This is a genomic window from Streptosporangium sp. NPDC002607 (genome assembly GCF_053592655.1).
The window spans coordinates 1-113759 of record NZ_JBSFWD010000021.1 but is presented as its reverse complement, the minus strand read 5'-3'; the positions used below and the strand labels follow the sequence as shown (position 1 = coordinate 113759).

103 protein-coding genes (1 of these 103 running past the window's edge) are annotated in these 113759 nt (G+C 70.8%); 55 read left to right on the top strand and 48 right to left on the bottom strand.

What is annotated here, in order from left to right; genetic code table 11:
- The 10 genes from ACWD3H_RS23925 to ACWD3H_RS23880 all read right to left on the bottom strand — a co-directional run.
- On the bottom strand, window positions 1-797 hold the 5' end (the start) of the coding sequence (locus ACWD3H_RS23925; protein ID WP_451956526.1) for a hypothetical protein. 2155 nt of this gene lie to the left of the window's left edge; the window shows 797 of its 2952 coding nt (coding positions 1-797); it begins with the start codon at window positions 795-797; its stop codon lies beyond the left edge, outside the window.
- A gap of 52 nt (window positions 798-849) precedes the next feature.
- Entirely contained in the window at window positions 850-1257 is a 408-nt protein-coding gene (locus tag ACWD3H_RS23920; protein WP_451956525.1) for a pilus assembly protein TadG-related protein, read from the bottom strand.
- Between the two features lie 119 nt (window positions 1258-1376).
- Complete coding sequence (locus ACWD3H_RS23915; RefSeq protein ID WP_355552934.1) at window positions 1377-1784, bottom strand: TadE/TadG family type IV pilus assembly protein; 408 nt, start codon at window positions 1782-1784, stop codon at window positions 1377-1379.
- Complete coding sequence (locus tag ACWD3H_RS23910) at window positions 1781-2161, bottom strand: TadE family protein (protein WP_350911831.1); 381 nt, start codon at window positions 2159-2161, stop codon at window positions 1781-1783. Before ACWD3H_RS23910 ends, ACWD3H_RS23915 begins: the two co-directional genes overlap by 4 nt.
- 139 nt (window positions 2162-2300) lie before the next feature.
- Window positions 2301-2549, bottom strand: coding sequence for a hypothetical protein (locus ACWD3H_RS23905; protein ID WP_350911829.1), 249 nt, complete (start codon window positions 2547-2549; stop codon window positions 2301-2303).
- A 2-nt stretch (window positions 2550-2551) separates the two neighbouring features.
- Window positions 2552-3487 (bottom strand): type II secretion system F family protein, encoded by a 936-nt coding sequence (locus tag ACWD3H_RS23900; protein ID WP_350911827.1) that lies wholly within the window; start codon window positions 3485-3487, stop codon window positions 2552-2554.
- Entirely contained in the window at window positions 3480-4367 is an 888-nt protein-coding gene (locus ACWD3H_RS23895) for a type II secretion system F family protein (protein ID WP_355552939.1), read from the bottom strand. Before ACWD3H_RS23895 ends, ACWD3H_RS23900 begins: the two co-directional genes overlap by 8 nt.
- A complete protein-coding gene (locus ACWD3H_RS23890; RefSeq protein WP_355552942.1) occupies window positions 4364-5665 on the bottom strand; it encodes a CpaF family protein in 1302 nt (433 codons plus the stop codon). The genes ACWD3H_RS23895 and ACWD3H_RS23890 overlap by 4 nt, the downstream gene beginning before the upstream one ends.
- Window positions 5662-6453 carry a hypothetical protein gene (locus ACWD3H_RS23885; protein WP_355552945.1) on the bottom strand — a complete coding sequence of 264 codons (792 nt, stop codon included), beginning with the start codon at window positions 6451-6453 and terminating at the stop codon, window positions 5662-5664. Before ACWD3H_RS23885 ends, ACWD3H_RS23890 begins: the two co-directional genes overlap by 4 nt.
- Window position 6454: 1 nt before the next feature.
- Window positions 6455-7156: a CpaB family protein gene (locus ACWD3H_RS23880; RefSeq protein WP_051751733.1), complete on the bottom strand. Its 702-nt coding sequence runs from the start codon at window positions 7154-7156 to the stop codon at window positions 6455-6457.
- A 336-nt stretch (window positions 7157-7492) separates the two neighbouring features.
- Here ACWD3H_RS23880 and ACWD3H_RS23875 point away from each other — a divergent pair, with 336 nt between their 5' ends.
- Both ACWD3H_RS23875 and ACWD3H_RS23870 read left to right on the top strand, forming a co-directional pair.
- Complete coding sequence (locus tag ACWD3H_RS23875; RefSeq protein WP_451956524.1) at window positions 7493-7831, top strand: hypothetical protein; 339 nt, start codon at window positions 7493-7495, stop codon at window positions 7829-7831.
- Between the two features lie 156 nt (window positions 7832-7987).
- Window positions 7988-12544 carry an FtsK/SpoIIIE domain-containing protein gene (locus ACWD3H_RS23870; protein ID WP_451956523.1) on the top strand — a complete coding sequence of 1519 codons (4557 nt, stop codon included), beginning with the start codon at window positions 7988-7990 and terminating at the stop codon, window positions 12542-12544.
- Window positions 12545-12591: 47 nt separating this feature from the next.
- Here the strand turns inward: ACWD3H_RS23870 and ACWD3H_RS23865 are convergent, their stop codons facing one another.
- Window positions 12592-12864: a WXG100 family type VII secretion target gene (locus tag ACWD3H_RS23865; protein WP_030907662.1), complete on the bottom strand. Its 273-nt coding sequence runs from the start codon at window positions 12862-12864 to the stop codon at window positions 12592-12594.
- A gap of 173 nt (window positions 12865-13037) precedes the next feature.
- Between ACWD3H_RS23865 and ACWD3H_RS23860 the strand changes: the two genes are divergently transcribed.
- From ACWD3H_RS23860 to ACWD3H_RS23850, 3 genes are all read left to right on the top strand, one after another.
- A complete protein-coding gene (locus ACWD3H_RS23860) occupies window positions 13038-13760 on the top strand; it encodes an SDR family NAD(P)-dependent oxidoreductase (protein WP_350951727.1) in 723 nt (240 codons plus the stop codon).
- A gap of 90 nt (window positions 13761-13850) precedes the next feature.
- Window positions 13851-15605 carry an acetyl/propionyl/methylcrotonyl-CoA carboxylase subunit alpha gene (locus ACWD3H_RS23855; protein ID WP_355552956.1) on the top strand — a complete coding sequence of 585 codons (1755 nt, stop codon included), beginning with the start codon at window positions 13851-13853 and terminating at the stop codon, window positions 15603-15605.
- 288 nt (window positions 15606-15893) lie between these two features.
- A complete protein-coding gene (locus ACWD3H_RS23850) occupies window positions 15894-17264 on the top strand; it encodes a hypothetical protein (RefSeq protein ID WP_451956522.1) in 1371 nt (456 codons plus the stop codon).
- A 141-nt stretch (window positions 17265-17405) separates the two neighbouring features.
- Here ACWD3H_RS23850 and ACWD3H_RS23845 read toward each other — a convergent pair whose 3' ends face one another.
- The 3 genes from ACWD3H_RS23845 to ACWD3H_RS23835 form a co-directional block, all read right to left on the bottom strand.
- On the bottom strand, window positions 17406-18410 hold the full coding sequence (locus ACWD3H_RS23845) for a LacI family DNA-binding transcriptional regulator (RefSeq protein WP_350911811.1): 1005 nt from the start codon (window positions 18408-18410) through the stop codon (window positions 17406-17408).
- On the bottom strand, window positions 18407-21178 hold the full coding sequence (locus tag ACWD3H_RS23840; RefSeq protein WP_451956521.1) for a glycoside hydrolase family 3 C-terminal domain-containing protein: 2772 nt from the start codon (window positions 21176-21178) through the stop codon (window positions 18407-18409). The genes ACWD3H_RS23845 and ACWD3H_RS23840 overlap by 4 nt, the downstream gene beginning before the upstream one ends.
- A 171-nt stretch (window positions 21179-21349) precedes the next feature.
- Window positions 21350-22555 (bottom strand): ROK family transcriptional regulator, encoded by a 1206-nt coding sequence (locus ACWD3H_RS23835; protein ID WP_350911807.1) that lies wholly within the window; start codon window positions 22553-22555, stop codon window positions 21350-21352.
- A gap of 213 nt (window positions 22556-22768) precedes the next feature.
- On the opposite strand from ACWD3H_RS23835, the gene ACWD3H_RS23830 reads away from it, so the two are divergent.
- The 3 genes from ACWD3H_RS23830 to ACWD3H_RS23820 are packed head-to-tail and all read left to right on the top strand — an operon-like array spanning window position 22769 to window position 26374.
- A complete protein-coding gene (locus ACWD3H_RS23830) occupies window positions 22769-24463 on the top strand; it encodes an extracellular solute-binding protein (protein ID WP_451956520.1) in 1695 nt (564 codons plus the stop codon).
- Window positions 24456-25478, top strand: a complete 1023-nt coding sequence (locus ACWD3H_RS23825; RefSeq protein ID WP_451956519.1) for an ABC transporter permease — start codon at window positions 24456-24458, stop codon at window positions 25476-25478. The genes ACWD3H_RS23830 and ACWD3H_RS23825 overlap by 8 nt, the downstream gene beginning before the upstream one ends.
- On the top strand, window positions 25475-26374 hold the full coding sequence (locus tag ACWD3H_RS23820) for a carbohydrate ABC transporter permease (RefSeq protein ID WP_355552970.1): 900 nt from the start codon (window positions 25475-25477) through the stop codon (window positions 26372-26374). Before ACWD3H_RS23825 ends, ACWD3H_RS23820 begins: the two co-directional genes overlap by 4 nt.
- A gap of 46 nt (window positions 26375-26420) precedes the next feature.
- Here the strand turns inward: ACWD3H_RS23820 and ACWD3H_RS23815 are convergent, their stop codons facing one another.
- On the bottom strand, window positions 26421-27503 hold the full coding sequence (locus tag ACWD3H_RS23815; RefSeq protein WP_451956518.1) for a GRAS family protein: 1083 nt from the start codon (window positions 27501-27503) through the stop codon (window positions 26421-26423).
- Between the two features lie 545 nt (window positions 27504-28048).
- On the opposite strand from ACWD3H_RS23815, the gene ACWD3H_RS23810 reads away from it, so the two are divergent.
- Entirely contained in the window at window positions 28049-28516 is a 468-nt protein-coding gene (locus ACWD3H_RS23810; protein ID WP_451956517.1) for a hypothetical protein, read from the top strand.
- A gap of 141 nt (window positions 28517-28657) precedes the next feature.
- Here ACWD3H_RS23810 and ACWD3H_RS23805 read toward each other — a convergent pair whose 3' ends face one another.
- A complete protein-coding gene (locus ACWD3H_RS23805; protein WP_451956516.1) occupies window positions 28658-31672 on the bottom strand; it encodes a BTAD domain-containing putative transcriptional regulator in 3015 nt (1004 codons plus the stop codon).
- A gap of 134 nt (window positions 31673-31806) precedes the next feature.
- Between ACWD3H_RS23805 and ACWD3H_RS23800 the strand changes: the two genes are divergently transcribed.
- The 4 genes from ACWD3H_RS23800 (at window position 31807) to ACWD3H_RS23785 (ending at window position 34986) form a co-directional block, all read left to right on the top strand.
- Complete coding sequence (locus ACWD3H_RS23800; protein WP_350911797.1) at window positions 31807-31983, top strand: hypothetical protein; 177 nt, start codon at window positions 31807-31809, stop codon at window positions 31981-31983.
- Window positions 31984-32054: 71 nt separating this feature from the next.
- The gene (locus ACWD3H_RS23795; RefSeq protein ID WP_355552983.1) at window positions 32055-32591 is read left to right on the top strand and encodes a TlpA disulfide reductase family protein; all 537 of its coding nucleotides are present in this window, start codon (window positions 32055-32057) and stop codon (window positions 32589-32591) included.
- The gene (locus ACWD3H_RS23790; RefSeq protein ID WP_451956515.1) at window positions 32588-34429 is read left to right on the top strand and encodes an ABC transporter ATP-binding protein; all 1842 of its coding nucleotides are present in this window, start codon (window positions 32588-32590) and stop codon (window positions 34427-34429) included. Before ACWD3H_RS23795 ends, ACWD3H_RS23790 begins: the two co-directional genes overlap by 4 nt.
- On the top strand, window positions 34426-34986 hold the full coding sequence (locus tag ACWD3H_RS23785) for a S26 family signal peptidase (protein WP_451956514.1): 561 nt from the start codon (window positions 34426-34428) through the stop codon (window positions 34984-34986). The genes ACWD3H_RS23790 and ACWD3H_RS23785 overlap by 4 nt, the downstream gene beginning before the upstream one ends.
- A gap of 21 nt (window positions 34987-35007) precedes the next feature.
- Here the strand turns inward: ACWD3H_RS23785 and ACWD3H_RS23780 are convergent, their stop codons facing one another.
- The 8 genes from ACWD3H_RS23780 to ACWD3H_RS23745 form a co-directional block, all read right to left on the bottom strand.
- A complete protein-coding gene (locus tag ACWD3H_RS23780; RefSeq protein WP_451956513.1) occupies window positions 35008-35490 on the bottom strand; it encodes a TIGR00725 family protein in 483 nt (160 codons plus the stop codon).
- 278 nt (window positions 35491-35768) lie between these two features.
- Window positions 35769-36236 carry a hypothetical protein gene (locus tag ACWD3H_RS23775; RefSeq protein WP_451956512.1) on the bottom strand — a complete coding sequence of 156 codons (468 nt, stop codon included), beginning with the start codon at window positions 36234-36236 and terminating at the stop codon, window positions 35769-35771.
- A 440-nt stretch (window positions 36237-36676) separates the two neighbouring features.
- Entirely contained in the window at window positions 36677-37543 is an 867-nt protein-coding gene (locus ACWD3H_RS23770) for an aldo/keto reductase (protein WP_451956511.1), read from the bottom strand.
- Window positions 37544-37705: 162 nt separating this feature from the next.
- Window positions 37706-40645 (bottom strand): glycoside hydrolase family 3 C-terminal domain-containing protein, encoded by a 2940-nt coding sequence (locus ACWD3H_RS23765; RefSeq protein ID WP_451956510.1) that lies wholly within the window; start codon window positions 40643-40645, stop codon window positions 37706-37708.
- 117 nt (window positions 40646-40762) lie between these two features.
- Window positions 40763-41578: a carbohydrate ABC transporter permease gene (locus ACWD3H_RS23760; RefSeq protein WP_355555547.1), complete on the bottom strand. Its 816-nt coding sequence runs from the start codon at window positions 41576-41578 to the stop codon at window positions 40763-40765.
- Complete coding sequence (locus tag ACWD3H_RS23755) at window positions 41575-42453, bottom strand: carbohydrate ABC transporter permease (RefSeq protein ID WP_355613929.1); 879 nt, start codon at window positions 42451-42453, stop codon at window positions 41575-41577. The genes ACWD3H_RS23760 and ACWD3H_RS23755 overlap by 4 nt, the downstream gene beginning before the upstream one ends.
- Before the next feature lie 80 nt (window positions 42454-42533).
- Complete coding sequence (locus tag ACWD3H_RS23750) at window positions 42534-43838, bottom strand: ABC transporter substrate-binding protein (protein WP_451956509.1); 1305 nt, start codon at window positions 43836-43838, stop codon at window positions 42534-42536.
- A 9-nt stretch (window positions 43839-43847) separates the two neighbouring features.
- Complete coding sequence (locus ACWD3H_RS23745; protein ID WP_451956508.1) at window positions 43848-46136, bottom strand: TIM-barrel domain-containing protein; 2289 nt, start codon at window positions 46134-46136, stop codon at window positions 43848-43850.
- A gap of 354 nt (window positions 46137-46490) precedes the next feature.
- On the opposite strand from ACWD3H_RS23745, the gene ACWD3H_RS23740 reads away from it, so the two are divergent.
- The 6 genes from ACWD3H_RS23740 to ACWD3H_RS23715 all read left to right on the top strand — a co-directional run bounded on the left by ACWD3H_RS23740 (window position 46491) and on the right by ACWD3H_RS23715 (window position 52646).
- The gene (locus ACWD3H_RS23740) at window positions 46491-48707 is read left to right on the top strand and encodes a beta-galactosidase (RefSeq protein ID WP_451956507.1); all 2217 of its coding nucleotides are present in this window, start codon (window positions 46491-46493) and stop codon (window positions 48705-48707) included.
- Between the two features lie 121 nt (window positions 48708-48828).
- Complete coding sequence (locus ACWD3H_RS23735; RefSeq protein WP_451956506.1) at window positions 48829-48951, top strand: hypothetical protein; 123 nt, start codon at window positions 48829-48831, stop codon at window positions 48949-48951.
- Window positions 48952-49238: 287 nt separating this feature from the next.
- Window positions 49239-49754, top strand: a complete 516-nt coding sequence (locus ACWD3H_RS23730) for a SigE family RNA polymerase sigma factor (RefSeq protein ID WP_355555539.1) — start codon at window positions 49239-49241, stop codon at window positions 49752-49754.
- Window positions 49751-50887: a hypothetical protein gene (locus ACWD3H_RS23725; protein WP_451956505.1), complete on the top strand. Its 1137-nt coding sequence runs from the start codon at window positions 49751-49753 to the stop codon at window positions 50885-50887. The genes ACWD3H_RS23730 and ACWD3H_RS23725 overlap by 4 nt, the downstream gene beginning before the upstream one ends.
- A 413-nt stretch (window positions 50888-51300) precedes the next feature.
- Window positions 51301-51519: a hypothetical protein gene (locus ACWD3H_RS23720; RefSeq protein WP_451956504.1), complete on the top strand. Its 219-nt coding sequence runs from the start codon at window positions 51301-51303 to the stop codon at window positions 51517-51519.
- A gap of 80 nt (window positions 51520-51599) precedes the next feature.
- Window positions 51600-52646: a hypothetical protein gene (locus ACWD3H_RS23715; RefSeq protein ID WP_451956503.1), complete on the top strand. Its 1047-nt coding sequence runs from the start codon at window positions 51600-51602 to the stop codon at window positions 52644-52646.
- Window positions 52647-53148: 502 nt separating this feature from the next.
- On the opposite strand, the gene ACWD3H_RS23710 is transcribed toward ACWD3H_RS23715, so the two are convergent.
- From ACWD3H_RS23710 to ACWD3H_RS23695, 4 genes are all read right to left on the bottom strand, one after another.
- Window positions 53149-53565 (bottom strand): hypothetical protein, encoded by a 417-nt coding sequence (locus ACWD3H_RS23710; RefSeq protein WP_451956502.1) that lies wholly within the window; start codon window positions 53563-53565, stop codon window positions 53149-53151.
- Window positions 53562-53807 carry a hypothetical protein gene (locus ACWD3H_RS23705; protein ID WP_350962954.1) on the bottom strand — a complete coding sequence of 82 codons (246 nt, stop codon included), beginning with the start codon at window positions 53805-53807 and terminating at the stop codon, window positions 53562-53564. Before ACWD3H_RS23705 ends, ACWD3H_RS23710 begins: the two co-directional genes overlap by 4 nt.
- Before the next feature lie 360 nt (window positions 53808-54167).
- Window positions 54168-54476: a 4a-hydroxytetrahydrobiopterin dehydratase gene (locus tag ACWD3H_RS23700; RefSeq protein ID WP_451956501.1), complete on the bottom strand. Its 309-nt coding sequence runs from the start codon at window positions 54474-54476 to the stop codon at window positions 54168-54170.
- A gap of 162 nt (window positions 54477-54638) precedes the next feature.
- Window positions 54639-55898: a helix-turn-helix domain-containing protein gene (locus ACWD3H_RS23695; protein WP_451956500.1), complete on the bottom strand. Its 1260-nt coding sequence runs from the start codon at window positions 55896-55898 to the stop codon at window positions 54639-54641.
- A 246-nt stretch (window positions 55899-56144) separates the two neighbouring features.
- Between ACWD3H_RS23695 and ACWD3H_RS23690 the strand changes: the two genes are divergently transcribed.
- The 5 genes from ACWD3H_RS23690 (at window position 56145) to ACWD3H_RS23670 (ending at window position 59011) form a co-directional block, all read left to right on the top strand.
- Window positions 56145-56900 carry a hypothetical protein gene (locus ACWD3H_RS23690; protein WP_451956499.1) on the top strand — a complete coding sequence of 252 codons (756 nt, stop codon included), beginning with the start codon at window positions 56145-56147 and terminating at the stop codon, window positions 56898-56900.
- A complete protein-coding gene (locus ACWD3H_RS23685) occupies window positions 56897-57316 on the top strand; it encodes a hypothetical protein (RefSeq protein WP_451956498.1) in 420 nt (139 codons plus the stop codon). Before ACWD3H_RS23690 ends, ACWD3H_RS23685 begins: the two co-directional genes overlap by 4 nt.
- The gene (locus ACWD3H_RS23680) at window positions 57300-57620 is read left to right on the top strand and encodes a hypothetical protein (RefSeq protein WP_451956497.1); all 321 of its coding nucleotides are present in this window, start codon (window positions 57300-57302) and stop codon (window positions 57618-57620) included. Before ACWD3H_RS23685 ends, ACWD3H_RS23680 begins: the two co-directional genes overlap by 17 nt.
- Window positions 57617-57946, top strand: a complete 330-nt coding sequence (locus ACWD3H_RS23675) for a hypothetical protein (protein WP_451956496.1) — start codon at window positions 57617-57619, stop codon at window positions 57944-57946. Before ACWD3H_RS23680 ends, ACWD3H_RS23675 begins: the two co-directional genes overlap by 4 nt.
- 342 nt (window positions 57947-58288) lie before the next feature.
- Window positions 58289-59011, top strand: coding sequence for a phytanoyl-CoA dioxygenase family protein (locus ACWD3H_RS23670; protein WP_451956495.1), 723 nt, complete (start codon window positions 58289-58291; stop codon window positions 59009-59011).
- 311 nt (window positions 59012-59322) lie between these two features.
- Here the strand turns inward: ACWD3H_RS23670 and ACWD3H_RS23665 are convergent, their stop codons facing one another.
- Window positions 59323-60387, bottom strand: coding sequence for a histone deacetylase family protein (locus tag ACWD3H_RS23665; protein ID WP_451956494.1), 1065 nt, complete (start codon window positions 60385-60387; stop codon window positions 59323-59325).
- 34 nt (window positions 60388-60421) lie between these two features.
- On the opposite strand from ACWD3H_RS23665, the gene ACWD3H_RS23660 reads away from it, so the two are divergent.
- Window positions 60422-61492 carry a P1 family peptidase gene (locus tag ACWD3H_RS23660; RefSeq protein ID WP_451956493.1) on the top strand — a complete coding sequence of 357 codons (1071 nt, stop codon included), beginning with the start codon at window positions 60422-60424 and terminating at the stop codon, window positions 61490-61492.
- A 104-nt stretch (window positions 61493-61596) separates the two neighbouring features.
- On the opposite strand, the gene ACWD3H_RS23655 is transcribed toward ACWD3H_RS23660, so the two are convergent.
- Genes ACWD3H_RS23655 through ACWD3H_RS23635 form a run of 5 tightly spaced genes read right to left on the bottom strand, consistent with a single transcriptional unit; the run spans window position 61597 to window position 67347 of the window.
- On the bottom strand, window positions 61597-62637 hold the full coding sequence (locus ACWD3H_RS23655; protein ID WP_451956492.1) for an ABC transporter ATP-binding protein: 1041 nt from the start codon (window positions 62635-62637) through the stop codon (window positions 61597-61599).
- On the bottom strand, window positions 62634-63620 hold the full coding sequence (locus ACWD3H_RS23650) for an ABC transporter ATP-binding protein (RefSeq protein WP_451956491.1): 987 nt from the start codon (window positions 63618-63620) through the stop codon (window positions 62634-62636). Before ACWD3H_RS23650 ends, ACWD3H_RS23655 begins: the two co-directional genes overlap by 4 nt.
- On the bottom strand, window positions 63620-64510 hold the full coding sequence (locus tag ACWD3H_RS23645; protein WP_355555511.1) for an ABC transporter permease: 891 nt from the start codon (window positions 64508-64510) through the stop codon (window positions 63620-63622). The genes ACWD3H_RS23650 and ACWD3H_RS23645 overlap by 1 nt, the downstream gene beginning before the upstream one ends.
- Window positions 64507-65523, bottom strand: coding sequence for an ABC transporter permease (locus ACWD3H_RS23640; protein ID WP_451956490.1), 1017 nt, complete (start codon window positions 65521-65523; stop codon window positions 64507-64509). The genes ACWD3H_RS23645 and ACWD3H_RS23640 overlap by 4 nt, the downstream gene beginning before the upstream one ends.
- Before the next feature lie 3 nt (window positions 65524-65526).
- A complete protein-coding gene (locus ACWD3H_RS23635; protein ID WP_451956489.1) occupies window positions 65527-67347 on the bottom strand; it encodes an ABC transporter substrate-binding protein in 1821 nt (606 codons plus the stop codon).
- Window positions 67348-67439: 92 nt separating this feature from the next.
- Here ACWD3H_RS23635 and ACWD3H_RS23630 point away from each other — a divergent pair, with 92 nt between their 5' ends.
- The 8 genes from ACWD3H_RS23630 (at window position 67440) to ACWD3H_RS23595 (ending at window position 75691) form a co-directional block, all read left to right on the top strand.
- Window positions 67440-69398 carry a S9 family peptidase gene (locus ACWD3H_RS23630; protein ID WP_451956488.1) on the top strand — a complete coding sequence of 653 codons (1959 nt, stop codon included), beginning with the start codon at window positions 67440-67442 and terminating at the stop codon, window positions 69396-69398.
- Window positions 69399-69412: 14 nt separating this feature from the next.
- Window positions 69413-70015: a TetR/AcrR family transcriptional regulator gene (locus ACWD3H_RS23625; RefSeq protein WP_451956487.1), complete on the top strand. Its 603-nt coding sequence runs from the start codon at window positions 69413-69415 to the stop codon at window positions 70013-70015.
- 248 nt (window positions 70016-70263) lie between these two features.
- Window positions 70264-71022: an enoyl-CoA hydratase/isomerase family protein gene (locus tag ACWD3H_RS23620; protein ID WP_355555501.1), complete on the top strand. Its 759-nt coding sequence runs from the start codon at window positions 70264-70266 to the stop codon at window positions 71020-71022.
- Window positions 71019-72539 carry an AMP-binding protein gene (locus ACWD3H_RS23615; RefSeq protein ID WP_451956486.1) on the top strand — a complete coding sequence of 507 codons (1521 nt, stop codon included), beginning with the start codon at window positions 71019-71021 and terminating at the stop codon, window positions 72537-72539. Before ACWD3H_RS23620 ends, ACWD3H_RS23615 begins: the two co-directional genes overlap by 4 nt.
- Window positions 72536-72949, top strand: coding sequence for an acyl-CoA thioesterase (locus tag ACWD3H_RS23610; RefSeq protein WP_451956485.1), 414 nt, complete (start codon window positions 72536-72538; stop codon window positions 72947-72949). The genes ACWD3H_RS23615 and ACWD3H_RS23610 overlap by 4 nt, the downstream gene beginning before the upstream one ends.
- The gene (locus tag ACWD3H_RS23605; protein WP_355555495.1) at window positions 72950-74545 is read left to right on the top strand and encodes an amidohydrolase; all 1596 of its coding nucleotides are present in this window, start codon (window positions 72950-72952) and stop codon (window positions 74543-74545) included.
- Between the two features lie 40 nt (window positions 74546-74585).
- A complete protein-coding gene (locus tag ACWD3H_RS23600) occupies window positions 74586-75056 on the top strand; it encodes a GNAT family N-acetyltransferase (RefSeq protein ID WP_355555493.1) in 471 nt (156 codons plus the stop codon).
- Window positions 75053-75691, top strand: a complete 639-nt coding sequence (locus ACWD3H_RS23595) for a TetR/AcrR family transcriptional regulator (protein WP_451956484.1) — start codon at window positions 75053-75055, stop codon at window positions 75689-75691. Before ACWD3H_RS23600 ends, ACWD3H_RS23595 begins: the two co-directional genes overlap by 4 nt.
- 192 nt (window positions 75692-75883) lie before the next feature.
- On the opposite strand, the gene ACWD3H_RS23590 is transcribed toward ACWD3H_RS23595, so the two are convergent.
- On the bottom strand, window positions 75884-76045 hold the full coding sequence (locus ACWD3H_RS23590) for a hypothetical protein (protein ID WP_451956483.1): 162 nt from the start codon (window positions 76043-76045) through the stop codon (window positions 75884-75886).
- A 109-nt stretch (window positions 76046-76154) separates the two neighbouring features.
- Window positions 76155-76787 carry a TetR/AcrR family transcriptional regulator gene (locus ACWD3H_RS23585; protein ID WP_451956482.1) on the bottom strand — a complete coding sequence of 211 codons (633 nt, stop codon included), beginning with the start codon at window positions 76785-76787 and terminating at the stop codon, window positions 76155-76157.
- 148 nt (window positions 76788-76935) lie between these two features.
- On the opposite strand from ACWD3H_RS23585, the gene ACWD3H_RS23580 reads away from it, so the two are divergent.
- The 5 genes from ACWD3H_RS23580 (at window position 76936) to ACWD3H_RS23560 (ending at window position 82361) form a co-directional block, all read left to right on the top strand.
- Window positions 76936-77685 (top strand): SDR family NAD(P)-dependent oxidoreductase, encoded by a 750-nt coding sequence (locus ACWD3H_RS23580; RefSeq protein WP_451956481.1) that lies wholly within the window; start codon window positions 76936-76938, stop codon window positions 77683-77685.
- A 376-nt stretch (window positions 77686-78061) separates the two neighbouring features.
- Entirely contained in the window at window positions 78062-79657 is a 1596-nt protein-coding gene (gene istA, locus ACWD3H_RS23575; RefSeq protein WP_451956480.1) for an IS21 family transposase, read from the top strand.
- A gap of 91 nt (window positions 79658-79748) precedes the next feature.
- Complete coding sequence (istB, locus tag ACWD3H_RS23570; protein WP_451956479.1) at window positions 79749-80528, top strand: IS21-like element helper ATPase IstB; 780 nt, start codon at window positions 79749-79751, stop codon at window positions 80526-80528.
- A gap of 48 nt (window positions 80529-80576) precedes the next feature.
- Window positions 80577-81335: a TetR/AcrR family transcriptional regulator gene (locus tag ACWD3H_RS23565; RefSeq protein ID WP_451956478.1), complete on the top strand. Its 759-nt coding sequence runs from the start codon at window positions 80577-80579 to the stop codon at window positions 81333-81335.
- A 33-nt stretch (window positions 81336-81368) separates the two neighbouring features.
- Entirely contained in the window at window positions 81369-82361 is a 993-nt protein-coding gene (locus tag ACWD3H_RS23560) for a VOC family protein (protein WP_451956477.1), read from the top strand.
- A gap of 187 nt (window positions 82362-82548) precedes the next feature.
- Here ACWD3H_RS23560 and ACWD3H_RS23555 read toward each other — a convergent pair whose 3' ends face one another.
- Together ACWD3H_RS23555 and ACWD3H_RS23550 are read right to left on the bottom strand one after the other, a co-directional pair.
- Complete coding sequence (locus ACWD3H_RS23555) at window positions 82549-83352, bottom strand: ABC transporter permease (RefSeq protein WP_451956476.1); 804 nt, start codon at window positions 83350-83352, stop codon at window positions 82549-82551.
- Complete coding sequence (locus ACWD3H_RS23550; protein WP_451956475.1) at window positions 83352-84323, bottom strand: ATP-binding cassette domain-containing protein; 972 nt, start codon at window positions 84321-84323, stop codon at window positions 83352-83354. The genes ACWD3H_RS23555 and ACWD3H_RS23550 overlap by 1 nt, the downstream gene beginning before the upstream one ends.
- Before the next feature lie 92 nt (window positions 84324-84415).
- Between ACWD3H_RS23550 and ACWD3H_RS23545 the strand changes: the two genes are divergently transcribed.
- From ACWD3H_RS23545 to ACWD3H_RS23535, 3 genes are read left to right on the top strand one after another with little or no spacing between them, the layout of a single operon-like run.
- A complete protein-coding gene (locus ACWD3H_RS23545; RefSeq protein WP_451956474.1) occupies window positions 84416-85534 on the top strand; it encodes a TetR family transcriptional regulator in 1119 nt (372 codons plus the stop codon).
- Complete coding sequence (locus tag ACWD3H_RS23540; RefSeq protein WP_451956473.1) at window positions 85531-86163, top strand: transcriptional regulator; 633 nt, start codon at window positions 85531-85533, stop codon at window positions 86161-86163. The genes ACWD3H_RS23545 and ACWD3H_RS23540 overlap by 4 nt, the downstream gene beginning before the upstream one ends.
- Window positions 86160-87758, top strand: coding sequence for a pyruvate, phosphate dikinase (locus ACWD3H_RS23535; RefSeq protein WP_451956472.1), 1599 nt, complete (start codon window positions 86160-86162; stop codon window positions 87756-87758). The genes ACWD3H_RS23540 and ACWD3H_RS23535 overlap by 4 nt, the downstream gene beginning before the upstream one ends.
- A 168-nt stretch (window positions 87759-87926) precedes the next feature.
- Here ACWD3H_RS23535 and ACWD3H_RS23530 read toward each other — a convergent pair whose 3' ends face one another.
- Window positions 87927-88514 (bottom strand): histidine phosphatase family protein, encoded by a 588-nt coding sequence (locus ACWD3H_RS23530; protein ID WP_451956471.1) that lies wholly within the window; start codon window positions 88512-88514, stop codon window positions 87927-87929.
- Window positions 88515-88813: 299 nt separating this feature from the next.
- On the opposite strand from ACWD3H_RS23530, the gene ACWD3H_RS23525 reads away from it, so the two are divergent.
- From ACWD3H_RS23525 to ACWD3H_RS23515, 3 genes are all read left to right on the top strand, one after another.
- A complete protein-coding gene (locus ACWD3H_RS23525; RefSeq protein ID WP_451956470.1) occupies window positions 88814-89206 on the top strand; it encodes a VOC family protein in 393 nt (130 codons plus the stop codon).
- 146 nt (window positions 89207-89352) lie between these two features.
- Window positions 89353-90549: a pentapeptide repeat-containing protein gene (locus ACWD3H_RS23520; RefSeq protein WP_451956469.1), complete on the top strand. Its 1197-nt coding sequence runs from the start codon at window positions 89353-89355 to the stop codon at window positions 90547-90549.
- 326 nt (window positions 90550-90875) lie between these two features.
- Window positions 90876-91241, top strand: coding sequence for an RNHCP domain-containing protein (locus tag ACWD3H_RS23515; RefSeq protein WP_350911705.1), 366 nt, complete (start codon window positions 90876-90878; stop codon window positions 91239-91241).
- 210 nt (window positions 91242-91451) lie between these two features.
- Here the strand turns inward: ACWD3H_RS23515 and ACWD3H_RS23510 are convergent, their stop codons facing one another.
- Both ACWD3H_RS23510 and ACWD3H_RS23505 read right to left on the bottom strand, forming a co-directional pair.
- Window positions 91452-91778: a hypothetical protein gene (locus tag ACWD3H_RS23510; RefSeq protein ID WP_451956468.1), complete on the bottom strand. Its 327-nt coding sequence runs from the start codon at window positions 91776-91778 to the stop codon at window positions 91452-91454.
- 198 nt (window positions 91779-91976) lie between these two features.
- On the bottom strand, window positions 91977-93371 hold the full coding sequence (locus tag ACWD3H_RS23505) for an NAD(P)H-quinone dehydrogenase (RefSeq protein WP_355555466.1): 1395 nt from the start codon (window positions 93369-93371) through the stop codon (window positions 91977-91979).
- A 153-nt stretch (window positions 93372-93524) separates the two neighbouring features.
- Between ACWD3H_RS23505 and ACWD3H_RS23500 the strand changes: the two genes are divergently transcribed.
- A complete protein-coding gene (locus ACWD3H_RS23500; protein WP_355555464.1) occupies window positions 93525-93977 on the top strand; it encodes a gamma-glutamylcyclotransferase in 453 nt (150 codons plus the stop codon).
- A gap of 112 nt (window positions 93978-94089) precedes the next feature.
- Here the strand turns inward: ACWD3H_RS23500 and ACWD3H_RS23495 are convergent, their stop codons facing one another.
- A complete protein-coding gene (locus ACWD3H_RS23495; RefSeq protein ID WP_451956467.1) occupies window positions 94090-95649 on the bottom strand; it encodes a DUF6297 family protein in 1560 nt (519 codons plus the stop codon).
- Window positions 95646-96275 carry a heme ABC exporter ATP-binding protein CcmA gene (ccmA, locus tag ACWD3H_RS23490; RefSeq protein ID WP_451956466.1) on the bottom strand — a complete coding sequence of 210 codons (630 nt, stop codon included), beginning with the start codon at window positions 96273-96275 and terminating at the stop codon, window positions 95646-95648. Before ccmA ends, ACWD3H_RS23495 begins: the two co-directional genes overlap by 4 nt.
- 97 nt (window positions 96276-96372) lie before the next feature.
- Here ccmA and ACWD3H_RS23485 point away from each other — a divergent pair, with 97 nt between their 5' ends.
- The 3 genes from ACWD3H_RS23485 to ACWD3H_RS23475 all read left to right on the top strand — a co-directional run bounded on the left by ACWD3H_RS23485 (window position 96373) and on the right by ACWD3H_RS23475 (window position 99477).
- Window positions 96373-96708 (top strand): hypothetical protein, encoded by a 336-nt coding sequence (locus ACWD3H_RS23485; RefSeq protein ID WP_451956465.1) that lies wholly within the window; start codon window positions 96373-96375, stop codon window positions 96706-96708.
- Window positions 96709-96799: 91 nt separating this feature from the next.
- On the top strand, window positions 96800-97603 hold the full coding sequence (locus ACWD3H_RS23480; RefSeq protein ID WP_451956464.1) for a purine-nucleoside phosphorylase: 804 nt from the start codon (window positions 96800-96802) through the stop codon (window positions 97601-97603).
- Between the two features lie 230 nt (window positions 97604-97833).
- Window positions 97834-99477, top strand: coding sequence for a phospho-sugar mutase (locus ACWD3H_RS23475; protein ID WP_451956463.1), 1644 nt, complete (start codon window positions 97834-97836; stop codon window positions 99475-99477).
- A 96-nt stretch (window positions 99478-99573) separates the two neighbouring features.
- On the opposite strand, the gene ACWD3H_RS23470 is transcribed toward ACWD3H_RS23475, so the two are convergent.
- The 4 genes from ACWD3H_RS23470 to ACWD3H_RS23455 all read right to left on the bottom strand — a co-directional run bounded on the left by ACWD3H_RS23470 (window position 99574) and on the right by ACWD3H_RS23455 (window position 102495).
- Window positions 99574-100257 carry a hypothetical protein gene (locus ACWD3H_RS23470; protein ID WP_451956462.1) on the bottom strand — a complete coding sequence of 228 codons (684 nt, stop codon included), beginning with the start codon at window positions 100255-100257 and terminating at the stop codon, window positions 99574-99576.
- Window positions 100258-100290: 33 nt separating this feature from the next.
- Complete coding sequence (locus ACWD3H_RS23465) at window positions 100291-101370, bottom strand: adenosine deaminase (protein WP_355555451.1); 1080 nt, start codon at window positions 101368-101370, stop codon at window positions 100291-100293.
- 136 nt (window positions 101371-101506) lie between these two features.
- Window positions 101507-101860 (bottom strand): cupin domain-containing protein, encoded by a 354-nt coding sequence (locus ACWD3H_RS23460; RefSeq protein WP_355555449.1) that lies wholly within the window; start codon window positions 101858-101860, stop codon window positions 101507-101509.
- 35 nt (window positions 101861-101895) lie between these two features.
- Window positions 101896-102495 carry an AMIN-like domain-containing (lipo)protein gene (locus ACWD3H_RS23455; RefSeq protein ID WP_451956461.1) on the bottom strand — a complete coding sequence of 200 codons (600 nt, stop codon included), beginning with the start codon at window positions 102493-102495 and terminating at the stop codon, window positions 101896-101898.
- 326 nt (window positions 102496-102821) lie between these two features.
- Between ACWD3H_RS23455 and ACWD3H_RS23450 the strand changes: the two genes are divergently transcribed.
- A complete protein-coding gene (locus ACWD3H_RS23450; RefSeq protein ID WP_451956551.1) occupies window positions 102822-103010 on the top strand; it encodes a T3SS effector HopA1 family protein in 189 nt (62 codons plus the stop codon).
- Window positions 103011-103284: 274 nt separating this feature from the next.
- Here the strand turns inward: ACWD3H_RS23450 and ACWD3H_RS23445 are convergent, their stop codons facing one another.
- The gene (locus ACWD3H_RS23445; RefSeq protein ID WP_355555443.1) at window positions 103285-103413 is read right to left on the bottom strand and encodes an ALQxL family class IV lanthipeptide; all 129 of its coding nucleotides are present in this window, start codon (window positions 103411-103413) and stop codon (window positions 103285-103287) included.
- A gap of 684 nt (window positions 103414-104097) precedes the next feature.
- Here ACWD3H_RS23445 and lanL point away from each other — a divergent pair.
- The 6 genes from lanL (at window position 104098) to ACWD3H_RS23415 (ending at window position 113612) form a co-directional block, all read left to right on the top strand.
- Window positions 104098-106887: a class IV lanthionine synthetase LanL gene (gene lanL / locus ACWD3H_RS23440; RefSeq protein ID WP_451956460.1), complete on the top strand. Its 2790-nt coding sequence runs from the start codon at window positions 104098-104100 to the stop codon at window positions 106885-106887.
- Entirely contained in the window at window positions 106887-108707 is a 1821-nt protein-coding gene (locus ACWD3H_RS23435) for an alpha/beta hydrolase family protein (protein ID WP_451956459.1), read from the top strand. Before lanL ends, ACWD3H_RS23435 begins: the two co-directional genes overlap by 1 nt.
- A gap of 117 nt (window positions 108708-108824) precedes the next feature.
- Window positions 108825-108941: an ALQxL family class IV lanthipeptide gene (locus tag ACWD3H_RS23430; protein ID WP_451956458.1), complete on the top strand. Its 117-nt coding sequence runs from the start codon at window positions 108825-108827 to the stop codon at window positions 108939-108941.
- Between the two features lie 35 nt (window positions 108942-108976).
- Window positions 108977-110725 (top strand): ABC transporter ATP-binding protein, encoded by a 1749-nt coding sequence (locus ACWD3H_RS23425; protein ID WP_451956457.1) that lies wholly within the window; start codon window positions 108977-108979, stop codon window positions 110723-110725.
- Window positions 110707-112569 (top strand): ATP-binding cassette domain-containing protein, encoded by a 1863-nt coding sequence (locus ACWD3H_RS23420; RefSeq protein ID WP_451956456.1) that lies wholly within the window; start codon window positions 110707-110709, stop codon window positions 112567-112569. Before ACWD3H_RS23425 ends, ACWD3H_RS23420 begins: the two co-directional genes overlap by 19 nt.
- Window positions 112566-113612: a radical SAM protein gene (locus ACWD3H_RS23415; protein ID WP_451956455.1), complete on the top strand. Its 1047-nt coding sequence runs from the start codon at window positions 112566-112568 to the stop codon at window positions 113610-113612. The genes ACWD3H_RS23420 and ACWD3H_RS23415 overlap by 4 nt, the downstream gene beginning before the upstream one ends.
- Window positions 113613-113759: the final 147 nt, after the last annotated feature.

The following is a 113759-nucleotide window of genomic DNA, read 5'->3' as shown; positions in this document are numbered from 1 at the left end:
CGGCCGTCCAGCTCGGCGGGCTTGCCGGGGTGGTCCTTGAGGGTGTCGTCGCGCGGCTGGGACGCCGGGACGATGTGCACGTTGCGCGCGTCGTCCGGCATGTCCAGCACCCAGCCTGGCCTGATCAGGTCGGCCATCCGCAGGCGGCTGCCGTCCGGCTGCTCCCTGTGCTGGTTGAGCCGGTAGATCTCCGGATACCGCCGCCCGTCACCGAGGCACTTCTCCGCGATCTCCCACAGGCTCTCGTGGTGGCGGCCGTGCGGCGGCTGCACCACGTAGACCTTCTTGGCCTTCTGCACCGGCGCCAGCTCCACCCGCTCGGCGCCGGCCGGGGCCGACGCCGCCGACAGCCCGGTCGAGACGATGGCGGAGGTCGCGGGCGGCAGGCTGGTCAGCTTCGCGATCGGCAGGGCCACCGCCGAGACGGTGAACAGCAGCATGGCCGCCGAGACCAGCCGGTTGGCGAACATCTGGGTGCCCCCGGAGAACGGCACCCGGGCCGGCATCCCGACCCGGCGCACTCCGGCGTAGATCTCGACCAGCACGCAGACCACCATCTGCAGCCAGGCGAGCCAGACCAGCAGCACGAGGATCGCGACGATCGTGCTCGTGCCCACCTGGCTGGTCAGCAGGTCGAGGTCGCGCAGCTCCGGCGGGAGCGGCGGCCCGGCCAGCCGGAACAGGGCGTAGGGGACCCCCGCGATGAGCGCGACCAGGACGGCCAGCGCGCCGAGGCCCGCCAGCAGGTCTCCCGGTGTGCGCCTGTCCTTGATACGCACGGGCTGTCGCGTGGGCATTCGTCTCCCTCCCCGTCCAGATTCGTCGTCGGTCAACCGGTGGGCCAGCGATTCACGGCAATTGGTCTGCCCCGATGTCCGGCCCCGCCGCGGCCAGGGCCTCCATGTCCGAGCCGGGGAAACCGAACGCGGCCAGGAAGAACGCCTTCCAGGTGACGGAGACGTTCACGGTGACCTCGGCCTGGGCGCCGCCGAGCGCGCACCGGGTGAGCTGGACGTCGCCGGCGCCGTGCGCCGAGACGATCTCCTCGGCCTTCGCGCAGACCTCCCCCTCTCCCAGCAGCCGGGCCTGGCCGGTGGCGCGCAGGTGCTCGACGTCGATCTGGTCCGCGGCGGCCCTGGCGGCCTGCTCGGCGATGTCGGCGGCCCGCAGCCGGGCGTTGATGGCGGCCCCGCCGTCCACGAGCAGCCCGGCCAGCAGGAACACCACCACCGAGAAGATCACCGTGAAGATCGACATCGACCCTCGCTCGCCGTGGCGTCCTCTCCCGGCACCCGAACCCGCCGGACGCCCGGACGCCCGGCATGCCACCGTTGGACGGGCGAGGCCTCGGCACCGCGAGGGTGGGTTCACGAGATTCACTCGACTCTCCGGAACTGCTCCAGCGGGACCACCGAGTCGCCTTTCATCTCCTTGGCGGCGCCGAAGCCGAGGAACTCCAGATCCAGGGAGCAGGTCACCTGGGCGTGGACCCGGCCGCCCTCCTTCCAGTCCGTACCGGCCAGGCTGACCTCGGGCTCGCACTCGCCCGACAGCGCGGCGCGGGCCACCTCGGCCGCGGCGTCCTCGGCGTCGGCCAGCGTGCGCTCGACGGAGGCGGCCCTGGCGGCGTCCCTGGCGGCGCCGTTGACCTCGCCCTGGGCCTCCACCACCCTTCCCGCGCCGACCAGGAACAGCAGGAAGAGCAGGAAGACCGGGGCCAGCAGCACCGTCTCGGCGCTGAGCGACCCTCGATCGTCCCCGGCCGCGGGAATCCGCCGGCTCACTCGCATCCTTCGCTTCCGTCGTCGGGCCGGAAACACTCGATGGGACCGCCGAAGCGCGCGGTGACCGTGAACGTGGTGGAGGGCAGCAGCGGGACGACCTGGACCGCCGAGGCGGTCACCTCGACCCCCCGCTGGTCGCCCTCCGCCCAGGCGGTGACCGTGGCGCCCTCCAGGAGCTTCGGGCCGACGGTCCGGATCACCTCCTGGGCGCGGGACTCGGCGTCCTGCTGCCAGGACTCGGTGTCGACCCGGGCCAGCCGCGCCCCCTCCCTGGCCGCGGCGTCGGCGATCTGGCGCCCGTGGAACCAGAGGGCGGACTGCACGATGAGCAGGATGACGACCAGCACCACCGGCATGATGATCGCCAACTCGATCACGGTGGCGCCGCGTTCACCGCCCCGGCCTCGTCGGCGCGCGGCCGAACGCGCACCGCGTCCCGTGGCGCCGCGTTCACCGCTCCGGCTGCCGTCCCGGCCGGGCTTGGCCCCCCCGTTCCCAGGGCGGCCCCGCTCACGGTCACGGGTCTCCAAGGTCGCCGCCCCCGCCCCCGCCGCCCCCGCCGCCGAACTGACTGGAGATCTCCGCCTGCTTCCCCTCGACGAGGGTCTTGATGAGCGTGGCGAGGCCGAGCGCCACCCCGGCGATGATGGCCGTGATGATGACCCATTCGACGGCGGAGGCCCCCCGGGTGGGGGCGTTGCGCGCCCTGGTGATCCGGACGCTCAGAACGGCGGTCGCGTAAGTGATCCACGGATGGCTCAGCATGGTCAGGACCCCAACATCTTCATAGCGGCCGGAAAACTTAGAAAGATCACGAAACCCGCGCAGAGCAGGAGCTGGGCGACGAGCATCGACTGGGAGCGCTCGCCCGCCTGCCCCTCGATCTCGGCCAGCTCACGGCGGCGCATGGTCGCGGCACGGGCGGTGAGGGACGAGCGGACCTTGGCGCCGTCGTCGGCGACCAGGCCGAGCGCCGCGGACAGGTCGCGCAACTCGTCGACGTTGATCTCGTCACCGAGCTGGCCGAGGGCCTGCCAGGGGGTGATGCCGACGATCCTGGCGTTGCCGAGCGCCTCGCGGATACGGGACATCGCCCAGTTGGCGCCTTCCTCGTCGGGGCCGGGACTGCCCACCGAGACCGCCATCATCAGCGCCTCGGGCACCCCGCGCCCGCCCGCCAGGTTCATCGCGACGAGGTCCAGGAAGGAGCCGACGACGTGCCGGAAGTCGCGGCGCATCCGCGCGGCGTCCCGCTTGACCTGCAGGTCCGGCAGGACGAAGAAGACCCCGGCGACCACGAGTGCCGCCCAGAGCGGGACGGTGAGGGAGACGCCCCAGTCCATCAGCACCAGCCAGCCGACCAGCAGCGGGAAGGCCAGCAGCCCGGAGACCGCCAGCAGCACCTTGGTGGCCAGGAAGCCCTCGAACGACCTGCCGAGCAGCGCCAGGTCGGCCCTGGCGGAGCGCGCCTCCCAGCCCCTGGCCGCGTAGAAGCGGGCCATCCGCTCCCCCAGGCCGCGCCGGAAGACGCTGACCTCCTCGTCGGGCAGGATGAGCCGGGCGCGAGGCGCGTCGGTGCCCTCGCGGGCCGCGTCGAGCGCCAGCAGCCGCGTCACCAGCCCTGGGCGGGCCGGGAACAGCGCCCGGAACAGCAGGAACAGGCCCATCCCGAGCACGGAGCCCGCCAGCAGCGCCTCAGTCATCGGACACCTCACCCCCGGAGGGCAGGCCCAGCAGGCGGGCGGGTTTGTCGAAGCGGGCCAGGCGGCGCATCCAGGCGAACCCCGCGCCGAACAGCCCGGCGACCACCACGAGCACGGCCTGGCCGAGCGCGTTGTCGTACTCCTCGACGTAGGAGGGGTTGAACACCACGAGCATGACGGCGAAGGCGATGGCCGTGCCGACCACGATCTGCACGCTCCGCCGGGTGGAGCGGCGCTCGGCCTCGACCCGGCGGCGCATGTCGAGCTCCTCGCGGGCGGAGACGGCCAGCGCGCCGAGCACGTCACGCAGGCCGGGACCGCGCAGCTTGGAGTTGAGGATGAGGGCGGCCACGACCAGGTCGGCGGAGGGGTCGTCGAGCTCGTCGGCGAAGCGCCTGAGCGCGTCGGGCAGCGCCATCCTGGTGTGCAGGCGGTCGACCATCGACCGCAGGTGCGGGCGGAGCGTGGGGGCCGCCGCCCGGATCGAGGACGGGATCGCCTGCTCCAGCCCGGCCGCCCCGGCGATGGTGTCGCGGAGCGACTCGGTCCAGGCGGCCAGGGCCTCCAGCCTGCGCATCGCGGTCCGCTCCTCGGCGGCTCCGCCGGACAGGCCCCGCCAGGCCAGGGCGAGGAGCACGGCTCCGACCGCCATGACCGGCCACCCGGTCACCACGAGCACGACCACCCCGACGATGACCCCCACCGCGGTACGGGTGGACAGGGCGCGGACGAACTCGCGCCTGCCCGCCTTCCTGCCGGGGGACGACGGGCGGGGGCGCACCCCGTACAGCGCGACGACGAGCAGGAACAGCCCCGCGCCGATCGCGATGCCGGCCAGCAGCACCAGCGGGTCGAACAGGCCCGGAGGCAGGGAGGTCATGTCCAGCCTCCCGGGTCGTAGCCGAAGTGGGCGAGCTCCTCCAGGCACGACAGCGGCGCGTGCGGCACGACCCGGCCGTCGGGCGTCATGGCGAACACCTCCGAGGAGAGCACCCTGCCGTCCACTCCGGCCACCTCGCGCACGCTCGACACGAAGCGCCGCAGCCTGCCTCCCACCGCGTAGTCGTTGCGCTTCTCGATGAACACCACGAAGTCGATCGCACCCGCGATGAGCATGTGGGTGGCCTCGATCGGCAGGCGCTCCGTGGCCTGGAGCGCGTAGGTCGCGATGCGGTTGAAGACCTCCATCGAGGAGTTGGCGTGAATCGTCGACAGCGAGCCGTCGTTGCCCTGGGTCATCGCGTTGAGCATGGTGACGATCTCGTCGCCGAGGACCTCTCCGACGATCACCCTGGACGGGTTCATGCGCAGGGAGCGGCGGACCAGTTCCGCCATGGTGATCTCGCCCTGGCCCTCGGAATTGGGCAGCCGCTGCTCGAAGGCGACCACGTTGGGATGGAGTTCCGGGAATTGGTCGAGGCCGAGTTCGAGGGCGCGCTCGACGGTGATGAGCCGCTCGGTGGGCGGAATCTCATTGGCCAGGGCGCGCAGCAGTGTCGTTTTCCCGGCGTTGGTCGAACCGGAAATCATGATGTTCTTCCTGGCCGCCACCGCCGCCGCCAGAAAACGCCCCAACTCCGGGGTCAGGCTGCCGTTTCCCACCAGGTCGCTGAGAAAGACCTTGCCCAGCCGGGAGCGGCGGATGGAGATGGACGGGCGGACCGTCACGTCCATCACGGCCGAGAGCCGGGAGCCGTCGGGAAGGCGCAGGTCGAGCTGGGGGTTGGCGGTGTCGAACGGCCTGCTGGACAGGCCGCTGTAGGCGGCGAGGATCTGGACCAGCTCGACCAGTTCCTCGTCGGACTCGGCCACGGGCTCACGCATGATCTCCTGGCCGTCGGCGTAGCCGACGAACACCCGGTCGCAGCCGTTGATGTCGATGTTCTCGACCTCGGGGTCGTCCAGCAGGGGTTGGAGGCGGCCGACGCCGAACAGGGCCGCGTGGATCCCCGCGGCCAGCGCCTCCTCCTCCTCGGCGGTGGGCGGGGTCCTGCCGACGCCGATCTCGCCGCGGGCGAACTCCTCCAGGATCTGGGCGATCAGCGCGCGGGCGAACTGGCGCTCGTCCTCACCGGTCATCGGCTGCAGGCCGCTGGCCTGGTCCAGGCGGCGCTGGTGGGCCAGCCTGTCTCCGACGTCCTGCCGGAAGCGCTTCACCAGCGTGTGGTCGATGGTCACGGCCTGGCTCCGCTCGACGGCTCGACGGGCACGCCCATGACCGGCTCGGGAGCGCTGACCTGTGCGGCGAGGCGGCCGCCCAGCTCCCGGGCGGTGCGGATCAGCAGGGAGCGGTCCAGGCGCCCGCCCCACTGGCCGCGCAGCAGCTCCGCGCCCTTGGGGTCGTGCGCGAGCCCGCTCACGAAGGCGAGGTTCCTGCCGGTGCCCACGACGATCCGGCGGACCTCCTCGATCATCGTGCGGTACTGCCGGGGGTCGGCGATCACGACCACGCCCACCTGCGGCTCGCGAGGCATGATCTGCAGGCGTTCCCGCAGGTGGGCGACGTGGTCCAGGCTCGCCCTGGTGAACAGCACCACCAGCGAGGCCTCCGCGGTCAGCTCGGCCAGCTGGGGGTGGCCGCCGAGGCGTCCGCAGTCGGCCAGCACGTCGGCGCCGGGCATCGTGGCCAGTGCCCGGCCGAGCGGACCCCAGAGCCAGGTCAGCCCGGCCGCCTGTTCGCCGTGGGTCAGCCCCGCCAGTATGTCCAGACCACCGATGATCTTCTGGGTGTGCTCGTGGATCTGTTCCGGGTGCAGGCCGCGCCGGGCCGTGGCCCCCAGGGTGAGCAGGCCCCTGGCCGGGTTGAGCACGCCGCCGTCGGCCGCGGGCAGGCGGTAGGCGAGATCTCCGCCCGCCGGGTCGCACTCGGCGAGCAGCACCGGGCGCGGCCAGATCGCGCCGAGCGCGGTGGCCGCCGTGGTCACTCCGGGCGCGCCCTTGTCCGCGGCCAGCACGATGAGCGCCACGTCAGCGTGCTCCCGGCAGCTCGGCGAGCGCGATCTCACCGGTGGAGGCGTACGCGACGACCTCCGGTGAGATGGAACTGTCCACGATGATGGTGACCAGGCCGTTCGCACCGCTCCTGCCGGGCGTGCCGATCTGGTGGACCAGGGCGCTCTGCGCCAGCACCCGCCGCTCCTGGCCGGCGCCGCCGCCCCTGCTCGGCACGTAGACGACCTGGACCCGGTCTCCGCGCTCCAGGGTGCCCGGTGACTGGCCGGGTTTGAGGGCGAGACCGACCTGGGCCTTGCCGGGGCCCAGCTCCCTGCTGGCGGAGACCACCATCTCGCGGGTCAGGAGCGTTCCGGGGATGAGGGTGACGCGGGCGAAGTTCTCCGCGACGCGGGCGCGCTGGGACCAGGCCACGTAGCCGATGCCGGTGTCGGCGATCTGGACCTCCTTGAGCATCGCCTCGGTGAACTGCTGGCCGGCGCCGATCTGCTGGGAGACGGCGATCGCCGAGACGCGGTCGCCGCTGCGCAGGACGAGCAGGGTGGTGGCGAGGGCGCCGCCCAGGATGAGGAGGACGGCGAGGGCGGCGAGGGCTGGTTTGCGCTCGCGTGGGGGCACGGGAAGCTTGCGCGACGCCGGCCCGGACAGGGTGCCCGCCGACGACTGGCGCTCGGCGTTCACCGGGACACGGCCCGTTGGCTTCTCACTGGTCCTCATGGGTAGGGGGACTCCCAGAGTGATCATAAATATGGGGACTACTGGTCGAATTTACGCCATTATGCGCACCATGCCGACGGGCTGCCGGACAAAAACCAGAACCCATGCTCGTTTGATAGGAACACGTCTGTCAACGCCGCTTCAGAAGAAAGTGGCGGTTTCGCTAGATGACGGGACACTTATCTGGGTGATAAGGACGGTAATTAACTCTTGCACCAATCGTCCCAGCATTTACCTCCGTCATTACGGCGCCCCACCTCCTCCTTCACTCCATCGCTCACGGGATGTGCGCCCTCCTTAACCCTGAACCCGTTCAAAATGTGGCACCCTGGAGAGATGGCCACATCATCCGGGCGCGACGCCTCGGGCGGGGGACGGGTCAGGCTCCTTTTCCGCTCGGCGGCCGGGCGAATGCGCCGTCGCGGGGTCGAACGCCTCACCGCCGCCCCCGCGACGGAGCGAATGATCGAGGGGCTGCACCGCGCGGCCGTCGGGCTGGCCGAGGTGACCTCCGAGGTCAGCGCGTACGCCGGGCTGCTCGAGGAGAAGATGGGCGAGCTTCGGGCCCGGACCGCGGCCCGCCGTTCCGCCGGTTCTCCGAACAGGTTTTCCACAGCTCCATACCGCGGGCAGGCCGGCCCCCAGGAGGCGATAAATCACCAAATATCCCCATAAAGCGGTATAAACGGCCGCCGCCTACGGAGAGTTATCCACAGGCTGGGATGTTTTCCACATACCGGGTCGCGAGCCATGAGATTGCCGCGAACACCCTCTCGGACCCCGTTTCCACTCTGTACGGTGGATCCGGGGCCTGACCCGAGGAGAGCGTCGATGCGGATCATGCTCACCGTGCTCAGCGAGCACGCCGACCGCGATGTCGTGGTCGAGGGCGACGAGACGACCACGGTGGCACGGCTCGCGGAGTCACTCGCGGGCCAGGGCGGCGAACGTCCGAGCAACGTGGTGCGGCTGACACGCAGCAAGGCCCCGTACGGGCTGGGCCGCGACTCGGCCGGGGCCGAGCCCCCGGCGCTCTGGCTGGACGGCCGCCCCCTCGACCCCGCCGCCCCCGCGCTCGGCCTGCTCCGCGACGGCGACCTGGTCACCCTCGACCGCTCGCTCGCCATGGCCACCCTCGCCGAGGAGCCCGGCGGGATCGTGGAGATCCGGGTGGTCGGCGGGCCCGCCGCCGGGTCGGTGCACCGCCTCAGCCTGGGCGTGCACACCATCGGCTCCGACCCCGCCTGCTCGGTGGCCGTGTCCGACCCCCGGCTGCCCGCGCTGGCCGCCGTGGTGCGGCTCACCCCGGACGCCATCACCGTGGAGCCGGGGGACCCGGGGGACAGGGCCGGGGCCCTGCTCGACCGCGAGCGGCTGGAAGGTCCGCTGCCCTGGCCCGAGCACGCCCTGCTGAGCTGCGGCGGCAGCGTGCTGACCCTCAAGGCGGTGGAGCCGCCCGACGCGCACCTGGACGCGCAGCCGGACGGCGGCCTGGCCTACAACCGGCCGCCCAGGTTCCGCCCGCCGGGCGGCGCGCGGCGTTTCGAGGTCCCGGCCGAGCCCAGACGGGCCGAGACCATGCGGCTGCAACTGCTGACCGCGTTCCTGCCCGCGGCGCTGGGGTTCGGCATGGCCTGGGCGCTCCAGACGTGGTACTTCCTGCTGTTCGCGCTCATGACACCGCTGATCATGATCGGCCAGTGGTGGAGCGACCGGCGGCACGGCCGCAAGAAGTACCGCCTGCAGCTCAAGGAGTACCGGGAGCGGCTGAAGGTCTTCGAGGCGGCCGTGGAGCGCGCCCGTGCCGACGACGAGACCGCCCGCCGCGCCGCCGCGCCCGACCCCGCCGAGGTGCTGCTCACCGTGACGGGCCCCCGGCGGCGGCTCTGGGAGCGGCGCGACCACGACCCCGACGCGCTGCGGCTCCGGGTCGGCCTCGCCGACCTCCCCGCCGACCTGGAGTTCACCCCCGAGCGCTCCGCGCCGGCCGACGCCCCGATGCCCGCCCCGCCCACCTGCCAGGCGGTGCCGGTGGCACTTGCCATGCGCCGCCTGGGCGTCACCGGTCTGACCGGGCCCAGGGAGACGACGGCCGGGCTGGCGCGCTGGCTGGTCGGCCAGGCCGCCGCCCTGCACAGCCCGCGCGACCTGGCGATCGTCGTGCTCTCCGCGCACGGTGACGGCGAGGAGCGCTGGAGCTGGGTACGGTGGCTGCCGCACTGCGCCCCGCGCGGCGGCGAGGACTGCGTGGCCCTGGTCGGCGCCGACCCCGAGGCCGCGGCCCGCAGGGTGAGCGAGCTGGCCGCGCTGATCGACGAGCGCCTCGGCGACGACGCCGCCGCGGGGCCCGCGGCCAGGCTCGGCCGCGTACCGGCCGGCTGGGGCGATCTGGGGGGTGGCGGGTCCGAGCAGCCGTACGCCGCCCCCGTCTACGACGAGCGCCCCTACGACGTGCTGGTGGTGCTCGACGGCGCGCAGGTGCTGCGCGCGCTGCCGGGCATGCCCCAGGTGCTGCGCCAGGGACCCCGCGCGGGCGTCTACACCCTGGCGGTGGACGGCGACCAGCGGCTGCTGCCCGAGGAGTGCGCCACCGTCGCCGCCATGCAGGCCGACGGCACCGTGCGGCTGCGCGGCGGCGGTCTGGACGACCTCGGCGAGATCCTGGCCGACCAGGTGACGGCCGCCTGGTGTGACCGGCTGGCCCGCTCGCTGGCGCCGATCCGCGACGTCAGCCGCGACGACGCCGGCCTCGCCCTGCCGGGCTCCGCGCGGCTGCTCGACCTGCTGGAGCTGCCCTCCGTCTCCGGTGCGGCCCTGGCCGAGCGCTGGGGCCGGGCGACCGAGGCCGTGGTGGGGGTGGGCCCCGAGGGACCTTTCTCGGTCGACCTGCGCAGGGACGGACCGCACGCGCTCATCGCGGGCACCACCGGCGCGGGCAAGTCGGAGCTGCTGCAGACCCTGATCTGCTCGCTGGCGGTGGCCAACAGGCCGGACGAGATGACGTTCGTGCTGATCGACTACAAGGGCGGCGCCGCGTTCAAGGAGTGCGTGCGGCTGCCGCACACGGTGGGCATGGTCAGCGACCTCGACGGCCACCTGACCCAGCGGGCCCTGGCCTCACTGGCCGCCGAGATCCGCCGCCGTGAGCGCCTGCTGCTGGCCGTGGGAGCGAAGGACATCGAGGACTACCACGAGTTGCGCGACGCCCGCACGGCCCGCGCCTCCCGTGACCTGCTCGTCGCCGGGGGCGGCGCGCCGGTCAGGCCGCTGCGCGGGCGCGCCGAGCCTCCGGCCCCGCTGCCCCGGCTGGTGCTGGTCATCGACGAGTTCGCGGCCATGGTCAGCGAGCTGCCCGACTTCATGACCGGACTGGTCGACATCGCCAGGCGGGGGCGCTCGCTCGGCATCCACCTCATCCTCGCCACCCAGCGCCCCGGCGGGGTGGTGACCGCCGACATCCAGGCCAACACGTCCCTGCGGATCGCGCTGCGGGTCACCGAGTCCACCGAGTCCACCGACGTCATCGACCGTCCGGACGCCTCGTACATCCCCAAGTCCGCTCCCGGCCGGTGTTATGTGAAGTCGGGCGCGGGCGCGGCGACGGCGGTGCAGACCGCGCGGATCGGCGGACGGAGCCCCGGTGTCTCGGGCGGCGAGGCCAGGGTGCGGGTGACGGAGGTCGGCTGGCAGGCTCTGGGACGCCCCAGGCCGGCGCGCGCGGGGGTCGAGGGGGGCCACGTCACCGACCTGTCCGTACTCACCGACGCCCTCGTCGAGGCGGCCCGCGTCGCCGGAGTCGCGGAGCAGCCGAGCCCCTGGCTCGAACCGCTCCCCGAGCTCATGGTCGTCCCCGGCCTCGCCACACCGTCCACCGGTCTGCCCTACCGGGCGGGGGCCGAGGAGGTGCCGCCGCTGGCCTTCGGGGTCACCGACATGCCCTGGGCGCAGGACCGGCGGGCACTGGCGCTCGACCTCGCGGGAGGGGGGCATCTGCTCGTCGCGGGCGCCTCGCGGAGCGGGCGGTCCACGGCGCTGCGCACGCTCGCGGGGGCGATCGCCGGCCAGACCTCCCCCGACGACGTGCACGTGCACGCGATCGACTGCGGCTCGGGGGCGCTGCTGCCCCTGATGGCGATGCCGCACTGCGGTGCCGTGGTGACGCGCGACCAGCTCGACCGGGTGGAGCGGCTGCTGGCCCGGCTCCGCGCGGAGGTGGGGCGGCGCCAGCAGCTCCTCGCCGAGGCCGGGTACGCCTCGCTGGCCGAGCTGCGCGCCGGCCCGGACGGCCCCCGGCTGCCGTGGCTGGTCCTGTTGCTCGACCGGTGGGAGGGATTCGTCGCCGCGTTCGAGGGCTACGACTACGGGCGGCTGATCGATTCGCTGATGCAGCTGCTGCGGGAGGGACCCGCGGTCGGGCTGCGGGCCGTGGTGACCGGTGACAGGTCCGTGCTGCTCGGGCAGATCTCCACGGTCTTCGACGACCGGCTGATCCTGCGGCTGGCCGACCCGTCCGACTACGGCCTGGCCGGGCTGCCGGTCAAGGACCTGCCCACGACCCTCGCGCCGGGCCGCGCGCTGTCTGTCGGCGAGTACGGCACGACCGAGAGCCAGATCGCGCTGCTCTGCGACGACCCCTCGGGACCGGCGCAGGTCGCCGCGCTCCAGGCGCTGGCCCGGTCGGCACCGGAGATCACCGCCGACCCGCCGATGCGGGTGGACGCGCTGCCGATGCGCGTCACCGCGGCGCAGGTCCTGGATCTGGTGCCCTCCTTCCGGCCGCCGTCGCCGCTGTGGGCGCTGTTCGGCGCCGGGGGCGACTCGCTGGCCCCGCTCGGCGTCGACCTGCTCGCCCACGGCCCCGGCGCGGTCGTCGCGGGGCCGCCCAGGTCCGGCAGGTCCACGGCACTGCTGACCGCCACCCACTCCCTGCTCTCCCAGGGCACCCCCACGGTCCTGGTGACTCCCCGGCGCAGCCCGCTGTGCACGCTGGTGGACACCCCGGGCGTGCTGGCCGTGCTGGACGCGAACGGTGACCTGCACGAGGCCGTCGCGGGGCAGGACCGCTACGTCGTGATCGTCGACGACGCCGAGCTGATCTCCCCGGACTCCCCCCTGGGCACCGCGCTCGAACAGGTGCTCCGGAGCGGCAGGGACGGCGAGCACGGCATGATCATCGGCGGTACCACGGGCGACCTGACCACCGCCTACCGAGGTTTCGCGGCCGAGACCCGCAAGGGGCGCACCGGCCTGCTGCTCTCGGTCCAGAGCCCCGCCGACGGCGACCTGTTCACGGTCCGGCTGCCCCGCGGCGCGGTCGGCGGCCCCCCGGGGCGCGGCCTGCTGGTGACCCTGGGCTCGGTGACCCCCGTTCAGGCGGCCATCACCTGAAAATGCCCCGGTCTTTCCAGAACCGGGGCATTTCGGCGGGCCGTTTCCTATCGCGTGGCGGACTCGATATTGCCGCGGTAGGTGTTGATCACCCGAGAAGCCTCGCCGAGCTCCTCGGACATGCGCTGGAAAGCGGCGCGGTAGTTCTGCCAGGCCTCGCTGAAACGCTGGGCGCCGGGCCCCGTCCAGGCGGTTCCGACCTTCGCCGCCTCCCTGTCAAGGGCGGCCACGGTGGCTCTGACCTGGTCGGCCTGCTGGGTGAACTGGGTGGCCATCTGCTGCATTTCCGCGGGGTTGCCGCCGAGCAAGTTCTGGCTCATGCCAGTCTCCTTCGGATCGGTGTCGGGGGTTGGTCACCAAACGAAATCACGATAGGCGTACGGATCACAGGGGTATCCGGGATATACCGAGCGGCTATGGACGTTCCCTTCTCCACTGAGAGGCTAACGTTCTTCATTGTCTTGATTTTTAGTGATTCAAGGAGATATGGGCAGTGCGTGAGATTGTGGTGACGGGCGGAGGCACCGGGATCGGCTACGCCATCGCGACGGCGTTCGCCGCGCAGGGCGACCGGGTGACCGTCACCGGGCGGCGCGAGCAGGTGCTCAAGGAGGCGGCCGACCGGCTGGGCGTCTCGTACGTGGCGTTCAACGCGGCCAACCCGGTGGCGGTGGGCGAGGCGCTGGAACGGCTGCCCGCGCGGGTGGACGTGCTGGTCAACAACGCGGGCGGGAACACCAACCTGGACCGCGTGCCGTCCGGCGACGACCTGATGGACGTGGCGGAGGGCTGGTGGGCCAACCTCAACGCCAACCTGATGTCGGCCGTGCTGGTCACCAGCGCGCTCATCCCGCGCCTCGCCGAGGGCGGCCGGATCATCACAATCGGTTCCATCGCGGCCAGGGGCACCGGCTCCGGGTCCTACGGCGCGGCCAAGGCGGCCGTGGAGGCGTGGACCGCCGACCTGGCCGCCGAGCTGGGGCCGCGGGGCGTCACCGCCAACGTGGTCTCCCCCGGTCTGATCGTGGACACCGAGTTCTTCCGGGGCCGTCTCACCGAAGAGGGGGTGCGCCGCAGGGTCGAGGGCACCAGAAACGGCAGGGCCGGGACTCCTGACGACGTCGCCGAGACCGTGAGGTTCGTCGCCTCCGCTGAGGCACGCCACGTGACCGGGCAGGTTCTGCACGTCAACGGCGGCGCGTACCTGGGCAGGTAGGACCCCCCTCGGCTTCGCCATCAAGCGCCGCTTACACTCCGTTGGAGGCCCGCCAGCCCCCTGTTCGCACGCCTGAAGGGAACGACGTCGGTGCATAAGGTCTTGATCGCCAACCGTGGTGAGATCGCGGTGCGAATCGCCCGCGCGTGCAAGGACGCCGGGTTGGCCAGCGTCGCCGTCTACTCCGACCAGGACCTGGACGCACTCCATGTCCGGGTCGCGGACGAGGCGCACGCCCTTGGTGGCCAGACGCCCGCGGAAACCTACCTCGACATCACCAAGCTGCTGCGGGTCGCCGCGGAGACCGGGGCGGACGCCGTACACCCCGGCTACGGCTTCCTGGCCGAGAACGCCGACTTCGCCCAGGCGGTCATCGACGCCGGCCTGACCTGGATCGGCCCGCCGCCGGCCGCGATCACCGCACTCGGCGACAAGGTGCAGGCCCGCCACATCGCGCAGAAGGTCGGCGCGCCGCTCGTGGCCGGCACCAAGGATCCGGTCTCCGGGAGCGAGGAGGTCGTCGCCTTCGCCGCCGAGCACGGCCTGCCGATCGCGATCAAGGCCGCCTACGGAGGCGGCGGGCGCGGGCTGAAGGTGGCGCGCACCGCGGAGGAGATCCCCGAACTGTACGACAGCGCGGTCCGCGAGGCGGTCACCGCGTTCGGCAGGGGCGAGTGCTTCGTCGAGCGCTACCTGGACCGTCCCCGGCACGTGGAGACCCAGTGCCTGGCCGACACCCACGGCAACGTGGTCGTGGTGTCCACCCGTGACTGCTCGCTGCAGCGCCGCCACCAGAAGCTGGTCGAGGAGGCACCCGCCCCCTTCCTGACCCCCGAGCAGCTCGACCTGCTCTACACCAGTTCCAAGGCGATCCTGCGCGAGGCGGGCTACGTCGGGGCCGGCACCTGCGAGTTCCTGGTGGGCCAGGACGGCACGATCTCCTTCCTGGAGGTCAACACCCGGCTGCAGGTCGAGCACCCGGTGACCGAGGAGGTCGCCGGCGTCGACCTGGTACGGGAGATGTTCCGCATCGCCGACGGCGAGGAGCTGGGCTACGGCGACCCGGTGCTGCGCGGCCACTCGATCGAGTTCCGGATCAACGCCGAGGACGCCGGGCGCGGCTTCCTGCCCGCCCCCGGCACGATCACGCGGATGAGCGCCCCCTCCGGCCCCGGGGTGCGCCTGGACGCCGGCTACGAGGCCGGCATGACCGTCCCGCAGTCCTTCGACTCCCTGGTCGCCAAGCTGATCGTGACCGGAGCCAGCAGGGCACAGGCCCTGGAGCGCTCGCGCCGGGCGCTGGCCGAGTTCGAGATCGACGGCATGCCGACCGTGCTGCCCTTCCACCGTGCCGTGGTGGCCGATCCCGCGTTCACCGGCGAGCCGTTCTCGGTGCACACCCGATGGATCGAGACCGAGTTCGACAACACGATCGCACCGCACGTAGGAGAGCACGGCGCGGCCGAGGAGCCGGGCGAGCGGCAGCGGATCACCGTCGAGGTGGCCGGCAAGCGGCTGGAGGTGGTGCTCCCCGCGGGGTTCGCCGCCGGGAACCCCGGCTCGGGCGGCGCGGCGTCGAAGGCGCCGCGCCGGGGCGGCGGCGGGGTGGCCAAGAAGGCCGCGAGCGGTGACTCGCTGGTCAGCCCGATGCAGGGCACGATCGTCAAGGTCGTCGCCGCCGACGGCGACACCGTCGCGGCCGGTGACACGATCGTCGTGCTGGAGGCGATGAAGATGGAGCAGCCGCTCGCCGCGCACAAGGCCGGCACCATCACCGGACTGGCGGCACAGGTCGGCCAGACCGTCACCTCGGGCGCCACGATCTGCGAGATCAAGGACGTCTGAGGTCCCGCCCGGCGCGGTGTCCGCCCACGTTCACCGGCTTCGGCATGCCGTCCCGGTCGCCCCGGAGATCCGGCGGGGATTCATGGACATCGCGCCGGGGCCAGGCTCCGGAGCCCCGGCCACCCTCGCTGGAGCTTTCGCGTGCGCCGGTCCACGCGGGCCGTGGCGCGACGATCACACACCGGATGCCCCGGTGGACGCCTGACGCGGTTCGGAAAAGGATACGGTCGGGATGTAGGAACTCTGACGTCCACTCATTCGTCTTCAGGACGAAGGAGGCTTTCTGCCGTGACCACGATTAGAACCGCGCCAGGCCGTTTCGGTGCCATGCTCATGGCACTGCTCGCCGGGCTGCTGGCCGTTTTCATGCTCGCCCCGGCGGCCCACGCCGCGGCGCCAGACCCCAGCGCGATCGCCTCGGAGCTGAAGGACGGGGATCACTTCTACGCCGATCCCGCGGCGGGCCTGCCCGCCAACGCCGTCGACGCCATGCGCGGCGCGGCCGAAAAGACTTCCTCCGTCTACGTGGCGATGCTCCCCGAGAACTCGATCACCAGCCAGTCCCAGGCGAGGACCCTGCTGAGCTCGCTCCTGAAGAGCGTCGGCCCCAAGTCGACGGTCCTGGTGATGAGCGGCAGGACCCCGTTCGGCGTCACGAACATCAAGGGCGTCGACATCGACGAGCTGCTCGGACGGGCCAAGACCAACAGCCCGACCGACAGCGTGATCAACTTCACCAAGCTGGCGGACGACGCGGCGACGGGCGCCGGTGTCCCCGCCAAGTCCTCCGACTCCTCCAGCTCCAGCTCCTCCAGCGGCTCCAGCACCGGCGTGCTGGTCGGCATCCTGGTGCTGGCCGCGGCCGGTGGCGCGGGCATCTTCTTCTACTCCCGCAAGAAGAAGAAGGATCGCGAGATCCGTGAGGCCGCCGAGCTGGCCGCGGTCAAGCAGACCGTGGACGAGGACGTCACCAAGTTCGGCGAGGAGATCACCGACCTCGACACCGACGTCAAGCTGCTCGGCGACGGCGCCGACCACCTGCAGGACTGGCAGCGCGCCCTGGACTCCTACGAGCGGGCCAAGGTGGAGCTCGCGGCGGTCAAGCGCCCCGACGAGCTCCGCGGCGTGACCACCGCGCTGGAGGAGGGCCGCTACGCCCTCGCCTGCGTGAAGGCGCGCGTCAACCACCAGCCGCTGCCCGAGCGGCGCTCCCCGTGCTTCTTCAACCCGCAGCACGGGCCCTCCGTCCGCGACGTGCGCTGGGCCCCGCCCGGCGGCGCGCTGCGCGACGTGCCCGCCTGCGCGGCCGACGCCGAGGCCGTCGAGCGCGGCTTCGAACCGCAGACGCGCGAGGTCATGGTCAACGGCCAGCGCCGCCCGTACTACGACGCGGGACCGGCCTACCAGCCGTACGCCTACGGCTACTACGGCGGCTTCGGCGACGTCATGACCGGCATGCTCGTCGGCACGATGATGGGCAGCATGCTGAGCGGCGGATTCGGCGGCGGCTACGGCGGCTACGGCGCCGGCTACGAGCAGGGGGTCGCCGACAGCGGCACCGACTTCGGCGGTGGCGGCGACTTCGGCGGCGGCGGCTGGGGTGACTTCGGCGGCGGAGGCGACTTCGGCGGCGGAGACTTCGGCGGGGGCGACTGGTAGCCCACCCGCGGCAGGACGACGAGTAGAAGAACGATGGGCGCGCCTCCCCTTCGGGGGAGCGCGCCCTTCGTCGTTACCGGAGCCCGTCGCCGGACTCTCCGCGCGGGCTCCGGGTGACGCCATCCCGCCGTACGGAGGCTCTCAGGTGCTGTCGCGCACGGTGAGCCGCGGCTGGAGCAGGGTGTCCTCGGGGACGACGTGGCCCTCAAGCTTCTCCATGAGCAGCCGGACCGCCTGGCGGCCCACCTCCTCTGCCGGGATCAGCACCGAGGTCAGCGGCGGACTGGAGCGTTCCGCGATGTCGTCGGGGCAGATCGCCACCACGGCGACGTCGTCGGGCACCCGCCTGCCGTGCTGGCGCAGCGCTCCCAGCACGTGGTTGACCGCGGCCTCGTTGTGCACGACCAGCCCGGACAGGCCCGGCCTGGTGTCCAGCAGCTCGGCGATCACGGCGGACACCTGGTCGAAGTTCTCCTCGCACGACAGGGCCACCCCCTTCAGGCCGGTGTCGGCCACGGCCGCGGCGAAGCCCTCCCGGGTGCGGCGGGCGAAACCGGTGCCCCGGTCGTAGACGACCGAGGGGGCACCGAGCAGCGCGACCTCGGTGTGCCCGCGCTCGGCCAGGTGCTCCACGCAGAGCGCACCCGCCCTCGCGAAGTCGAGGTCGACGCAGGTCAGCCCGGCCGAGTCGGCGGGGAAACCGATCAGCACGCTGGGCTCGGCGAGCTCCCTGAGCAGCGGCACCCGGCTGTCGTGCAGCTCCACGTCCATCAGGACCAGCCCGTCGACCAGCGCGCTCGCCGCCGCCCTGCGCAGCCCGTCCGATCCCTCGTCGGCGGTCAGCAGCAGCACATCGTGGTCGTACTGCCGCGCGGCGGTGACCACCGAGGTGGCGAACTGCATCAGCACCGGGACGTGCATCCCCACCCGCAGGGGCAGCACCAGCGCGATGACGTTGGCCCGCTTGCTGGCCAGCGCCCTCGCCCCGGCGTTGGGGTGGTATCCCAGGACCCGCACGCTGTCGAGCACCCTGCGCCGGGTGTCGGCCGAGATCGCGCGCTTCCCGCTGAGCACGTACGACACGGTGCTGACCGCCACCCCCGCGTGCCTGGCGACCTCGCTGATGGTCACCGCCCGCTCGCTCATGAGGTCTCGTCGAAGCTCAGGGCGGCCACGGTGATCCCCATGTTCTCGAACACCACATAAAGATCGTGGACTCCCCCCTGCTCCGCAAGTCCGGCGCGCACCTCGGTGAGGTCATGGCGGCCGGCGCGGGGGACGGGGAGGTCGCCGACCACGGGGCCGTAGAGGGGGTCGTCCAGGCGCAGGGTGATCACGCCGCCCTCGGCACTGGTGGCGCTGACCGAGCAGGAGGCGGCCCCCTTTCCCAGGTCGACCGAGCGGAACACGATCCACGCCCCCTCGGCGGTGGAGCGCACGGCGTCGCCGGAGACCCTGGCCGCGTCCACGAACGCCACCGAGTCGTACTCGTCGTGGTCCACCGCGGCGATCGGGCCCGCGAAGGCGTCGCGCGGCGGGATGCGCTCGCCGTCGACGTGGAAGGAGGCACAGAGCCGGATGTCGCGCGCGGAGCCACCGATCATGATCTTGTGGGACGCGTCCTCGACGACGAACCGGCCCCTGGTGACATCCCAGAAGGCCAGCTCCCGAACGTCGAGGTCCCAGTCGACCCGGGTGCTCTCGCCGGGGGCGAGCCGCACCTTGACGAAGCCTCGCAGGCGGCGCAGCGCCTGCTTGACCCGGGAGCTCCGCTGGCGGGTGTAGATCTGGACGACCTCCACTCCGGCCCGGCCCCCGGTGTTGGTGACGGTGGCCGAGGCGGTGAGCCGGCCGCCCCGCACCGAGACGGCCAGGTCGGTGTAGTCGAAGGTGGTGTAGCTGAGGCCGTGGCCGAAGGGGTAGAGCGGGGTGCCCCGGAAGTACTGGTAGGTCGCGTCGGCGGCGATGATGTCGTAGTCGAGCAGGTCGGGAAGCTCGCACGCGGAGCCGTACCAGGTCTGGGTGAGCCGCCCCTCGGGGTCGGCGTCGCCGAACAGCACCTCGGCCAGCGCGTGCCCGTACTCCTGCCCGCCGTGCGAGGACCACAGCACCGCGGGCGGGTCGTCGCCGTCCCAGGTCACCGGGTAGCCGCTGCTGATCACCATGACGGTCCTCGGGTTGACGGCGCGTACCGCCTCGACCACCGCCTGCTGCGCGGCGGGCAGCGCCAGGTCCAGGCGGTCCTCGGTCTCCCTGCCGTTGACCAGCGGATGGTCCCCGACGACCACCACGGCCACGTCCGCGGTCGCGGCGAGCGCGGCGGCGGCCTCGGCGCCGCTGACCACCCGCTCCACGGTGAGCCAGGCGGCGGCGTCGGCGTCGTCGACCAGGCGGAGGACCTCACCGTCCAGCGCGACGTAGCGGCCCGTGGAGATGTGCCGGAGCGCCAGCGTGCCGCGCGGACGCTCCTCGGTGCGGAAGGTCTGGCGCACCTCCCAGCCGTTGGGCCCCGGCTGGTCGTTGACCAGCACGCCGTCGTCGCCGACCGACAGGTGGCGCCCGGTCGCCACGGCCCGCAGCGCGTAGCAGCCGCCGCCCCAGTCGAACAGGTCGAACAGGCCGGGCTCGGCACCGATGCCGAGCGGCCCGCCGTCGAGGTCGGCGACGATGTGGCCGCCGTCCACCGAGAGCGTGATCCGGTCCACCGCCTCACAGAAGACGGTCTCGCACCGCTCGGCGAGCCCGGCGCGGGCGGTGACCGCGTAGGGGAGCGTCCCGGAGTACCAGTCCTCCATGAGGGTGTCACCGAGCTGGCCGATGACCGCGATCCTGCGTACCGAGGTCAGCGGCAGGATTCCGTCGTTGCGCAGCAGCACGATCGAGCGCCGGGCGGCCTCGCGGGCCAGTTCCTGGTGCTCGGGGCAGTTGACCACCGCCTCGGTGATGTCGTCGTACGGGGTGGTGGGGTCGAACTCGCCCAGCCGGAAGCGGATGGAGAGCGCGTGCCGGACCGCGAGGTCGACGTCGGCCTCGGCGAGCAGGCCGCGCTCCAGCGCGGCGTGGATGTGACCGAGGGTGGCCCCGGTGCGGTCGTCGTCCTGGGTGAAGCTGTCGAGCCCCGCCTTGATCGCGTGCGCGTAGGCCTCGGGGAGATCGTCGTAGTAGGCCTGCAGGCCGGTGAGGTTGGCGGGCGCGTAGGCGTCGCTGACCACGAGGAGATCGTCGGGCGCCCAGGCCCGCAGCACCTCGCCGATCAGCGGGCTGAGGTGGGCCGGGCGGCCGTTGACCAGGTTGTAGGAGGGCATCACGGCGACCGCGGCGCCGCTGGTCAGCGCGGACCGGTAGGCCGGGAGCTCGTACTCGCGCAGCACCCGGGGCGGCAGGTCGCTGGAGGTGACGCAGCGGTCGGTCTCGTTGTTGTACCCGAGGAAGTGCTTGAGGGTGGGGGCGGTCTTCAGCACCGTGGGATCGCTCCCACGAAGGCCGGAGGCGTACGCCGTCGCCATCACACCGGTCAGCCACGGGTCCTCGGAGTAGCCCTCCTCGTTGCGGCCCCAGCGGGGGTCGCGCAGCGGGTTGACCACCGGCGCCCAGACGTTGAGCCCGGCCCCCGCCGGATCCTTGTGGTGGAAGGCCAGCACCTCGTCGCTGGTGGCCTCGCCGACCCGCCGTACCAGGTCGGGGTCCCAGGTGCTGGCCAGCCCGATCGCCTGGGGGAACACCGTCGCGGGACCGAGCCAGGCCAGGCCGTGCAGCGCCTCGGTGCCGGTACGGAAGGGGCCGAGCCCGAGCCGCTCCACCGGCTGCTGGTACTGGTGCAGCAGCCCGACCTTCTCCTCCAGCGTGAGCCTGCCCCGCAGGTCCGCGATCCGCTGCGCGAGGGGAAGTTCCGGGTCACGGAACGGTTCGTTCATCGGGGACCATCCCTTTGAGAGCGTCGAAGCGCTTCGATTTTCTGTCCTGGAAAAACGCCTCTGTCGAAGCGCTTCGATAATCGGTCCGGGAAAACTCCGGTCGTCACCCGTGCGTTACGCGCGTGTTTCGAGCGGAGCTTCCCTGAAGGGTGCACTCCCGTGCGGCCTAGGTCAAGAGATCCGCGGCAAACGACCCGAATCCACCGAGTCGAGCACTCGCGCGGCACCACCCAGCGCCCCCGCGCCGTAACCGAGCGTGGAGGCGACGACCCGGCAGCCCCCGGCGTCCGGCGCGATCACGCGCCCCCGCGTCTCGGTCTCCACCGCGGGCAGCAGCCACGGCGCGAGCGGCACGTAGTAACCGCCCAGGATGACCACCTCGGGGTTGAGCAGGTTGGCCAGCACCGCCACGCCCTTGCCGAGGTTGCGGCCCACGGTGTCGAGGACCCCGAGCGTGCGCGGGTCGCCCCCGCGGGCCAGCCGCACCACCTCGTCGAGTTCGAGCTCGACCTCGGCGGGCGAGATCGTGGCGTGCTCCAGCACGGCGCCGATCCCGGCGACGGCCTCCAGGCAGCCCAGACGCCCGCACCGGCACTCGGCGCCGAGCGGGTCGAGCTGGATGTGGCCGATCTCGCCGCCGTACCCCTGGCCTCCCCTGCGCAGCCGGCCGTCGAGGATGATCCCGGCCCCGACCCCGATCTCGCCGGTGAGGTAGACCAGGTTGGCCGTCCCGGCATGCGGGCCGAAGCGGTGCTCGGCCAGGGCCGCCAGGTTGGCGTCGTTGTCGACCTGGACCGGGAAGCCCGGGTCGCGCAGGGCCTTGGTGAGGTCGCCGCAGAGGTCGGCGTCGCGCCAGCCGAGGTTGGGCGCGATGCGCACGGTGCCGTCGGTGCCGATCAGTCCGGGCACGCCCACGGTCAGCCCCAGGACCTGGCGCTCCTGCTTGGTCATCCGGTTCACCACCCGGCGGACGATCCCGGCGACGGTGGCCATCGCCTGCCCCGCCGTGCCGGCGGCGCCGGGGAAGGACCTCCGCCAGGACAGCAGTTTCTCCCCCGACAGGTCCACCGCGACCGCGGTGACGTAGTCGACGTTGACCTCGATGCCGATCGCCGCGTACGGCGAGCCGTCGAGCACCAGCATCGTGGCGGGGCGGCCGACCCGGTTCTCCGTCAGGCCGGTCTCCCTGACCAGGCGGCGGTCGATCAGATCGGCGACCAGGCTCGACACGGTCGCCTTGTTCAACCCGGTGGACGCCGCGATGTCGGCCCGCGAGCACGGCGCGTGCTCGCGCACGAACCTCAGCACGACGGCGAGGTTGGTGGCCCGTACGTCGGCGAAGTCGGCCGGACGCGGGTCAGTCGTAGATGTGATCAAGGTGAGTCCCGCTCCCGCTCGGCCAGGCTGGCCCCATCATGCCCCATCGTTCACCAATCTGTGACCGCCCCCCGGCGGCCCGCGATCGGCGGTCCCTTGTGGCGACGGTCACCCTCGACTAATTTGTTTGGTCGAAAGACGAACTAATTCTACCCCGGAGCCATGCTCCACGACACCCCCCGATCCGTCTCGAACCAACGAAGGGAGCGCCCCGTGAAAGATCTTCCCCAGGGCGCGATGACCAGCCGTCGAGGCTTCCTCGGCCTGGTGGGGCTCAGCGCGGCCGCGGTCGCCGGCGGCGGCCTGCTGGCCGCGTGTTCCGCGCCCAGCGGCCCCCGGCCGGGCAGCGGAGGCGCCACGGCCGCCGCGGCGGACAAGCTGACGTCCCTCACCCCCACCTACACCGCCTTCCCCGGCGTCAAGCCCGACCTTCCCGGCACGGTCTCCACGCTGCCCGGAGTCCCCGACGTCAGCGGCGGCTTCACCTCCTACCCGGCCGCCCCCACCGCGGCGCTCACCCAGAAGGCCGGCAAGGGCGGCACCTACAAGGCCATGACCCCGCTCTGGGGCCCGCCGCCGCCCGGTCTGGCGAGCAACTCCTACTTCCAGGCGGTCAACGCCGACATCGGCGCCACCGTGGAGTTCCAGATCACCGACGGTAACGTCTACGGCGACAAGGCGATCGCCAGGCTCGCCGCGGGAGACATCCCGGAGATCATGGTCATCCCGAGCTGGGAGATCGACAAGATGGCGGACTTCAACACCGCCGTCGACAAGGCGTTCGAGGACCTCACCCCCTACCTGCAGGGCGACAAGGTCGCACCCTACCCGCTGCTGGCCAACCTGCCGACCGCCGCCTGGCAGTGGTCGGTCTGGAACGACAAGCTCATGGCGGTGCCGTTCCCGACCGAGCCGTACCCCTACGCGCTGCTCTACCGCAAGGACCTGTTCGACAAGAACGGCTGGAACGCCAACCCCAAGACCGCCGACGAGCTGTTCCAGCTCGGCAAGGAGATCACCGACCCCAAGGCCAAGCGCTGGGCGTTCGGCAGCATCCACGAGGTGATGTGGCCGACCTTCCGGATCCCGCAGGACTGGCGGTACGAGGGCGGCAAGCTCGTCCACAAGTACGAGACCCCCGAGTTCGAGCTGATGCTGGAGTTCATGCGGAAGGTCTTCAAGGAGGAGCTGGTCCACCCGAACGTGGTCAGCAGCAAGGGCGCCAACGAGAAGGAGCTGATCGGCGCCGGGCAGATCCTCGTCTACCGCGACGGCCTGGGCGGCTGGAAGGAGCTGCTCCAGCAGCACCGGGGCAAGAACCCCGACTTCAGCCTGGGCGCCTTCCCGCTCTTCGCCCACGACGGCGGCACGCCGATCATGTACCACAACACCGCGGCGGGCATCTTCACCTTCGTCAAGAAGGGGCTGCCCAAGGAGCAGGTGGAGGAGATCCTCGCCATCCTCAACTGGTGCGCGGCGCCGTACGGGACCAAGGAGTACGAGCTCTCCAACTTCGGCGTGGAGGGCAAGCACTTCACCCGGGGCGCGAACGGCATCCCGGAGGCGAACGACCTCGGCCGCAAGGAGGTCGCCTACACCTACGGCTTCCTCGGCGGGCGCCCGCTCTATGTGGACTGGCCCTACCCCGACGCGGTCAAGCTCAACGTGGAGTGGCAGAACGCGTCCTTCCCCTACATCGAGAAGGGCCCCTTCGACGGGATCAGGATCCAGCGGCCGTCGAAGTACTCCGGGCTGCAGGTGCCCACCGAGGACAAGTTCACCGACATCATGCGCGGCCGTCGCCCGGTGAGCGACGCCAAGCAGATCGCCGACGAGTGGCGGCGGGACGGCGGGGACGAGGCCCGCGACTTCTACCTGAAGGTCCTGCGGGACAACGGCCGTGCTTAGCGACCACGCGAAGACCGGGCCGGCGGGTGACCTGACCTCACCCGCCGGCACCGGCACCTCCAAGGATGTCCGTAAAAGGGGCTCGAGGACAAGGCGGGCGCGCCCGCAACCCTTCGGATCGCGACTGAAACGTGACTGGCAGCTGCTGCTGATGGCGCTGCCGGCGATCGGGCTGCTCATCGTGTTCCACTATGTCCCGCTGCTCGGCAACGTGATCGCGTTCCAGGACTACTCGCCGTACGTGGGCATCGCGGAGAGCCCGTGGGTGGGGTTCGCCAACTTCCAGTGGCTGATGTTCGACGAGAGCTTCTGGGACGCGACGCTCAACACCCTGACGATCACCGCGTTCCAGCTGGTCTTCTACTTCCCGGTGCCGATCCTGCTGGCCGTGCTGCTGGACAGCGTGGTGCGGCCCCGGCTGCGCCTGTTCATCCAGGGCATCGTCTACATGCCGCACTTCTTCTCGTGGGTGCTGGTGGTCACGCTGTTCCAGCAGATGTTCGGCGGCGCCGGCCTGCTCTCGCAGACGCTCAGGGACCACGGCTACAGCGGCATCGATCTCATGACGAATCCGGACACGTTCATCGTGCTGGTCACCGCGGAGACGGTCTGGAAGGACGCCGGCTGGGGAACGATCATCTTCCTGGCCGCGCTGGCGGCCATCAACCAGAACCTCTACGAGGCCGCCGCCGTCGACGGCGCGAGCCGCTGGCGGCGGCTCTGGCACATCACCCTGCCCGGCCTGCGCCCGGTCATCGTGCTGCTGCTGATCCTGCGCCTCGGCGAGGCGCTGAACGTCGGCTTCGAGCAGTTCTTCCTGCAGCGCGACGCGGTCGGCAGGGACGCCGCCGAGGTGCTGGACACCTTCGTGTACTGGCGCACGCTGCTCACCGGCGAGTGGAGCTACGGCGCCGCGGCCGGTCTGGTGAAGGGCCTGGTGGGACTGGTGCTGATCCTGGTGGCCAACAAGGTCGCCCACCGATTCGGCGAGCAGGGAATCTACAAACGATCATGACGACTCTTCCCCCCTGGGCCGAGCGGCCCAGCCGCGTCGGTGCTCTCCTCAAGGGGCTCCTGCTGACGCTCATCACGGTGGGCGTGCTGTTCCCGATCTACATGGTCGTGCTGACCAGCCTGTCCACCCAGGAGGCGGTGACCGAGGCCGGCGGCCTGGTCACCGTGCCGAGCGGGCTCTCCTTCGCCGCGTACCAGGAGCTGTTCGCAGGCGGCGTGGTGACCCGGTCGGTCCTGGTCAGCCTCGGCGTGACCCTGGCCGGCACCGCGATCAGCCTGACCGTCACCGTGCTGGCCGCCTACGGACTGTCCCGGCCCGGCTCGCTGCTGCACCGGCCGATGCTCTTCCTGATCCTGCTGACCTTCCTGTTCGGCCCCGGGCTGATCCCCAACTACCTGCTGGTCAGCTCGCTGGGGCTGATCGACACGTACTGGTCGCTGATCCTGCCCGGCGCGGTCACCGCGTTCAACCTGGTGGTGATGCGGGCGTTCTTCATGAACATCCCGGACGAGGTGACCGACAGTGCCCGCATCGACGGCGCGAACGAGTTCCGCATCCTGCGCACCATCGTGCTGCCCATGTCCAAGGGCGTCACGGCGGTCATCGGCCTGTTCTACGCGGTCGGCTACTGGAACTCGTTCTTCAACGCCGTCCTCTACCTCAACGACAACGCCAAGTGGCCACTGCAGGTGGTGCTCCGGCAGTACGTCCTCCAGGGCCAGTCCCTGATCGTCGGCCAGAGCGGCGTCGGCACCCTCCCCGGCCAGAGCCTGCCGCCGAGCCTGGCCATCCAGATGGCCATCGTCGTCATCGCCCTGCTGCCGGTGCTCTTCGTCTACCCGTTCGTCCAGCGCCACTTCACCAAGGGAGTGATCATCGGCGCCATCAAGGGTTAGGCCGCGACCGGCACGGACCTGCCGGCCCGTGCCGGTCGGTCATCGCCTACCCGTGCGCCGGCACCGCGTGGATGACGGCCAGGATCGACTCACCGTCGAATCCGATGCGCACGCTGTCCGGATCCTGGCGGATGAAAGCGGGAGGGATGGTTTCCGACACCGACTCCGCCGGCGCGGGCATAGGCCGGAAACCGGCCCCGCGCAGTCGCGCGAGCCATGTCCCGGCCGGCTCGTGACGTTCGTAGCGCTCCTCGTCGTCCGCCGTGCCGACGATGTCGACCACCTCGCGCCGGAAGAACAGTTTCATCGCGTTACGATCGGCGGCCGAGACGTCCAGCGCGTCTATCAGCCGGAAAACGGGGTGGAAGTGCCGCCATGAGTTGCGGAACCGCTCGGGCAGTGCCACCCGATGATGGTCGGAGTCCGGCTCGCACAGCACCAGGACGTCCGGCTCCGCATCGCGCAGTTTCGCCAGGAACGCGCTTCTCTCGTCGGTGCCGGACGCGTTGTCCCGCAGGTGGTGCAGCGCGAACGCGGCGTTCACCACCAGCGGGCGGGGGGCTCGGCGCACCAGGTCCCAGTCCTCCTCGGTCATGTGCTCGGCGAAGCGGGGCACATGATGGAAGTCCAGCGGGACACGAGTGTCGCGGATGGACCGTTCGGCCTGGTGAAGGCTGTCCACCGCGGGGTCCACCCCGATCACCGTCAGCCGCCCGGGTGCCTGGCCGCGACTCGCGAGCGCGGTGAGCACCGCCGCCTCCTGACCTCCCGAGCCGATGCCCACCGACATCAGGGTGGCCGTGTCCCGCCCGGCGAGGTGATCGGCGAGCAGCGCGCCGCCGATACGACCGGCCAGAGTCACCGCCGGCATGTGCCGGGCCATCAGGTCGAACAACTCGATCTGTGGCCGCTCGAAACGGCGTAGGTACAGATTGTCCCGCTCATCCTGGCAATTTCCGATCCGGCGGGCCAAGGCGTCGTGGTAGAGCAGGTATAGGAAATCATCGCCCACTTTCTCGGGGGCGATCAGGCCGCGCAACTTGTCCAGCCAACGCCGGGCGGTGTCGGTGCGACCGGCATCCGTTTCTTCCACGGCGCGGCACAGCATGTCGAACGCATGAACACTCACGTTAATCCTCTTAACTTCTTGTTCGTGACGACTGCTCGGTGACATGGGCCGCGCGTGTCTTCCGCACTGCGCTCCGGAAGGGGGCCAGGCTGTGCTGCCAGGCACGTTCGAGGAGCGGGGCAGGCCGGTGAGACCGGTCGGCTGAGGACTCGGGCGCCCATCCCGGTTTATGGTCGGAGTGAATCTCGGTTTCAAATTCGAATGGGAACCGCCGTGCACCGATCCGTACTGGCTACCTCTCTTTTCCCCCGGTGGCTCTTTTCCACGAAAGAGTGACGCCGGGCTCCATGCGAAAAGCCCTGAGCCGGGAAAACGCCTTCCCCGCTACTTTTTCCGCGCCAAGCACATGGTTGGACAGCACTCTTGCAATTGACTTGTAAGTGCTTGGCATCGGCTTAGAACTCCGCTGGAATACCGCAGGCGATGCTCAGGCCCTCAGCGGGACCGTCGACCAGGCGCCCGGACCGGGCACCTCGCCCGCGACCTGTTCGCCGCCCTAGCCGGATCCAACCCACCTACAAGCGGCTTGGACCACGCTCGCCCCCATGGGAGACGGAATCGAGAGCGGTGAGGAGGGGGCCGGGTGGGCGCGGATCGGCCCATGGACGGTGCCCTGGCATCTGGCCTGGTGGTTCACCGCCGTCCTGGTGGCGCTGGCCGCGGTGCATTTCGTGCTGGACCGGGAGCGCCTCGGCACACCCCTGACGATCTTCAACCTGCTCGCGCTCGCGTTCTACTTCTGGGCCTACGGCCAGTGGCGCCGCCGCTTCGAGCCCGAACTGGCGTCCTCCGGCGCGCAGCACTGGCTGGTTCTGCTCTTCGCACTGATCCTGGCGCTGGCCCTGTGGCCGATCGGGAGCTGTGGCCCGCCCATCGGGACGCTGATCCCCTGGTTCGGTGACGACCCTGCGGAATGCGAAGGCCTGAGCACGAGAACGACCCAGCTCACCTTGCTGGGCCTGCTGGCCATCCCGCTGGCGGTCTCCACCGCCGTCAACCGCGCCCGCGGCTGACCTCGTCCACGGTTTCCAGTACGGCGCGGACTGCGCGCACGGGAACACCCCCACAGCTCGGGAGCCTTCGTCCAGCGGCACGTCACCAAGGGAGTGACCATCGGCGCCGGCAAGGGACGGCGACGCGGTGACCCGGTGGGCTCACCGGCCGTCCGCCGGACCTCCGAGCGACCGCGACAGCGCGTCCAAGCGGGCGGCCTCGGCCTCGTTGTCCAGCTGCCGGTACTCTCGGCTGGCCTCCGCCAGGGTGCGGCGGGCGGCGGCGAGGTCGCCGCTGCGCGCGTAGACCTCGCCGAGCGCCCCGAGGGTGCGCGCCCTGCCGTAGGCGTTCTGCAGCCGCTCCCACAGGTCCGCGGCGGCGAGCAGGCGGGCGACGCTCTGCCCGTACCGTCCCTCCTCGCTCTCCAGCAGGCCGAGCCCGTGCAGCGCGACCGCCTGGCCGTGCTCGTAGTGGCAGGCGGAGCTGGCGGCCAGCCCCCGCTCCAGGGTCCGGCGGGCGTCGGGGTGGCCGCGGTCGGCGTAGAGCTGCCCGAGATGGGCGAGCATCTGCGCCTCCATCAGGGGGTCGGCGAAGGAGCGGGCCATCTCCACGGCCCGGCGGAGCTGTTCGGCCCCCTCGTCGAACCGGCCGAGCCGCTTGCAGATCATGCCGAGCAGGGCGCGCACCACGCACTCGTCGCGCGGGCTGGCCAACTCCTCGACGATCACCATGGCCTGCCGGGCATGGCCGAGCGCCTCGTCGTAGCGCCCCCGCTCGCTGTCGATGCTGCTGAACTGCTGCAGCACGTGGAGCTCGCCGAGCGGGTAGCCGCAGCTCCGGGCGATCTCGACGCTCTCCTGGAGCCGGGACAGGGCCCGCTCGTAGTCCCCCCGCAACCGGTACGTGTCGCCGCAGAGGTACAGCGCGTCCGCCGCGCCGCGCGGCTCACCGAGCTCGCGGAAGATCCGGAGGGACGCGTCAGCCCACTCGATCTTGTCGTCGAGCACCGCTCCGGACTTACCGGAGTGCAGATCGGCCAGGTTGCGCAAGATGACCGCCTCGCCCCGGCGGTCGCCGGCCGCCCGGCAGGCGGCCAGCGCCAGCCGATGCGTGCGGATCCCCTCGGAGGCGTCGCGCAGCTCGTAGAAGGTCTGGGCGGCGGCGGCCAGTCCCCACGCGTACCCCGTCTCCCCCATCGCGGCCGACTGCCGCACCAGGGCGGCGAGCGCCTGCCGTTCCACCTCGAACCAGGCGAACGGGTCGCCCACCACGCTCTCGGCCGCGGCAGGACGCCAGCGGGGCGCGGCGGAGCGCAACGCCGCCACGGTACGCGCGGGAAGCAGCTCGTCGGCCCTCTCGGCGAGCAGCAGCCACCCGCCGAACACCCGGGACAGGGCCGCCCCCCGGGTGTCCGCGTCGTCCTCCCGCTCCGCGCGGTGCCGGGCGAAGATCCGGATCAGGTCGTGCAGCCGGAACCGCGGCCGCCCCCCGAGGTCGGGGCCGACCTCGTCGACGAGGCGCGCGTCCACCAGGGAGAGCAACCAGTCATCCGCGACCCGCTCCGGCGCACCGGTCAGCGCGGCGGCGGTCCAGGCCGGGAAATCAGGGACGTCGAGCAGCCCGAGCAGCCGGAACAACCGGCGCTGCGACCGGTCCAGGCCCGCGTAGGAGGTGCCGATGGCGGCCCGCACATCGAGGTCGCCGGCCCGCAGCCGGTCGAGCCGCGACGTCTCGTCACGGAGTTCCTCCGCGACGGCGGACAGCCGCCATCCCGGTCGCGTCACCGCGCGCGCCCCGGCGATCCGCACGGCCAGCGGCAGCTGACCGCACAGCCCGACGATCTCCAGCGCGGCGCCGGGCTCCTCCCGGACCCGTCCGGCCGTCACGATCCTGGCGAACAGATCGAGGGCCGCACCGGGCTCCAGTACGTCGAGATCCGCGAAGTGGGCGGACTCCAGGCCGAGCAGCCGCTTGCGGCTGGTCACCAGCACCGCGCAGCCGCCCGCCCCCGGCTGGACCGCTCTGACCTGGGCCTCGGCCTCGGCGTTGTCGGCGAGTACCAGGACCCGCCGGTCCGCGAGCAGGCTGCGGTAGAGCTGGATCCGCTCGGTGAGCGGTTCGGGGACGGCGGGGCCGGGCACCCCGAGGGCACGCAGGAACTGCCCCAGCACCGCGCCGGGCGTGGTCTGGCCGGTGAAGTCGGCGTACAGCTGGCCGTCGGGGTAGTTCCTCCTGAGCCGGTGCGCCAGCTGGACGGCCAGCGTGGTCTTCCCCACCCCCGCGCGGCCGGAGATCGCGATCGTGCGGAGCGCCCGGCTGTCGTCCGCGGCCAGCACCGCCGTCCAGTGCTCGATCTCCTTCTCCCGGCCGGTGAAGTCGGGCAGGCAGGGCGGGGTCTGCGCCGGGATCCGCCCCTGCCACACCGGGCGGCGCTCGTCGAGCAGGACCTGCTGGTGCACCCCGCACAGCTCGGGTCCGGGGTCGACGCCGAGGTCCTCCCGCAGCAGCCGCCTGTGGTCGGCGAAGAACTTGAGCGCCTCCGGGCGCCGTCCCGCCAGGTGCAGGGCCCGGACGAGCAGGACGGCGAGGTCCTCCCGGTACGGGTGCTCCGCCACCAGGCTCACGAGCTCCTGCACGAGCTCCTCAGGCCGTCCCCGTTCGAGATCGCCCTCCATCCGCCAGACGAGCGCCGCCAGCCTGCGCTCGTCGAGCCCGCCGGCGTAGGCGGCCACCAGGGGCGTCACCGGCACGTCCGCCAGCACCGGTCCGCGCCAGAGCGAGAGCGCCCGGCGCACCAGCGGGAAGGCCCCGCCCGGGTCACCCCGCGCGCGCAGCCGGATCCCCTCGTCGCAGAGATCCTCGAAACAGGTCGCGTCGACGGCGTCGCGCTCGACGTTCAGCCGGTAACCGCCGTAGCGGGACTGGATGACCTCGGCCCCGCGGTCGTCCAGCAGCCGCCGCAGCGACATGACGTAGCCGCGCACCAGCGTCCGGCACGAAGCGGGGGGCGCGTCCTCCCACAGCTCGTGGACCAGGTGGTCCACCGACACGTTCTGCCCGGCCCGTACGAGCAGCGCGGCCAGCACGCCGCGGACCTTGCTCCCGCCGGGTGACACCCAGCGGTCGCCGTCCCACACCTCCAGAGGCCCTAGGCAGCGGAACCTCGTCGATGTCAACCGATCTCCACTCAGCCGCGGCCTGAACAGAATCTCTACGCCATTTCTACGGCATTTCTACGGCGGAGGCCAATGATTCCAGTGACCACCAAAGATCGGATCTGCGTTTCCGGAACGCACAGAAAGGAAGAGCTATGGTGCGATCGATCAGCGCCCTGGCCGACCGGCTGCTGAGCCGGCTGGTCCCCGCCGGGCACGCGGACGCCGCGTCCTGCTACTACCAGCAATGTGGCGCCCGGCACTCCAGGTACTGCTGCTACTACCCCGACGACGGCGTGACCGTCTGCGGCAGCTGCGTCTACCGGCCCTAGCCCGGATTTCGCTCCCCGCCGGCCGGTACTCCCGTCGGCCGGCGGGCCACCAGTGGAGAGGAACGAACACGATGCCCTATCTGATCGCCGCCGTCGTCGTGCTGGGCGTGCTCTGCGGGCTGAACCTCATGCTGCTGCTCGCGGTGGTCCGGAGACTGAAGGAACACGCCCGCACGCTGGCCGGGCTGTCCGGGGCGGGCGACGCGCGCCTGCCCGAGGCCGGATCGGCGGTCGGGCACTTCGACGCGCTGAGCACCGACGGCGAGGCGGTGTCCCGCCACGCGCTCGAACCGGGCACCCTCGTCGGTTTCTTCTCACCCGGCTGCGGGCCGTGCACGGAGAACCTGCCGAAGTTCACGGCGTACGCCGCGGCGCTGCCCGGTGGCCGGGACCGGGTACTCGCGGTGATCGCCGGCGCCGACGACTCCGAGGACATGCAGGTCGCGCTGGCCCGGGTCTCCCGGGTGGTCGTGGAGGCGCACGGGGGGCCGGTGGCCGCCGCCTTCGGGGTGAGCGCCTTTCCCACGTTCTGCGTCCTGGACGGCGAGAGCGTCATCACCGCGGCGGGATTCGACCTCTCGGCGCTGCCGAACCCGGTCACGGCATGACGGCACGGGGAGAGGACCGGCGGTCGCGGCTGGGGGAGCTCGGCGCGGCGCTGCGCCTGGGGTGGCAGGCAGCGCCCCGGCTGCTGCTGGGGTACACGGCGCTCACCGTGGTCACCGCGGCCGCGCCGGTCGCGACCGCCTGGTTGACCAAGGTCGTGCTGGACGGGCTGACCGGCGAGAACGACCGCGTCATGACCGCGGCGATCATCCTGGTCTCCGTCGGGGCGCTGACGCTCGCGATACCGCACGCGCGCCGTTACCTCCGGGCGGAGCTGGGCCGCTCGATCGCGCTCCGCACCCAGGACCGGCTGTACACGACGGTGAACGGCTTCACCGGGCTGTCGCGGTTCGAGGATCCCGCCTTCCTGGACCGGTTGCGCCTGGCGGAGCAGGCCGCCCGGCACACGCCGGGCCAGATCGTCGAGGGCACGCTCGGCATCGCCCAGAGCGTGATCACGGTGCTTGGCTTCGTCGCCTCGCTCGCGGTGATCAGCCCGGTCATCACCGTGGCCGTGCTGGGCGCCGCCGTGCCCACGCTGATCGCGGAGATCTCCCTCAGCCGCCGCCGTGCCCGGCTGATGTGGAACATCAGCCCCGTCGAACGCAGGGAGATCTTCTACGGCCGGCTGCTCGGCGACGTGCAGGCGGCCAAGGAGATCCGGCTCTTCGGGCTCGGCGACTTCCTCCGCGGGCGGATGCGGGCCGAGCGGGTGCGCGCGAACGGGCAGCACCGGCGACTGGACCGCCGCGAGCTGATCACGCAGGCGGCGCTGAGCCTGGTGAGCGCGGGCACGGCGGGGGCCGGGCTGGTCATGGCGATCGGTGCGGCGCTGAACGGCTCGGGCACCGCGGGGGACATCTCCATGTTCGTGGTGGCGGTGGCCTCCGTGCAGGCGTCGCTGACCTCCCTGGCCGAGCAGGCGGCCTACACCCACCAGGAGCTGCTGATGTTCGGCCACTACCTGGCCGTCGAGCGGCTGGAGCCCGACCTACCGCCGCCGGCCCGGCCCCGGCGGCTCCCCCCGGCCGGTGACATCGAGCTGCGTGATGTCTGGTTCCGTTACAGCGAGGACCATCCGTGGATCCTGCGCGGGGTGGACCTGACCATTCCCCACGGGTCGACCGTGGCCCTGGTCGGCCTGAACGGGGCGGGGAAGAGCACGCTGGTGAAACTTCTGTGCCGTTTCTACGAGCCGACGTCCGGCTCGATTCACTGGGGCGGGATCGATCTGCGGGACGTGCCCGCCGTCGATCTCAGGAAACGGCTGGGAGTGGTCTTCCAGGACTACATGTCCTACGACTTCACCGCCGCGGAGAACATCGGGCTCGGCGACCTGACCGCGATCGAGGACCGGGAGCGGATCGTGGCCGCCGCGGAGCGGGCGGGTGTCGACGACATCGTGCGGCGGCTGCCGCACGGGTACGACACCATGCTGAGCCGCACCTTCTTCATGGAGGCGGACAGGGACGACCCGGTCACCGGGGTGGTCCTGTCCGGCGGGCAGTGGCAGCGCCTGGCACTGGCCCGGGCGCTGCTCCGGGACGACTGCGACATGATGATCCTCGACGAGCCGAGTGCCGGGCTGGACGCCCAGGCCGAACACGAGATCCACCGCCGGCTGCGGCTGCTGCGGGCGGGCCGGACGAGCCTGCTCATCTCGCACCGGCTCGGCGCGGTTCGCGACGCGGACCTGATCGTGGTGCTGGAGGACGGGCGGATCGCCGAGCGGGGCGACCACCACGAGCTGTACCGGGCGGACGGCCCGTACGCGCGGCTGTTCCGTCTCCAGGCGGACGGCTACCGGGACGAGGTCGCCGTCATCGGGGCGGAGCCGTGACCGGGCCGCTCCTGGGCGTCCTCGCCGCGGCGGTCCTGGCGGGCCTGCTCTGGACCCGGCGGCGCTTCCTCGTGGTGACGGTACACGGGGTGAGCATGGAACCCACCTACCGGGAGGGCGAGCGGCTCCTGATCCGCCGGGCGTCCCTGGCCGCGGTCCGCCCGGGGCAGGTCGTGGTGATGGCGGATCCGGTGCCCCCCGGGCAGTGGATCATCAAGCGCGCGGCCGCCGTGCCCGGCGACCCGGTGCCCGGGGAGGTGGCGGCTGCCGCGCGGGCCGCCCCCGGCGCACGGGTCCCGGCGGGCTGCCTGGTGCTGCTGGGTGACAACCCGGCCGCCAGCGTCGACTCCCGGAGGTTCGGTTACTTCTCCGGGGGGCGGCTGCTCGGTGTGGTGTCCCGCCGCCTGGGCGCCCAGGAGCGGGTCACGGACCAGGTCGTCACCGGCCGCGGACAGCGGCCGGGATCGGATCCGGCAGCAGGTGGAGGCCATGGTGGCGGCCGTCCTCGCCGCGGGGACCGGCCGGGATCGCCGCCGCGACCGGATCCCGGCCCGTAGCCAGGCCCGGCGACGGTCCGGTCAGCGATCAGGCCAGCACCCGGTGGCCGCCAGCGCCTCCCGCGGGGACGAGACGTACCTGACGCCGGCCACCGGATGCCCCGCACGGTCGTCGACCAGCCGCCAGCCGCCGAGCTGGACCACGGGGACACGGCCGCGGCGCATCGCGAGCGCCAGTTCCGACAGGGTGCCCCACGATCCGCCGATGACGATCACCGCGTCACCCGAGTTGACGATGATGCTGTTCCGCGCCTCCCCGACGCCTGTCGGGATCACGATGGACAGGTCCGGGTTGGCGTGCTCCCGGTCCGCTCGGGACAGGATGCCGACCACCGTCCCGCCCGCCGAGCGGGCGCCGGACGCCACGGCGGCCATGACCCCCGTGTAACCGCCGCAGATCACCACCGCGCCGCGCTCCGCCAGCAGCCGGCCGACCTCGCGGGCGTTGGACTCGTCCTCGCCGGTGCAGTCACGCGGACCGCAGACCGCTACCTGAATCGTCACGATGAGACCTTTCCAAATGGCGGTGGTCAACGCGCCACGGCGAACCCGACCACCACGCACACCAGACCGATGGCCATCATGACCGGCAAGGTCGTGTACGAGTTTCGCCGGCCGCGGCGCCCCCCGATGTCGTTCGCCGCCTTCCAGCCAGCCTCGTCGTAGTGCCAGTGCGCTCAACTCTGGCCGGCATCTGGTTCATGTCCCACAGATACACCTGCGGCCGCATCATCACCGCCAAGATGAGCCAGAACACCAGCAGTATCCCGGCCGGTATACGGTCAACTCCAGGTGGCGCGCTTGAGCACGTTCGACAGCCCCGGTGTGTTCCAGACGTCCACCACCAGAATCTTCGACGAGGGCAGGAACCACTCCCGCTGAGTGAAGCTCGCCGTCCGCCGGCCACCGTTGTTCGTCACGCACTGGTTGGGCCAGGCGGTGTACTTCGCCTTGTGGCCGCGTCCGACCTGGTGCAGACCTGTCGAAGTGGCCTTCTCACCAGGGAACCAACTGGTCTTGGCGTTGAACGGACAGGGCACCACGCCACTGAAGGGATGGAACTGCTCCTTGCCGGTGTAGGTGATGAAACCGCCCCCGACCGGGACCTTGGTGATCGCCTTTGCGCCGAACACCCAGAACCCTTGGCAGTTCGGGGCGAAGGGTTCTGGCCTCTTGCACTTTCCGGTCACCACTACGACGCTGTTCCCGTTACGGTGCACCTTCCAGCCGGCGGGGATCTTCAGGTTCATGCCCTGGAAGGAGAAGGCGTTGGTCCCCGAAGCCGACGAGCCGGAGAAAACCCCTGCCGCCGAAAATCCCGCTGTGGCCGAGGCAGCGGCGGGAGCGGCGAGTACGGCGGCTACAGTCAGGGCGGCGAGGACGGAAGATCGTTTTCTCATGTCGGGAAACTACTGGCCCCCACTTGTAAATCACTATGGCTTCATTTGCGGCGCGGTGTCACCGACGGAATGGCCCGGTGCGCCGAGCGGTCCTCGCACGACTGCGCATGCGGCTTCGGTGACATGTTCCTGCGGGCCATGCCACACTCGGCCCCGTCCCCACGCTGATTCATGAGAGCCGTCGACCACGGCGCCGCGCTCTGGCCGTCTGAGCATCAGGCGATCGTCGCATCGCGTGCTTCTGAACGGAGCCGCCCGTCGTGGTGGGTCCACGACAGGCGGCATCCGTCTCAGGCCCCCTTGGACAGGGCCGCGAACTCGTCGTCGGTCAGTTCGACGCCTGCGGCGGCGATGTTGTCCTCCAGGTGGGCGACCTTCGAGGTGCCGGGGATGGGGAGCATCACCGGGGAGCGCTTCAGCAGCCAGGCCAGGGCGAGCTGGGACGGGGTGGCGCCGTGTGCCCTGGCCGCCTCGGCGAGCGGGCCACCCTCCTCGGCCAGCTTGCCGGTGGCGAGCGGGAACCACGGGATGAAGCCGATGCCGTTGGCCTCGGAGTAGTCCAGCAGCGGCTCGGCGTCGCGCTGGGCGAGGTTGTAGAGGTTCTGCACCGAGACGATCCTCGCGTACCTGCTCGCCTCCTCGACCTGCTCGACGCTGACCTCGCTGAGGCCGATGTGCCGGATCTTGCCCTCCTGCTGCAGCAGGGCGAGCTCCCCGACCTGGTCGGCGAGGGGCACCTTCGCGTCGATGCGGTGCAGCTGGAACAGGTCGATCCGCTCCACGCCGAGGTGGCGCAGGCTCAGCTCGGCCTGCTGGCGCAGGTACTCGGGGCGGCCGACCGGGCGCCAGTCGTCGGGGCCCGACCGGGTGAGCCCCGCCTTGGTCGCGATGACCAGGTCCTCGGGGTAGGGGTGCAGCGCCTTCTTGATCAGCAGCTCGGAGACGAACGGGCCGTAGGAGTCGGCGGTGTCGATGAAGTTGACGCCCAGCTCGACGGCGCGGCGCAGCACGCGGACCGCCTCCTCGGGGTCGCTCGGCTCCCCCCACACGCCCTTCCCGGTGAGCTGCATCGCCCCGTACCCCAGGCGGTTGACCGTGAGGTCGCCCCCGATGGCGAACTGGCCCGACGCCTCGGCGGGACGTTCCGTACTCGTCATGGTGTTCTCCTCAGAATTGATCGAAATCACGGTTCGAAACGGCCACAACGCGCTACCTGGGCCGATGCTTCCCTTTTCAGCGCCCGTACCCGGAAAACCGCTTTCAACCACGTACGGCCCGCTCCCCTAGGGGAGCGGGCCGTAGCCGGGGTCGGAGCCGGGTCAGCGGGTGAAGGTCACGTCCTTCACCCGCAGGGCGCCCCTGAAGACCAGGTAGACATCCTGCTTACCCCGTACGCCGGTGACGGGGGCAGCGGCCGTGGCCCAGGAGTAGATCCCGCCGGTGGCGGCCACCGGCACGGTCCCGGCGAGCCTGCCGGTCGGGGAGCCGAGCCGGATCTCGACCGAGGAGGCGGCACCCGCCGCGACCCCGAGCCGCACGCCGGTGGCCCCGGCCCGGAAGTCCACGTCCTTGAAGGCGATCCACTCGCCCGCCGAGGCGCCGACCGCGTCACCGCGGACCTTGGTCTCGTCGACCAGCTCGACCCCCGCGTAGTCGTCGAAGTCGGCGGCGCGGGTGGGCTGGGTGAGATCGCGGGGACCGATCCGCTCGCCGTCCACCCGTACGGTCACGCGCTGCCGGATGGCGTCCGAGGACGAGCCGACCATGACGTCGTGGGTGGACGGCTCCACCGCGAAGCGACCCCTGGTCACGTCCCACAGGGCCAGGTCCGCGGTCTTGAGCGAGAACTTCACCGTCTTCGACTCCCCCGGGGCCAGCCGCACCCGCTGGAAGCCGCGCAGCTGCTTGACCGGCTGCTCCACCCGGGAGGCGTGCTGGTGGGTGTAGAGCTGGACCACCTCGTCGCCCGCGCGCGAGCCGGTGTTGGTCACCTTGACGCTCACCTCGTACCCACCGCTCCTGGCGGTGGCCTTGAGGCCCTGGTAGCCGAACGTGGTGTAGCTCAGGCCGTGGCCGAAGGCGTACAGCGGCTTGGCCTTGGAGTACAGATAGGTCGCACCGGTCTTGACGATGTCGTAGTCGAGGATGTCCGGCAGGGTGGCACCGGCCCTGGGCCAGGTCTGGGTGAGGCGGCCGGCCGGGTTGGCGTCGCCGTACAGCAGGTCGGCCAGCGCGTTGCCGGTCTCGGCTCCGGCGTGTGTGGTCCACAGGATCGCCGGAACCTTCTCCTGCAGCCGGTCGATCGTGGTCGGGTAGCTGTTCTCCAGCACGACCACGGTGTTCGGGTTGGCGGCGTGCACCGCCTCCACCAGCGCCCGCTGTCCCTCGGCGAGCCCGAGGTCGGTCCGGTCGTGGTCCTCACGGCCGTTGATGAACGGCATGCTGCCGACCACGACCACCGCCGCGTCGGCGCCCTTCGCCGCCGCGACCGCCTCGGCGATCCCGCTGCGCACGGTCTCCTTCTCGAAGCGGGTGGCGTCCTCGGCTGTGGTCAGGCTGAGCGTGCCGTCGGCCGCCGCCTTGACGTACTTGTTCGGGCCGAACCAGTCGTAGGCGGTCTCGTAGCCGGCGTAGCGCAGCAGCGTCGTGCCGTCGGCCTGCGCCTCCAGCTTGAACTGCTCCTGGACGAACCAGCCGGTGGGCTGCTCCTGGTTGTTGACCAGGGTGGACCAGTTCGCCCGGCTGACGTACTTGCCGTTGGCGACACTGCGCAGGGTGACGATCCCCTGGCCCCAGTCGAAGACGTCGAACTGCTCGGTCGCGCCCGCGGTGGTCGCCGAGAGCTTCAGGTCGGCACCGGCCCCGGTGCCCGCGGTGAGGTACCTGCCGCCGGACTTCAGCGCGATCCGGTCGACGCCCTCGCTGGTGACGGCGGCGGCGGACCGCGCCCTGATCCCGGCGAGCGGGGTGACCTTGTAGGGCAGCCTGCCGGAGTACCAGTCGGTGTAGAGGGTGTCGGCCAGCGGGCCGACCACCGCGACCTTCTTGGCGGGGCTGAGCGGCAGGGTCTTCCCGGAGTTCTTCAGCAGCACCGCCGCCTCGGCCGCGGTCCGCCGGGCCAGCGCGCGGTGCGCGGGGCTGTCGACCACGTCCTTGGTGATCTTCCCGTACGGCCCGCCGTCCGGGTCGAACTCGCCGAGCCGGAACCGGATGCCGAGGATGTTGCGTACCGCGGTGTCGATGTCGGCCTGGGTCAGCAGCCCTCGCGTCAGCGCCTCGTTGACCGCGGCCACCGTCGGGGCGGCGTTGGTGTCGTTCACCGTGAAGCTCTCCACGCCCGCCTTGAGCATGGCGGCGGCGGCCTCGGCCTGGGTGGCGAAGTAACCCTGGGAGCCGGTGAGGTTGTTGGGCCCGCCGGCGTCTGAGACGTTGAACAGCGGCCTGTCGGTCCAGGTCCTGACCGTGGAGTTGAGGTCGGTGACCGTGGCGGGCCGCCCGTTGATCAGGTTGTAGGCGGTCATCACGCCGGTGGCCGCGCCCGCCTGCAGCGCGGTCTTGAACGCCGGGACGTCGTACTCGTTGAGGACGCGCGGGCGCAGGCTGGAGGAGGTCGTGTCGCGGCGGACCTCGTTGTTGTTGGCCAGGAAGTGCTTGAGCACCGGGGCCGCCCGCAGGTGGTCCGGGTCGTCGCCCTGGATGCCCGAGCCGTACGCGGTGGAGATCGCGCCGGTGAGCAGCGGGTCCTCGGAGTAGCCCTCCTCGTTGCGGCCCCAGCGGGGGTCGCGGAGCAGGTTGACCACCGGCGCCCAGAGCTGCAGGCCCCACAGCCGGGGGTTCTCCGCGTGATATCCCCTGGCCTCGTCGCCGACGGCGGCGCCGACCTTCTTGATCAGGTCGGGATTCCAGGTGCTGGCCAGGCCGACGGCCTGCGGGAACACGGTCCCCTCGGCGGTCACCACGCTGCCGCCGTTGTCGATGTCGGTGGACCAGGCGACGCCGTGCAGCGCCTCGGTGCCGGTCTTGAACAGCCCGATGCCCAGGCGGTCCACCGCGGGCTGGTACTGGTGGAGCCAGGAGATCTTCTCGGCCTGGGTGAGCCGGCCGAGCAGGTCGTCGACGCGCTGGCTCAGCGGGAGCGAGGGATCACGGAAGGGGTACTCGTAGGCCGCGCGGGCCGGGGCCGCGCACAACCCCAGGGTCAGGGCCGTCGCGGCCACGGCCGCGACGGCCCTGGTCGCTGCCTTGGTCGATAAGGACATCTCGCCTCCAGGTCAGGGGGAGTCGAAGAACTGCGGGTCTGGGGACGCCGTCCGCCCCCGAGCGGCGTACGGCGTCGGGAGCCCCGTCGGGGCTCGGCGGAGAGTTCGTTTGACGGCTCACTTGACGGCGCCCACGGTCACGCCGCGGGTCAGGGTCCGCTGGAAGATGAGGAAGAAGGCGACCGCGGGCAGGATGCCGAGCAGCGCCGAGGCGCTGGACATCGTGGCGTCCATCATCTTGTCCCCCTGCAGCACCCCGAGGGCGACCGGAACCGTCTGGTTCTCGTTGGAGATGAGGAAGACCAGGGGCAGGAAGAACTCGTTCCAGGTCCAGATGAAGAAGAAGATGAGCAGCACGCTCAGCGTGGGCCTGCTGATCGGCACGACGATCCGCCACAGGGCCCGCCACTTGCCCGCCCCGTCCAGGGCCGCCGCCTCCAGGATCTCGTGCGGGAAGCGGCCGAGCACCGAGGAGAGCAGGTAGGTCCCGAAGGCGCTCTGGATCACCGTGAAGATGATGATCACCCCGAGCCTGGTGTCGTAGAGACCGGCCTGCTTGGCCAGGTAGTACAGCGGGTAGACCAGCGCCTCCTGTGGCAGCGTGTTGGCCACCAGGAAGACGACCAGGATCCACACCCGCCCGCGCACCCTGCCGATGCCGAGCGCGTAGGCGTTGAGCACCGACAGGACCGTCGCGAGCACGGCCACCGAGCCGCTGATCAGCAGGCTGTTCCAGAGCTTGCCGCCGAAGTCGACCCGGTTCCAGAAGTCGACGATCCCGTCGAGGTACAGCTCGCTCGGCAGGCTCAGCGGCCCGCCCGAGGAGTAGTCGGCCGGTGACTTGACCGCGTTGAGCGTGACGATGACGAACGGCACCAGCATCACGACGGCCAGCACGACCAGCGAGACCAGGACCGAGTACTTCCGGATCATGATTCCCTGTCCTGAACCCGCAGGAAGAAGACCGTCACCGCGATGATCACCAGGGTGAGCACGGTGGCGATCGCCGCGCCGTAGCCGACGTTGGCCTTCTCGAAGAAGTTCTGGTAGCTGAAGTAGGAAGGCACGAGCGTGGCACCGCCGGGGCCGCCCCTGGTCAGCACAAAGATCGGCCCGAAGACCTTGAGCGCGGCGATCGTGCAGGTCAGCAGGACCACGTAGATCTCCGGCCGGATCTGCGGGATCGTGATGTGCCAGAACCGCCGCCACCACGAGGCGCCGTCCATCTCGGCGGCCTCGTACAGCGCGGGGTCGACCCGCTGCAGCCCGGACATGAAGATGACCACCGGGTAGCCGATCTGGAACCAGACCATGATCACCATGACGCTCGGCAGCGCCCAGCCCGGGTCCCCCAGCCAGTTCCTCGGCTCCATCCCCAGCAGCCCGAGCAGCTCGTTGAGCGCCCCGAACCTGGGGTGCATGATCCAGCCCCAGACGATTCCGGCCACCGCGACCGGCAGCACCTGCGGCAGGTAGTACGCAGCCCGCAGCAGGCTGGCCGCGCGGGGGCCGACCTTCTTGCCCACGTAGTCGAAGAGCGTGGCGGCCAGGACGAGGCCGATGAGCGTCGGGACGATCGCCATCGCCACGATGAGCGCGACGTTGTTGCGGAAGGAGGACCAGAACCGCTCGTCGGCGAGGAGCCGGGTGTAGTTCTCCAGCCCGATCCACCTCGGGTCGCCGATCCCCTGCCAGCGGGTGAAGCCGATGCCGACGTTCATCAGGAACGGCACGACGATGACCGCGGTGAAGAGCACGGCGCTCGGCAGCAGGAACACCCAGTACCCGCGGTCACGAGACCTCGGCATCGGAGGTCTCCTTTCTCTGTTCTGTGCGTACGACCCGCGCCGTGACACCGTGATCGTCACGGCGCGGGCCGCGGGAGGGGTCAGTTACCGATGTCGGCGAGGTTCTCGTCGTACGGAGCGGCGATCTCGTCCAGCACCGCGTCGGGGGTCTTGGCGCCGTTGATGAGGTTCTGCACGCCCGCCACCAGCACGTCGTAGTAGCCGGGCGCCGGCCAGTCGGGGTAGAAGGCCAGCCCGTCGGAGGCCGAGAGCTTGTTGAAGTTCTCGATCAGCTCCTTGCTCTTCTCATCGGTGATCGCGGCCGTGTCGGCGGCCACCGGGATGCCGCCGGAGTTGCCGAGCAGGTTCTGGATGTCCTTCTTCATGGTGATGTCGATGAAGTCGTAGGCGAGGTCCTTGTTCTTGGCGTTCTCCGGGACGACCCAGACGTTGCCGCTGGACCCGGCGCTCATCGTGTTGCCCGGCCAGAGGAACGAGCCCCACTCGAAGTCCTTGACGTCGCTGACGAAGCGGCCGTACCACCAGCTGCCGGAGACCAGGATCGGGTACTTGCCGCCGATGAAGGAGACGCCCATGTCCTCGGCCTTGATGGCGGCGGAGTCCGCCTCGACGTAGCCCTTCTTGACCCAGTCGGCGAAGGTGTCGGCCGCGTACTTGAACTCCGGCCCCTTGAAGTCGACCTTGCCCTTGTAGAGCTGGAAGGCGTCCACCCAGGAGCGCTGCGCCTTGCTCAGCGCGAGCTGGTAGAAGATCTGCTGCGCCGGATACTCGGCGCCACCGACCGCGATGGGGGTGGTCCCCGCCTTGACGAACGTGTCGAGGGCGGCGGTGAACTCCTCGTAGGTGGTGGGCACCTCGACGCCCGCCTTCTTGAACGCGTCCTTGTTGTAATAGACCATCACGTACTCGGCGTAGTTCGGGACGCCGTACCACTTGCCCGCGCCCATCACGCCGCGCTCGTCGTACCTGGCGGTGGTCTGGATCGAGGGGCTGAGCAGCTTGTCCCAGCCCCGCTTGGTCACCTCGGGGGTGAGGTCGGTGAGCAGCCCCTGCTTGGAGAGCAGCCCCGCCGTGGCGTTGCCCTTGTTGTACTCCATGACGTCGGGGGCCTCGTCCGAGTTGAGGATCATGCCCGCGGACTGGCGGATCTGCTCGAACGCCTTCTCCTCGAACTTGACCGTCACGTTCGGGTGGGTCGCCTCGAACTGCTTGACGGCCTCGGCCCACGCCTTGCCCATCGCGCTGTCGGCGCCCTCGTAGTGCCAGAGCTTCAGGACGCGGGGGCCGTCCGCGGCGGGCTTGTCCGCCGCCTGCTCGGTGCCGCCGCAGGCGGCGAGCGCCGCGAGCGCCGCCACCGTGGCGACACCGACTCTCAGGTTGAACATGGTCTTCTCCTAGATGGTGGTGATGACGATCGGGACACTGGCCCCCACCAGCTCGACGCCCGCGATCCGCGCGCTCCCCGAGACGGTCACCCGCAGGCCCTCGCCCTCGGGGATCGCGGTGATCGTGGTGTCCCCGTCGTGGTCGGAGATCGTGGTGCTGCTCTCGCCCACGCCGTAGGCGACCAGGGTGATCTCCCCGAACGGCCCGTCCCCGACGGCGACGCCGGGCTCGGCGAGGACGGGGATGATCGCGCCGTACCTGACGAACAGCGGGATGCGGTCCAGCGGCGTGGCGACCGTGACGTACCTGCCGCCGGCCAGCACCTCGCCGGTCCAGTGGTCCACCCATCGCCCGGCCGGCAGGTAGACCTTCCTGACCTGCTCGGGTGAGGTCATCGGCGCCACCAGCAGGTCGCGGCCGAGGAGGTACTCCAGGTCCGCCTGCCAGGCCACCGGGTCATCGGGATAGTCGACGCAGAGCGCCCGCATCATCGGTGCCCCGGTCGCGGCGGCCTCGACGGCCGCCGTGTAGATGTACGGCATCAGCCGGTAGCGCAGCCGCAGCGCCTCGACCGCCTCCGCCTCCACCTCGGGGAACTCCCACGGCTCCCGGCTGGTGGTGCCGTGCAGGCGCAGCAGCGGGGAGAACGCGCCGAACTGGGTCCACCTGACGTACAGGTCGTCGGTGGGGCGGCCGGTGAACCCGCCCGCGTCGTGACTCCAGAACGGGATGCCGGACAGGCCGTGCGCCAGCCCGCCACGGAGCGTGCTGCCCATCGCCGGGTAGCTGGTGAAAGTGTCGCCGCTCCACTGCGCCGAGTGCCGCTGCCCGCCGAGGAACGACGAACGCGCCCAGACCATGCCGTGCCCGGCGATCTCACGGGTCACCTCGGAGACGGCGTCGTTGAAGAGCAGCGTGTAGACGTTGTGCAGGTCGGTGCCCGACATCCCGTTGGCCGCGACCGCGTCGTGCGGCACCCCCTCGGCGAAGTCGGTCTTGAAGACCTGGACGCCCTGTTCGAGCAGCGGGCGGAGCAGTCCCTGGAACCACTCGGTGGCGGCCGGGTTGGTGAAGTCGACGATGCCGCAGGCCGGGTAGGAGCCGTGCCAGCAGTCGGCCACGTAGACCTCGCCATCAGGCTTTTTCAGGAAATATCCGTTCTCAGCCGCTGCTGGGAAGGCCGGGCTGAGGTGGGAGATGTACGGGTTCATCCACAGGCAGACCTTGAACCCCATCGCGTCCAGCTCGGCCAGCATGCCGGTCGGGTCGGGGAAGCCGCCTGCGTCCCAGCGCAGGTCGGACCAGTGCCCGTCGGTCTGCCAGTAGGTGTCCAGGTGGAGCACGTCGCACGGGATGCCGCGCTCGCGGATCGTCCGCGCCCTGGCCATCACCCGCTCCTGGGTGTCGACGAAGAACCCCGAGGAGATCCAGGTGCCGAACGCCCACTTCGGCGGGAGCAGCGGCGCGCAGGTCAGCAGGTCGAACCGGCCGAGCACCTCGGAAGGGGTGGGCCCGGCGATCACGTAGTAGTCGATCAGGTCGTCCGGGACCACGATCTGCACGCAGCTGTGCGTGGTCTGGCAGACGTCGAACTCGACCGGCGTCCCGCTGTCCACCAGCACGCCGTAACCCCTGCTGGACAGGTAGAACGGAACGTTCTTGTACGCCCGCTGCGACTCGGCGCCGAACGCGTCGAAGTTCCACATGACCGGCCGCTGGCCGCGCTTGTCGAGCCGGGTGAACGACTCGCCGAACCCGCTGAACGCCTCGTCGGCGGGGGCGGCGAAGCTCTCGTGGTAGCCGACCACCGCACCGTTCGAGCTGGAGCGGCCGAAGGGCAGCGTGCGCAACCGGCCACTGATGTCGGTGTGCCCCCGGTCCTGTTCCAGCAGCGGCGCCCCGCTCGCGTCGGTGAACCTCAGGTGCCAGGGCGCCAGGGTGATCTCCGCACGGAGCGAGCCCGCGTCCAGCAGGATCGTCCCGTCCAGGCTCTCCACCCGCGCCCCGGCGAACTCTCCCGGCGTGACCATGGAGATCGCGGCGGCCGACCGGGTCCGCGCGTCCGCGTCCTGCCCGAGCCGAACCCGGATCACCCCCTCGCCCGCCACGCTCACCTGGACCAGGAGCGTCTCCTCGGCGGAGGTCACCGCCTTCAGGATCACCCCGGCCGCGTCCGAGGCGACCGGTTCCGCCGAGATCAGCGCAGACAGGCCCTCCTCGCCGTGCGACCGGACGGGCAGCTCCGGCGGATCGGCGACGAAGTACTCGTGCGCGACCAGCGGGGGACGGTAAGGCATGGGAACTCCAGCTCTCGGCATCCTGTAGCGGAATTAGTTTTGCGTCCAAACCAACAAACGTCAATGCCTCCACCTGCCCGGCCCCGTCCGGGAGGGGCGCCCTCGAAACGGCCGACGCCGAGGTGACCCCGGAGGCCGGGCCACCCCAGAACGGGCCCGACCCACCGACGGCCCACGGAGCCGCGCGGCTCGCGAGGATCGAGCGTGAAACGGGCTCGACCCACCGACGGCCCACAGAAGCCCGGCAGGGAGGCATACGGCTCGCGCCCATCGGCGGCCCACGACCACGGCTTGAGTCAGGCTCCCCACCTGTGGATAATTAGTTTAGATTCCATCCAAATAAGGGAGTAGCCGGTGGACTGGCCCCGAGGGTTCGGCGGGCTGTGTTACGGCGGGGACTACAACCCCGAGCAGTGGCCGGAGGAGGTCTGGAGGGAGGACGTCGAGCTGATGCGGCGGGCCGGGGTCAACCTGGTCAGCGTCGGGGTCTTCTCCTGGGCACGGCTGGAGCCCGCACCCGGCGTGCACGACTTCGGCTGGCTCGACCGCGTCCTCGACCTGCTGCACACCGGCGGGATCGGGGTCAACCTGGCCACCCCGACCGCCTCACCGCCCCCCTGGTTCGGCCTCGCCCACCCCGACGCCCGCACCGTCACCCCCGGCGGCACCCGGCTCACCCACGGCAGCCGCGACACCTACTGCGTGCACTCCCCCGCCTACCGCGCCGCCTGCGCCGGGATCGCCCGTACGCTCGCCGAGCGCTACCGCGACCACCCGGCGCTTGCCATGTGGCACGTGCACAACGAGTACGGCACCACCTGCCACTGCGACCACGCCGCCGCCGCCTTCAGGATCTGGCTCCAGGCGCGGCACAGCACCCTGGAGGCGCTGAACGACGCCTGGACCACCTCGTTCTGGAGCCAGCACTACTCCGCCTGGGAGCAGATCACCCCGCCCCGCGCCACCCAGTACCTGCCCAACCCCGCCCAGGTCCTGGACTTCCGGCGGTTCGTCTCCGACGCGATGCTCGACCACTTCCGCGAGCAGAAGGCTGTGCTGCGCGAGCTCACCCCGGACGTCCCGATCACCACGAACTTCGTCCTCGGCGACTGGGTCCCGGTGAACCAGCGGCACTGGGCGGCCGAGGTCGACCTGGTGGCCATCGACCACTACCCCTCCGCCGACCCACCTGCCGAGACCGCCTTCGCCGCCGACCTGGCCCGCGGCTGGGCCTCGACTCCGGCACACGGTTCGACCGGTCCGACGCATGACTCAGCCACCGACCCGGCGCACGGCTCAGCCGATCCGACACACAGCTCGGCCGACGACCCGGCGCACGGCTCGGCCTCGCATCCAGCGCACAGCTCAGCCGATCCGACGCGCGACTCGGCCGACGACCCGGCACATCGCCCGGCCACCGGGAAGCCCTGGCTGCTGATGGAGCAGGCGGTGGTCACCTACACCGGCGCCCGGATGCTCGCCAAGCGGCCCGGTGAGATCACCAGGCTGAGCCTGTCGCACATCGCGCGGGGCTCGCGGGGGGCGATGTTCTTCCAGTGGCGGGCCTCCCGGGGCGGCGCCGAACTCTGGCACGCGGGCATGGTGCCGCACGCCGGACCGGACTCCCGGATCTTCCGCGAGGTCTGCGACCTGGGCGCGCTGCTGCCCACCCTGGAGGACGCCTGCGCGGCCCCCGTCGAGGCCGGGGCCGCGATCCTCTGGGACGTCGAGGCGAACTGGGCGCTCCAGGCCCCCGGCCTGCCCTCCACCGAGCTGAACTACACCGAGGCCGTACGCCAGGCGCACCGGGTGCTCTACCGGCACGGCGTCACCGCCGACCTCGTCCACCCCTCCGCCGACCTGTCGGCGTACCCGCTCGTGCTCGTTCCGAGCCTCTACCTCATCTGTGACGCCGACGCCGAGAACCTGCGCCGCTACGTCGCGAGCGGCGGCACCCTGGTGGTCTCCTACCTCAGCGGCGTCGCCGACGAGCACGCCCGCGTCCGCCTCGGCGGCTACCCCGGCGCCCTCCGCGACCTCCTCGGCATCAGAGTCGAGGAGTTCCACCCCCTCCCCCCGGACGTCACCCTCACCCTGTCCGCCCCGCCCCCGAACGGATCCGGCCTGCGCCCGGCCGATCCCGTACCCACCGAGGCCAGAACCTCGGCGCGCATCCCCGACCAGGCCGAACCCCCCACGCGGTCCCACCCCGGAGCCGGCGCCTTCGACCAAGCGGAGACCGGCACCTTCTGGAGCGAGCACGTGCACCTGGAGGGCGCCGAGGCCCTGGCCGTCTACACCGGCCCGCACACCCTGGGCACCCCCCTCTCCGGCCAACCCGCCATCACCCGCCACCCGTACGGCTCCGGCACCGCCCTCTACATCTCCACCCGCCTGACCGACGCCGCCTACGCCCGCCTGCTGGGCCTGTCCCCCGCCCCCGTGGAACTCGTCCGACGCGGCGACTGGCTCTTCGCCATCAACCACGGCGACGAGGAACACGAGGTGGAGGGCCTACGCCTACCTCCCGGCGGTTTCGCCGTGAGGACACGCACCGACCTGGAGTCCTGACGTACGCGAACCGCGCGGCGTCCGGCTGAGGACTCCCGTGTCGAACCACGGGCAACGTCCCGGACCGCCCAACCGTATGAGGCCGGACGGACAACGAGCCGGAGACCTCCGCGGTTCCGCCGTGCTCCTGCGTCACCCGGCCGCCGAGGGGCTCGTGTCCCTGCGCACCACGTCCACCGACACCGTCGGCAACACCGTCGAACAGACCGTGATCCGCGCCTACCGAATCACCCCGCGAAACTGATCTGAGGTCACCCGGCCCGGCTGAGCGACCTGCCCTCAGCCGGGCCGTACGACACACCGGCCGAGGAATACACCGGGCCTTCCTTGCCGGAGACGGCCGGAGACGGCCGGAGACGGCCGGAGACGGCCGGAGACGGCCGGAGACGGCCGGAGACGGCCGGAGACGGCCGGAGACGGCCGGAGACGCGACCCGGCAGGACACTCGATCGGCACCTACGCCGCCGTGGATTCCTGAACTTTCCGGCGCTCGCTTCCAACCCTCGACCCCTCGGCGGAGTTGTTTAGTGCATGGACCGCTACGAGGGGTTCCAGGAATTCGTGTATGCCCGCCAGCAGTCGCTGATGCGGACCGCATACCTGCTCACTGGAGATGCCCACCTTGCCGAAGACCTGTTACAGACGGTCCTCACCAGGGTCGCCTTCCGCTGGCCCAGGATCGCCAGAAACGGCAATGTCGAGGCTTATACCCGCAAGGCGCTGATCAATCAGCACCTGTCATGGCGCAGACGGAAAACCGTTGAATTGCCGAGCGCCACACTGCCCGAACACGGCCGGTCGCACGACGAGTCGACCGTACGCCGCCTGGCCCTGCGTCAGGCACTCGGCAGGCTGACCCCGCGCCAGCGGGCAGTGCTCGTCCTGCGCTTCTTCGAGGATCGCACCGAACACGAGACCGCCCAGCTCATGGGCTGCTCGCTCGGCACGGTCAAGAGCCAGACACACCACGCTCTGTCGCGCCTGCGCGTCCTGGCCCCCGAACTAGCCGACCTGCTCGCCGACGTACCGACGGAGGTGCACCGATGAACCTGCTCCGCGACGAACTACACCGGATCGCCAACGAAGCCCCCCAGATCGATCTGGCCGAACGTGCCCTCAAGGGTGCCAAGCACAGGCGCGCCATCACCCTGGCACTGGCTGTGGCCACCGCCGTGGCGGTGCTGACGGGCGGTATGGTCACCGTGGTCAACGGCGGTCTACGCGACGAAAGACCCATCGTGCTGACGCCTGTCCCCGAGGTCGCCCCCACGTTGCCGAAGAAGGACGTCGGACCGCTGGCCCGCGCCTACACCTACTTCTGCCCGCCTCCCACGATCGACGATACGGACTGTGCCGGCGGCCAATGGCGGGTGGTCACCACCTCCGGAGTGACCTACGAGCTCACCGCCGCCCTGGGCCTTGAGAACACGAACAAGAAGGTCCTGCTCGGCCCGGTGGCGATCACACAGAACGGCCGGCGGATCGCCTACTACAGCGAGAAGCAGCAGACCTTCGAGGTACGCGACCTGCGGAGCGGCCGAATCTGGAAGGCGCCGCTCACGATCTCCAAGAACGGGCTCGCCGGTGAGAACTTTCTACGCCTGTCTCCCAACGGCCTGCACCTGATCTATACGAACTTTGGCGGCAGATCCAAGCCGTACAGCGTCCTGATCGACATGGCGGAAGGCAAGACGACCGCGTTGAACGGCGACTGGTTCCCGGTGAGCGTCGGCGACGGCGGCAGCCCGATCACGCTGGTGAGGCCGTACGACAGAACCACCCGGATCCGGGTCCTGGGCAACGAGCCGATCACCATCAAGGACTTCACCTACCGCTTCAGCGCCCTCGGCCCGGACGGGCGCACCCTGGCCAGAATCGGCTCGACCCGGGGCCGCGATGCCAAACCGACGCCCGAGCGCCTTCGGACGATCGTCACGATCGATGCCATCAGCGGTCGCGAAAACCCCGAGGTGCCGGTCCAGGGCATTCTGGAAGAGCTGATTCCCTCCCACCTGGGCGGCTGGGTGAGCGACACCGAGGTGACTCTGCTCGCCGTACCCGAATTCCCCGGCTCAGGCACGCCAACGCTGTACGCGCTGGACGTCCACACCGGCAAGACCAGACAGCTGCGAACATTCGACTCCGAAATCACCGGTGTCCTGCCGGGACTGGTCGGCTAAACCACATCGAGGGGGCCGGGGACGGCCCCGGTCATCCACCACCGCTGACCTAGGTACACCGCTCCGGCCGCGCGCCGACCTGACAGGCGGCCCCTACGATCACATTGCGATCCTCACCGGCCCCGAAAGGTCGGTGCTGGTTTGACGCCGACAAACTTGAGCACAAAGCTCGCGTTGCGATCCTCACCGACCCCGGAGGGACGGTGCTGGCACGGCGATGTTCAACCGTTGAACCTCTTGGTGCGGTTGGGCTTCAAGCCCTTGGGCCTGCGCCCGCCTTATGAGCGAGGTTGACGACGGCGGTCACCTTGATGCCGAACCGCCCAGCGATCGAAGCGGGCGGCTCGTCCGTCCTGCGGGGGGACCTCAGGTCGACTCAGACGAGGTGTCCGTCCTGTGGTGGGAACCTCACCGTGAACGGAACGCCTTCAGGTCCGAACTGGAAGGCAGGGCAGCTGCTCAATCGTTTCTATCGGGAAGACAGAATGCTGGACGAGGACGTCTTCTTCAATAGATTCGTCGGCGACAACGCGCAGACCGGCGCTCCGCAGCCGCTGCCGAAGATGAAGGATCTCTGCTGGCCGGGAAACATCAACAGGCTGTCCCCGTATTATCTCGGCACTGACAAGTGACCGTACGCCGCCGTGGAGACGCTTCCGTCTCCACGGCGGCTTCCGTTCGACCCCTCAACGACGTGTAACAGGAAACGCAGATGAGTTTTCGCGAAGCCGTGAACCACTACATCGGCCTCATTCAGTCGACCCCCCTGATCGAGGAGGGGCTGAGCTGGACCGTCGTCCGGCCGCTCGGAGAGTCCCTGTCTCTTCCATCCGTGGCCTCACGGCTGATCGGCGGCGGGCGCCCCACCCTGGTGGAGTCCAGCGAGGAATTCGACGAAGAGGCCGAAGCCGTTGAAGGCACGGCCGTCTACCTGGACGAATTCGGCGACTCGATCGGGCTGTACGAACCCGGCGGTTTCAGCTACGCCGCAGCGGTGCCCGTCCTGGAATGGCTCAGCGAGGACGCGCAGGTGTGGCACGTCTCGTGGAACCTCACGGGTAGGAGATTCCTGGAGTACGCGGCCAACGGCCGACGGCTCGCCGTGATCCCCGGATTCGATCCGCGTGCGCTGCACGGCGAGGCCCCCGCGACGCTACAGGATGCGGCGGCGGCGCTGGAAAGCGTGGCCGGCGAGACCTGGATTACGCAAAAGGCGGCCGTCTTGGCGGTCATCGAGGCGCGTACGGGAGCACGTCTGTCACACGGCTGGTTCGACGAGCCCCGTCAGGTGGCCCTGGTCGATCTGCCGTTCAGTGAGGAGACCACCCCTATCGGCCTCTGGCACCATGAACCGGAACTCGACGCGCGACTCCGTCTGATGCCGGAGGAGGACCGCCGGGCGGTCCTCCTCCGGCTGATCGACGTCCTGATCGAACGTTTCGACCTTGACCTGGCCTTCATCGCCCCCGCCGTACGAGCGGCGCACAAGGGGCTGCCCATCGACGCCGGCCTGCTGGAGGAGGTGAAAGCGGAATGGGAGAATCTCGGCCGGCAGTGGACCGGGGCGTTCTATGCCGTCCGGGAGAACGATGAGCCCGGCTGGCGGCGCTGGGTCGCGGCGAACGCGATCCGCCACAGTCTGCGATCACTCAACGAGGGCGCATCCTTCTTCGACGGGCTCACTTACGCCAAGTTCGCCTTGTCGGAGGAGTGGCCTGCCACCACAGACCGGATCCTGGCCGCGACGCACCTCCCGTAAGCACTCCTCCTTGAGCCCGTCAACGGCCAGGCGGGGGCGGACGGCCCGCGCGGTCACGGGGACGCGGCGGGCCGTGGGGTCACAGGGACGCCGATCCCGGCATAGGGGCCAGGTCCTCGACCACGTACTCCCGGATCCGCCATCCGCCATCCTCGGCGACCCCACCTCCCGTGCCGCCGCGCCCCCAACTCCCCGCAGGCGGTGACGCACAACCAGGGACCGCCCGCGGGGCAGACACGACCGCACGACCCCCTCCCCGGAAAGAGGTGTTGCGTCCTCATCGACCCCGGAGGGACGGTGCTGGTCTCCCGGTCGAGCGCGTGCCCTGGACGGTGCGACGCAGGAAGACCTCCGTGCTCGCGTCGAGGTCGGGCCACTCGTTGACATGCCGCTCCCATCCTTCGTCCTCCAGGCGGTCGGCTCGTCCGTCTGGTAAGCGTCCAGGAGTTCCCGGCGCTGCTCGTCAGTCCGCTTGGTTTCGGCACGGGCGCCTCCAATCGGACTACATGTCGTCGGAGATCTCGATCACTTGCAGGTGCTCCTCGATGTGGCGTTGCGGCTCCTCCCACCGGGAGGCGTCGAGGGTGAGGATTGCACCGATCCGAGCGAGGGCTTCGGTGGCGGCCTGAGCGTCCCAGACATCCAGGCCGGTCCTGCTGGTCACGTCGGCCAGGGCGATGCTCTCCTCAGGCCCGTCGAGGGAGGCAACGGTGACACCTGCCATCAGGGACAGGCCGCGCAGTGCGTCGGCTGCCTCAGCCGACTTGTTGTCGAGCATGACCCCGGTGATGGCCAACGCGGGGATGATCATCGGCTGTTCGCCGGCGTCGAATATCTGGATGAGGTTGATCAGCGCGGTATCGCCACGGGTGAGTTCGCCGAGGACGGTCTTGTCGAGGATGAGCGGAGGGATGATCACCCGAGTTTCGCCCTGACGTTGGCGGCCATGCGTTCGGCGCGGGCGACGGCGTCAGGGTCTGCCTGCGCTTTGGTGACGAGTCCACCCCAGGTGGCGCGGGCGCGTCGTTCGCTGCGGACGCGCGCCGCGATGGCCTCGTTGACGTAGGCGGACAGGGAGCGGGCGTCACCGCCTTCTACCTGCTGTTCGGCGTAGTCGATCAGGTCGGTGTCCACCGTGACGGTGACGGCTCGTTTCCTCATACTCGGATCATATAATCGACATAAGATAACTGGCCGGGGAACGAGCCAAAAGGGCGCGGACCGTGTGGTCCGCACCCGCGGTGTCTTCGTCGTGCTACAGCTCCAGGACCCCGTCTCGCAACCGCCATCCTTCGGCGGCCGGTAGATGATCGCCTTCGGGCTCGCACCCGTGGGGGCACGCCAGGCCCTGTCTCCTGATCAACGACAGTGATTTTTTCAGCGTGCCAGTGTCTCCCGAATCCACTCGCTCAGGCCAGCCCTCACAGGTTCGCGCCGTGCCGCGATCTCCACGTGCAGCTCGCGGAGTTGGAGGCGTACTCGGTCGGACTGGACTTGACCGGCCGTGCTCCGGCCGCGTGTTCAAACCGCTTCGGCGTCGTGGCCGGCGGCGATCACATCAATGTGATGGGCTAGTTCGAAATCCTTAGCCGTGAGGCGGTTTCCGGCGTCGTGAGTGGTGATCGCGAATCGGATCCGCTGCCAGGTGATGTGAATGTCAGGGTGATGGCCGACCTCGCGAGCCTTGGCCGCGACATACATGGCCAGATGCACGCACTCATGATAGTCGTGCTTGAACGTCCGGGTTATGGCCTGCTCCTCACGTTCCCATCCCGGTAGCTCCGCCAGATGGGCGATGATCTGCTCTTCGGACAGCGAGTGAGGGGTCATCGGCGCCTCCGCGTTGCGGTCAGTTGAACTGAGAAAAGATCTCTGCCAGTCGATATACCTGCCCAGACGGTCGCATGGCGAGGGAATTCCTTAGTTGATGCGGGAGAAACGGTGCCTGCCAGTCGGACGTTGATCGGCAATGTTTGAGTGCAATTGCGGTGGTCAGGCTGACCGATCTCCTGCCGTCAGCGCGTGTAGTTCGCGGGCAGCGGGCAAACTCCGAGCCCCCTCGGGCAGTGCGGTCACGATCTCTCGCACGATCTTGCGCCGGGCGGCTGTAACCGGAAGAGATGCCGTGATGTCGAGAGCATGACCGAGCCCTTCGGTCACATCTCGATCTTGGACCAGTCCCCATGCCTGGAGGAGGCCGATGTTGGCCCTTCCTCCGGCCTTCTCGCGCGGGCACGCTGCGAGTGCCTGCGCCAGTATGGGCATTGCCGCCTTGCCGTCCCCCAGCATGGTGAGTACGAAAGCCTCGGCGTACTGGACCCCCTCCGGGGGCATGCCCCACACAGAGATGTGGTCGCTGGTCACGAGGGCGGGAAGACGCTCGTAGACACCTCTGAAATCGTTGAGGACCTCGTGAGCGAGGTCTGTCCGTGTATCTGTGGCGAGGATGCGGCTACGGGTTTTCAGCGCTTCGGCCAAGCCGAGGCATGGACGGCCATTGGCAAGATGTACGGCCTCCTCGATCAGGGTGTCCGTAGCGGGTCCAAGGCGACGTAGATAGAACGATTGGGAGGCTTCGCTGGCACGGACCCAGACCCGCAGATCGAGGTCACCCGAGGCGTCGGCGGCCAAGCGAGCCGCACGCCATGAACGCCAGCACGCGCGAGGGCTGGAGCTTTCGGCCAGGTCGAGTGCCATGAACGCCGCCAGGTGAGCGTAGACGCGCAGCAACGTGGCCCGGTCGGTCAGGGGCTGGGAGTGCGTCAGGGCTTGGTCCAGGTCGCGGATGTCACCCGCCAGGTCAGCGATCCTGGCACCTGGTGGTTCGGTCCACACACTCTGCGCGTAATCCCACGCGATCTGCTCCCAGTCGTTCACGCTGTCATCGGCCGCCTGACCCGTGATCCGCCCCAGGCCCGCGTGAAGAGCATCTACGGCGGAAGCGGGGATGCCGACCCCGGCACCCATCATCGTCAAAAGCTGGAGAAGAGTACGACGCTCCACATCATCCTCATTACGCACTGAGGGCTTTGTATCGAGCTTACTTCCCCGGAACCGGTCGATTTCCATAATGAGGGCGTGGAGCGCCACAAGCTGCCCATTAGCCCCTAATGCCATATCAATCGCCCGGACACTGGCGGCGTCCGGGCGCGATGCGGCCCGTTCCCATGCAGAGATCATCGTGTGGTCCACGTGGACTATTTCGGCGAGGTCACGCTGCGACAAATGGGCATTATCCCGCCATTGGCGCATGGTGGCACCAAGCAAGTGCCACGGGGAATCGGCTGGATTAACCGGTTGGGGCGTACGCGGCATGCCGTACTCCAAGGTTGGGGGACGTTGGGGGATATACGTCATCCCCCTACGAACCTCTTGGATATCTCGTTTGGTCGATCCCACTATTACATCGACGCGGCAACGAGCCCCGTGAAATGACGGACCCGCCACCGGTAGCCGACACCGGGACGGGCCCTTGATCAGGAAAGGAGTCCTGACCTGATGCATAACCCTAGTGCTCCGGTTCTCGACCGGGCTATGGCGAGCCGCTGCGGCTGTTTCGCTGAAAGTCCGCCGCTGCCGATGGGGTGCGCCGTCTGCGGGCACGCACCGTACGCGCATGGCTGCCCCGACCAGGCCGCCGACCACGAGTACACGCAACCGTCCGGCGAGCTGATGGCCGAGCGCCTCGATGTGCGCCGCCGACTCGGCCTGGGCCGTACCCTGCCGACCTTCGAGCCTGCCCGCGGGGTCACCACGCAACTCGCTCCGGTCGTGCCCGCACCCCGCCAGGCCGAGCGCGAGACTCCATCGGCCCGCACCCGGCCCGCCGGGCGTACAGACGCGCGCCGCCCGGTGATGCCCGGCGCAGGCCCCCCGCACCGACCGGTCGAGACACACGAAGATCGCGTGGCCCGCCTGGCGCTCGCCCGGGATTCGCTCACCCGGCGGCGAGCCCTGATCGCGGCACGCGCCTCCGAACACCCGCCCCAGAACGCGGGCCGCCAGCCGCAGCACCCACGACCCGCTGAACCTGCCGTCCCACCGCCGCACACCAACCCGGACCATCGCAAGCACGTCACGCCCCTGGTCCAGCGGACGCTCACTGTCCTATCGGACATCCCCGGCACCGAAGACCAGCGCCCGACCTACCAAGTTCTCCGGCCGAGGCTCACCGTCGCTCCCGGCCGGGACCGCTCACCGGACACTCCTTCGTCCTGGCGACACCACCCGTACCGCCAGAGGGTCGCGGCGTGAGCGCGAGCCCGGAGCGGGGCGACACCCCCGCGTGCAGTTGCGGTGGCCAACCTGCCTCCCCGGTGACCGCCGCGCCGCCGACCGCCGTGGAGTACGCCCAGGATCTGGCCGCCGTACTGGCCGAGGTTCACCACATCCGCGCGGACGTCCACGAACTCTCCTCCGGCAACGCCATCGTGTCCGTCCACCACGGGCTGCTGGCCTACACCGACGGTGAGCGGTTCTGGTGGACCAGTCCCGAACTCAACCGCGCCGGCAGCCCGCTGCTCAGCTCCGAGCTGACACTGCTCGCGGCTGCCGGGCAGCTCGCCGAGCACCACGCCATCCTGCGCACCAAAGACGTGGCCGATGTGCTGCGCAACGGACTGCCGCTGCTGGCCGACGTGATCCTGGCCGAGCATGTTGACCCTTGCTGACCTCGACGCGGCCCGAGCCGCCCAGCAGGTCCAACAGCACGCACCTGACTGGTTCGTCATCTGGAGCCTGCGCCACCGCCGCCTCGAAGCCTGGCAATGCGCCAACCCCAACGAGTGCCGCATCGTCTGCGCGAGCAGCGCCACCGCCCTGTGGGACCTCATGCAACAGGCAGAACTCGACCTCTGGCAGACCTCACCACCCGCCCCCGCGCCTCCCACACCCGGCGCGGCCAGCCGTCCGGACCCATCACTCTCCGCAGCCCCGGGGCCGCACCCCTCGCCGTCGGAGGGGAGCCAACCGTGATCCCTCACCCTGACATCCCGGCGGGCGAGCGGCTGAACGCCACCAGGTGGCACCCCGGCGCCGTCGCCGCCCTCAAGCACCTGCGCACCGAGCTACACACCCACCGCATCTACCCGACCATCTCCTACGACCAGGGCCGGCCCCGCCTCGTGATCAACGCCGACCTGACCGTGTGGGCCGACCAGGCGGGCACGGTCTTCTGCTGGGGCGTCTGCTTCCTCGAAGAGCCCGCAGAGCAGGCACCGACAGACGACCTACCGCAGGCCGCGCGCCGCATCGCCGGATGCCTCGGGGAGCACTACGCCGAACCGACAGACCCACCCTGAACCGCGCGGCGGCACGGCGATCCCACCTTCCGTGCCGCCGCGCCCCCGACTCCCCGCGGGCGGTGGCGCACAACCAGGGACCGCCCGCGGGGCAGACAAACCGCACGACCCTCTACCCAGAAAGATGTGTCGCGCCCCTCACCGCCCCGAAGGGCCAGTGCTGGAACACGGCCAACAACCTCCCGCGATCCTCACCGACCTCGGAGGGCCGGTGCTGGTACGGGGCAGCCGATCAAAGATCGCTTTGAGAGGGCGTTTTGAGGGGGTATGAGTGATTGATGCCTGCATATCTGTAGGAGTAGCGTCCGGAAAATCGGTGGACGGCGTCGTTATGGTGCTCGTATGGCGATGGTGGATGTTGACCGTTTTGTTGCCGAAGGGTTCGTCAAGCTGGAGGCGGCCGTACCCCGGGAGATCGGGGACGCGGCCAGGGCGCTGGTATGGCAGCAGATCGGCCTGTCGCCTGACGACCCCTCTGGCTGGCGGCAGCCCGTGGTATGGGCCGCCGACCTGACCGGCCACGGACCCTTCGGTGAGCTCGTGGGCAGTCCGCGGCTGCGTGAGGCGTTGGACGAGGTGGCCGGTCCCGGTGGGTGGGTGCCGCCTGGGGCCATCGGCAACATGCCGATCCGCTTCCCCGGTGTGGCGCCGGTCGACGATCGGGGCTGGCACATCGACGCCTCCGTGGCCCGGCCCGACGGCTCGTGGGCCGTGTCGGGACGGCCGGAGACGATGTTGCTGCTGGTGTTGCTGTCAGAGGTAGGGGACGACGACGCGCCGACCCGCATCAGGGTGGGCTCGCATCGGGACGCCGCCGGGGTGCTGGGTGAGCAGGTGCTCGACCCGTTCGAGGCCGGGCCGCTACTGGATGCGGCTTCCAAGGACAGGCCGACGGCGTACGCGACCGGGCAGCCGGGCGACATGTACCTGGTTCACCCGCTGACCGTGCACGCGGCCGACGAGCACCGGGGGACGCGACCGCGTTTCATGGCCCAGACGCCGGTGTTCCTGACCGCGCCGGTCGCGCCGGGCAAGGGTAACGCCCTGGCACGCGCCGTACTGTAGTAAGCGCCCGCATCTCAACGGGAGACGGCTTCCGTCCGTCTGAGCCTGGGTGGCGGGCGCCTACCCGCGATGGTTCGCTCGGGGCAGTGTGAACAGCCCGAGCTCGGGTTCAACGAGCACTCCCCGGCCAACCAGGCGTTCAAGCCTGGCTGGATCTCGTACGGCGCGGCGAGTGGCTGTTCGCGATCAACCACGGCGACGAGGAACAGCAGGTGGAGGCCCTGCGCCTGCCCCTGGCGGTTTCGCCGTACGGAGAACGGGCCGCGAAGGCGGTGACCCGAGACCCTGATCCGGAGGACACCCGTTCCCCGTCAGAGAGCCTCTTCCGCACCCCGCAGGGCCGCGACGGTCAGGTCCCCAAGGGAGGTCAGCTCGTACCCGCCTTCCTGGATCACCACGGTCGGGGCGAGGGCGGCGATCCGGCGGCAGGCCTGCCCGTAGCCGTCGGCGGTGACCCTGAGCGGGCTCTCCGGATCGGCGACGGCGGCGTCCAGACCGAGTGAGAGCACAAGGGCCTCGGCACGGACCTCCTCGCAGAGGGCGTCGATCGCGGCGAGCCAGCCCTCGTCACCCGTTCCCGGGGCCAGCGGCAGGTTCCGGTTGGCTCCCCGGCCCGGGCCGCCGCCCCGCTCGTCGGCGAATCCCGCGTAGTGCGGGAACCAGCCTGCCCCCGGATCGACGTGCACGGAGCCGTACCAGACGTCGGCCCTGTCGTAGAAGATCGCCTGCGTGCCGTTACCGTGGTGGGCGTCGATGTCGACGATCGCCACGCGCTCCGCGCCGGCCGCCCGCAGGGCTTCGGCGGCGATGGCGGCGTTGTTCAGGTAGCAGGATCCGCCGAACGCGTCGCGGGTCGCGTGGTGACCCGGCGGGCGGCAGAGCCCGTACGCGACGGGAGCCCCCTCGGCGACCAGGTCGGCGGCCGTGAGGGCCACGTCCACGGCCGCGCGGATCGCCGCCCAGCTGCCCGGCCCGATCAGCGTCATCGTGTCGTAGCAGTAGCGCCCCGTCCTGCCGTGCGGAGCGTTCGGCTCGCGGACCGGCAGCCCCCCGAGCATGCCCTCGGTCGGGAAGACGTAGGGGACGACACGGTCGCGACCGTACTCGGACGGGTATCCGGCCTTCTCCCACGCGGTCCAGATCGTCGCCAGGTGATCGAGCAGCTCGGGACCGTGCACCGCGCGGAGCACGGAGTCGTCGTGCGCGACGGCGGAGACGATCGGCGCACCGGCCGCGGCCAGCGCGTCCCGGATGACCACTGCCCGTTCGGGCAGCTCGGTTCCGGCGTCCTTGACACCGAGCCACACCTCGCCTGCGGGCTCGTGACGCAGGCAGGCCGGGTCCCAGACCACCGGGATTTTTAAGTTATTTGTCATAGATCATCCCTATTTGATCGGATACCATCCTGGCATGTCGCGCCTAGCTGATCTTCAAGTAGTCCTTGGCCCGTACCCGTCAGGGCGGACCGGTTCCGTGCTCGACGTGCCAGGTTGCGGGCTCGGCCATGCCACCGTCCGGCGGGACGAGGAGCCACCGCCCGTGGGGCGCGGGATCGCCAGGACCGGCGTCACGGTGCTCGACCCGGGTGGTGACCTGTTCACCTCGCCCGTGCCGATGGGCGGCGCGATCCTGAACGGAGCAGGTGAGTGCACCGGCTTCATCACGGGCCAGGAGTGGGGGCTCGCCGAGTCGCCGATCTTCCTGACCTCGACGATGCAGCTCGGCCGGGTGTATGACGCCGCCTGCGAGCTGCTCATGGAGGAGCAGCCCGCGATCGGCTCCGACGATGTGATCATTCCGATCGTCGCGGAGTGCGACGACAGCTTCCTCAACGACACCCGCCGCATGCAGGTGACCAAGGACGACGTCCGGGCCGCCCTCGCCGAGGCACGCGCCTCGGCGGGCGGCACGCGATTCGCCGAGGGTGCGGTCGGCGCGGGTACCGGGATGAGCTGCCTCGGCTACAAGGGCGGCATCGGCACGGCCTCCCGGGTGCTGCCCGACGGCCACACGGTCGGAGTCCTCACGATGACCAACTTCGGGGAACGCGGCAGGCTGACGGTCGCGGGCGTCCCCGCTGGGCGCCTGCTGCCCGACCCCACCGCGCCGGGTGAGCCGATCGCGCCGCCCGCCGGCTCGTGCATCGTGGTCGTGCTCACCGACGCGCCGCTCGACTCGGCCGCCTGCCGCAGGCTCGCCAAGCGCGCGGGACTGGGCCTGGCCCGCACCGGCAGCACCGCGCACCACGCGAGCGGCGAGATCTTCCTCGCGCTCGCCACCGGCCTGCGTGTCCCGCGCGGAACCGCGCCGGCGCACGCCCCGCTGGGTGGCAGGGCGCTCGATCCCTACTTCGCGGCAGTCGTCGACGCCACCGAGGAGGCGGTGCTCAACAGCCTGCTCCAGGCCGAGACGGTCACCGGCCGCGACGGGAACACCTCCCACGCGCTGCCCGCCGGGGAACTGGTCAAACTGCTCGGCTGAAACGGGCCGCGCGCCCGTGCCGGACCGGCGGACACCGTACCCCTGTGCCGGGCCGGCGGATCCGGCACAGGGGTACGGCCGCCCAGCGCACGGCCGCTCCGAGGTCACGCCGACGGCTCCGTCACGGCGGGCGGCGCGACGGCCGGCTCGGCGGGGGACGTGACGTGATGGCAGGCGGCCCGGTGCACGTCCCGGCCAGCGGGCAGGATCGGCAGATCCGTGCCGAGGCACAGGTCCAGATGCCCGGCCCGCTCGGCCTCGCCCGAGGCGACGACGGGGCAGCGCGGATGGAACCGGCAGCCCGCGGGGACCCGTGTGGGGTCCGGTGGCTCCCCGGTCAGCACCGTGGCGGCCGTCCCCGACTCGGGCAGCACCGAGACCAGCGCGCGCGTGTAGGGATGCCGGGGATCGCCCAGCACATCCTCGACCGGCCCCGACTCGACGATCCGGCCGAGGTACATCACCGCGATCCGGTCGGCGATGTTCCAGGCCAGCCCGAGGTCGTGCGTGACGACCAAGGCGGCGAGGCCGAGGTCGTCGCGCAGCCGCAGCAGCAGTCCGAGGATCTCCCCGCGCACGGAGGCGTCGAGCGAGGCGACGGGCTCGTCGGCGATCAGGATGCGGGGCTCCAGCACCAGCGCGCCCGCGATGACCACGCGTTGCCGCTGCCCGCCGGACAGCTCATGCGGGTAGCGCCGGAAGAACCGCTCCGGCGGCCTGAGCCCGCACCGCGCCAGGGCCGCCGCCACCCGCTCCGCCTCCTCCCCGATCCGATGGATCCGCAGCCCCTCGGCCACCGCCTCGTAGACGGTGTGACGCGGGTTCAACGCCCCGGTCGGGTCCTGGAGCACGAGCTGCGCCGAGCGCCGGTAGCGCTTCAGCGCCCTGCTGGAGTACAGCAGCGGCCTCCCTTCGAACAGCACCTGCCCGCCGGTGGGCCGCTCCAGCCCGAGCAGACCGCGCGCGAGGGTGGTCTTCCCGCAGCCGGACTCCCCCACCAGCGCGACGATCTCGCCGGGGGCGACGTCCAGCTCGACGCCGTCCACGGCCCGGGAGGCGCCACGGCCTCCGCCGTGCGCGGGGTAGTGCACGCGCAACCCCTGGGCGGTGAGCACCGGCTCCTCGCCGGGTCCGGAGTGCGTCATACGGGTGCCTCCTCGGATCGGGCGGACGCCACGGGGCGTACGCGGACACAGGCCGCGCTGCGGAAGGGGTCCACCCGCCACAGGGCGAGGTCGTCGGTCGCGCATTCGGGGAGGGCGACCGGGCAGCGCGGGTGGAAGGCGCAGCCGCCGGGCAGCAGGGCGGGGTCTGGCGGGTCGCCCGCGAGACCGCGCGGGTTGCGGCGCGACCGGGGATCGCCGATCACCGGGAAGGCGGCGGCGAGCGCCTCGCTGTACGGGTGGCGGGGGTCGGTGAAGACCTCGGCGGCGGGGCCGTTCTCGACTACCCGGCCCGCGTACATGACGGCCAGGTCGTCGCAGACCGACGACAACACCGACAGGTCGTGGCTGATCATGACGAGCCCGAGGCCCCGAGAGGCCACCAGATCCTGGAGAAGCGTCAGCACCTGGGCCTGGATCATCACATCCAGCGCGGTCGTCGGCTCGTCCGCGATGATCAGGCGTGGTGAGCACGCCAGTGCCATGGCGATCATCACCCGCTGCCGCTGCCCGCCGGAGAGCTCGTGCGGATGGGCGTTCGCCCGCGCGGCGGGCAGGCCCACCTGCTCCAGCAGTTCGCCGACCCTGCGGCGCGCGGCGGCCTCGGTCGCCTTCTCGTGCAGCAGGATCGGCTCGGCGATCTGCCCGCCGATCCGCTGGACCGGATTGAGCGAGTGCATCGCGCCCTGGAAGACGATCGACGCCCCGGCCCAGCGGACGGCCCGCAGCCTGCCCCAGGACATCTCCAGTATGTCCTCGCCCTCGAACAGGATCCGGCCGGTGGCCGTCGCGGTCTTCGGCAGCAGCCGGAGCACCGCGCCCACCAGCGTGGACTTTCCGCAGCCCGACTCCCCGGCTATGCCGAGGCTCCTGCCGGGGGCGACCGAGAGGTCCACCCCTCGCAGGGCGGGCACCTCGTAGGAAGCGGTCCGGTAGGTGACCGTGAGGTCGGAGATCTCCAGCATCAGCGCTCCCGGAGGGCGGGGTTGAGCACGGACTCCAGGGCACGGCCGCACAGGGTGAAGGCGAGGACTATCGCGACGATCCCGAGACCCGGGGCCAGCAGCCACCACGGGTTGCCCGCCGACACCGCACCCGCGTCGAAGGCCTGCTCCAGCACGGTTCCCCAGGAGATGCGGATCGGGTCGCCCAGGCCGAGGAACGACAGCGTGCTCTCGGAGAGGATCGCGATCGCCACCGTGAGGATGGTGTTGGCGAAGACCATCGGCATGACGTTCGGCAGCACGTGCCGGGACATCTGGTGCCAGTGCCCGGCCCCGAGCGCCCGCGCCCGCTCAAGGTAGGGGCGGGACTCGACGGCGAGGGTCTGCGCCCAGATGAGCCGGGCGGTGCCCGGCCAGGAAGTCAGGCCGATGACCACGACCGTGGTGGTCAGCGACGGGCCGAGGATCGTCTGGAGCACGATCGCCAGCGGCAGGAACGGTATGACCAGGAACCAGTCGGTCAGCCGCATCAGCCCGGCTCCGGACGCGCCGCGGAAGTGCCCGGCGAGGACCCCGACGACCGTCCCGATCACCATGGACAGGACTGTCGCGAGCAGCCCGACGAGCAGGGAGATCCGGCTGCCCCAGATCACCAGCGTGAGCACCGAGCGGCCGGACTTGTCGGTGCCGAACGGGTAGTCCAGGCTCGGACCCGCGTTGCCCGGCCCGTCCGCCCGGGTGACGTCCAGGCCCGACTCGGCGGCCAGGATCGGGGCCAGCAACGCCACGGCCGCGAAGACCACGAGGATCACCAGGCCCGCCATCCCCGCCCGTTCGGCGCGGAACATCCGCCAGCCGGCGGCGGCGGAGGCCCGCCGCTGGGCGAACGCGAGCGCGCGTGCCGAGGTCATGGGCGCCTCACTCTCGGATCGAAGACGGTGAGCAGCACGTCGGACAGCAGGTTGGCGACGATCACCGAGACGGAGAACACCAGGAAGGTGCCCTGGAGGACCGGGAAGTCCGGAGTGCTGAGGGCGTCGTACGACAGCTGCCCGAGCCCCGGCCAGGAGAAGATCCGCTCCACGGTGACGGCACCGGAGATGATGAAGCCGATGTTGAGGAAGATCAGCGTCATCGTCGGCAGGAGCGCGTTGGGCACCGCGTGGCGGCGGCGCACCAGGTCGTCGCGGAGTCCCTTGGCCCGTGCGGTGGTCAGGTAGTCGGCGCCCATCTCGTCCAGCAGGGACGAGCGCATGACCATGCTGTACTGCGCGAGATAGGTGAAGGTCATCGCCAGGACCGGAAGCGTGAGGTGCCACGCCACGTCCACGAAGCCCTCGACGGACAGCCCCTTCACCCCGTGGCTGATCATGTTGCCGGTCGGGAAGAAGTCGCCGAACGCGACGAGCAGCACCAGCCCCAGCCAGAACGTCGGCACCGCGTAGAGCGCGTTCGACAGCAGGTCGGTGACCCGGTCGAACCGGCCGCCGCGCCACCAGGCGCCCCGGATGCCGATCCAGATGCCGATCACCGCGGCGAGCAGCGTGGACAGCCCGACCAGCAGCACCGTCGGCCAGAAACGCTCGGCGACGAGCTGCGACACCGGCGCGTGGTGCTGCCAGGAGATGCCGAGGTCGCCCCGGGCGGTGTTCTCCAGATAGGAGAGGAACTGCCGCCACAGGGGCTGGTCGAGACCGAAGCTCCGGCGCATCTCGGCCAGCTGTTCGGGCGGGATGGCTCGGTTCCTGGTCAGGTTCCGTGCCGGGTCGCCGGGCAGGACCCGGAACAGGAAGAAATTGAAGACCAGCACGAAGCCGAGCGTGAGCAGCGCGCCCACGACCTTGGTGCGGATCGTACGGAACAGGCCCCCGCCGCGGCCAGTGGTCTCCGCCACGGCCTCGGGGTCTTCGAGGAGGAGCGCCATCGGCTACTCTCGCTCGTCCGCGGTGCTCGTACGACGGCGCCGCAGCACCACGTACCCGACCGCGGCCGTGGCCACGACGGCCACCGCTCCGCCCGCGAACAGGCCCAGGCTCGGGCCCTGGCTCTTTGCCGCGGCCTCGGCACCGACCGGCGCGACGGTCCGGTAGCTCCACTGGGCCGACGGCTGGAACAGCAGCGGACCGCCGGGCTGCGGCATCGCGACCAGACCGGTGAACCGGTCGCTGCGGTAGGCCTGCAGAGTGTCGTAGTAGTACGTCACCGCGTAGGGGGCGTCGTCGTAGACGAGCTTCTGCATCTGTTTGACCAGGTCGGCCCGCTTGACGGGGTCCAGCTCGACCTTCTGCCGTTCGTAGAGGGCGTCATAGTCCTTGTTGCAGTAGAAGCTGTCGGACAGGCCCGCGGAGTACTCGCCGGGCTCACCGCTGGAGCGCTGCCCGCAGGTGAACGTGGACAGTTGGAAGTCCGGGTCCGGCTCGACGCCCCAGCCCCACTCGAACATGTCGAACTCGCCGTTGCCGACGACCTCGCCGAGCTTGGCCTCGGCCATCACCCTGAGATCCACCTGGATGCCGAGCTGCTTGAGCCAGCCCTGCACGTACTGGCCGACCTGCTGGGACTCGGCCTGCTCCTGCCGGGCGAAGAACCGCAACCTCAGCTTCGTCCGGCCGTCGGGGGTGTGCCGGATCCCGTCGGAACCGCGCTTGTAGCCCGCCGCGTCGAGGTCGGCGTTGGCTCGGGCGATGTCGAACGTCTGGACGGTCGCGCCCGGGTCGTAGTGGAAGGTGGTCCAGGTCTGCGGGATGACCGAGCTCCCCGGCCGCCCGTAGCCGCCGATGACCTTGTCGACGAGGGTCTGACGATCCATGGCGCGGGAGACGGCCCGGCGCACCACCGGGTCCTTGAGTGCCGGGTTGCCGTCCCCGATGGGCTTGCCGTCGACGGTGGCCGCGCCGACGTTGAAGGCGACCTCGTTGAAGCTGCCGGAGTCGCCGCGCACCGAAGTGATGCCGGGTGTGTTCCTCAGCGTCTCGTACAGGGCGCTGGAGAGGTCGTTCGCGAAGTCGATCTCGCCGTTCCTGAGCGCCTTGACCTCGGCGTCGGTGTTGTTGAAGACCCGGAAGACCAGCGCGTCGACCTTCGGGGCGCCGCCCCAGTAGTTCTTGTTGGCGCGAAACTCGACGTACTGGCCGACCGACCGCTCTGTCAGGACGAACGGGCCGGAGCCGACCGCGTTCTCGTTCTTGAAGCTTGCGACGGATGTGCCGGCGATGTCCTTCCAGACGTGCTCGGGCAGGATCGGCACGATCAGCCGGTTCATGATCGAGCCAGGCTTGGTGACCTTGATCACGAGGGTCTGCGGGTCGGGCGCCGACGCCTCCTTCATCAGCGCGGTGTAGTTGCCGTAGTTCGTCTGCTCGGTCTCGCCGTTGATGATCCGGTTGAAGGTGTAGGCGGCGTCGGCGGCCGTCAGCGGAACGCCGTCGGACCACGTCACCCCCTTGCGGATCCGGTAGGTCCAGGTGAGGCCGTCGGGGGAGCTGGACCAGGACTCGGCCAACCGCGGGGTGGGCGTCCCGTCCTTGGCGGAGTAGTCCATGAGCTGGTCGTACATGACTCCGGTCAGCTCGTAGAAGTTGCTCTGCACGCCGACGAACGGGTTGAGCGAGTCGATGTCCTCGGTCATGCCGACTGTGAAACTGATCTTCGGCTGGGGGGACGGGGTCGCGGCGAGGGCCGCCGCGGGCAGCAGGGCGAGCGTGCCGGCCGCGGCGGCGGCCAGCAGGCGATGAGGGGCGTTCCGCATGGTTCTCCTGAGGTCTTGCTGATTAGTCACTCAGTAATTAATGTGCTTTGCCCTCTGCCGGACAGGCCCCGCGATGGGCTACCGTCCCGGGCATGCAAAGCCGCTCCGCTGACCCGTACGCCTGGATGCGTGACCATAAAAGCCCAGCTCTCTATAGGCACCTCCAGGCGGAGCGGGCCATGTACGACCAACAGACCGAACACCTCCACTCCCTCCGTGACGTGCTCCTCAGGGAGCTGTCCAGCCGCACACTCCTGAGTGACAAGTCAGTAGCCTGGCGATATGGGGGCTCTTTCTACTACACAAGGACGGTGCCGGGAAGAGACTTCGAGCAGCTGTGTCGTTTCCGCAGCCTTAACTCTCCGGTCGACGTACTGCTGGACGAGAACGAGCTGCCGTCCGTTCCGGGGGGATTTCTCGCTCTGGGGGTGCGCGAGGTCAGCCCGGATGGCTCGATGCTCGCCTACTCGGTCGACGTCACCGGGGACGAGGTCTACGAGCTGCGCGTCCGCGACCTGACAGGCGGAGAGGACCTTCCGCTCCGCATCCCGCGGACCTACTACGGCGCGGCCTGGTCGGCGGACTCGGACGTGTTGTTCTACGTCGTCCACGACGAGCTCTACCGGCCGTTCCAGGTCTGGCGGCACCGGATCGGCGATGGCCAGAACGTCCCGGACGTGCTGGTCTTCCAGGAGGACGACGCCCGGTTCGAGATCACGGTGCGGGCCACCCGGTCGGGCGAGTACATCCTCATCGAGGCCGCCAGCCGCGACACCACGGAGACGCTGCTGATCCCGGCGAGCGCCCCGGAGGCCCCGCCGCAGGTGGTCCGGCCGCGCCGGCGCGGCATCGAATACTCCGTGGAGCACGGCGGCGACCGGTTCTACCTGGTGACCAACGACGACGCGGAGGAGTTCCGGCTGGTCGAGGGGACCGGCCAGGAGGTAATCGCCGGATCGGCGGACACCAGGATCGTGCGATGCGACGCGTTCGCGCGACATCTGGTGGTGACCGAGCGGCACGGCGGCACGACCCGGCTGCGCGTCGTGGACCGGGAGACCGGCGTTCAGCGGCTGGTCACCGTGCCCGAGCACATGGCGCTCGACCTCGGCGTGAACGCGGAGTACCCCGCGACCGAGGTGGTCGTCCAGGTGCAGTCACTGATCGATCCGCCCGCCTGGCACGCCGTCGACCTGGACACCGGGGAATGGCGGCTGCTCAAACGTCAGGAGGTGCCCGGCCACGCCCCCTCCGCCTACGTCACCGAGCGGGTCCACGCCAGGGCTGCCGACGGGACGCCGATCCCCGTCACGCTCGCCTACCGCCGGGGACTGGAGCGCGACGGTACCGCCCCCTGCCTCCTCAACGGCTACGGCGCCTACGAGTCCTGTTTCTGGCCGGAGTTCGAGCCGGGCATCCCCAGCCTGCTCGACCGCGGGTTCGTCTACGCCATCGCGCACGTCAGAGGCGGTGGCGAGGGTGGCAGGACCTGGTGGTCGCAGGGACGGCTCGGTGCGAAGGCCAACACGTTCACCGACTACCTGGCCGTGGCGGACATGCTCACCGCGAACGGCTGGGCCGGGCCGATCGTCACCCGAGGGCTCTCGGCCGGGGGGCTCCTGCAGGGCGCGGTGTACTCCCAGGCGCCCGGCCGGTGGCGGGCTGTGATCGCCGAGGTCCCCTTCGTCGACTGCCTGACCACGATGCTGGATCCGACGATCCCCCTGACGATCAACGAGTGGGACGAGTGGGGCGACCCTCGGGAGCCGGACGCCCACGCCTGGATCCTGGCCTACAGCCCGTACGACAACGTCCCTCCGGATCCGCGCCCCGACCTGCTGGTCACCGGCAGCCTCCACGATCCCCGGGTGGGGGTGCACGAGCCCGCCAAATGGGTCGCGAAGCTGCGTGCGACCGGCGGTGGCCGAGTGCTCTTCCGCGCGGAGACCGGTGCCGGAGCCCATACCGGCCCGGCCGGGCGGGAGTCCCGCCACCGCTACGAGGCCGAGATCCTCGCGTTCGTGATCGACGCCGTCGGGGGCGGGAATTGAGTACCGTGTCGCGGGTGGCCCGCAAACGACCCGAAGCCCGGCGTGAGGAGATCCTGGCCGCCGCGATGGCCGAGGTGCTTGAGCGGGGCCTGGCCAGTGTCCGGGTGGCGGACGTGGCGGCCCGCCTGGACATCAGCCAGGCGCTGGTCTTCTATCACTTCGAGACCAAGGAACGCCTGGTCACCGAGGTGTTCATCTACGCCGCGCAGCAGGACCTGGCGCAGTTGGCGGCCATCCACACCCGATCCGCCGGGGCACCGGAGCGCCTGCGCGCGGCCCTGCGGCTGTACGCGCCGTCCGGCACGGCGCCCGGCTGGGTGCTGTGGATCGACGGGTGGTCGGCGTCGCTACGGGTGCCCGAGCTCCGCAAAATCCTGCGCGAGCTCGACAGCCGCTGGCGCGAGGTGATCGCGGACCTCATCGCCGAGGGTGTCTCGGCCGGGGAGTTCCGGTGCGACGATCCCGAGGGAGCGGCGGGACGGATCACCGCGTTCCTCGACGGCCTATCCGTGCAGATGGTCGTCCGGCAGCGCAGCATCACCAAGAAGCAGGCGATGACCTGGCTGTCGCGGGCCGTCGAGGACGAGCTGGGACTGGCCGGATTCTCGCTGGCCTGACTGGCTACTCCGATATCCGGGCAGCTCCCACCGGCCTGACCCGGTCCGAGGGGCCCCTCCTCCCCCGCGGGAGGTCACGGACAGTCGAATCTCGGGCCTGAGCCGCCACTCCCTGATCCAAACGCCCCCGGACTGAGCGACTGCCCACCGATCTGAGCTGATTCTTCCGTTGACGCGGGTTCGGAGTAGTCCCTAGATTGAGACACAGTCGATCGATCGATCGATCGAAAGTCTCTGAGGATGTGCCAGTGACTGTCAGCTCAGCGACCGCCGAGTTCACCCTGGTCGGCGAGACGGGCGTGATCCGTCTGAACCGCCCGCACCGACTCAACGCGGTCACCCCCGGCCTGGTGGACGACCTGCTCGCCGCCTTCGACGAGGCCTGCGCGGCGCGGGTGCGCGCGCTCGTACTGGCCGGCAACGGCCGGGCGTTCTGCGCGGGCCACGACCTCAAGGACGAGCCCGAGCCACTCGACCCGATCGCCGGTCGCGAGCGGCTCGACCGGATCCAGGACGTGACCCGCAGGATCCGCCGGGCGCCCTTCCCGGTGATCGCGGCTGTCCACGGCTACGCGCTCGGCGCGGGCTGCGAGTTCGCGCTCGGCTGCGACCTGGTCGTCGCGGCCGAGTCCGCTCAGTTCGGCTTCCCCGAGGTCGCCGTGGGCCTCAGCGTCACCGGCGGCATCTCCCGGCTGCTCACTCTGGCCGTCGGGCCGATCAAGGCCAAGGAGCTCGTGCTCCTCGGCGAACGGTTCGACGCGGCGCGGGCGCACCGGCTGGGCCTGGTGACCAGGGTCGTCCCCGACGGCCGGCACGAGAGCGCCGCCCTCGACCTCGCCGCGGCCTTCGCCGCCAAGCCCGCGTTCGCGCTGGCCCTGGCCAAGCGCCTGGTGGACGAGGGAACCGACGGCACCGTCGAGGACGCGCTGGCCCGCGAGGTCGGCGGCGCGCTGCTGACCGAGAGGACCGGCGAGCACGCCGCGCCACGCGCGGAGTTCATCCGATGACGCTCGCCGCGACCACCGGCGACGCCGCCCGAGTTCACCCCGTGACACTCGCCGCGGCGGTCGGCGACGCCGCCGCCCGCTGGCCCGACAGGACGGCCTGGGTCTTCGACGCGCTCGGTGTCTCTCTCACCTTCGCCGAGGTCGAGCAGCGCACCGCCGAGCTCGCCGGAATCCTCGCCGGGTACGGGATCGGCAGGGGCGACCGGGTCGCGGTGCTGCTGCGCAACGTCCCCGAGTTCCCCCTGACCTGGCTGGCGCTCGGCCGCCTCGGCGCGGCGATGGTGCCCGTCAACGTCAACTACAGAAGCCACGACGCCGGGCATCTGATCACCGACTCCGGCGCGAAGCTCCTGGTGACCACGGCCGAGTTCGCCACCCTGGCCGGGCGGCTGCCCGTCGTGCCGATGTTCGTCGAGAACCTGCCCGAGCCGGCCCCCTCGGTGCTCGACGAGACCAGGCCGGACGACCTGCTCAACATCCAGTACACCTCCGGCACGACCGGCCTGCCCAAGGGCTGCATGCTGCCGCACCGCTACTGGACCGAGCTGGCCGCGAGCATGGTCTCCTCGTTCCCGAACCTGGGCCCGGACGACGTGATGCTCACCTGCCAGCCGTTCCACTACGTCGATCCACAGTGGAACGTGGCCGCGGCACTGCTGTCCGGCTCCCGGCTGGTGATCCTCGACCGGTTCCACCCGTCGACCTTCTGGGACAGGATCCACGAACACGAGGTCACCTACTTCTACTGCCTCGGGCTCATGCCCACGCTGCTGCTGCGAATGCCCGCGCACCCGCGTGACCGTGACCACCGCGTCCGCGTGGTCCAGTGCTCGGCGATCCCGCCCGCGCTCCACGCGGTGCTGGAGGAACGCTGGGGGGTCCCCTGGTTCGAGGCCTTCGGCATGACCGAGACGGGCGCCGACCTGCGCGTCGGCCCGGAGGACCATGACATCGCCGTCGGCACGGGCTGCATCGGCCGCCCGCTCCCGCACCGTGAGATCCGCGTGGCCGACCCGGACGGCGCTCAGGTGCGGCCCGGGGAGACCGGTGAGCTCATGCTGCGCGGAGCCGGGGTGATGGCCGGATACCTCGGCCTGCCGAGCCCGTTCCGCGACGGCTGGTTCCCCACCGGCGACCTCGTCCGGCAGGACGCGGCGGGACGCGTCTACTACGCCGGTCGTCTCAAGGACATGATCCGCCGTAGTGGCGAGAACATCTCCGCGGCCGAGCTGGAGGAGGTCCTGCACCGGCACCCGGCTGTCAGGCTCGCCGCGGTGGTGCCGGTCCCCGACGACCTGCGGGGTGAGGAGGTCAAGGCGTACATAACCCTGTCCCAGGAGGTGTCACCGGACGACCTCGCCGAGTTCTGCGCCGAGCGGCTCGCCTATTTCAAGGTGCCCCGCTACTGGGAGTTCCGGGAGGAGCTTCCGCTGACCGCCTCGGAACGCGTCTCGAAGGGGCAGCTGCCGCGTGACGCGGAGGGCTCCTACGACCGGGCCGAGGGGGTGTGGCGATGACGGCGCACTTCAGCTGGGAGAGCCCGGTCCACTTCGACGAGCTTGACGTCAACGGCCACCTGCACAACAGCAGGTACGCCGTACACGTGGAGCGCGCGCTGACTGCCTGGTTCGAGGCGCTGGGCCGGGGATGGCGGCACGTCGAGGAGCGGCACGAGGACATCGTCTACGCCGTGCGGGAGTTCTCCGCCGAGTTCCTCGCCCCCGTCACCGCGCCCACCGTGCTCCGCGTCGAACTGTGGCTGGAACATGTGGGACGGACCAGCGCGGTTCACCGCTGGCACTGCGCCGACGGCGAGACCACCGTCGCACGAGGCCGCCGGGCGATCGTGAAGATCGACCCGGTAAGTGGGACGGCCAGGCCGTGGACCTCCTGGTTCCGCTCGCTCGTGGTCGTGAGCGAGGTCTAGATGCGCATCGACACCATTCTCACCAACGTGAACGCGGTGACGATCGACCCGGCACGGCCGGGAGCCCGCCGGATCGGCATCCACCACGGGCGTGTCGTGGGACTCGACGAGGAACTCGACGGCGTCAGGGCCACCTGGGTGGAGGACCTCGAAGGCGCCACCGTGGTGCCCGGTTTCAACGACGCGCACAATCACATGGTCCTGTACGGGCTCTCGCGCGGGGAACTGGACCTGTCCGCGACGGGTTCGCTTGAGGAGATCTACGCCGCGGTCGCCGACCGGGCCAGGACCCAGCCGGACGGCAGCTGGATCGTCGGCTCCGGCTACGACCAGAACAAGACCGGTGGGCACCCCCACCGCGACGCCCTCGACCGGGCGGCGCCCGGACACCCGGTGCTGCTCCGGCACACCTCGGCGCACATGTCGGTGGTCAACTCCAGGGCGCTCACGGAAGCGGGCGTGCTCGGCGGCGCCGCCGTGCCCTCGGGCGGGATCATCTCCCTGGACGACGATGGCCGTCCCAACGGGCTGCTCGAAGAACAGGCCCAGCTGCTCGTCCAGGCCCTGCGGTACCCGTACCCGCGCGGGCAGCTCGTGGAGGCGATCTCCACAGCGGCCCGGGACTATCTCCGGGAGGGGATCACCTCCTGCACCGAGGCCGGGATCGGGCTCGGCTGGATCGGCCACGCGCCCGACGAGGCCGCCGCCTACCAGGAGGCCCTGGAGCGCGGGCTGCTGCCCGTCCGGGTTCAGCTCATGGTCACCTCCGACACCGTGCATCCCGGCGGCCTCGGTCTCGGGCTGCGTACCGGCTTCGGCGACGACCGGCTCCGGCTCGGCGCCGTCAAGGTGTTCTCCGACGGCTCGCTGATCGGCCGGACCGCCGCGATGTGCTGCGACTTCGCCGACGACGCGGGAAACCAAGGCTACTTCCAGGCCGACGAGGCACAACTGCGCGACCGTATCCTCAGCGCGCACGCCGCGGGCTGGCAGGTCGCCACCCACGCCATCGGCGACCGGGCCGTCGACTTCGTGCTCGACTGCTACCAGGAGGCCCAGGCCCGGCACCCGCGTGAGGACTCCCGCCACCGGATCGAGCACTGCGGCGTCACCCGTCCCGACCAGCTCGGCAGGCTCGCCATGCTCGGGGTGGTCCCGGTGCCGCAGGCCGCCTTCGTCGGGCAGATCGGCGACGGCATGCGCGCCGCGCTCGGCGAGGACCGAGTGGACTGGTGCTACCGGCACCGCTCGTTCCTCGACGCCGGCCTCGTGGTGCCCGGCAGCTCGGACCGCCCCGTCGTACGGGGTGCGCCACTGCTGGGCATCCACGACATGGTCAACCGGCGGACCCAGAGCGGCGAACCCCTAGCCCCGCACGAGGCGGTCGGCCCGCTGGACGCGCTGCGCGCCTACACGCTCGGCTCCGCCTACGCCGGATTCGACGAGCGCGTCAAAGGCAGCATCACGTCGGGTAAGCTCGCCGACCTGGCGATCCTGTCCGATGACCCCACGACCGTCGACCCCGCCCGTATCCGCGAGATCGAGGTCGTCGCCACCATGGTGGGCGGGGAGTTCGCGTTCGGCCCCCTTCTCTAGGACCCTCGATGCCCGCACCCCATGTTCTCCAGGAGCCCCGATGTCCGTACGTCACGCAGAACCGGCAGACTTCGAGGAGATCTGCGCGATGCTCCTCGCGCACGCCGACCACGAGGGCGGCGAGATGACCCTGCACCGGGACGAGCTCCACACGACCCTCTTCGGCCCGCACCGGGTGGGCCGGGCGCTGATCGCCTCACCGGAGGGCTCCTCGGAGACCGCCGGGTGCGCGCTCTGGTATCCGACCTTCTCGACCTGGGCGAGCAGACGCGGGATCTGGCTTGAGGACCTCTACGTCAAGCCCGGGTACCGCCGGCACGGCCTCGGCCGGGAACTGCTCGCGTTCCTGCGAAGCCTGACCACCGGCCGGGTCGAGTGGGACGTCTCGCACGGCAACACCTCGGCCGAGGCGTTCTACCAGGCGCTCGGCGCCGGCCCGGTCGGCGGCTGGACCCGGTACCGGTGGGCGCCGACCACCGGGGAGCCCGGCTTCGGGCTGGTGGACGCGTGAGCCCCTCGACGCGGGACACCGACGAGCGGGTACGCGGCGCGGCCGTCCGGCTGTTCGCCGAGAAGGGCTTTCACGGCACGGGAATCCGGGAGCTCGCCGAGGCGGCCGGGCTCTCCTCGGCCTCGCTCTACCACTACATGGGTACCAAGCACGACCTGCTCACCGAGATCATGGAGACCAGCCTGATTCGGCTCGTCACCGCCGCCCGGCGGCTCGTCGAATGCGGCGACGGCCCGGCCGAGACCCTGGCGGCCCTGGTCCGGATGCACGTCGCCGCGCACGCGCTGCGCCAAGAGGAGACGATCGTGGTGGACAACGAGCTGAGAGCGCTGACGCCGGAGCGCAGGGACAACGTGCTCGCCCTCCGCGACGCGTACGAACACATCTGGCGCGAGATCGTCGAAGCGGGCTGCGCCGCCCAGGTCTTCCGCGTCCCCGACGTCAGGGTCGCCCGGCTGGCCCTGCTTGAAATGTGCACCGGAGTGGCCCGCTGGTACTCCCCCGGGGGTGTGCTGAGCCTCACCGAGATCGCCTCCGCCCACGCCGCGATGGCCCTGGCCATGCTCGGCTGCACCACCCCGCTCCCCTCCGACGACTACGCCATCGCCCTGGTCACCGAGATCTGGGGCGCCTGACCGATGCGCCGTGCGTCCCCCCACTCCGGGGCGCACCGCCGATCGAGGGCTTCAGCTCCGAGCCGGCGGCGGCCGTTGAAGGAGCCGGGGAATCGTCGGCCACTCCCTGCCGCACCGAAGGCTTCGGCCGGTCCCTCGGTCTCGAACCCGCGATCGCTTACCGCCACCATCCCTTGCCTAATGCTCCGTTCCTCATTGGAGGTCGCGAACGCGCTGCGAGGAAATCGCCACTCGGGGGCGGGGTTTGCGTCCGGAGGCGATGACGGCGGTCCACAACCGGCCGTACTCGCGAGCGGCGTTGTCATCGAAGGGCGGCGGCCCGAACTCGGCCTCGGCGGTTTGCAGGATCCTCATCCGCTGGGCGAGTTCCTGGGATCGAGCTCGGGGAGCACATCCATGCTCGATGTGGCCGACGACGACGGCGCCACCGCCAGACGACACATGTGTATGCCGTACCGGCCCGCTATGGCGTGCCGGTGAGCCTGCCCAACACCTCGTAGACCTGTTGCGGTGTCGCCGGGCCGACGGGGAGCGGGTGGCGGGCGGCTTCGGTGCGCAGGCCGTCGAGTAGGAACGTGATGCTGCGACGCCAGACATCGGGGGCGGCGTCGGCGCCGGCGCGGGCGAGCAGGGCGATGGCACCGAAAGTGAACGCGAGGTCCTCGCCGGTGAAATCCGGGCGCAGAGTTCCGGTCCGCTGGGCTCGCTCGATGATCCGCGTGGCGGCGTCGCTCGCCCTGCCGCACAGGGTCATCAGGCGTTCGGCGCCCGGGTAGCGGCCGCTCAGTACGTCGGCGAGCGCGGGATCGGTGGCCTGCAGTTCACAGATCCTCTCGATGTAGTACGCGAACCCATCCCAGGCGTCCTCGCAGGCCAGGGCATACTTGCCGACCTCGTCGAGCCGGTCCGCCGCGAGGTCGGCCACCACCTCGTCGATGAGCGCCTCACGGCTGCCGAAGAGGTTGTAGAGGGTGCCGTGGCTAACGCCTGCCCGGCGGGCGATCTCCTTCAGCGGCACCTGAAGGCCGCGCTCCTGGAAGAGCTCGGCCGCGGCTGCTCGCAGCTTGCCCGCGTTTCGTTCCGCGTCGGCCCGCATCCGGTTGTTCCTCCTGGTCCTGGTCGGCGACCTTCACGGTCGCATCCCGCCGGGACTCAACTTGGCCCGGGGGTCAAGTTTCATGCTACCGTCGAAAAGCCAAGTTGACCCACTGGTCAAGTTAATTCAGGCAGCAAGGAGCAACCTCATGTCCAAAGTGATCGCCGTCTTCGGTGCCGGTACCGGGCTTGGCGTCTCGATGGCCCGCCGTTTCGGGCGCGAAGGCTTCCGGGTGGCCCTGGTGGCCCGCCGTAAGGACCGGCTGGACGCCCTCGTCGCGGAGCTTGCCGACGAGGGCATCGAAGCCGCCGCCTTCTCCGCCGATCTGACCGAGCCCGCCCAGGTTCCCACGGTGGTCAACGCCATTCGGGAGCGGTTCGGCAGGATCGACGTGGTCGAGTACGGCCCGGTCCCCGCCGGTCAGAGCTTCACCTCGGCCACCAAGCTGGACGCGGCCACGCTCAAAGCACTGATCCCGCTGTTCCTGCTCACCCCGGTCGAGGTGGTCCAGGCCGTGCTGCCGGAGATGACCGAGCGCGGCGAGGGCGCGTTCCTGCTGACACAGGGCCTCTCCGCGGTGCTGCCGAGTGCCCACTTCAGCGGCCCGGGCCCGGTGATGGCCGCGGCCCGCAACTACCTGTACTCGCTCAATGGCGAACTGGCGGGCACCGGCGTCTACGCCGGAACGCTCGCCGTCGCGGCGGCCATCGCCCGCAGCGAGAACGCCCCGGCCAAGCACGACACCGCGGATGACTTCACGGCGTTCGAGGGCATCGAGTTCCCGGTCGTCGACCCGGACGACATCGCCGAGTGCTACTGGGACATGTACACCCGGCGCGACCGCGTCGAGCAGGTCTACCCGGAACCGACCATCCCGCAGGCCGAAACCGCCTCCTGACCGTCTGACACGCGTGCCGTGTTGTGGAGCAGAGGCAATGGCCCACAGCACGCCACTCGTACCCGCTCCTGATCGCGTTGGCCGCCGCGCGGAGGCAGGCGAGCCGGAGCGGGGTGCTACGAGGGCTCCGGACAGACAGCACATTAGCGCTGAAACCGCCCGGAACCCTTGAGTGTCAGCGATCAAGTTATTGAGCCAGATTGAGGCTTTGCTGAGCAGATAATTGAGCCACCTTCCAGAGGGTCGATCAGGTTATTGAGCCAGGTCACGACGTGTGCGTGTCGCCTGGACTTGGTCATCGGCGTCCATGATCCTTCTGTTGGTCCCTTCAAGGGATTTCGGGGGGATGCCGATGATGGCGCGGAGGTCGTTCCACGTGATCGACATTGCTGAGATCTTGATGCACTGGTACGCGGGTCGGACGGGCCGGGAGATCGCCGACAGTCTGGGCGTGTCCCGCAACACCGTCGCCAAGTACGTGACACCGGCCCTTGCCGAGGGGATACGTCCCGGTGGGCCACCGGTCGCCGAGGCGGAGTGGGCCGAACATATCCACCGGTGGTTTCCCGACCTGCAGGACGGGCGACTGCGGCGGGTGAGCTGGCCGGCGATCGCCGAGCACCGGGACTACATCGTCGATCAGCTCAAGCGTGGGGTCACGATGGCCACCATCCATCAGCGGCTGCGCGATGAGCAGGGGCTGGCCTGCTCATCGGCGTCGTTGCGGCGATGGGTCGGGGCCAATCTGCCTGAAGAGGTGCGCAGGTCGCAGGTGACCGTGCTGCGTCTAGAACCACCTCGTCCGGGTGAGGAAGCGCAGGTCGACTACGGACGGCTCGGAGTCTGGATTGACCCGCAGTCCGGCCGCCGCCACCACATCTGGGCCTTCGCCGTCGTGCTGTGCTGCAGCAGGCACCTGTTCGTGAAACCGGTCATCACGATGGATCAGCACGCCTGGTGCCAAGCCCACGTGGAGGCGTTCGAGTTCTTCGGTGGCGCTCCGGCGCGGATCGTGCCGGACAACCTCAAAACCGGAGTGGACCGGCCTGATCTTTACGACCCGAAAATCAACAAATCGTATGCCGAACTCGGCGTGCACTACCGGGTGCTGATCGATCCGGCCCGCAGCGGCAAGCCCAAGGACAAGCCGCAGATCGAGCGGCCGATGCCGTATATCCGCGACAGTTTCTGGCGCGGCCGGGAGGACAGCTTCATGTCCATTGCCGGCATGGAGGCGGACGCCCTGCGCTGGTGTGTGGAGGTGGCCGGGCAGCGGGCCTGCCGCCCGCTGGATGGGGCGGCTCCGCTGACGGTGTTCCAGAGCGTGGAGCAACCCAAGCTGCGGCCGATGCCGCACCAGCCGTTCGAGCTGGCCCGCTGGTTCCGCGCCAAGGTCGGCCCCGACATCCACTGCTCGGTGGACAAGGTGCTGTATTCCGTGCCGTGGAAGTACATCGGCAAGCACCTGGCCGCGCGGGTCACCGTGAACCTGGTGCAGTTCTTCTACGACGGCGTCCTGGTCAAGACACACGTGCGCAAACCGCGGGGCAAGCAGACCGACCTGACCGACTACCCGCCGGAGAAGATCGCCTTCCACATGCGCTCGCCCGCCTGGTGCCGCAAGAAGGCCACCGAGATCGGACCAGGCTGCGTCGCGGTCATCGACGAACTCCTCGCCGACCACGCCCTGTATCACCTTCGCTCAGCCCAAGGGGTCCTGGCGATGGCCGACAAGCACAACCCCGAGCGGCTGGAAGCCGCCTGCCTCAAGGCGCTGGCCGCCGGCGACCCGTCCTACCGCACCATCAAGGGCATCCTGGCCGCCGACCTGGAACACCTGCGCGACGGCCGCCCGGCCGGAGACGACGGCGCGGGAGCGTTCTTGCGCGGCCCGCAGGAACTGTTCGCCGACATGTCGGCCTACGACAACGTCGTGCCACTGCACGACGCCCGGACCTTCGAAGCGTCCTGACCGGCACTGCGCATCAGCGGCTCCCGCGCCCGGCCTGTCGCCAAACAACGGGCACGGGAGCCTGAAATTCACCATCGAAAGGATACGAACCATGGCCACCAACATCGAGCTCGGCGCGCTGGACAAGGCTCTGCGCACCCTCAAACTTGGCGGCATGCTCGACACCCTGGAGGCCCGCCTGGCCCAAGCCAGGGCCGGCGAACTGGGTCATGTCGACTTCCTGCAGGTCTTGTGTGAGGACGAGATCTCCCGCAGGGAGTCTGCGGCCATCGCCCGGCGCCAGCGCAAAGCCCGTTTCGACGAGCCGGTCACCATGGAGGGCTTCGACTTCGCCGCCTCGCCGAAACTACCCGCCGCCCAGCTGCGTGACCTGGCCGCGTTGCGCTGGTTCCACGCCGGAGAATCGATCATTCTGTTCGGGCCGGTCGGGGTCGGAAAGTCGCATATCGCCCAGTCTCTGGGCCAGTTGGTCATCCGTCACGGCTTGGACGTGCGGTTTATCAAGACCTCCCGCGCACTGTCACACCTGGCGGGCGGGCACGCCGACCACACCTGGCCCAAGCGGCTGGCTGAACTGGCCCGGCCCGCCCTACTCATCCTGGACGACTGGGGCATGCGCGAACTCACCGCCGCCCAAGCCGACGACCTTTACGAGCTGATCAGCGAACGCTCCGGAAAGTCCATGATCATCACCTCTAACCGGGCGCCCGAGGAGTGGTACAGGCAGTTCCCCAACCCCGTCGTCGCCGAGTCGCTCCTGGACCGGCTGATCAACACCAGCTATCGGGTCTTCATGGACGGCCCCAGCTACCGGCCGAACAAGCGACCCGGCAAGACCAGCACGTCAGGACGCGCGAGGGACGACAAGTAGCACAGGCCGACGATCGCCTGACTTCGCTGGGCTTTAAAACTCGTGACCGTGTTACTGTTCTGGTCACGAGTTTGGTGGACGCCGGAGGCGATCGTGGCCAGGACGCAGCGAGCAGATCTACATCAACGCGCCGACGCACTCCTGGATGCCGCAGCAACGCTGCTGCCCGTCGTCGGCAGACGCGAGCTGCGCATCGAGGAGATCGCAAGACGAGCCGGCGTCGGCAAGGGGACGGTCTATCTGCACTGGGCCAGCCGTGAACACCTGCTGCTGGCCGTGGGCGCTCGCGAGGCCGCCGCGATGCTTGAGACCGTCGTAGCCGCGATCCGCATCGACCCGACCGAGGCCGCCCTGCACCGCTACTTCCGGCGACACTTTCTGGAGGCCACGCGACGTCCCATCCTGAAGTCCCTCTTCGTCGCAAATCATGCCGACTTCGGCGTCCTCGCCAAGCATCCGGGGCGGGCCGAACTCCTGAAGTCCAAGCTCGTCGCCGCACACGACCATCTGGCCGCCCTGCGCGACCACCGCCTCCTGCGACCGGACCAGGACCTGGCCGACGTCGACTTCACCGCGCAAGCGATCGCCTACGGTTTCTTCGCCGCCACTCCGCTCGCGCCCGACGATGCGCGCTTCACCCTTGAACACCAGGCCGACCAACTCGCCGACGTCATCCGCCGTTCCTTCGAACCGGCCAGGCATCCCTCAACCGAGCGCTACGCCGCCGCCGCACCGCAGGTCGTCGCTGCCTTCGAGCGCCTCAAAGACGAATTTCACCGCACCGCCTATGGCACCGCCACCGACTGACATCCTGCACGTCAACCCGAAGGGCCCGCCCGCATGGCCAGCAGCGACATCCCCGGACTCCACCACATCGGCCTCGTCGTCCGCGACATGAGCGCCGCGATCGACACTTTCCGCCGGCTGGGCTTCCGCATCGGCCCGCCGGCCTACCCCGCGCTGCCCCCCGCCCCCGGCGCGGCACCGGAGCCGATTGGCGCGGGCAACACCCACGCCGACTTCCCCCGCAATTTCATCGAACTGCTCGCCCTTGCCCCCTCAGACCGCGAACGCCTTCCCGCCGAAGCCATGCTCGTCCCGCTGCACATCCCGGACGACCGGCTCGATGCGACCAGGGAGGCCATGCGGGGAACGCTCGCGGGTCTCGCCGACCGACTTGACCGGTCCGAGGGAGCCCACATCCTCATGTTCGCCACCACCAACGCCGACAAGACCGCCGCCGAACTCGATACGGCCGGCATCAGCCACAGCGGGGCTCTCGCCGCCCAGCGGCCGATCACCACCGCCGAAGGCACCAGACTCGAAGCGATCAAATACCTAGAGATCAACCACGACCAGGCATCCGCCGATGGCATGGCTCCCGAAGGCCGTATCGGTGCCGTCGAAGACGCCCCACCCGCAGTGCTAGACGCCCAAATCGGCCTCGACCACCCCAACGGCGCGGTCGCCCTGGCCGAATGCCTCCTCTGCGTCACCGACGACGACCTCGACCTCGTCGCCGAGCGCTACGAGCGCTATCTCGGGATTGCCGCTCACCGCGATGGCTCATCCAGGCGCTTCGACCTCGACACCGGCCGGCTCACGATCACCAGCCCTGCCGGACTCACCGCACGACTGCCGGGCGAGCGAGCACACAGCCTGCCCGCCCTGAGCGCCTATACCATCGAAGTCACCGACCTCGCCGCCACCGAACACCTCCTGGCCACCCAGGGCATCCGTCCCCAGCAAGCCGCCACCGGCGAACTGTTCATCTCCGCCACGGCCGCCCACGGGGCAGCGATCATGCTTCGGCAAGCCACCGCCACCACATGACATCACCCCGTTGACGAGCGTGCCATACGTGATTGGGAAGCGGACGATCCCACCCGAATGGCGCAAGTGTTCTTCGTGAGCACTTCGCCCCGAGTGGCTCAATTACCTGCGCACAGGCTGGCTCAATTGGCTGACATTCGACACCTTGAGGGGCCGAGATCAGGAGTTACCCCGAAAACCGGCCGGGTCATTGTTGGCGGCTGTAGGCGCGGATGGCCAGGGGGCAGAACACCACGAAGAGGGCCGCGCACCAGATGAGCGTGGTGGTGACGGTGCCGCCGACCGGGGTGCCGTTGAGAAGGGCGCGGCAGGCGTTCATGACGTGGGTGACGGGGTTGATCTCGGCCCAGGTTCGCAGCCAGCCGGGCAGGGTCTCGACCGGAGCGGCAAGGCTGGTGCCGAGCTGCAAGGGCAGGAAGCTGATGAAGCTGATCGCCAGGACGGTGTCGGCGTTCTTGACCAGGACGCCGACGAACACGGTGACCCAGCTGAGGCAGAAGCCGAAACCGATGGCCAGGCCGGCGGCGGCGAGGGCGGCCGCGAGGTCGCCGTGGACGCGGAAGCCGAGGAGTGCGCCGATGGCGAAGAGGATGGCGACGGCGAGCAGGTAGCGGACGATGTCGGCCAGCACGGAGCCGAGCAGGGGCGCGAGGCGGCTGATGGGCAGGCTGCGGAACCGGTCGGTGACGCCGTTCTTGAGGTCGAGGTTGATGTTGGTGCCGGTCGAGACCATCCCGGCGAGGCCGGCGCCCATGACGAGGATGCCGGGGAAGAGGTACTGGAGGTAGCCGGCGGTGGAGCCGGCCACCGATCCGCCGAAGAGGTAGAGGAAGAGCACCATGAACAGGGCGGGTGTGACGACCCCGTTGATGATCGGGCCGGGGTTGCGGGTGGTCTTGGCGAGGCTGCGGCGGGCGAGCACGAGGCTGTGCCGGAGCCAGGCGAGCGGCCGGGTACGCGGTTGTTCGGTGCTGGACACGGTGGCGGTCATCAGGCGGCCTTCGTTGGTTCGTTGGCGGTGGTAGGTGTTCCGGTCAGGGCGAGGAAGACCTCGTCGAGGCTGGGCAGACGCAGCGACAGTTCGGAGACGCCGATGCGGTGTTCGCGCAGCCGGGCGGTGATCTCGAAGAAGTCCTCGTCGCCGGCGACGGGCACGACCAACTCGTGGCGGGTGGCGCGTTCCGGGGTCCGGCCGGTGACATCGGCCAGGATGGCGGCGGCCGCGTCGGTGACGCCGGGGTCGTTCAGCCGCACGGCGATGGTGTGCCCGCCGACTTCTCGTTTCAGGTCCGCGGGAGTGCCGGAGGCGATGACCCGTCCCTGGTCGATGACGGTGATGGCGTCGGCGAGGGCGTCGGCCTCTTCGAGGTACTGGGTGGTCAGCAGGACGGTGACGCCGTCGGCGCTCAGGCCGCGGATCATCTGCCACAGCTCGTCGCGCTTGCCGGGATCCAAGCCCACCGAGGGCTCGTCGAGGAAGACCACCTCGGGGCGTCCGACCATGCTCGCGGCCAGGTCGAGGCGGCGGCGCATGCCACCGGAGTAGCCGGCCACCGGCCTCTTCGCCGCGTCCGCCAAACCGAAACGGGCCAGCAGCTCCGCGGCGCGCCGGAGAGCCTGCGGCCGGGGCAGGTCGAGGAGCCTGCCGATCATGACCAGGTTCGCCAGCCCGGTCAGCTCCTCGTCCACGCTGGTGTGCTGGCCCGACAGTGCGATCCGCCGACGTACCTGTCCCGGCCGGCGTGCCACGTCGAACCCGGCCACGGATGCGCGTCCGCTGTCGGGACGCAGCAGGGTCGCAAGGATGCGGATCACGGTGGTCTTGCCGGCACCGTTGGGTCCCAGCAGGCCGAGCACCTGCCCGCGCGGGACGGCCAGACTGACCCCGTCGAGCGCGGTGACCTTGCCGAATCTCTTGGCCAGTCCCTCGGTCTCGAACCCATGATCGATCACCGTCACCATCCCTCATCTCAAGTCGCTTCGCAACTCAAATGTTCTTAACATCTGAATTTTGAGAGTATCCTAATGCCAGCGATCTAGGGAAAGGAACTGCGATGGTTCGACTGACTCGGGTGCAGCAGCAGGAGCGCACCCGGAGGTCCGTGCTGGCGGCGGCGAGGGAGGAGTTCACCGAGCACGGCTACGCCTTGGCCAAGGTCGACCGGATCGCCGAGCGGGCCGAGCTGACCCGCGGGGCGGTGTACTCGAACTTCCCGAGCAAGCGCGCGCTGTATCTGGCGGTGCTGATCGACATGGTCGAGAGCGCCACCTCGGGTGAGCCTCCGACGTCGCCGACATCACCGACGTCGCCGGCCGAGGTGCTGGGCGTGTTCGCCCGGACCTGGCTTGAACGGCTGCCCCTGGTCGGCGACACGGCTTCGGGAGGGCGGCTGCACCTGCGCTCGCTGGTCGGCGTCCTCGATGACGAGCACGGGCGCACGGTGCTGGCGCAGGTTGTCCGGCTGGAGGCGCTACTGCTCGCCATCGCGCTGGAATCGTGCGAACCGGCCCATGCGATGCCGGTGCGACGCGTACGGCTGGCCGAACTGGTGCTGACACTGCTGGACGGCTCGGGTCACCTGGCTGAGAGCGCACCGGGATTCGGTGACCCCTTCGACCTGGCGCGTGCCTGTGCGCATCTGTCCGGGATCGATCTCGCCGACACATGGACGCCGTCGTATCTGCCCTATGTCGCTCCGGCACAACCGTGTGGGGACGCATGGGATCCGCCCACCGAACTCGCGAATCAGATCAGCGGGGATCGGGTCGACTTCGGCGCCGACGGTCTGATCGCGGTGCTGGGTGCCGGTCGTCTCGCCGCCGCCGAGGAAGCCGTCCGTTCCGCTCGGCCCGGCGAGCAGGTGACGGTGGTCGTCGTCACGAATGACTCCGCCGAGACGGGCCGCCTGGTACGGCTCAGGATCACCGACCTCCTCGGCTGCCTGCGGCGGGTGTTCGCTCCCGAAGCCTGGCAGCGCGTTCGGCTGGTCCTCGATGACGGAGCCCTGACCGCGTCGGCGATCGGCCTGACCGACCTCGACGACGAGACAGAGGCCGCCGTACGCGTCCGGGGCGGCGCGATCGTCGCCCGAGCCCACGGGCGAGGCGCCGCGTACGCGGCATCGACCGCCGACGCTTCGAACGGCACGCAGCCGCGGAGTACCCGGACATGACCCGGCCCGAGCTTCCCGCGACCGGCACCGGCCTGCTGGTCCTCCACGCCCTGCGCTGCGGCGGCGCCGCCGGCCTCGCCCGCCTGGCCAGTGCCACGGGTCTCGGTGAATCCGACGTCGAGTCCGAGCTGATCGATCTCGCGGTCGTCGGTCTCGTCACGCATATGGCCGGCGACTTCGGCGGGTGGAGTCTGTCGGACACCGGCCGTGCCGTAGACGCCGAACGGATCACCGACGAGCTGGAGTCAGCCGGTGCTCGCACCGCCGTGACCGCGGCGTTCGACGGCTTTCTGGTGCTCAACCCGGAACTGCTCGACCTCTGCACGGCATGGCAACTCCGGTCCATCGACGGTGTCATGACCGCCAACGACCACGGCGATCCCTCCTACGACGCCCGCGTCCTCGCCCGATTCGTCGAGTTCGACCAGCGTGCCGCCGTCGTCGGCGCCGAGCTGTCCGCGGCATTGCCTCGATTCGGCCGCTACCGAGCCCGCCTCACCGAAGCCCTCGATCGCGCCGGCTCCGGCGCGCTGGAGTACGTGGCCGACAACACCGCGTCGTACCACACCGTGTGGGCCGAGCTGCACGAAGACCTGCTCGCCACACTCGGGATCCCCCGATGGGGATGAGATGGATTCGCCCGCTCTCCACGCGGGTCGAGGAGACGGCGGAGACGCTGGGCGGCAAGGCACACGGCCTCCTGGTCCTCCGCCGTCTGGGGTTGCCGGTGCCTGCCGGGTTCGTGGTCACCACAGAGGCATGTCGCGCGTTCCTGCGTGACGGGCGTCTTCCCGACGGACTCGACGACGAACTCGCGACAGCCGTCACCGACCTCGAAGCCGCCACCGGGCGCCGCTTCGGGGGAGCACAGGTGCCGTTGGCGGTGTCCGTTCGCTCCGGGGCCGGCGTGTCGATGCCCGGCATGATGAACACGATCCTCAACCTCGGTCTCACGACCGGAGCCACCGCCGGGTTGGCGGCCGAGACGGGCGACTCGCGGTTCGCGCTGAATTCGCGGCTGCGGTTCCTGTCCAGCTTCGCCGCTGCGATCACCAACCAGGACGTGGACGGCGGCGGAGCCCGTGGGCGAGGAACCGGCGACGAGGAGGCACGGATCGGAGCGATCGAGGACCTCATCCGGCAACGATGTGGCCGGCCGATTCCGGACGACGCGACCCGGCAGCTGGAGCTGGCGGTCAAGGCCGTGTTCTCGTCATGGGACACACCGCGCGCGCGAACCTACCGCGAGCTGCATGACGTCCCGCACGATCTCGGCACAGCCGCGATCGTGCAGACGATGGTGTTCGGGAACCGCGATGACCACAGCGGCACCGGAGTCGCGTTCAGCCGCGACCCCAACACCGGGGAGAACGTCCCGTTCGGCGAAGTGCTGTTCGGACACCAGGGCGAAGACGTCGTCTCCGGCAGATCGTTGACCCGGCCCCTGCGCGAACTCGCCGACCGGGAACCGGCGGTGTGGACCGGCCTCCTCGATGCCCTGAGCCGGGTCGAGGGGCACTACCGCGACGCGTGCTACGTCGAGTTCACCTTCCAGGCCGGGGAGCTGTGGATTCTTCAGGTCCGGCCTGGCCGGTTCGTCGGGGGGGCCGCTGTCCGCGTGGCGACCGACCTCGCCGACGAGCGTGTGATCGGACGTCACGAAGCGCTGCTCAGGATCTCACCGCGGCATCTCCAGCACGTCCGCACACCCCGGATAGCGACAACCGAGCAGGTCGACATCCTGGCCCGAGGGCTGGGCGCCTGTCCCGGTGTCGCGGTGGGCAGGGTGGCGACCACGGCCGACAGGGCAGTGCGCATGGCCGGGGACGGCCCGGTCATCCTGGTACGGCCGGAGACCTCCCCGCACGACATGCGCGGCCTGGCGGTCGCCGCCGGAATCGTCACCGCCCGTGGCGGGCCGGCCAGCCACGCCGCGGTCGTCGCACGAGCGATGGGAAAACCCGCTGTCGTGGGGATCGGCGACCTCACCGTTGACATCGCCTCAGTGAGAGCCGGTGGGCGCACCATCGGTGAGGGCACCCTCGTCACCATCGACGGGACCGGTGGCGAGGTCGCCCTCGGCAGCCCCCGCATCGTCACGACCACGGCCGGCGTCCACCTGCGTCGGCTACTCGAATGGGCTGACGACGTATCGGGCGACCGCTCCGAACGCGACGAAGCCCGGCGCCTCGGTGCCGCCCATGCCGTACTTCGTCATGACTAGTGCGGTAGCAGCTTGGGTTTGCCCCGTTTCGTGGTGACACGCCGATTGAGGTCCTACCTTGGTCGGCGTGATCGCTTCAGACTCCGCGTGTGGCTGAACGGGTTCGCGTACGTGAGATCGATGACGATGAAGGCAACCGGCTGCTGCGGCTTTCTGCCACACCGCCGCTCATGGCCGCGCGCCGGGCCCGAACCCCGTCCAACGCAGGTCAGGCGGAAGGTGACCCATGTCGTTGTACAACAGCACTGTCGGCGCTACACCGTCGCGATACTCGATCGCCGTCAGCGCCGTGTTTCCGCAGTTCAGCCCCAGCCACCGCGCCGGTGGCGCGTCGAGGGCGTGCCGCACCAGCCAGGCCACCGGGTAGGCGTGGGTTACCAGGACCTCGTGGGTCTCGGTTTCGGCGGGGCGCGCGAACCTGCCGATCAGTGCATCCGCAAGGGCTGCGCCCGCGGCGGCTTCCGCGGCGTCGTATCCATCGAAGAACCCCGCCCACGCGGGGGGCATCTCGTCCGGCACGTGCGGCACGTGGTCAATCAGCTCGGCCGCCTCCCGCACGGCGACGCCCGGCAGGTGCTCACCTACGATCTGGGCGGAGCGCACTGCCCGGGGAAGGGGCGAATGCCACACGGCATCGACCGGCAGGCCGGCCAGGCGCTCCCCGACCAGTTCCGACTGCCGCTGCCCGACATCGGTCAACTCGCCGAACGGGTCCGCCGCGCCGTGCCGCATCACGTACAGGTGCCGAGTCGCCATTGTCAGATCCCGGGCCTCAGATCCATACCGCGTGGCAAGAGCCGGCGCTCGTCCCCGCCACCCGGCGCAGGCCTGCTCGGAAAGTTCGAGCACACCGCCCCCCAAGTCAGCCGAACCATCACTGCCCCTTCCCTGGACAACCCAAATTAGGATACTCACAAAATCCAAATGGTCACAACATTCGAAATAGCGTCAGGGGGTCGGCCGCGATCCGCCGCGTCTACCTCGACTCTTGGCACGATGGCTCCGTTCTGGAGATCGGCAGCCGCGAGAGGACCATAAGATTTACGATCATGAAAATGCGGATCGATCTGGTGGCGATCGTCGTGGAGGACTACGACCGGGCCATCGAGTTCTTCGTCAACGCCCTGGGCTTCGAGCTGGTCGAGGACTCGCCGTCGTTGACCAACGACGGCCGCCCGAAGCGATGGGTCGTGGTCCGGCCGCCGGGTGGTGAGACCGCCATCCTGCTCGCCCGTGCGGACGGCGAGCGCCAGGCCGCCGCCGTCGGGGAGCAGTTCGCCGGGCGGGTGGGGTTCTTCCTGCGGGTGGACGACTTCGACGCCGCCCACGCGCGGATGACGGCGGCCGGCGTCGAGTTCGTGACCGTACCGCGCACCGAGCCCTACGGGCGGATCGCCGTCTTCCTGGACATCGCCGGCAACCGATGGGACCTGCTCGGCCCGGCCTGAACGCGGACACCGGCCGTCACGCGGCGAAAGAGGATCCCGGTGGAGGGACTGTCCGTGAGCACCTGGTAGTAAAGGTGCAAGTGGTCGTTTAGCGTGATGCAATGATCTGCTGACACGATCGGGGCCGCTTTGAAGGAGGCTCCCCCGTGCGTCGTTCCATCCCCCTGGCTCTCGTTGTCGCGATCTTCGCGCTGTCGGGGACGATCGTCTCCCCCGCCCAGGCCGCGGCCGGGCCGTGCAAGCCCGGCCAGGGCGCCAACCTGCGTGGCAGGGACTTCACCAGGGGCGCCCGGCTCCCCGCCGACCTGCGCTGCGCCGACCTGACCGGGGCCAAGCTGAACAACGTGGAGCTCATCCAGAAGGACCTCACCGGAGCGATCCTGCGCGGCGCCTCGCTCAGGCAGGCCAACCTCACCCAGGCCACGCTGAAGTACGCCGACCTGCGGGGCGCCAACCTCACCGAGGCCGACCTGGGTCAGATGCACGCCGACTACGCCGACCTGCGCAAGGCGATCCTGGTCGACGCCGAGGCCGGGCAGGCGGAGTTCCCGCACGCGAACCTGACCGGGGCGAAGCTGACCAGGGCCGAGCTGACCCAGGTCAACTTCACCAGCGCCAAGCTGATCGACGCCGACCTCGACGAGAGCACCCCCGGCCAGCTCAAGGCCCGCAAGGCCGACTTCACCAGGGCCAAGCTCCGCGAGGCCAAGCTGAGCCAGTCGAACCTGCGCAACGCGACGTTCAAGTACGCCGACGTCAGCGAGGCCGAGTTCACCCAGGCCGAACTCAAGGGCGCCGACTTCACCGGCGCGCTGGTCCAGGGGGCGTCCTTCATCCAGGCCGACGACGTCGACCTCGCCGGCGCCAAGGGCACCCCCACGGGCCTGACCATCCCGCTGCCGACCTCGCTGCCCACCTCCCAGACCGAGGACGCGGAGAAGGCGGACACCCCGCAGGCGGAACCCGCGCGAAGCGCCGGTCCGTCTGTGGGGCTCGTCATGGTCGTGCTCAGCGCGGTGGGCCTGGCACTGACCGTGGTGGCCTGGGGCGTCAGCGCCCAGCAACGGACCCGGCGCGCCGCGCGGTTCACCGTGGTGCGGCGCGGCGCCGAGAACGACATCACCCGGCTGGGCGAGGAGATCGACCAGCTCGACTACGAGTTCCAGATCAGCGGGCGTGGCGGCATGACCGCCGACCACGACTGGCGGCACGCCCTCGACGCCTACGAGGCCGCCAAGCAGGCCCTGTCGATCGCCCGCCGCGAGGAGGAACTGCACTTCGTGGCCCGCGCCGTCCAGGACGGCAGAGCGGCCCTGAACCGCCTCCGCTCCCGCGTCCGCTGACGCCGTCCGGCAGGACGGCGTCAGCCGGGAGTGTGCGGGTTCGGGTAGCAGATCATCGCCTCGTGCGCATGGCGGTCACCTCGGGCGCGGGGTCACTCCCGGCGAACGCGGCTTCGGGGCAGAACACGGCTTCGGGGCGATTCGCAGCAAGAGGAAAACCTGTTGATATCTCTCCCGTCCTCCGCTTCACTCGCATCGTCGCGACAAGTTTTCGAAAGGGGGGATTTTGATGCCTGCGGGCACCGAAGCCGCCGTCGCACGCCCACGATATGGCGTGACGAAGGCACCGGTGACCTGTGCCCATCATCATCCCTGAGGAAGTCTCCTTGTCCCGCAACCCGTCCCGCGACCGCGCTCGTATCCGTTCCTTCCGCTGCGTCCACTGCGGCCTCGACGTCCCCGCCGACGCACCGGGCACGGCGCACCGCAACCACTGCCCGACCTGCCTGTGGAGCAGGCACCTGGACAACACTCCGGGCGACAGGGCGGCGGACTGCGGATCGTCGATGGCCCCGATAGCCGTCCACGTCCGCCACCACGGCGAGTGGGCCCTCGTCCACCACTGCACGGGCTGCGGAACACTCGACACCAACCGCATCGCGGGTGACGACAACCCGCTCGCCCTCATGCGGATCGCGGTGGCGCCCCTGGCCCGGCCGCCGTTCCCGCTCGACTGGTTCGCCCGGCTCTGAACTCGGCCGGCGCGGCATCGCGGCCGGGAACGTGCCGGTGGAGCGACATCGCCGCGATGCCGAACCGGTCGCGCACGGCCGGCACGCAGAGGCGACAGGTGGCCTCTCCCCTCGTCCGCGAGGTGAGGCCACCTTCCCCCTCCGCCTCGAACGAGGGGTGGCCGGGGGCGTTGGGGAACGCGGCCGGAGCCGAGCACCGGCTCGGAGTCACTACATGGATGACGCCCGGCGGTCACCCCTGTGCTGAGCGGGCACCTCGGCCGGTGAGGTCAGGGCCTCCTCCTGGCCGAAGGTGATCACCATGTACCTGCCGTTGGCATAGCTGACCACAGGCCGCCCGAGCATCTCGCCCACCCGGCGGGCGACCGCCTGGAACAGCTCCACCATCTCCGGCGTGTCGGCGCTCACCCTGAACCGTCCGTTGGCGACGAGCTGCTGGGCGACGAGGGGGGCGAAGTTCGCCTCGCTCCGGGCCCTCTCCTCCGCGCTGAGAGGGGTGCGCAGAGGCGCGGGCGACGTGCCGAGAGGGTGGGTCATCGCTGATCTCCTCGTGATCGCAGGCTTCCCAGCATGCCATCCGCGCCTCCCACGTGGGAATCGCCGACCACGACACGGCCCATGATCCCGGCAAGGGTTTCCGGTCACGGCACGAGATCGGGTGGGCGGATACACCGTCCCGCCCGTGACGGCCGGCTCCGAGGACGGGGGAGGCCAGATGAGCCGGGTGGCGGCCGGTCAGATGCCGCTGGGGGTCATGGGCTGCATGAGGCGGCGGGCGGCCTCGGTGACGGAGCCGGACAGGGAGGGGTAGACCGCGAAGGTGTGGGCGACCTGGTCGACGGTCAGGCGCTGCTGCACGGCCACCGAGACCGCCAGGATCAGCTCCGAGGCGCGGGGGGCGACCACCACGCCGCCGAGGACGATGCCGGTGTGCGGGCGGCAGAACAGCTTCACGAAGCCGTCGTTGAAACCCTGCATCTTGGCGCGGGCGTTGGTGGCCAGCGGCAGCTTGACGATGTTGGCCTCGATCTCGCCGGCCTCGATCGCCCGCTCGGCGACGCCCACCGCGGCGATCTCGGGGTCGGTGAAGATGGCGGAGGCCACGGTGGCCAGGCGGAGCGGCTGCACGGCCTCGCCGAGGGCGTGCCAGACGGCGATCCGGCCCTGCATGGCGGCGACCGAGGCGAGCATCAGGACCCCGGTGCAGTCTCCGGCCGCGTAGACGCCGGGGGCGGAGGTGCGGGAGACCTTGTCGACCTGGATGAAACCGCCCCGGTCGAGGGTCACCCCGGCCTCCTCGAGACCGATCCCGGCGGTGTTGGGGACCATGCCGACGGTCATGAGGCAGTGGCTGCCCTCGGCGGTCCTGCCGTCCTCCAGCGTGACGACCACGCCGTCCGCGGTGCGCTTGACGGACTCCGCGCGGGAGCGGCCCATGACGTTCATGCCGCGGCGGCGGTAGACCTCTTCGAGGACCTCGGCGGCGTCGGCGTCCTCGTTGGGCATCATCCGGTCGCGGGAGGAGACGAGCGTGACCTCCGAGCCCAGCGAGCGGTAGGCGCCCGCGAACTCGGCGCCGGTGACGCCGGAGCCGACCACGATGAGGTGCTCGGGCAGCTCCTCCAGGTCGTACAGCTGCCGCCAGGTGAGGATGCGCTCGCCGTCGGGCTCGGCGCCGGTCAGGATGCGCGGGGTGGCGCCGGTCGCCACGATGACGACGTCGGCGCGGATCGTCCGGTCTCCGGCCCTGACCACCTGCGGGTCGACCAGCCGTCCCGGCGCCTTGATCACCTCGACGCCCTCGGCGGCCAGTCGCGCGGCGATGTCGGCGGACTGCGCCTTGGCGAGCTCCTTGACGCGCCTGTTGACCAACGGCATGTCGGCGATGACGCCGCCGACGTCGCCGTCGGGGCCGCCGGTGAAGTGCACCCCGAGCATGCTGGCGTCGAGAAGCGCCTGCTTGCGTACGGAGGTGGCGATCAGCGTCTTGGAGGGCACGCAGTCGGTGAGCACGCAGGCTCCGCCGGGGCCGTCCTGTTCGACGACGGTGACCTGGGCCCCCAATTGGGCGGCGACCAGCGCGGCCTCGTATCCACCGGGTCCGCCACCAATGATCACTATCCTCGTCACGTACCCCATTCTCCCGCATGGCGCGACCGGCCATCGCTCGGCATCCCTCTCAAAGCACGAAAGTCCCCCAAAACCGTCGTAATTCCACGAGACATCGGCGTGGCTTCGAGGCTGGGTGAGCGTCTCGCGGATCTTCGATTAGTGTTGGCCAACGTGCCTGTCTACGCCGCCTACGGCAGCAACATGGACCCGAAGCAGATGGCCCAGCGGGCCCCGCACTCCCCGATCAGGGGGACGGGCTGGCTCCAGGGCTGGCGTCTGACCTTCGGCGGGAACGATCTCGGCTGGGAGGGCGCCCTCGCCTCCATCGTCGAGGACGCCGCAGAGCAGGTCTTCGTGGTCCTCTATGACGTGCCCGAGTGGGACGAGAGCTCCCTCGACCAGTGGGAGGGCGCGGCGCGCGGCCTCTATCACAAGGTCAAACTCCGGGTGCAGACCATGGAGGGCGAGGTCGTGGCCTGGTTCTACGTGCTCGACGGCTACGAGGGCGGGCTGCCCTCGGCCCGCTACCTCGGCATCCTGGCCGAGGCGGCCGAGCGGGCCGGCGCCCCCGACGACTACGTCAAGGAGATGCGCGGCCGCCCCTGCACCTCCCTGGGGACCTAGGCCCGGCGGTTCCGCCCGGCATCGGACCTGTGACGATGCCGCATGCCCGGAAGCGTCGCGGGACCCGGGAGAGGCGGCGCCGGACGGCTGTCCGCGACGATCGCCCGCTGTCTCACCCGAGGCGGGCCGGGTCGGCGACGGCTCTCCTCGCGCGAAGCAGGAGCGCGGTCAGCACGGCCGCCCCGGACAGCGCCTGCGCGACCACCAGGGCGCCGAGGGCGGACGGCCCGGTGATCAGGGCCAGTAGCGCGGGGGCGCAGCCGAGCGCGGCGATGTCCACGCCGGTCATCGCCCAGACGAGCGGGCCCATGGGTACGGAGCCCATCGGAGTGTCGATGACCGGCATCGAGTGATCGACGAAACCCCGCCGTACCATCCGCAGGGCTCCGGCGGCCAGGGCGGGCGCGGACAGCGGGCCGAACAGCCACCACGGGCCGGCGGGCAGGGCACCCATCGCGGTCAGTCCGGCCAGGGCGAGGGTGAGCCAGACGGCGCTCAGCAGCAGCGGCAGCAGCGCCCGTGCGGTGAGCGCCGCACGGGCGCCCACGCCGAAGAGCCGCGCCAGACTCGGGTCCTCCCCGTCTCGGCGCGCACCCGTGGTGCACGCCACCGCGGCGGTCAGCGCTCCGCCGGCCACCAGGATCATCGCGACCGGGGAGAGACCGCCTGCGGCCTGGGCGGCCAGCGCGGGCAGCGCGGTCGCCGCGAGCAGGGCGGCCAGCCGGCCTGGGCGGCGCCCCAGCCTGCGCCAGTCCTGCCAGGCCAGGGCCAGCGGGGCGGACAGGGGCCGCGGGAGCCGGGGCATCGGCCACGACAGGGACCCCGACAGCGGCGCCGGCCACGGGCGGGAGCGCAGGGTGCGCCTGCGCCAGTGACCGTCCTCGGCGATCCAGGTCAGGGCTCCGAGTTCCAGGACCACCGTCGCGGCGGCCACCCGGCCGGCGCGGGTGGACGCGGCCAGGACGGTACGCGCGTGGACGCGCCCGAGTGCCGCCCAGGCCCGCCGTACCAGAAGGGCGGTCACGGTGCCGCAGAGCGCCGCCGAGGCCGCGCCCAGCGAGACCGGCGCGTCGGCGACGGCGACCAGCAGGTGCCGCCCCGGACCGCTGCCCAGCACCGTCGCGAGCGCGGCCACGATCGCGAGGACGACGAGCGCCCCCTGCAGCCACGAGTCCCAGTGCTGGGACGACTGCGCCAGCACGGCCGCCGCCATCCCGCCGACCGCCGCCGAGACTCCCAGTAGCACCGCGGTGACCAGCCGCGGCGTGAACTGATCCGGCGCACCGAGTACGGCGAGCAGGGCCAGGCCCAATCCCGCGCCGACCAGCGAGGAGATCGCCAGCAGGATCACCGCGCTCCGTCCCAGCACGGCGCGGCGCGGGAGCGGGGAGAGCAGCAGCCAGGCGGCGTCGGCGGCCGTCAGCGCGACAGGGCCGAGCGTGCGGGCGAGCGAGAGGAAGCCCGCGTAGGCCAGTGCGATCAACGCCACCCCGGCCCCGAGCCTCGACGGGTCCGCCTGCCCGGCCATGGTCGCGAGTGCGGAGGCGATGGGCTGGGCCAGTACCGTCACCGCCATCGCGAGCCCGAACAGGGCGACGTACCGGTCCGACCAGCTCATCGGTACCCGGCCACGCGACCGGATGAGGGCCCGTACGGCCTGGACCTCGTTCACGCGGCGGCCTCCAGCGTGATCTGGCGTGCGCGGGTGACCCGGGCGAAGTCGAGGTCGTGGGTCGCCATCACCACGGCGCCACCGGCCGCCGCGTATTCGGTCAGCATGGTCGCCAGCCGCTTCCTGAACGTCGCGTCGAGTCCGCGCTCCGGCTCGTCCAGCAGGAGCAGCCGGCTCGGCCGGAGCAGGGCCATCGCCAGCGACAGCCGCTGTCGTTGGCCGGTCGAGAGCGTCAGCGGTGCCATGTCCCCTCGCCCCGCCAGGCCGAAGACTTCCAGGGCCGTCTCGATCTCCAGGCGGGACGAGCGGTGTACGGCGTGCATCAGTTCCAGATGTTCCCGCACGGTCAGCCCCGGGTACCACGCCGGTTCGTCGCCGACGAGGATGACATCGCGCCAGAAGTCCGAATCATCCGCCGGCGGCCGATCAAGGACGCTGACCTCGCCGGACCTCGGCGGCTGGAGACCCGCGAGGCAGCGCAGCAACGTCGACTTGCCCACGCCGTTCACCCCGACCACGGCGACGATGTCACCCCGGGCGACCGTGAGGTCGACATCCCGCAGGATCGGAGTACCGCTCAACTCCACTCGCACGTCACGGACCACGATGATCGATTCAGTCACCATTTGACCCTAATCCACGACCACCGCCTCCCCTGGCGGTACGGAGGTCTCCGGGGGCGAGGCACCGACCCGGCAGAACGGATCCGCGATCCGCTACACGATGACGGCGTTCACCAACACCGGCGAGTCGAACATGTACGTCTACGAGTCGCCGGACGCCACCGGGTTCCGGTTGCTCCGCGGGCCCGCGTACACCCCGCCCTCGGGACTGATCCGCGACCCGCGCATCATCCGGCACACCGACGGCCGCTACTACATCGTCCACACGACGAACTGGACCGGCAACACGATCGGCTTCGCCACCAGCACCGACCGGGTCAACTGGACGCCGCTGAACCAGAACAACCCGGTGGTCACCCCGGCCCAGGACACCGGGGGGCTGCGCGACCCGTTCATCCAGCGGAAGCAGGACGGGACCTTCCAGCACCTGAAGTGAGCATGGCCGTCCGCCGGACGGCCATGGACAGGCATGCAGGAAGCGGTACGGAGCGGACGGAACAGCACCGCCGACCGGTACGCTCGGTGAGGTGAGCAACGATCCCTATGCACTCGCCACGGACGCCGCGGACGCGCTGAGAAGCGCCGTCGGCCTGGACTCCTTCGACGTCGCGCTGGTGATGGGTTCGGGCTGGGTCCCGGCCGCCGACGCGATCGGCGAGACGGTCGCCGAGATCCCGGTCACCGACCTGCCCGGCTTCGCGCCGCCCGCCGTGGCGGGCCACGCGGGCCGGATCCGCGCCGTGCGGACCGAGTCCGGCAAGAACGTGCTGATCTTCCTCGGCCGCACCCACCTCTACGAGGGCCGCGGGGTGGAGCCGGTCGTGCACGGGGTGCGGACCGCGATCAGGGCCGGAGTGGGCACGGTCGTGCTGACCAACGCCGCCGGGGGCCTGCGCCCCGAGACCCAGGAGGTCGGCGAGGCGGTGCTGATCAGTGACCACATCAACCTGACCGGGGCCAGCCCGATCAGCGGCGCCACCTTCGTCGACCTCACCGACGTCTACACCCCGCGCCTGCGCGAGCTGGCCCGCGAGGCCGACCCCTCGCTGGCCGAGGGCGTCTACGTGGCCTTCCGCGGCCCGACGTACGAGACCCCGGCCGAGGTCCGGATGTGCCGCATCCTGGGCGGCGACATGGTGGGCATGTCCACGGTGCTCGAAGCCATCGCGGCCCGCGAGGGCGGCGCCGAGGTGCTCGGCATCTCCCTGGTCACGAACCCGGGCGCCGGTCTGGTGGGCGAGCCGCTCAACCACGAGGAGGTGCTGGAGGTCGGCCGCGCCACCGCCACGCGGATGGGCGGCCTGCTGGCCAGGGTCGTCGGCAAGCTGTAGGCCCCACGGCCGGGACCACACGACCAGGACTGCACGGTCTGGGACTGCACGGTCCGAGGCCGCACCGGCCGAGACCACACAGTCCGGGAGCACACCGGCCGGGACCACCCCCGGCCGCGGGAACCGGCCACACCCGAGGATCGGTTCCCTTCGGGGAAGCACCCGGCTTTCAAGAATCACCCTGCTTGCAAGGGTTCAACCGGCGACGGGCCCCGGCCCGAGAGGTGACAATGAGCAGCGATCTCGTGGGGCTCGCCCGTTCCTGGCTGGCCCAGGACCCCGACCCCGACACCCGCGCGGAGCTGGCCGAGCTGCTGGAACGCGGCGACGGCGACGCGCTGCGCGAGCGGTTCGGCGCGAAGCTGGAGTTCGGCACCGCCGGGCTCCGCGGCGAGCTGGGCGCCGGCCCCAACCGGATGAACCGGGTGACGGTCATGCGCGCCGCCGCCGGTCTGGCCCGCGTCCTCGGTCCCGGCAGGCACGTCGTGATCGGCTACGACGCCCGGCACAAGTCCGACGTCTTCGCCCGTGACACCGCGGCCGTGCTCATCGGGGCCGGGCTGCGCGCCTCGGTCCTCCCCGCGCCGCTGCCCACGCCCGTGCTGGCCTTCGCGGTCCGCCACCTCGGCGCCGACGCGGGCGTGACGGTCACCGCGAGCCACAACCCACCCCGCGACAACGGTTACAAGGTCTACTGGGGCGACGGCTCCCAGATCGTGCCGCCGATCGACGCGGAGATCTCCGCCGCCATCGACGCGGTCGGGCCGGTCTCCGAGCTGCCCCTCGGCTCCCCGGACGATCCCGCATGGACCACGCTGGACGACGGTGTGGTGACCGCCTACCTGGAGGCGGTGACCGCGCTCCCGATCGGCGCCGCCCGCGAGCTGCGGGTGGCGTACACCCCGCTGCACGGCGTCGGCGGCGACACCCTGGCCAGGGCCTTCGCCACCGCCGGGTTCGACGCGCCGGCCGTCGTCGAGGCCCAGGCCGCCCCCGACCCCGACTTTCCCACCGTCGCCTTCCCCAACCCGGAGGAGCCCGGCGCGATGGACCTCGCGCTGGAGCTGGCGGAGCGGGTCGGCGCCGACCTGGTGCTGGCCAACGACCCCGACGCGGACCGCTGCGCGGTGGGCGTGCCGCTGCCCGGCGGCGGCTACCGGATGCTGACCGGCGACGAGGTGGGCGCCCTGCTGGGCGAGCACGTGATCAGGCAGACCTCCGGCGAGGACCGCCTGGTGGCGACCACCATCGTGTCCTCGTCCCTGCTCGGCAAGATCGCCGCCGGGTACGGTGTGCGCTACGCCGAGACCCTGACCGGCTTCAAATGGATCATGAAGGCCGGTCCCGGTCTGCTCTTCGGGTACGAGGAGGCGCTGGGGTACAGCGTCGGCTCCGACCTCGGGCTGCCCGTGCACGACAAGGACGGCATCGGTGCGGCGCTGACCGTGGCCGGGATCGCCGCCGAGGCCAGGCTGGAGGGCCGCGGCCTGCTCGACCTCCTGGACGACCTGGCGCGCCGGCACGGCCTGCACGCCACCTCCCAGCTGTCGTTCCGGGTGGCCGACCTGTCGCTGATCACCGGCGCCATGGCCCGGCTGCGGGCCACGCCGCCCGCCCGGCTCGGCGGCCGCGAGGTGGAGACCGCCGAGGACCTCAGCGAGGGCGTGGGCGGGCTCCCGCCCACCGACGGCCTCCGCTACCACCTGTCCGGCGGCGCCCGGGTCGTCGTCCGGCCCTCGGGTACCGAGCCCAAGCTCAAGTGCTACCTGGAGGTCGTGGTCCCGGTGACCGGCGAGGTCGCCGAGGCCCGCGGGCGGGCGGTACGGGATCTCGACGCCCTGAAGGCCGACCTCACCAAGGCCCTCGGCCTCTGACCGCGCCTGTTCCACGGCCGGGGACGATCATGCTTCCCCGTGATCGTCCCCGGCCACACCACCTCCCCGAGCCCGGCGCCACCGCGATCGGGGCGATCAGACCAGGAAGGCCGCGACCACCAGCAGAGCGGCGACGGCCACGGCGACCAGGGCACTCGGTGCCCAGTTCATCCTGAGCGCACCTGTCTCGGAGGCGGTGCCGGTCCCGCTCGTGACCCCGGCCTCCGCCTCGGACACGGTCGCGTCGGTCTCCGGGGTCCCGGCGACCGAGGCCGCCCGCCTGGCGGCCTTGGCGCGTTCGGTGATCTGCTCGGCCACCCAGTCGGCGTGCGTCTTGCCCGCCATCGCCTCGGCGGCGGCCTGCTCGGCCTTCGAGCGGACCGGCTCGGTCCTGAAGCGGCCCCGCGCGAGCGCGGGCCTTCCCTTGCGCGCGGCCGCCGCCCGCTCACGGGCCGAGGTCTGCGGCGCCCAGCAGCGGACCCTCCGGCCGCCGGAGGTGATCGTGATCGAGTGCGAGACCGTGACCTCGTCCACTCCGCTCCAGGGCACGAAGGCGTTCCGCAGCGGGTTGCGGACCAGCACCCCCTCCTCGGACATGACGATCATCGGGCGCAGGCAGGTGACGAAGACCAGCGCGGTCAGCACCCCCAGCACCGCCGCGGCGACCATCGAGGGACGACCGTTGTAGCGGACGACCAGATCCACCACGTTGCCCGCGGCGAACACCATCCAGAGCCAACCGACGATCATCGCGAAGTTGGAGCGGAACACCTGCTTCATGGGAGAAAGCTCACTTCACTCGTACGTGCCCGGTCACGCCTGCCACTTGAGGCGCGCGAAACCGGGCTTGATGACGCCGTTGATGAGCGCCAGGCGCTCGTCGAACGGCAGGAACGCGGACTTCATGGCGTTGACCGTGAACCACAGCATGTCGTCCCAGTCGTAGCCGAACGCCTCCGACAGCTTGGCGAACTCCTCGGAGAGGCTCGTACCGCTCATCAACCGGTTGTCGGTGTTGACGGTCACCCGGAAGTTCAGGCGGCGCAGCAGGCCGATCGGGTGCTCGGCGATGGAGGCCGCCGCACCGGTCTGCAGGTTGGACGTCGGGCACATCTCCAGCGGGATGCGCTTGTCCCGGACGTAGGCCGCCAGGCGGCCCAGCTTGGGCTCCCCGTCGTCGGAGACGGAGATGTCGTCGATGATCCGGACGCCGTGACCGAGCCGGTCCGCGCCGCACCACTGGATCGCCTGCCAGATCGACGGCAGGCCGAAGGCCTCACCGGCGTGGATGGTGAAGTGGGCGTTCTCCCGCTGGAGGTATTCGAAGGCGTCGAGGTGACGGGTGGGAGGGTAGCCCGCCTCCGCGCCGGCGATGTCGAACCCGGCCACCCCGGCGTCGCGGTAGCGGACCGCCAGCTCGGCGATCTCCATCGACCTGGCCTGGTGGCGCATGGCGGTGAGCAGGGTGCCCACCCGGATGCCCCGCCCCTCGGAACCGGACCTGAAGCCCTCCTGGACCGCCTCGATGACCTCTTCGAGGCTCAGCCCCCTGGAGGTGTGCTGCTCGGGCGCGTAACGCACCTCGGCGTAGACGATGCCGTCGTCGGCCAGGTCCTCGGCACACTCGGCGGCGACCCTGACCAGCGCCTCGCGCGTCTGCATGACACCGACCGTGTGGTCGAAGGTCTCCAGGTAGCGCACCAGCGAGCCGGAGTCGGAGGCCTCCCTGAACCAGGCGCGCAGGCTGTCGGCGTCGGTCGTCGGCAACCTGTCGTAGCCCGACTCGCGGGCCAGCTCGATGATGCTCTCCGGCCGGAGCCCCCCGTCGAGGTGATCGTGGAGCAACACCTTCGGAGCCAGGCGGATCTGCTCAAAAGTGGGTGGCTGACTCATCTACATCCTTCCAGCGGGGAGACCTCGACTTTAGTCACGGGGACGGAGTGCGTGACGGCCCCACGTGTTCCGGGTGACGTGTTCACGACCAGGCCCGCCTCGGTGCCGCGGGCCTGGTCGATGCCCTACGGGGCGACTAGTCGTCGCGGTTGGCGGTCTCGGGGGAGAAGGCGGGCAGGCAGATGGCGACGTACTCGGCGCCGTCCGGCCCCGAACGGTAGCGGATCCGCTCCCCCGGCTCGCAGGTGAACACCTCCCCCGCGCCTACCTCGGTGGTGCCCCCGTCGTGCTCCACGATCACCGTGCCTTTGAGCACCAGGGTGTACTCGGCGAACTCCGGGGTCTGGGCGGGCTCCTCCCAGCCCGCCGGGGCGACCATCCGCGCGATCGAGATCCGGTCGTCGCCGCTGTTGACCCGGCCGACGTACTCGTCGATCGTCTTGCCGCCCGGAACGGGAATCCGCGTCGCGTTGTCGATTTTGCGTACCATCAGACCAGTCTGTCACTGGTCACGGGGTGCGCCGCTCAGTGCGCGACGTCGATGACCAGCCGGTTCGGGTTCTTCTGCTCCAGCACCCGGAACGGTGCCCTGCGGTCGAGGACGATACCCACGCTCACCACTCCCTCGAAGTCACCCGTCTTGACCACGCTCTGCACGTTGCCGAGCTGTGCCTGGAAGATCGGCCCGCCCGTCCAGGTCGGCTTGCCCGCCTCGGTGTGCGCGATGGCGGGGCTCATCGTCAGCTGGAGGTAGGCCCCGCCCTCGACGTCGACCCGATCGCCCGAGCCGTCCTGGACGAGCTCGGGCACCCATCGCACCGTGTAGCCGGGCACGTCTCCGTTCAGGTCGATCACCACCCGGTCGAACCCCTGGTGCCGGCCGAACCTGGCCCCGGTGACGGCCGGCGAGGCAACGGTGGTGCGCTCGACCTCGATCTCCTTGGTACTCGTCGGGGGACGTGGCCCGGCCGGCGTGGAGGTCGGAGTGACCGCGGGATCCGCGGGGGCCGCGGTCGCCGGAACCCCCGAGGACGGGGGCGCGGTCTGCGTGTCCGAGCCGCAACCGGCCAGCAGGAAAAGGGGAAGGAGCACGAGGGGAACGAGGGGAACGAGGGTGCGGTTCATGATGAGCCTCCTGCCCCGTTAGATGCCCAGGCCTCCGGAGAGGTTCACCCTCTGCCGTCCGGCTGCGCCCTGACAAGATCCTGACAGCTTGTCGAAGGAAGAGTCAAGCATCCGGATAATGGCCGGAACGGCGGCGATTCACGACGGTCGGCCACGAAGGCAGGGCGAGCGGTGCGACACCTTCGCCGGCATCACCGAGGGCGGCCGCGAGCGTCACGCGACGGCAGGTCAGGTACGCCAGGTGCTGGCCAGGCCGCGGCCCGGTGCGGACCGGGCGGCGGTGACGGGCGGTCCGTCGATCGCCCTTCGTCTCACGATGCGAGACGATTCTGCGGCTGTACCTGGGCGCCGGGACGGCCGACGCCGCCCCCGCCCTGTGGGGCGCGGTGCTCGAACGGCTGGAGAAGCTACGACTCCCCTACAAGGCCAAGGTGCTCTCCGCCCGCGATCTGTATTCGCGCCACGACAGCATCGTGGTCTACCTGGGACGCCTTGCCTGGCACGCGGTGCCGTAGATCGGCGCGGCGGCCACCGCGACCGGCGGGCTGCGCCAGGATCTGTCCACCTATGTCGCCGCGCTCGGCCGCGGCATCGGCTGGGCGTGGGAGCCGCAGGTGAACGTGGCGCAGGAACGATGGCTCCGGCAGGTGATGCCGACGGGCGAAGGGAGCTCTCCGCCTGGACGGGGAGCACGTCCAGATCCTGGACGTGCTCCCCGCGATCTTCTTTCGTGGCTGACGGTTTTACGGGAGAAACCCGCTTTGATCCGCGTGCGCGGATCGCCGCGTACTAGAACTGGCTCGTGTACGTGACGACGTCATAGACGAGGCTCCACGGGGAGCAGGTGCTGTAGCACGGCAAAAGGGGGCTCTCCGCCTGGGCGGGGAGCATGTCCAGAGCCTGGATGTCGAGTTCCATCGTGAATTTCCTTCCATTGGGGAAAGACCTCCGCCGGTGATGCGGGGGTCTCGATGTCCGCCGGCGAGGCCCGCGGAGTCCGTGGGCGCGCGGTCGGCGGTCAAGCGGTTCGCGATGGCCTCCGCGCGGGATTTGCGCCTTGAGCACCTTTCCGAGCCGGTCCATGCTCAGCTCGCCGCACCGTTCGCCCGCGCCGGTGATCCAGCGCTCGACGTCATGCGTCATGTGGATGCCGTGTGCGTTGTACCGCAGGCCAGTCCGCACAGCCGGCGGAGAACAGCGGGGCCATGAACCTCTGGCTGCTTTCCTTGAGCACCGCTTCGTACTCGTCCGACTTGGTGCTCAACGAGCTCTCATCTTGGGGCCGGGGAGTTGCCGACGTGTACTCCTGACGGCGCCGACGGTAACCGGGGGTTCTTACGGGCCACTTAGCCACTCTTAATGCGCACCCCGGCACGGGCCGACCTGCGGGCGTAGAGACCTTAAGACCGCCATTGCGCACCCCGGAACGGGCCGGCCTGCGGGCGTGGAGACCTTAAGACCGCCATTAGGTGCCGCTGACAGGCTGGCCCGCGTCCGGAGGATCACAAGCAGAACCGGTCACGGGCGAGATCCGGGCAGTCATTTCGCACCAATGGCTCGACATCGCCCCCTGCTGGAGAACACGAATGGAGATTCGGCGTCGTGAGTGAACGTGGTTCGGCGGGGGACGGCGTCTCCGGTGCAGACCGTCATGTCCTGGGGGACATTGCCCGTGCGACATTGCATCGCATAGCGGGTGACAAGGACTCGATATCCGGTACCGGATCCGACGGCATCCCAGGTTGGGATTTCCACGTCGACTCGCCCTGGACGTACGTGACCCCGGCCGACGCGACCACGCAGGCACAGGGCTGGAAGCTGCATGTGGCGGCGATGCCGTTGTCGGCTCCGGTGGTGCTGGCGCGCACGGTGCGGGTGCTGGGGCGCCGCCGTTGCCCCTTCAAGTACGCCACCGACTTCGACGAGCTGGGTCGGCTCGTGGCACGCAACCAGGACCGTGGGTCGGTGGGCAAGTTCATCACGGTCTACCCGCCCGACGACGCGAGCGCGGTGGAGATCGCGGAGGAACTGCACGAGGCCACCTACGGCCTGCCGGGCGCGCCGATCCTCTCCGACCGGATCTACCGGCCGGGCAGCCTGGTGTACTACCGCTTCGGGGTGTTCTCGGCGCCCAGCGTGCTCGACAACGACGGCTCCTACGCCTCGCGACTCACCGCGCCCGACGGCACTCAGGAGACCGACGAGCGCAGAGCGTGGTACTCCCCGCCGGCGTGGGTGACCTGCCCGTTCGACTCAGGCCGCACTCCGGCCAGGACCACCGCACCGGAGGCGGTCCTGCTGGCCGACCGGTTCGTGGTGCGCGAGGCCATCCGGCACGGCGCCAAGGGCGGGGTGTTCCTGGCGGAGGACCGCGCGGACGGCGGTCAGGCGGTGATCAAGCAGGCGCGTCCCCACCTGAGCGCCGGGCTCGACGGAACCGATGATCGGGACCGGATGCGCCATGAGGCGCGCATGCTGGAGATCTTCGGGCCGCTGGGCGTCACGGCGCGCAAGGTGCTCCTCTTCGAACAGAACGACAACCTGTTCCTGGCGCAGGAACACATCGCGGGCACCCCGCTGAACAACTGGGAGGCCGCTCAGCACGACCGGCCCGGCGTCGTGCTGGGCCTCCTGCGCCGCCTGGCCGCGCTGGTCGCCGTCGTGCACGAACAGGGCCATGTGCTGCGCGACCTGACGCCCAACAACGTCATGGTGACGGAGGACGGCGACTGCCGCCTGATCGACCTGGAGATGACCGTCGTGCCCGGCGCGCCGGTCGGGCGCGCGTTCACTCCCGGTTACGCACCGCCCGAGCAGGTGAACTCCGCCCTGTACGCTCCCGCGCTCGGCGTGGAGGCCGACCTGTACGCGCTCGGGGCGACGACGTTGTTCACGGCCACCTCCTGCCAGCCGCCCTACCTGCGGGACCGGCCCGCCGACGCGCGGTCCTGGGACGAGCGGGTGGCGACGGTGGTGCGGGTGGCGGCCGCGGGCGACCCGCTGGCCACCGCACTGTCCCCGCTGATCCTGGGCCTGATGCGCGAGGATCCCGCGCAGCGCTGGGACCTGCCGCGGGTGCGGGAGTTTCTGGACGACGTGGACGTCGCCGCCCTGGGATCCGCCACCCGGACCGCCGGTTTCCGGCTGGGCGCGGCCGAGCAGGACCGCCTGCTCCACGACGGGCTCGCCTACACGTTGCGCACCATGTCGCCCGACACCGCCGAGCAGCCGGTCGCCCGCCTGTGGCCCAGCTGGGGCTTCGGCCTGACCGCTGACCCGTGCGCCGTCCAGTACGGCTCCGCCGGGGTGATCGCTCTGTGGGCCGCCGTGCTGGACCCCGCTCGGGCGGGCGACGCGCTGCCGCCGGACACCCGGGCCAGCCTGACCGTCGCCCTGCGGGAAGCGGCGGACTGGACGGTGCGGCGGCTGGCGCGCGAACAGCGGCCCTCCCCAGGCCTGTACTTCGGCCGGGCGGGCATCGCCGTGGCCCTGCACGACGCCGGCCGCGCGCTCGACAAGGAGAGCCTGCGCACCGCCGGCGTGGAGCTGGGGCTGGACCTGCCGGTCACCTGGCCCAACCCGGACATCTGCCATGGCGCGGCCGGGACGGGGACGGCCCTGCTGCACCTGTGGCGCGCCACCGGCGACCCGCGGTTCCGGGACCTGGCGGACGCCTGCGCCGACGGCCTGCTCAAGGCGGCGCAACGGACCGCGGACGGTGTGCTGTGGCCCATCCCCAAGGACTTCGGTTCCGCGCTGGCGGGTACGGAGCACTACGGCTTCGCGCACGGCGTCGCCGGGGTCGGCGCGTACCTGCTGGCCGCCGGGGTCGCGCTCGACCGGGACGACTGCCTGGAGGCCGCCCTGCTCGCCGGGGAGACCCTGCTCGGCGCGGCCGAGTACCGCGGGGAGAGCGCCTGGTGGGCCGAGGGCCCGGGTGGCGGGACGAAGCTGCCGCACTGGTGCAACGGCTCCTCCGGCGTCGGCACCTACCTGGTGCGCCTGTACGCGGCGACCGGGGACCAGCGCTTCCGGGACGCCGCCCACGCGGCCGCGCTGGCCGTCCACGGCAGCCGGCTGACCTCGGGGACGGCCGCGTGTCACGGAATCGCCGGCGACGGGCAGTTCCTGCTGGACATGGCCGACCTGCTCGGCGAGCGCGCCTATCACGACCAGGCGGAGGAACTGGCGGCACCCTTGTGGGCGCGCGCCGTCCTGCGCGACGGGCTCATGGTGGTGCCCGACGAGCTCTCCGGTGAGGACATCTCCGTCGCCTGGAACACCGGGCTGGCCGGGGTGCTGGACTTCCTGCACCGGCTGCGGCACGGCGGTCCGCGCCGGTGGATGGCCGAGACGGGCGCCGAGGCATGGACGCGCGGCGGCAAGGCGTGATGACCTCCGACACGATGAGCCCGGCCGCCACGGTGACCGGCGGGCGGCAGCGGTCGTTCGTCCACCGGCTGAACTTCCGTTTCTCCCCCGGCGGGAGGTACGCCGCCTGCCTGGCCGCCGACGACCGCGACCCCGCGATGTACCCGGAACTGTGGGACCTCACCGGCCCCGAGCCCCGGCCCCGGGCGGTACGCACCCGAGACGGCGAGAGCGCGGCGAGCGTGCCGCTGCCCACGGACGACGGCGACCTGCTGCTGTGCCGGTCCGGAGCCTACGGCTCGCGGCTCACCTTCGCCGCGTCCCGTGCCGAGGGCGGGCGACCGGTCGAGGAGGTCGAGCTGATCGCCGTCCGAAGAGGCGGTCTGCGGCTCCTCCCCGGTACGGCGCGGACCCCCACTCTGGTGCTGGAGATGGACGGGGACGGGGGCACCACGGTGTGGCGCCTGCCCGGCGGGGCCATGCCGCCGGAACAGATCACCCGGGTACCGCACTCGATCGGCGGAGCGGTCTGGCTCGACGAGCGCGGGCACACCCTCGCGCTGGCCACCGGCGAGCCGGGGACGGGCACCGTGGTCCTGGATCTGACACGCGGCACCATCACGTCCCTCGGCCTGCCCGCCGGCGAGCACCTGCTGCTGGCCGCGCCACGCGACGGGGTGCTGCTGACCGCCGCGCCGCACGGTGGCGGCTACCGGCTCGGCGTGTGCCGCCTCGGCGACCCGGCGCCGACGGCCTTCCCCGATCGGCTGAACGCCGTCGAGGGCAGCGTGGCCCCGCTGGCGCTGGACCCCACCGGGCGGCTCCTGGCCCTGTCGGTCACCCACCGCGCCCGCTCCCACCTGCTGGTCCATGATCTGACGGCGGACGCCCCCGAGGAGATCGAGCTGCCGCCCGGCGCCCTGCATCCGACGGCCCACTGGTCCGACGCCGGCCTGCATCTGGTGCACAGCGCCGCCGACCGTCCGACGGGCGTCATCACGATTCCGGACCCGCCCCGGCCGCGCGTCCTGGCCGCGACCGGCGAACACTGGTCCGGGTGGGCCTCGCCGCGGGCGCGGGAGTATCCGGCGCCGGCGGGCAGTACGGAGGCCGTCGTGTACGGCGATCCGGCCGGCGCCCCGCGCCTGGTGGTGGCGCTGCACGGCGGCCCCGAGGCCGCGTGGCAGCTCGACTTCGACCCGCTGTTCCAGCGCCTCGCCGCCGAGGAGATCGCGGTGGTGGCGCCCAACCAGCGGGGCAGCACCGGCTACGGCGCGGCCCACCGCGACGCCATCCACGGCGCCTGGGGCGGTCCCGACCTGGCCGACATCCTGCACCTGGGCCGCCGGCTGGCGGCCGAGCGCGGCCCGGGTCGGCCGCGGCCCATGCTCTACGGCGCGAGCTATGGCGCGTACCTGGCGTTGCTGGCCGCGGCGGCGGAGCCGGATCTGTGGGAGCGGGCCGTGGTCGTCGCGCCGTTCCTGTCCGGCCGGCTGCTCTACGAGGACGGGCCGGTCTCGGTTCGCAACCTGATCGACCGGCTGGGCGGGCGCGAGGAGATCCACGATGACGACCTCGGGCCGCGCGATCTGCTCCGGCTGGCCGACCGCATCCGGTTGCCGCTGCTCATCGTGCACGGCGAGCATGACCCGATCATCCCGGTCGGCCACTCCCGCCGCCTGCACGAGCGGCTGCGGCGAACCCGCCACCCAGACGCCGCGCCGGTGACCTATCTGGAGGTTCCCGGCGCGGGCCACGACCCGCTGTCCGACATCGGCGGGCATGCCACCGGGGAGCGTGTGCTCGGCTTCCTGCGCAACGGGCAGGACCGCGCCGGCTGAGGCGCGGGCCGCCGGACCGGTTCCCCGGGACGTGCATTTCGGTCCGTGCCCTTCCGCGGGCCGGGCCGGTACCCAAGCCGCCTCGATCCGGCGGCGTAAACGAAGAAAGGAAAACCGATGGAACTCGACATCACCACTCTTGACCTGCTCCCGGCCGCCCAGGAGTCCAGGCTGTATCCCTGCGGGTGCACCTGCACCTTGTCGAGCTTCATAACAGGTGTCGTGGCCCCCTAATGCCGGACCAAGCCTCGGATTCCCACGCCGGGCAGGTGACGCGGCGGGATGGTGATCGCCTCCTCGCCGCCACGGCGCGCGGCCTCTGGGCGCCCCTGGCGGTGACCGCAGCGGCCGTCGCCTTGTCGACGGCCGCCGCCCTGGCCCTGCCCGCCGCGCTGGCCACCGCCGTGGACGGCGTGGTGTCCGGCGAGGGCGCGCGAGCAGCCGGGTTCCTCGCGCTCGTCCTGGCCGTTGCCACCTGCGCCGATCTCATCGGCGCCCTCGCCGGCGCGGCGACCACCGCGTCCGCGACGGCGTCCCTGCGCCTGCGCTTCACCTCCCACCTCCTCCGGCTCGACGCCGCCGGCGCCCGCCGTTTCCCGGCCGGGGAACTGGCCAACCGGCTGGTGAGCAACACGGCGAGCGCCGGGCGCGTCCCGCTCACCCTGCTGTACACGGCCGCCGAACTCATCAGCACGAGCGGCGGCATCGTCCTGCTGCTGGTGACCGACTGGCGCTCGGGTGTCGCCTTCCTGATCGGGATACCCGTCGCGCTGGTGATCGTACGGCTTTTCGTCACCCGGCTGTCCGGGGTGTACGAGCGATATCAGAGCGCGCACGGGCGCCTGGCCGCGCGCCTGACCGACACCCTGGCCGGCATCCGCACGGTGCGGGCGTCCGGTACCGCCGATCGCGAGATCACCCGGGTGCTGCGCCCGCTCACCGACCTGTCGGACGCCGGTCACGACATGTGGCGGGTCCAGGCGCGGGGCGTCTGGCAGATCACCCTGCTGCTGCCCATCATCGAGGTGCTCGTGCTCACCGTGGCCGGGCTCGGCATCGCCGACGGCCGGTTGCAGCCAGGGCAGTTGCTCGCCGTGGCCGGTTACGCGGCGATGGGCGTGGGCTTCATCGAACAGGTCGACGCGCTCCTGGGGGTCGCCGAGGCCCGCGCCGCGGCCCGCCGCATCCAGGAGGTCCTCGTGCTGCCGCCCCTCGTGCCCGGCACCCGCCCGCTGCCGGACGGTCCCGGCGCGCTGTCGTTCCGCGGCGTGACCGTGACCCGCGAGGGCTCCCACCTCCTCGACGCCATCAATCTGGACATCGCCCCGGGGGCGCTGACCGCCCTCGTCGGGCCGTCCGGGGCGGGCAAGACCACCCTGTCCCTGCTGGCCGGGCGGCTGCTGGACCCCGAGCGCGGGCAGGTGCTGCTGGACGGCTGCGACCTCGCCGATGTGGCTCCAGAGTCGTTGAGCGGCGCGGTCGCCTACGCCTTCGAACGCCCTGCCCTCCTGGGCGGCGACCTCGCCTCGGCCATCGCCTACGGCCGGCCCGCGCTCGACCGCGACAGCGTCCGCGAGGCCGCGCGGGCCGCACATGTCGACGACGTCATCCGCCGCCTGCCCGAGGGCTACGACACCCCCGCCGCCATCGCCCCGCTGTCCGGCGGGGAGTTCCAGCGGCTGGGCCTGGCCCGCGCCATGGTGCGGCGGGCCCGCCTGACCGTGCTGGACGACGCCACGTCCAGCCTGGACACCGCGACCGAGGCCCAGGTGACTCGCACGCTGGTCGAGAGCCTGCGCGGGACCACCCGCCTGGTCATCGCCCACCGCGCGGCCACCGCCGCCCGCGCCGACCACGTGGTGTGGCTGGACGGCGGCCGGATCCGGGGCCAGGGCACGCACCGGGCGCTGTGGCAGGACCCGGCGTACCGCGCCCTGTTCGCCGCCGGCCCGGACCCCGGCGGCGACGCAAGCGACGACAGCTCATGGAGTGAGGAACCGTGCCCGGCTCGGCTGTGACCCCCGCATCCGCCCCGCTCACGGCGGCGCCCGTCCTCCGTCTGGGAGAGGGCGGCCAACCCTCCGGTGGGTTCCGGCTGCTGCTCGCGTTGCTGCGCCCCCGCAGGCGGCCCCTGGCCTTCGCCCTGACCTGGGCCTTGGTGGAGGCTGTCCCGGGGCTGCTGTCCGGGCTGCTCATCGCCCGCGCCGTCGACGACGGCTTCCTCGCCGGACGCCCGGGTACCGGCCTGGCCTGGCTCGGCCTGTTCGCGGTCGCGATGCTGCTCAGGACCGCGGCCACGCGACTGATGTTCCCCCATCTGGCCGCGGTGGTGGAGCCGCTGCGCGACGACCTCGTGCGCGCCGTCGTCACGGCCACGGTGACCCGCGCCGCCCGCGGCGACCGGCCGGACACCGCCGCCGTCAGCCGTATCACCGGGCAGGTGGAGACGCTGCGGAACCTGGTGTCCGCACTGCTGCGCACCACGCACGGGCTGGGCATCTCGCTGATCGCCGCGCTGGCCGGGCTGCTGGTGCTCTCGCCCCTGGCCGCGGCCATCGTCGCCGGACCCGTGCTCGTGGCGGTGGCGGTGTGCGCCTGGCTGATGCGGGTGCTGCTGGTCCGGCAGCGCCGGCTGATCCTCGCCGACGAGACGCTCACCGCCGAGGCGACCCCGATCCTGGAGGGCACGCGTGACATCGCCGCCTGCGGGGCGCACGAGCAGGCGTACGCCACCGTGCGGGCCGCGGTGGACGCCCAGGCCGCGGCCACGCACGCGCTGGCCCGGGCCGGCATGTCCCGGCGGCTGATCGTCGCCATCGGCGCCCACGTGCCGCTGCTCGGCCTGGTCATCGCCGCTGAGCCGCTGACGCGACAGGGGCATCTGAGCGTGGGCGAGGTCGTCGGCGCGGTGACCTACCTGGTGACCGGCCTGCAGCCCGCCCTGCAGTCGATGACCGGCATCCTCTCGAGCTGGGGCGTGGCCCTCGCCGTCACCCTGCGCCGCATCGCCGAGACCATCGCGGTGCCCGCCGGCGATGTGCCCGCCGCCACCGGGCCTGCCGACGCCGCCTACGCGGTCGCCGTGCCCGCCGGTTGCGAACTGCGGGCCAAAGGGCTGGGCTTCGCCTACGCCCCCCAGGCCACGCCCGTGGTACACGACCTCGACCTGGTGATCCCCGAGGGAGACCACCTGACCGTGGTCGGCCCCAGCGGCATCGGCAAGTCCACCCTGTCCCTGCTGCTCACCGGGCTGCGGCGGCCGACCCACGGGGAGATCCTGCTCGGCGGGCTCCCGCTGGAGGCGATGGCGGAACCCGGCCTGCGCTCCATGGTGGCGCTCGTGCCCCAGGAGGCGTACGTCTTCGCCGGCACGGTCCGGGAGAACCTCGGCTACCTGTGCCCGGCCGGCACCGCGGACGCCCGGCTGGGCGAGGCGGCGGACCGGGTGGGCGCGCGGGCGCTCGTCGAACGGCTCGGCGGCCTCGATGCCGAGATCGACGAACCCGCCGCGCTGTCGGCCGGAGAGCGGCAACTGATCGCCCTGGCACGGACCTACGCCTCCCCGGCCCGCCTGGTCGTCCTGGACGAGGCGACCTGCCATCTCGACCCCGCCGCCGAGGCGAGGGCCGAGAGCGCGTTCGCCGCCCGGCCCGGCACTCTCATCGTCATCGCCCACCGCATCAGCTCCGCGATCCGAGCCCGGCGCATCCTGCTGTTGGACGGCACCGCCGCGCACACCGGAACCCACGCGGACCTGCTGACCCGTTCCCCCCTGTACGCCGACCTGGTCGGGCACTGGACGAACGACCGAACGCCCGGCGCCGGTCCCGGGCATCCGCTCTCGACGAGGAGGTCCTCATGAGCGCCCCCGTGAACAAGCCCACCGACATCATCTGGGACGTCACCTACGCCTGCCCCCTGCGCTGCATCCACTGCTACTCCGAGTCGGGCAGGCGCCCGGCCCGGCAGCTGAGCCACGGCGACATGCTGCGGCTCGCCGACGCGATCATCGCCATGCGCCCGGACTCGGTGGAGTTCGCGGGCGGCGAGCCCCTGGTGGTCAAGGGGATCTACGAGGTCGCCGAGCACATCGGCCGGGCGGGGATCACCGTCAACCTCTACACCGGCGGATGGACACTCACCCCCGAGACCGCCGAGGAGGCGGCCCGGGCCTTCCAGCAGATCACCGTCAGCATCGACGGGGCCGACGCGGAGGTGCACGACCGGGTACGGGGCAGGGCCGGCTCCTTCGACCGCGCGATGAACGCCCTGGCCATGCTGGACGACATCGCCGCCCGGCGCGCGGCAGAGGGCGGCACTCCGCTGATCTTCGGGGTCGACTGCTCGGTTGTGCGGAGCAATTTCCACCAGTTGGCGGATTTCTGCACCGACATCGCCCCCTGGTTCCCGCGGATGCGCTTTCTCAACCTGGCCGCCGCGGTGCCGTCCGGGCTGGCCAGCCGGCCCGGCTTCGCCGAGACCGAACTACTCGGCAACGCGGAGCTCGCCACCCTGACCAGCGAGGAGTACACCGAGCGGCTGCGGTCACTGGCACCGGCGTCGCTGGCGGTGACCACCTCCGACAACTTCATCCTGATGATGCACCCCGGCGTCGTCGCGAGCTACGGGTTCCCGCTGATGCAGATCGAGCCCGACGGCGAGGTGCGCGCCATGCCGATCTACGAGGGGTGCGTGGGAAACCTGCTGACCGAGGCCCCGGACGTGCTCTGGCGGCGCGCCGTCGAGCGGTGGAGCGATCCCTTCGTGGTCGAGACGCTGTCCCCGGTGCGCTCCATGACCGACTGGGCCGAGGCGACCCGACGTATCGACCGCCGGTTCGGATTCCCGGAGGTGCTCGCGCGTATCGACCGCCGCCCGCCGTGGTCGGCCGCGCAGCCCGCGTGAGCCCGTGGCCCGCCCGGCCCCGCTGTCCGGCGGGTGCGGCCCCAACAGCGGCCCCAACAGCGGCTGCGGCGGTTACTGCGGTGGTGCCGGGCGTCCGGGGGCCGGGGCGCTCTCGCCGAGGGCGGCGGCGAGCAGGTCCAGGAAGTG

Excerpts from the sequence above, each read along its gene's own strand:
- ACWD3H_RS23550 (WP_451956475.1), bottom strand. The coding sequence starts at position 84,323 with ATGGTGACGGTGATCGATCATGGGTTCGAGACCGAGGGACTGGCCAAG.
- ACWD3H_RS23630 (WP_451956488.1), top strand. The coding sequence starts at position 67,440 with ATGCAAAGCCGCTCCGCTGACCCGTACGCCTGGATGCGTGACCATAAA.
- ACWD3H_RS23800 (WP_350911797.1), top strand. The coding sequence starts at position 31,807 with ATGGTGCGATCGATCAGCGCCCTGGCCGACCGGCTGCTGAGCCGGCTG.
- ACWD3H_RS23600 (WP_355555493.1), top strand. The coding sequence starts at position 74,586 with ATGTCCGTACGTCACGCAGAACCGGCAGACTTCGAGGAGATCTGCGCG.
- ACWD3H_RS23690 (WP_451956499.1), top strand. The coding sequence starts at position 56,145 with ATGCATAACCCTAGTGCTCCGGTTCTCGACCGGGCTATGGCGAGCCGC.
- ACWD3H_RS23725 (WP_451956505.1), top strand. The coding sequence starts at position 49,751 with ATGAACCTGCTCCGCGACGAACTACACCGGATCGCCAACGAAGCCCCC.
- ACWD3H_RS23540 (WP_451956473.1), top strand. The coding sequence starts at position 85,531 with ATGACCCGGCCCGAGCTTCCCGCGACCGGCACCGGCCTGCTGGTCCTC.
- ACWD3H_RS23880 (WP_051751733.1), bottom strand. The coding sequence starts at position 7,156 with ATGAGGACCAGTGAGAAGCCAACGGGCCGTGTCCCGGTGAACGCCGAG.
- ACWD3H_RS23755 (WP_355613929.1), bottom strand. The coding sequence starts at position 42,453 with ATGCCGAGGTCTCGTGACCGCGGGTACTGGGTGTTCCTGCTGCCGAGC.
- ACWD3H_RS23525 (WP_451956470.1), top strand. The coding sequence starts at position 88,814 with ATGCGGATCGATCTGGTGGCGATCGTCGTGGAGGACTACGACCGGGCC.
- ACWD3H_RS23900 (WP_350911827.1), bottom strand. The coding sequence starts at position 3,487 with ATGACTGAGGCGCTGCTGGCGGGCTCCGTGCTCGGGATGGGCCTGTTC.
- ACWD3H_RS23705 (WP_350962954.1), bottom strand. The coding sequence starts at position 53,807 with ATGAGGAAACGAGCCGTCACCGTCACGGTGGACACCGACCTGATCGAC.
- ACWD3H_RS23615 (WP_451956486.1), top strand. The coding sequence starts at position 71,019 with ATGACGCTCGCCGCGACCACCGGCGACGCCGCCCGAGTTCACCCCGTG.
- istB (WP_451956479.1), top strand. The coding sequence starts at position 79,749 with ATGGCCACCAACATCGAGCTCGGCGCGCTGGACAAGGCTCTGCGCACC.
- ACWD3H_RS23770 (WP_451956511.1), bottom strand. The coding sequence starts at position 37,543 with ATGACGAGTACGGAACGTCCCGCCGAGGCGTCGGGCCAGTTCGCCATC.
- ACWD3H_RS23845 (WP_350911811.1), bottom strand. The coding sequence starts at position 18,410 with ATGAGCGAGCGGGCGGTGACCATCAGCGAGGTCGCCAGGCACGCGGGG.
- ACWD3H_RS23865 (WP_030907662.1), bottom strand. The coding sequence starts at position 12,864 with ATGAGCCAGAACTTGCTCGGCGGCAACCCCGCGGAAATGCAGCAGATG.
- ACWD3H_RS23750 (WP_451956509.1), bottom strand. The coding sequence starts at position 43,838 with ATGTTCAACCTGAGAGTCGGTGTCGCCACGGTGGCGGCGCTCGCGGCG.
- ACWD3H_RS23510 (WP_451956468.1), bottom strand. The coding sequence starts at position 91,778 with ATGACCCACCCTCTCGGCACGTCGCCCGCGCCTCTGCGCACCCCTCTC.
- ACWD3H_RS23700 (WP_451956501.1), bottom strand. The coding sequence starts at position 54,476 with ATGACCCCTCACTCGCTGTCCGAAGAGCAGATCATCGCCCATCTGGCG.
- ACWD3H_RS23445 (WP_355555443.1), bottom strand. The coding sequence starts at position 103,413 with ATGGAACTCGACATCCAGGCTCTGGACATGCTCCCCGCCCAGGCGGAG.
- ACWD3H_RS23605 (WP_355555495.1), top strand. The coding sequence starts at position 72,950 with ATGCGCATCGACACCATTCTCACCAACGTGAACGCGGTGACGATCGAC.
- ACWD3H_RS23545 (WP_451956474.1), top strand. The coding sequence starts at position 84,416 with ATGGTTCGACTGACTCGGGTGCAGCAGCAGGAGCGCACCCGGAGGTCC.
- ACWD3H_RS23430 (WP_451956458.1), top strand. The coding sequence starts at position 108,825 with ATGGAACTCGACATCACCACTCTTGACCTGCTCCCGGCCGCCCAGGAG.
- ACWD3H_RS23460 (WP_355555449.1), bottom strand. The coding sequence starts at position 101,860 with ATGGTACGCAAAATCGACAACGCGACGCGGATTCCCGTTCCGGGCGGC.
- ACWD3H_RS23640 (WP_451956490.1), bottom strand. The coding sequence starts at position 65,523 with ATGGCGCTCCTCCTCGAAGACCCCGAGGCCGTGGCGGAGACCACTGGC.
- ACWD3H_RS23485 (WP_451956465.1), top strand. The coding sequence starts at position 96,373 with ATGACGGCGTTCACCAACACCGGCGAGTCGAACATGTACGTCTACGAG.
- ACWD3H_RS23660 (WP_451956493.1), top strand. The coding sequence starts at position 60,422 with ATGTCGCGCCTAGCTGATCTTCAAGTAGTCCTTGGCCCGTACCCGTCA.
- ACWD3H_RS23580 (WP_451956481.1), top strand. The coding sequence starts at position 76,936 with ATGTCCAAAGTGATCGCCGTCTTCGGTGCCGGTACCGGGCTTGGCGTC.
- ACWD3H_RS23665 (WP_451956494.1), bottom strand. The coding sequence starts at position 60,387 with ATGACAAATAACTTAAAAATCCCGGTGGTCTGGGACCCGGCCTGCCTG.
- ACWD3H_RS23695 (WP_451956500.1), bottom strand. The coding sequence starts at position 55,898 with ATGCGCCAATGGCGGGATAATGCCCATTTGTCGCAGCGTGACCTCGCC.
- ACWD3H_RS23465 (WP_355555451.1), bottom strand. The coding sequence starts at position 101,370 with ATGAGTCAGCCACCCACTTTTGAGCAGATCCGCCTGGCTCCGAAGGTG.
- ACWD3H_RS23585 (WP_451956482.1), bottom strand. The coding sequence starts at position 76,787 with ATGCGGGCCGACGCGGAACGAAACGCGGGCAAGCTGCGAGCAGCCGCG.
- ACWD3H_RS23645 (WP_355555511.1), bottom strand. The coding sequence starts at position 64,510 with ATGACCTCGGCACGCGCGCTCGCGTTCGCCCAGCGGCGGGCCTCCGCC.
- ACWD3H_RS23765 (WP_451956510.1), bottom strand. The coding sequence starts at position 40,645 with ATGTCCTTATCGACCAAGGCAGCGACCAGGGCCGTCGCGGCCGTGGCC.
- ACWD3H_RS23680 (WP_451956497.1), top strand. The coding sequence starts at position 57,300 with ATGTTGACCCTTGCTGACCTCGACGCGGCCCGAGCCGCCCAGCAGGTC.
- ACWD3H_RS23715 (WP_451956503.1), top strand. The coding sequence starts at position 51,600 with ATGAGTTTTCGCGAAGCCGTGAACCACTACATCGGCCTCATTCAGTCG.
- ACWD3H_RS23895 (WP_355552939.1), bottom strand. The coding sequence starts at position 4,367 with ATGACCTCCCTGCCTCCGGGCCTGTTCGACCCGCTGGTGCTGCTGGCC.
- ACWD3H_RS23655 (WP_451956492.1), bottom strand. The coding sequence starts at position 62,637 with ATGACGCACTCCGGACCCGGCGAGGAGCCGGTGCTCACCGCCCAGGGG.
- ACWD3H_RS23435 (WP_451956459.1), top strand. The coding sequence starts at position 106,887 with ATGACCTCCGACACGATGAGCCCGGCCGCCACGGTGACCGGCGGGCGG.
- ACWD3H_RS23875 (WP_451956524.1), top strand. The coding sequence starts at position 7,493 with ATGGCCACATCATCCGGGCGCGACGCCTCGGGCGGGGGACGGGTCAGG.
- ACWD3H_RS23870 (WP_451956523.1), top strand. The coding sequence starts at position 7,988 with ATGCGGATCATGCTCACCGTGCTCAGCGAGCACGCCGACCGCGATGTC.
- ACWD3H_RS23745 (WP_451956508.1), bottom strand. The coding sequence starts at position 46,136 with ATGCCTTACCGTCCCCCGCTGGTCGCGCACGAGTACTTCGTCGCCGAT.
- ACWD3H_RS23840 (WP_451956521.1), bottom strand. The coding sequence starts at position 21,178 with ATGAACGAACCGTTCCGTGACCCGGAACTTCCCCTCGCGCAGCGGATC.
- ACWD3H_RS23455 (WP_451956461.1), bottom strand. The coding sequence starts at position 102,495 with ATGAACCGCACCCTCGTTCCCCTCGTTCCCCTCGTGCTCCTTCCCCTT.
- ACWD3H_RS23555 (WP_451956476.1), bottom strand. The coding sequence starts at position 83,352 with ATGACCGCCACCGTGTCCAGCACCGAACAACCGCGTACCCGGCCGCTC.
- ACWD3H_RS23635 (WP_451956489.1), bottom strand. The coding sequence starts at position 67,347 with ATGCGGAACGCCCCTCATCGCCTGCTGGCCGCCGCCGCGGCCGGCACG.
- ACWD3H_RS23470 (WP_451956462.1), bottom strand. The coding sequence starts at position 100,257 with ATGAAGCAGGTGTTCCGCTCCAACTTCGCGATGATCGTCGGTTGGCTC.
- ACWD3H_RS23530 (WP_451956471.1), bottom strand. The coding sequence starts at position 88,514 with ATGGCGACTCGGCACCTGTACGTGATGCGGCACGGCGCGGCGGACCCG.
- ACWD3H_RS23560 (WP_451956477.1), top strand. The coding sequence starts at position 81,369 with ATGGCCAGCAGCGACATCCCCGGACTCCACCACATCGGCCTCGTCGTC.
- ACWD3H_RS23905 (WP_350911829.1), bottom strand. The coding sequence starts at position 2,549 with ATGCTGAGCCATCCGTGGATCACTTACGCGACCGCCGTTCTGAGCGTC.
- ACWD3H_RS23610 (WP_451956485.1), top strand. The coding sequence starts at position 72,536 with ATGACGGCGCACTTCAGCTGGGAGAGCCCGGTCCACTTCGACGAGCTT.
- ACWD3H_RS23650 (WP_451956491.1), bottom strand. The coding sequence starts at position 63,620 with ATGCTGGAGATCTCCGACCTCACGGTCACCTACCGGACCGCTTCCTAC.
- ACWD3H_RS23475 (WP_451956463.1), top strand. The coding sequence starts at position 97,834 with ATGAGCAGCGATCTCGTGGGGCTCGCCCGTTCCTGGCTGGCCCAGGAC.
- ACWD3H_RS23590 (WP_451956483.1), bottom strand. The coding sequence starts at position 76,045 with ATGAGGATCCTGCAAACCGCCGAGGCCGAGTTCGGGCCGCCGCCCTTC.
- ACWD3H_RS23535 (WP_451956472.1), top strand. The coding sequence starts at position 86,160 with ATGAGATGGATTCGCCCGCTCTCCACGCGGGTCGAGGAGACGGCGGAG.
- ACWD3H_RS23760 (WP_355555547.1), bottom strand. The coding sequence starts at position 41,578 with ATGATCCGGAAGTACTCGGTCCTGGTCTCGCTGGTCGTGCTGGCCGTC.
- ACWD3H_RS23670 (WP_451956495.1), top strand. The coding sequence starts at position 58,289 with ATGGCGATGGTGGATGTTGACCGTTTTGTTGCCGAAGGGTTCGTCAAG.
- ACWD3H_RS23920 (WP_451956525.1), bottom strand. The coding sequence starts at position 1,257 with ATGTCGATCTTCACGGTGATCTTCTCGGTGGTGGTGTTCCTGCTGGCC.
- ACWD3H_RS23820 (WP_355552970.1), top strand. The coding sequence starts at position 25,475 with ATGACGACTCTTCCCCCCTGGGCCGAGCGGCCCAGCCGCGTCGGTGCT.
- ACWD3H_RS23775 (WP_451956512.1), bottom strand. The coding sequence starts at position 36,236 with ATGAACCTGAAGATCCCCGCCGGCTGGAAGGTGCACCGTAACGGGAAC.
- ACWD3H_RS23415 (WP_451956455.1), top strand. The coding sequence starts at position 112,566 with ATGAGCGCCCCCGTGAACAAGCCCACCGACATCATCTGGGACGTCACC.
- ACWD3H_RS23790 (WP_451956515.1), top strand. The coding sequence starts at position 32,588 with ATGACGGCACGGGGAGAGGACCGGCGGTCGCGGCTGGGGGAGCTCGGC.
- ccmA (WP_451956466.1), bottom strand. The coding sequence starts at position 96,275 with ATGGTGACTGAATCGATCATCGTGGTCCGTGACGTGCGAGTGGAGTTG.
- ACWD3H_RS23795 (WP_355552983.1), top strand. The coding sequence starts at position 32,055 with ATGCCCTATCTGATCGCCGCCGTCGTCGTGCTGGGCGTGCTCTGCGGG.
- ACWD3H_RS23730 (WP_355555539.1), top strand. The coding sequence starts at position 49,239 with ATGGACCGCTACGAGGGGTTCCAGGAATTCGTGTATGCCCGCCAGCAG.
- ACWD3H_RS23810 (WP_451956517.1), top strand. The coding sequence starts at position 28,049 with ATGGGAGACGGAATCGAGAGCGGTGAGGAGGGGGCCGGGTGGGCGCGG.